91 protein-coding genes and 2 pseudogenes are annotated in these 96,284 nt (G+C 72.3%); 53 read left to right on the top strand and 40 right to left on the bottom strand.

Going from position 1 to position 96,284, the window contains the following annotated elements; all coding sequences use genetic code 11:
• A partial coding sequence (locus Ade02nite_RS02605; RefSeq protein WP_203759846.1) for a hypothetical protein occupies positions 1–277 on the bottom strand: 277 nt, incomplete at its 3' end.
• Positions 278–708: 431 nt separating this feature from the next.
• Here Ade02nite_RS02605 and Ade02nite_RS02600 point away from each other — a divergent pair.
• Positions 709–903, top strand: coding sequence for a hypothetical protein (locus tag Ade02nite_RS02600; RefSeq protein ID WP_203759845.1), 195 nt, complete (start codon positions 709–711; stop codon positions 901–903).
• Here the strand turns inward: Ade02nite_RS02600 and Ade02nite_RS02595 are convergent.
• Together Ade02nite_RS02595 and Ade02nite_RS02590 are read right to left on the bottom strand one after the other, a co-directional pair.
• A complete protein-coding gene (locus Ade02nite_RS02595; RefSeq protein WP_203759844.1) occupies positions 900–2,345 on the bottom strand; it encodes a deoxyguanosinetriphosphate triphosphohydrolase family protein in 1,446 nt (481 codons plus the stop codon). The two genes, Ade02nite_RS02600 and Ade02nite_RS02595, sit on opposite strands and share 4 nt — an antisense overlap.
• A gap of 10 nt (positions 2,346–2,355) precedes the next feature.
• On the bottom strand, positions 2,356–2,934 hold the full coding sequence (locus Ade02nite_RS02590) for an LURP-one-related family protein (protein WP_203759843.1): 579 nt from the start codon (positions 2,932–2,934) through the stop codon (positions 2,356–2,358).
• A gap of 90 nt (positions 2,935–3,024) precedes the next feature.
• Between Ade02nite_RS02590 and Ade02nite_RS02585 the strand changes: the two genes are divergently transcribed.
• The 3 genes from Ade02nite_RS02585 to Ade02nite_RS02575 are packed head-to-tail and all read left to right on the top strand — an operon-like array spanning position 3,025 to position 5,335.
• Positions 3,025–4,128, top strand: a complete 1,104-nt coding sequence (locus tag Ade02nite_RS02585) for an MBL fold metallo-hydrolase (RefSeq protein WP_203759842.1) — start codon at positions 3,025–3,027, stop codon at positions 4,126–4,128.
• Positions 4,110–4,697: a YdcF family protein gene (locus tag Ade02nite_RS02580; RefSeq protein ID WP_203759841.1), complete on the top strand. Its 588-nt coding sequence runs from the start codon at positions 4,110–4,112 to the stop codon at positions 4,695–4,697. The genes Ade02nite_RS02585 and Ade02nite_RS02580 overlap by 19 nt, the downstream gene beginning before the upstream one ends.
• An 8-nt stretch (positions 4,698–4,705) precedes the next feature.
• Complete coding sequence (locus tag Ade02nite_RS02575) at positions 4,706–5,335, top strand: glycosyltransferase family 2 protein (RefSeq protein ID WP_203759840.1); 630 nt, start codon at positions 4,706–4,708, stop codon at positions 5,333–5,335.
• On the opposite strand, the gene Ade02nite_RS02570 is transcribed toward Ade02nite_RS02575, so the two are convergent.
• The 4 genes and pseudogenes from Ade02nite_RS02570 to ligD all read right to left on the bottom strand — a co-directional run bounded on the left by Ade02nite_RS02570 (position 5,332) and on the right by ligD (position 8,405).
• A complete protein-coding gene (locus tag Ade02nite_RS02570; protein WP_203759839.1) occupies positions 5,332–5,469 on the bottom strand; it encodes a hypothetical protein in 138 nt (45 codons plus the stop codon). The genes Ade02nite_RS02575 and Ade02nite_RS02570 overlap by 4 nt on opposite strands.
• A gap of 88 nt (positions 5,470–5,557) precedes the next feature.
• A complete protein-coding gene (locus tag Ade02nite_RS02565) occupies positions 5,558–6,862 on the bottom strand; it encodes an MFS transporter (RefSeq protein ID WP_203759838.1) in 1,305 nt (434 codons plus the stop codon).
• 304 nt (positions 6,863–7,166) lie between these two features.
• Positions 7,167–7,347 (bottom strand): annotated as a pseudogene (locus Ade02nite_RS49000) (helix-turn-helix domain-containing protein); the annotation flags it as partial.
• Positions 7,348–7,370: 23 nt separating this feature from the next.
• On the bottom strand, positions 7,371–8,405 hold the full coding sequence (gene ligD, locus Ade02nite_RS02555; RefSeq protein ID WP_203759837.1) for a non-homologous end-joining DNA ligase: 1,035 nt from the start codon (positions 8,403–8,405) through the stop codon (positions 7,371–7,373).
• Positions 8,406–8,548: 143 nt separating this feature from the next.
• Between ligD and Ade02nite_RS02550 the strand changes: the two genes are divergently transcribed.
• Positions 8,549–9,823, top strand: coding sequence for a vanadium-dependent haloperoxidase (locus Ade02nite_RS02550; RefSeq protein ID WP_203759836.1), 1,275 nt, complete (start codon positions 8,549–8,551; stop codon positions 9,821–9,823).
• A 53-nt stretch (positions 9,824–9,876) separates the two neighbouring features.
• On the opposite strand, the gene Ade02nite_RS02545 is transcribed toward Ade02nite_RS02550, so the two are convergent.
• Complete coding sequence (locus Ade02nite_RS02545; RefSeq protein WP_203759835.1) at positions 9,877–10,383, bottom strand: LPXTG cell wall anchor domain-containing protein; 507 nt, start codon at positions 10,381–10,383, stop codon at positions 9,877–9,879.
• A 96-nt stretch (positions 10,384–10,479) separates the two neighbouring features.
• On the bottom strand, positions 10,480–10,962 hold the full coding sequence (locus tag Ade02nite_RS02540) for a PH domain-containing protein (protein ID WP_203759834.1): 483 nt from the start codon (positions 10,960–10,962) through the stop codon (positions 10,480–10,482).
• 62 nt (positions 10,963–11,024) lie between these two features.
• On the opposite strand from Ade02nite_RS02540, the gene msrB reads away from it, so the two are divergent.
• Positions 11,025–11,435: a peptide-methionine (R)-S-oxide reductase MsrB gene (msrB, locus tag Ade02nite_RS02535; protein ID WP_203759833.1), complete on the top strand. Its 411-nt coding sequence runs from the start codon at positions 11,025–11,027 to the stop codon at positions 11,433–11,435.
• A gap of 27 nt (positions 11,436–11,462) precedes the next feature.
• Here msrB and Ade02nite_RS02530 read toward each other — a convergent pair whose 3' ends face one another.
• From Ade02nite_RS02530 to abmR, 3 genes are read right to left on the bottom strand one after another with little or no spacing between them, the layout of a single operon-like run.
• Complete coding sequence (locus Ade02nite_RS02530) at positions 11,463–11,831, bottom strand: DUF3037 domain-containing protein (protein WP_203759832.1); 369 nt, start codon at positions 11,829–11,831, stop codon at positions 11,463–11,465.
• The gene (locus Ade02nite_RS02525) at positions 11,828–12,550 is read right to left on the bottom strand and encodes a HipA family kinase (RefSeq protein WP_203759831.1); all 723 of its coding nucleotides are present in this window, start codon (positions 12,548–12,550) and stop codon (positions 11,828–11,830) included. The genes Ade02nite_RS02530 and Ade02nite_RS02525 overlap by 4 nt, the downstream gene beginning before the upstream one ends.
• Positions 12,551–12,560: 10 nt before the next feature.
• The gene (gene abmR, locus Ade02nite_RS02520; protein ID WP_203759830.1) at positions 12,561–13,106 is read right to left on the bottom strand and encodes an ATP-binding transcription factor AbmR; all 546 of its coding nucleotides are present in this window, start codon (positions 13,104–13,106) and stop codon (positions 12,561–12,563) included.
• A 95-nt stretch (positions 13,107–13,201) separates the two neighbouring features.
• On the opposite strand from abmR, the gene Ade02nite_RS02515 reads away from it, so the two are divergent.
• Together Ade02nite_RS02515 and Ade02nite_RS02510 are read left to right on the top strand one after the other, a co-directional pair.
• Positions 13,202–14,269: an ATP-dependent DNA ligase gene (locus Ade02nite_RS02515; protein WP_203759829.1), complete on the top strand. Its 1,068-nt coding sequence runs from the start codon at positions 13,202–13,204 to the stop codon at positions 14,267–14,269.
• A 74-nt stretch (positions 14,270–14,343) separates the two neighbouring features.
• Complete coding sequence (locus Ade02nite_RS02510) at positions 14,344–15,915, top strand: alpha/beta hydrolase (RefSeq protein ID WP_203759828.1); 1,572 nt, start codon at positions 14,344–14,346, stop codon at positions 15,913–15,915.
• On the opposite strand, the gene Ade02nite_RS02505 is transcribed toward Ade02nite_RS02510, so the two are convergent.
• A complete protein-coding gene (locus tag Ade02nite_RS02505) occupies positions 15,866–16,324 on the bottom strand; it encodes a potassium channel family protein (RefSeq protein WP_203759827.1) in 459 nt (152 codons plus the stop codon). The genes Ade02nite_RS02510 and Ade02nite_RS02505 overlap by 50 nt on opposite strands.
• Between Ade02nite_RS02505 and Ade02nite_RS02500 the strand changes: the two genes are divergently transcribed.
• On the top strand, positions 16,323–16,826 hold the full coding sequence (locus Ade02nite_RS02500) for a GNAT family N-acetyltransferase (protein ID WP_379035232.1): 504 nt from the start codon (positions 16,323–16,325) through the stop codon (positions 16,824–16,826). The two genes, Ade02nite_RS02505 and Ade02nite_RS02500, sit on opposite strands and share 2 nt — an antisense overlap.
• On the opposite strand, the gene Ade02nite_RS02495 is transcribed toward Ade02nite_RS02500, so the two are convergent.
• Complete coding sequence (locus Ade02nite_RS02495; protein WP_203759826.1) at positions 16,823–17,206, bottom strand: VOC family protein; 384 nt, start codon at positions 17,204–17,206, stop codon at positions 16,823–16,825. The genes Ade02nite_RS02500 and Ade02nite_RS02495 overlap by 4 nt on opposite strands.
• A gap of 138 nt (positions 17,207–17,344) precedes the next feature.
• Between Ade02nite_RS02495 and Ade02nite_RS02490 the strand changes: the two genes are divergently transcribed.
• Positions 17,345–17,716: a hypothetical protein gene (locus Ade02nite_RS02490; protein WP_203759825.1), complete on the top strand. Its 372-nt coding sequence runs from the start codon at positions 17,345–17,347 to the stop codon at positions 17,714–17,716.
• Between the two features lie 50 nt (positions 17,717–17,766).
• Here the strand turns inward: Ade02nite_RS02490 and Ade02nite_RS02485 are convergent, their stop codons facing one another.
• The 3 genes from Ade02nite_RS02485 to Ade02nite_RS02475 are packed head-to-tail and all read right to left on the bottom strand — an operon-like array spanning position 17,767 to position 21,312.
• Positions 17,767–18,288 carry a DUF1697 domain-containing protein gene (locus tag Ade02nite_RS02485; RefSeq protein WP_203759824.1) on the bottom strand — a complete coding sequence of 174 codons (522 nt, stop codon included), beginning with the start codon at positions 18,286–18,288 and terminating at the stop codon, positions 17,767–17,769.
• Positions 18,285–20,480 carry a glycoside hydrolase family 65 protein gene (locus Ade02nite_RS02480; protein WP_203759823.1) on the bottom strand — a complete coding sequence of 732 codons (2,196 nt, stop codon included), beginning with the start codon at positions 20,478–20,480 and terminating at the stop codon, positions 18,285–18,287. The genes Ade02nite_RS02485 and Ade02nite_RS02480 overlap by 4 nt, the downstream gene beginning before the upstream one ends.
• Positions 20,473–21,312: a PfkB family carbohydrate kinase gene (locus tag Ade02nite_RS02475; protein WP_239168469.1), complete on the bottom strand. Its 840-nt coding sequence runs from the start codon at positions 21,310–21,312 to the stop codon at positions 20,473–20,475. The genes Ade02nite_RS02480 and Ade02nite_RS02475 overlap by 8 nt, the downstream gene beginning before the upstream one ends.
• Positions 21,313–21,463: 151 nt before the next feature.
• Here Ade02nite_RS02475 and Ade02nite_RS02470 point away from each other — a divergent pair, with 151 nt between their 5' ends.
• Together Ade02nite_RS02470 and Ade02nite_RS02465 are read left to right on the top strand one after the other, a co-directional pair.
• Positions 21,464–22,042 (top strand): GAF domain-containing protein, encoded by a 579-nt coding sequence (locus tag Ade02nite_RS02470; RefSeq protein ID WP_203759821.1) that lies wholly within the window; start codon positions 21,464–21,466, stop codon positions 22,040–22,042.
• A 34-nt stretch (positions 22,043–22,076) separates the two neighbouring features.
• Positions 22,077–22,979, top strand: a complete 903-nt coding sequence (locus Ade02nite_RS02465; RefSeq protein WP_203759820.1) for a diacylglycerol/lipid kinase family protein — start codon at positions 22,077–22,079, stop codon at positions 22,977–22,979.
• Here the strand turns inward: Ade02nite_RS02465 and Ade02nite_RS02460 are convergent.
• Positions 22,976–23,572, bottom strand: coding sequence for a cytochrome P450 family protein (locus Ade02nite_RS02460; RefSeq protein ID WP_203759819.1), 597 nt, complete (start codon positions 23,570–23,572; stop codon positions 22,976–22,978). The genes Ade02nite_RS02465 and Ade02nite_RS02460 overlap by 4 nt on opposite strands.
• A 222-nt stretch (positions 23,573–23,794) precedes the next feature.
• Here Ade02nite_RS02460 and Ade02nite_RS02455 point away from each other — a divergent pair, with 222 nt between their 5' ends.
• The 4 genes from Ade02nite_RS02455 to Ade02nite_RS02440 all read left to right on the top strand — a co-directional run bounded on the left by Ade02nite_RS02455 (position 23,795) and on the right by Ade02nite_RS02440 (position 28,045).
• Positions 23,795–24,403: a response regulator gene (locus Ade02nite_RS02455; RefSeq protein WP_203759818.1), complete on the top strand. Its 609-nt coding sequence runs from the start codon at positions 23,795–23,797 to the stop codon at positions 24,401–24,403.
• Between the two features lie 105 nt (positions 24,404–24,508).
• Positions 24,509–26,299, top strand: a complete 1,791-nt coding sequence (locus tag Ade02nite_RS02450; RefSeq protein ID WP_203759817.1) for a hypothetical protein — start codon at positions 24,509–24,511, stop codon at positions 26,297–26,299.
• A gap of 165 nt (positions 26,300–26,464) precedes the next feature.
• On the top strand, positions 26,465–27,133 hold the full coding sequence (locus Ade02nite_RS02445) for a hypothetical protein (protein ID WP_203759816.1): 669 nt from the start codon (positions 26,465–26,467) through the stop codon (positions 27,131–27,133).
• Between the two features lie 105 nt (positions 27,134–27,238).
• On the top strand, positions 27,239–28,045 hold the full coding sequence (locus tag Ade02nite_RS02440) for an LLM class flavin-dependent oxidoreductase (RefSeq protein WP_203759815.1): 807 nt from the start codon (positions 27,239–27,241) through the stop codon (positions 28,043–28,045).
• A gap of 12 nt (positions 28,046–28,057) precedes the next feature.
• Here Ade02nite_RS02440 and Ade02nite_RS02435 read toward each other — a convergent pair whose 3' ends face one another.
• Positions 28,058–29,041, bottom strand: coding sequence for a methyltransferase (locus tag Ade02nite_RS02435; protein ID WP_203759814.1), 984 nt, complete (start codon positions 29,039–29,041; stop codon positions 28,058–28,060).
• A gap of 68 nt (positions 29,042–29,109) precedes the next feature.
• Here Ade02nite_RS02435 and Ade02nite_RS02430 point away from each other — a divergent pair, with 68 nt between their 5' ends.
• Positions 29,110–30,486: an FAD-dependent oxidoreductase gene (locus Ade02nite_RS02430; protein ID WP_203759813.1), complete on the top strand. Its 1,377-nt coding sequence runs from the start codon at positions 29,110–29,112 to the stop codon at positions 30,484–30,486.
• A gap of 250 nt (positions 30,487–30,736) precedes the next feature.
• Here the strand turns inward: Ade02nite_RS02430 and Ade02nite_RS02425 are convergent.
• A pseudogene (locus tag Ade02nite_RS02425) lies at positions 30,737–31,435 on the bottom strand (AAA family ATPase); the annotation flags it as partial.
• A gap of 39 nt (positions 31,436–31,474) precedes the next feature.
• On the opposite strand from Ade02nite_RS02425, the gene Ade02nite_RS02420 reads away from it, so the two are divergent.
• Positions 31,475–32,296, top strand: coding sequence for a sugar nucleotide-binding protein (locus tag Ade02nite_RS02420; protein ID WP_203759811.1), 822 nt, complete (start codon positions 31,475–31,477; stop codon positions 32,294–32,296).
• Here the strand turns inward: Ade02nite_RS02420 and Ade02nite_RS02415 are convergent.
• From Ade02nite_RS02415 to Ade02nite_RS02395, 5 genes are all read right to left on the bottom strand, one after another.
• On the bottom strand, positions 32,287–32,580 hold the full coding sequence (locus Ade02nite_RS02415; protein WP_203759810.1) for a hypothetical protein: 294 nt from the start codon (positions 32,578–32,580) through the stop codon (positions 32,287–32,289). The two genes, Ade02nite_RS02420 and Ade02nite_RS02415, sit on opposite strands and share 10 nt — an antisense overlap.
• Before the next feature lie 18 nt (positions 32,581–32,598).
• The gene (locus Ade02nite_RS02410; RefSeq protein ID WP_203759809.1) at positions 32,599–33,570 is read right to left on the bottom strand and encodes a hypothetical protein; all 972 of its coding nucleotides are present in this window, start codon (positions 33,568–33,570) and stop codon (positions 32,599–32,601) included.
• Positions 33,567–36,083, bottom strand: coding sequence for an AAA family ATPase (locus Ade02nite_RS02405; protein ID WP_203759808.1), 2,517 nt, complete (start codon positions 36,081–36,083; stop codon positions 33,567–33,569). Before Ade02nite_RS02405 ends, Ade02nite_RS02410 begins: the two co-directional genes overlap by 4 nt.
• A 70-nt stretch (positions 36,084–36,153) precedes the next feature.
• A complete protein-coding gene (locus Ade02nite_RS02400) occupies positions 36,154–37,305 on the bottom strand; it encodes an exonuclease SbcCD subunit D (RefSeq protein ID WP_203759807.1) in 1,152 nt (383 codons plus the stop codon).
• A gap of 9 nt (positions 37,306–37,314) precedes the next feature.
• Positions 37,315–39,105 carry an ATP-binding protein gene (locus Ade02nite_RS02395; protein ID WP_239168468.1) on the bottom strand — a complete coding sequence of 597 codons (1,791 nt, stop codon included), beginning with the start codon at positions 39,103–39,105 and terminating at the stop codon, positions 37,315–37,317.
• Between the two features lie 222 nt (positions 39,106–39,327).
• Here Ade02nite_RS02395 and Ade02nite_RS02390 point away from each other — a divergent pair, with 222 nt between their 5' ends.
• From Ade02nite_RS02390 to Ade02nite_RS02370, 5 genes are all read left to right on the top strand, one after another.
• Entirely contained in the window at positions 39,328–39,921 is a 594-nt protein-coding gene (locus Ade02nite_RS02390; RefSeq protein ID WP_239168467.1) for an RNA polymerase sigma factor, read from the top strand.
• On the top strand, positions 39,918–40,850 hold the full coding sequence (locus Ade02nite_RS02385) for a CU044_5270 family protein (RefSeq protein WP_203759805.1): 933 nt from the start codon (positions 39,918–39,920) through the stop codon (positions 40,848–40,850). The genes Ade02nite_RS02390 and Ade02nite_RS02385 overlap by 4 nt, the downstream gene beginning before the upstream one ends.
• Positions 40,851–40,871: 21 nt before the next feature.
• On the top strand, positions 40,872–41,588 hold the full coding sequence (locus Ade02nite_RS02380) for an SDR family NAD(P)-dependent oxidoreductase (protein ID WP_203759804.1): 717 nt from the start codon (positions 40,872–40,874) through the stop codon (positions 41,586–41,588).
• A gap of 309 nt (positions 41,589–41,897) precedes the next feature.
• Complete coding sequence (locus Ade02nite_RS02375; RefSeq protein WP_203759803.1) at positions 41,898–42,614, top strand: ACT domain-containing protein; 717 nt, start codon at positions 41,898–41,900, stop codon at positions 42,612–42,614.
• 121 nt (positions 42,615–42,735) lie between these two features.
• Entirely contained in the window at positions 42,736–43,782 is a 1,047-nt protein-coding gene (locus Ade02nite_RS02370; RefSeq protein WP_203759802.1) for a GNAT family N-acetyltransferase, read from the top strand.
• Here Ade02nite_RS02370 and bsaP read toward each other — a convergent pair.
• Together bsaP and bioB are read right to left on the bottom strand one after the other, a co-directional pair.
• Entirely contained in the window at positions 43,779–43,955 is a 177-nt protein-coding gene (gene bsaP / locus Ade02nite_RS02365) for a biotin synthase auxiliary protein BsaP (RefSeq protein WP_203759801.1), read from the bottom strand. The two genes, Ade02nite_RS02370 and bsaP, sit on opposite strands and share 4 nt — an antisense overlap.
• Before the next feature lie 8 nt (positions 43,956–43,963).
• Complete coding sequence (gene bioB, locus Ade02nite_RS02360; protein WP_203759800.1) at positions 43,964–44,959, bottom strand: biotin synthase BioB; 996 nt, start codon at positions 44,957–44,959, stop codon at positions 43,964–43,966.
• 84 nt (positions 44,960–45,043) lie between these two features.
• Between bioB and Ade02nite_RS02355 the strand changes: the two genes are divergently transcribed.
• The 3 genes from Ade02nite_RS02355 (at position 45,044) to Ade02nite_RS02345 (ending at position 48,954) form a co-directional block, all read left to right on the top strand.
• Positions 45,044–46,177, top strand: coding sequence for an 8-amino-7-oxononanoate synthase (locus tag Ade02nite_RS02355; protein ID WP_203759799.1), 1,134 nt, complete (start codon positions 45,044–45,046; stop codon positions 46,175–46,177).
• Between the two features lie 1,502 nt (positions 46,178–47,679).
• On the top strand, positions 47,680–48,396 hold the full coding sequence (gene bioD, locus Ade02nite_RS02350; RefSeq protein WP_239168471.1) for a dethiobiotin synthase: 717 nt from the start codon (positions 47,680–47,682) through the stop codon (positions 48,394–48,396).
• A 27-nt stretch (positions 48,397–48,423) separates the two neighbouring features.
• A complete protein-coding gene (locus tag Ade02nite_RS02345) occupies positions 48,424–48,954 on the top strand; it encodes a GrpB family protein (protein ID WP_203759798.1) in 531 nt (176 codons plus the stop codon).
• A 13-nt stretch (positions 48,955–48,967) separates the two neighbouring features.
• On the opposite strand, the gene Ade02nite_RS02340 is transcribed toward Ade02nite_RS02345, so the two are convergent.
• Complete coding sequence (locus Ade02nite_RS02340) at positions 48,968–49,654, bottom strand: TetR/AcrR family transcriptional regulator (protein ID WP_203759797.1); 687 nt, start codon at positions 49,652–49,654, stop codon at positions 48,968–48,970.
• A 52-nt stretch (positions 49,655–49,706) separates the two neighbouring features.
• Here Ade02nite_RS02340 and Ade02nite_RS02335 point away from each other — a divergent pair, with 52 nt between their 5' ends.
• The 8 genes from Ade02nite_RS02335 (at position 49,707) to Ade02nite_RS02300 (ending at position 57,929) form a co-directional block, all read left to right on the top strand.
• A complete protein-coding gene (locus tag Ade02nite_RS02335; RefSeq protein WP_203759796.1) occupies positions 49,707–50,537 on the top strand; it encodes a class I SAM-dependent methyltransferase in 831 nt (276 codons plus the stop codon).
• 455 nt (positions 50,538–50,992) lie between these two features.
• A complete protein-coding gene (locus tag Ade02nite_RS02330) occupies positions 50,993–51,676 on the top strand; it encodes a sigma-70 family RNA polymerase sigma factor (RefSeq protein ID WP_203759795.1) in 684 nt (227 codons plus the stop codon).
• Complete coding sequence (locus Ade02nite_RS02325; protein ID WP_203759794.1) at positions 51,673–52,446, top strand: anti-sigma factor family protein; 774 nt, start codon at positions 51,673–51,675, stop codon at positions 52,444–52,446. Before Ade02nite_RS02330 ends, Ade02nite_RS02325 begins: the two co-directional genes overlap by 4 nt.
• Positions 52,447–52,673: 227 nt before the next feature.
• A complete protein-coding gene (locus Ade02nite_RS02320) occupies positions 52,674–53,387 on the top strand; it encodes a COG4315 family predicted lipoprotein (RefSeq protein WP_203759852.1) in 714 nt (237 codons plus the stop codon).
• Positions 53,388–53,512: 125 nt separating this feature from the next.
• Entirely contained in the window at positions 53,513–54,301 is a 789-nt protein-coding gene (locus tag Ade02nite_RS02315; protein ID WP_203759793.1) for a DUF4142 domain-containing protein, read from the top strand.
• A gap of 41 nt (positions 54,302–54,342) precedes the next feature.
• The gene (locus Ade02nite_RS02310; protein ID WP_203759792.1) at positions 54,343–55,515 is read left to right on the top strand and encodes a Pecanex-like protein 1; all 1,173 of its coding nucleotides are present in this window, start codon (positions 54,343–54,345) and stop codon (positions 55,513–55,515) included.
• A gap of 241 nt (positions 55,516–55,756) precedes the next feature.
• Positions 55,757–56,662 carry a DNA-3-methyladenine glycosylase family protein gene (locus Ade02nite_RS02305; protein WP_379035208.1) on the top strand — a complete coding sequence of 302 codons (906 nt, stop codon included), beginning with the start codon at positions 55,757–55,759 and terminating at the stop codon, positions 56,660–56,662.
• A gap of 19 nt (positions 56,663–56,681) precedes the next feature.
• Positions 56,682–57,929, top strand: a complete 1,248-nt coding sequence (locus tag Ade02nite_RS02300) for a hemolysin family protein (protein WP_203759791.1) — start codon at positions 56,682–56,684, stop codon at positions 57,927–57,929.
• On the opposite strand, the gene Ade02nite_RS02295 is transcribed toward Ade02nite_RS02300, so the two are convergent.
• Positions 57,892–58,707 (bottom strand): RNA methyltransferase, encoded by an 816-nt coding sequence (locus Ade02nite_RS02295; protein ID WP_239168465.1) that lies wholly within the window; start codon positions 58,705–58,707, stop codon positions 57,892–57,894. The genes Ade02nite_RS02300 and Ade02nite_RS02295 overlap by 38 nt on opposite strands.
• Positions 58,708–58,786: 79 nt before the next feature.
• Here Ade02nite_RS02295 and Ade02nite_RS02290 point away from each other — a divergent pair, with 79 nt between their 5' ends.
• Entirely contained in the window at positions 58,787–59,542 is a 756-nt protein-coding gene (locus Ade02nite_RS02290; protein ID WP_203759789.1) for an ROK family protein, read from the top strand.
• Between the two features lies 1 nt (position 59,543).
• Positions 59,544–60,260 carry an HAD family hydrolase gene (locus Ade02nite_RS02285; protein WP_203759788.1) on the top strand — a complete coding sequence of 239 codons (717 nt, stop codon included), beginning with the start codon at positions 59,544–59,546 and terminating at the stop codon, positions 60,258–60,260.
• Here the strand turns inward: Ade02nite_RS02285 and Ade02nite_RS02280 are convergent.
• Positions 60,244–60,885 (bottom strand): class I SAM-dependent methyltransferase, encoded by a 642-nt coding sequence (locus tag Ade02nite_RS02280; protein WP_203759787.1) that lies wholly within the window; start codon positions 60,883–60,885, stop codon positions 60,244–60,246. The two genes, Ade02nite_RS02285 and Ade02nite_RS02280, sit on opposite strands and share 17 nt — an antisense overlap.
• Before the next feature lie 92 nt (positions 60,886–60,977).
• Here Ade02nite_RS02280 and Ade02nite_RS02275 point away from each other — a divergent pair, with 92 nt between their 5' ends.
• On the top strand, positions 60,978–63,980 hold the full coding sequence (locus Ade02nite_RS02275; protein ID WP_203759786.1) for a putative bifunctional diguanylate cyclase/phosphodiesterase: 3,003 nt from the start codon (positions 60,978–60,980) through the stop codon (positions 63,978–63,980).
• 27 nt (positions 63,981–64,007) lie between these two features.
• Positions 64,008–65,225 (top strand): glycosyltransferase family 87 protein, encoded by a 1,218-nt coding sequence (locus Ade02nite_RS02270; RefSeq protein ID WP_203759785.1) that lies wholly within the window; start codon positions 64,008–64,010, stop codon positions 65,223–65,225.
• A 23-nt stretch (positions 65,226–65,248) separates the two neighbouring features.
• On the opposite strand, the gene Ade02nite_RS02265 is transcribed toward Ade02nite_RS02270, so the two are convergent.
• Positions 65,249–66,661 (bottom strand): glycosyltransferase family 39 protein, encoded by a 1,413-nt coding sequence (locus tag Ade02nite_RS02265; protein WP_203759784.1) that lies wholly within the window; start codon positions 66,659–66,661, stop codon positions 65,249–65,251.
• A gap of 202 nt (positions 66,662–66,863) precedes the next feature.
• Entirely contained in the window at positions 66,864–67,940 is a 1,077-nt protein-coding gene (locus Ade02nite_RS02260) for an NAD-dependent epimerase/dehydratase family protein (protein ID WP_203759783.1), read from the bottom strand.
• A gap of 62 nt (positions 67,941–68,002) precedes the next feature.
• Between Ade02nite_RS02260 and Ade02nite_RS02255 the strand changes: the two genes are divergently transcribed.
• Genes Ade02nite_RS02255 through Ade02nite_RS02245 form a run of 4 tightly spaced genes read left to right on the top strand, consistent with a single transcriptional unit; the run spans position 68,003 to position 71,485 of the window.
• Complete coding sequence (locus tag Ade02nite_RS02255) at positions 68,003–68,476, top strand: 2Fe-2S iron-sulfur cluster-binding protein (RefSeq protein WP_203759782.1); 474 nt, start codon at positions 68,003–68,005, stop codon at positions 68,474–68,476.
• Complete coding sequence (locus Ade02nite_RS02250) at positions 68,473–69,420, top strand: FAD binding domain-containing protein (protein ID WP_203759781.1); 948 nt, start codon at positions 68,473–68,475, stop codon at positions 69,418–69,420. Before Ade02nite_RS02255 ends, Ade02nite_RS02250 begins: the two co-directional genes overlap by 4 nt.
• Positions 69,417–69,854, top strand: a complete 438-nt coding sequence (locus Ade02nite_RS48995) for a hypothetical protein (protein ID WP_239168464.1) — start codon at positions 69,417–69,419, stop codon at positions 69,852–69,854. Before Ade02nite_RS02250 ends, Ade02nite_RS48995 begins: the two co-directional genes overlap by 4 nt.
• Complete coding sequence (locus tag Ade02nite_RS02245; protein WP_239168463.1) at positions 69,851–71,485, top strand: xanthine dehydrogenase family protein molybdopterin-binding subunit; 1,635 nt, start codon at positions 69,851–69,853, stop codon at positions 71,483–71,485. Before Ade02nite_RS48995 ends, Ade02nite_RS02245 begins: the two co-directional genes overlap by 4 nt.
• A 79-nt stretch (positions 71,486–71,564) precedes the next feature.
• On the opposite strand, the gene Ade02nite_RS02240 is transcribed toward Ade02nite_RS02245, so the two are convergent.
• Positions 71,565–72,674, bottom strand: a complete 1,110-nt coding sequence (locus tag Ade02nite_RS02240; protein WP_203759780.1) for a glycoside hydrolase family 12 protein — start codon at positions 72,672–72,674, stop codon at positions 71,565–71,567.
• Positions 72,675–72,923: 249 nt separating this feature from the next.
• Here Ade02nite_RS02240 and Ade02nite_RS02235 point away from each other — a divergent pair, with 249 nt between their 5' ends.
• Together Ade02nite_RS02235 and Ade02nite_RS02230 are read left to right on the top strand one after the other, a co-directional pair.
• Positions 72,924–73,268: a histone-like nucleoid-structuring protein Lsr2 gene (locus Ade02nite_RS02235; protein ID WP_203759779.1), complete on the top strand. Its 345-nt coding sequence runs from the start codon at positions 72,924–72,926 to the stop codon at positions 73,266–73,268.
• A 60-nt stretch (positions 73,269–73,328) separates the two neighbouring features.
• A complete protein-coding gene (locus Ade02nite_RS02230) occupies positions 73,329–74,066 on the top strand; it encodes an SDR family NAD(P)-dependent oxidoreductase (protein ID WP_203759778.1) in 738 nt (245 codons plus the stop codon).
• Positions 74,067–75,037: 971 nt separating this feature from the next.
• Here the strand turns inward: Ade02nite_RS02230 and Ade02nite_RS02225 are convergent.
• Both Ade02nite_RS02225 and Ade02nite_RS02220 read right to left on the bottom strand, forming a co-directional pair.
• Positions 75,038–76,669 (bottom strand): GMC oxidoreductase, encoded by a 1,632-nt coding sequence (locus Ade02nite_RS02225; protein WP_203759777.1) that lies wholly within the window; start codon positions 76,667–76,669, stop codon positions 75,038–75,040.
• A 38-nt stretch (positions 76,670–76,707) separates the two neighbouring features.
• Positions 76,708–77,718 carry a zinc-dependent alcohol dehydrogenase gene (locus Ade02nite_RS02220; protein WP_239168462.1) on the bottom strand — a complete coding sequence of 337 codons (1,011 nt, stop codon included), beginning with the start codon at positions 77,716–77,718 and terminating at the stop codon, positions 76,708–76,710.
• 146 nt (positions 77,719–77,864) lie between these two features.
• Here Ade02nite_RS02220 and Ade02nite_RS02215 point away from each other — a divergent pair, with 146 nt between their 5' ends.
• The 4 genes from Ade02nite_RS02215 to Ade02nite_RS02200 all read left to right on the top strand — a co-directional run bounded on the left by Ade02nite_RS02215 (position 77,865) and on the right by Ade02nite_RS02200 (position 81,436).
• Positions 77,865–78,152 (top strand): hypothetical protein, encoded by a 288-nt coding sequence (locus tag Ade02nite_RS02215; RefSeq protein WP_203759776.1) that lies wholly within the window; start codon positions 77,865–77,867, stop codon positions 78,150–78,152.
• Between the two features lie 81 nt (positions 78,153–78,233).
• Positions 78,234–79,805 carry an AMP-binding protein gene (locus Ade02nite_RS02210; RefSeq protein ID WP_203759775.1) on the top strand — a complete coding sequence of 524 codons (1,572 nt, stop codon included), beginning with the start codon at positions 78,234–78,236 and terminating at the stop codon, positions 79,803–79,805.
• Positions 79,806–79,889: 84 nt separating this feature from the next.
• Positions 79,890–80,720, top strand: coding sequence for an oxidoreductase (locus Ade02nite_RS02205; RefSeq protein WP_203759774.1), 831 nt, complete (start codon positions 79,890–79,892; stop codon positions 80,718–80,720).
• 2 nt (positions 80,721–80,722) lie between these two features.
• Positions 80,723–81,436 (top strand): TetR family transcriptional regulator, encoded by a 714-nt coding sequence (locus Ade02nite_RS02200; RefSeq protein WP_239168470.1) that lies wholly within the window; start codon positions 80,723–80,725, stop codon positions 81,434–81,436.
• Here the strand turns inward: Ade02nite_RS02200 and Ade02nite_RS02195 are convergent.
• From Ade02nite_RS02195 to Ade02nite_RS02180, 4 genes are all read right to left on the bottom strand, one after another.
• Positions 81,424–83,007 carry an ArnT family glycosyltransferase gene (locus Ade02nite_RS02195; protein ID WP_203759773.1) on the bottom strand — a complete coding sequence of 528 codons (1,584 nt, stop codon included), beginning with the start codon at positions 83,005–83,007 and terminating at the stop codon, positions 81,424–81,426. The two genes, Ade02nite_RS02200 and Ade02nite_RS02195, sit on opposite strands and share 13 nt — an antisense overlap.
• Before the next feature lie 23 nt (positions 83,008–83,030).
• A complete protein-coding gene (locus Ade02nite_RS02190; protein WP_203759772.1) occupies positions 83,031–84,458 on the bottom strand; it encodes an RNA-guided endonuclease InsQ/TnpB family protein in 1,428 nt (475 codons plus the stop codon).
• 267 nt (positions 84,459–84,725) lie between these two features.
• A complete protein-coding gene (locus Ade02nite_RS02185; RefSeq protein ID WP_203759771.1) occupies positions 84,726–86,390 on the bottom strand; it encodes an AMP-binding protein in 1,665 nt (554 codons plus the stop codon).
• A gap of 70 nt (positions 86,391–86,460) precedes the next feature.
• Positions 86,461–87,126 carry a dioxygenase family protein gene (locus Ade02nite_RS02180; RefSeq protein WP_203759770.1) on the bottom strand — a complete coding sequence of 222 codons (666 nt, stop codon included), beginning with the start codon at positions 87,124–87,126 and terminating at the stop codon, positions 86,461–86,463.
• Between the two features lie 71 nt (positions 87,127–87,197).
• Between Ade02nite_RS02180 and Ade02nite_RS02175 the strand changes: the two genes are divergently transcribed.
• From Ade02nite_RS02175 to Ade02nite_RS02155, 5 genes are all read left to right on the top strand, one after another.
• Positions 87,198–89,432, top strand: coding sequence for a TRAP transporter permease (locus tag Ade02nite_RS02175; RefSeq protein WP_239168461.1), 2,235 nt, complete (start codon positions 87,198–87,200; stop codon positions 89,430–89,432).
• 25 nt (positions 89,433–89,457) lie between these two features.
• Positions 89,458–90,447: a TAXI family TRAP transporter solute-binding subunit gene (locus Ade02nite_RS02170; protein ID WP_239168460.1), complete on the top strand. Its 990-nt coding sequence runs from the start codon at positions 89,458–89,460 to the stop codon at positions 90,445–90,447.
• Positions 90,448–90,515: 68 nt separating this feature from the next.
• Positions 90,516–91,334: a DUF6745 domain-containing protein gene (locus tag Ade02nite_RS02165; protein WP_239168459.1), complete on the top strand. Its 819-nt coding sequence runs from the start codon at positions 90,516–90,518 to the stop codon at positions 91,332–91,334.
• A 50-nt stretch (positions 91,335–91,384) separates the two neighbouring features.
• Positions 91,385–92,905 carry a dolichyl-phosphate-mannose--protein mannosyltransferase gene (locus tag Ade02nite_RS02160; protein WP_203759768.1) on the top strand — a complete coding sequence of 507 codons (1,521 nt, stop codon included), beginning with the start codon at positions 91,385–91,387 and terminating at the stop codon, positions 92,903–92,905.
• A gap of 44 nt (positions 92,906–92,949) precedes the next feature.
• Positions 92,950–94,893 carry a methyl-accepting chemotaxis protein gene (locus Ade02nite_RS02155; RefSeq protein WP_275409864.1) on the top strand — a complete coding sequence of 648 codons (1,944 nt, stop codon included), beginning with the start codon at positions 92,950–92,952 and terminating at the stop codon, positions 94,891–94,893.
• A 144-nt stretch (positions 94,894–95,037) separates the two neighbouring features.
• Here the strand turns inward: Ade02nite_RS02155 and Ade02nite_RS02150 are convergent, their stop codons facing one another.
• Positions 95,038–96,021 (bottom strand): NADP-dependent oxidoreductase, encoded by a 984-nt coding sequence (locus Ade02nite_RS02150; protein ID WP_203759767.1) that lies wholly within the window; start codon positions 96,019–96,021, stop codon positions 95,038–95,040.
• Between the last annotated feature and the right edge of the window lie 263 nt (positions 96,022–96,284).

Raw genomic sequence — 96,284 nt, 5'->3', positions numbered from 1 at the left:
TGGCCTTCTTCTGCGCCAGGGCGCTCTCGGCCTTCTGTGCCGGGGCGCTCTCGGCCTTCTGTGCCGGGGCGCTCTCGGCCTTCTGTGCCGGGGCGCTGTCGGCCGCGGGCAGGGGCATCGCGCGGGCGATCGTCAGCCGCTCGGTCTCGCCCTGCTGGCGGATGCGCTCGCGCCTCGTTTCGCCGATCTGCTTCGCGATCTCCCGCACGGCGAGCCACGCCCCGCCGCCGGCGAACAACGCGGTGGCGAGCTGGGCGATGAGCTCGGTGGCGGTCACGCTCCGGATGGTCGCACAGGGCCAGCAGCGCGGGTCCACGACGAATAGTGGCGAGGGTCTGCCACGCTTCGACGAGATAGTGCCTACCGGCTGAGCATTTGCCCAGCTCACGCCCTTGCCTGGCGCCGTGCCCGTCGCTTCGGTCGTCGAGAGGCAAGGGGGCGTGGTTCGTCGATGCGGCTCACCGGCAGGTCATGCCACCTGCGCGCAGGCCGTCGTTCCCGGTCTTCGGTGCGTCGGCCTGTTCCTCCTCGCCGTTGGTCGGTGCCATGGAGGCAACATCACCGGGAAAGATGGCCGGGCCGCGGGGGAGAGGGTGAGCGCCCGGGCCGCTGTAGTGGAGTGCAGAGCGGGCGCGTGCGGCGGTACCGCCGGGTCACCCGGTTGGGCATCGAGGGGCGATCGTGGGCCGGCGGTCTTAGGCTCGGCCTATGGACTATCAAGTATCGGTCAAATGCGAACAAATCGCCGAATGGTACGTGCGGGTCAAGGGGCTCGCGGACGCTCATCACGGGCATGCGACGGGTGACCATCTCAAGGCCATCGCGGACGAGATGTACGCGATGGTGCCCGAGGAGTGGTGGGTCAGCCAGCCGCAGCCGCTGGACAACCGGGTGCGCAACTAGAGGACGAAGGCATCCGTCCAGAGCTGGCGGGAGCGGCCGCCCAGGGCCTCCATCAGGCCGACCGCCTGCTGGTCGGTGAGGCCGGCGACGAAGTCGATGACCGCGCGGCCGCGGGCGCGGCGCAGGCGGCCGGGGGTGTCGCCGGGGAGCTCGGCGTCGGCGAGCTCGACCAGGTCCTGCAGGCGGCGGGGGATGCGCTGCTCCTCGTCGGGGTCCTCCAGCCAGGCGGTCAGCGCCTCGACCAGCGACGCCAGCAGGCGGCCCTGGCCGCGCTGGTGCAGGGCCAGGTCGGGGCGGGCCAGGACGAACCTGTTCTGCACGAACTTGAGGATCTGCACCTCGTGCCACTGGGCCGTGGCGAGCTGCACGTGGCCGGAGCGGACCGCCGGGTCGGCGATCGTCTCGCACGACTCGACCAGGCGCCGGGTCCAGGTGGCCGAGAACGCCGCGACCCGGGCCTCCGCCTCGAGCGAGCCGTCGAACGGGCGGGCCAGCAGGCCGTCGACCAGCTCGGCGCGGACCAGCTCGACGGCGGCCGCGAACGCCTCGTCGTCGGCCATCCAGGCGTCCTTGCGGTGCAGCTGGCGGCGCAGCGACTCGATCGCTCCGCCGGACCGGGTGAGGTCGGTGTCGGGGCCCCAGCGCTGCCAGGCCATCAGCTCGGTGGCGACCGCGCCCTGCTGGAGGACGCCGACGCGGTGCACGTCCTCGAGGTCGTGGATCGCGTACGCGATGTCGTCGGCGGTGTCCATCACCGAGGCCTCGACCGTCTGCTGCCAGTCGGCGACCCGGCCCGCGAACGGGGCGCGGGCGGCGAGCATGTCGTTCGCCTCGGTCGAATAGGCGCCGAATTTCAGGGAGCCGCCGGACGGGTCGTCGGCGGGCGGCGCCGCTCCGCGGGGCGGCGGGTCCATCAGGCGCGCCCGGCCCCGGCGCGTCCACGGGTATTTGAGGATGGCCGCCCGTACGGCATTGGTGAGATTGAGCCCGATGGTCGCCTGCCCGCGGATCTCGGTGCTGGTGACTATGCGGTACGACTGGGCGTTGCCCTCGAAGCCGTCGTCGAGCCCCAGGCGGTGGCGGGCCAGCCGGTCGAGCACCCGTTCGCCCAGATGCCCGAAGGGCGGGTGACCCAGGTCGTGGGCCAGCGCCGCCGCCTCGACCACGTCGGGGTCGCAGCCGCCGAGCTTGTCGGCGAGCGAGGCGTCGACCCGGTCGGCGATCGCCCGGGCCACCTGGGCGACCTTGAGGCTGTGCGTCATGCGGTTGTGCACCAGCAGGCCGGCGCCGCCAGGGCTGATCACCTGGGTGACGCCGGCCAGCCGGGCGAAGAACGGCGAGCTGACGATCCGGTCGCGGTCCACCCGGAACGGGCTCGACGCGAGGTCACCGGGGGCGACGAGACTGTCGCCGAAGAGGCGCTGGGCCCGGGGATCGTCCATCCCGGCAAGATTACCGGGCCTGCAGCGCGTCCAGTGCGACGGACATCGCGGCCACCAGGCGGCGGTCCACCCGGGGGTCGTGGATGGTCACCACGTACTTGTCCCGCAGGCCCCACTTCTTGACGACCGAGAAGACCGGGCGGTCCGCGATGACGAACTCGAAGTGGTACGGGAGCCAGGACAGGCTGTCGACGAAGCGGCGCAGCACGGCGACCCACGCGTTCGTCTCGCGGCCGATCATCTCGCCGAAGCCGGGCTGCTCCAGGTGCCACGTGGAGCGGATCAGCGACTCCTTGAAGTTCTTGCGGAACAGGCCGATCGGCGCGCCGCCCGCGTCCACCACGTCGTAGGTGGCGCCCAGGTCGATGACCTGGCGGGCCTTGAAGCCGAGCACCGGGACGGTCTTGGTGTCGTCGGTGTAGAGGGTGACCTGCTCCTTGAACGCCATGCGCTTCTGCTGGGCGAAGGCGAGCATGCCGGCCTCGCGGCCGTCGGGGGAGACGGCGTGGATCTCGTATTGGTTGACCATCAGCCGGACGCGCTGACGGACGATAAGCTGCTGCTGGGTCTGAAGGGTGTCGACAGTCACGGCCGGAAAGTGTCTCATACACCGCGGATGCTGTGGGCAACCTGAGCACCTCGGTGGCGGACGCCGTGATCCGGCGGTCAGACTGGGGCAATGGCGAAACGAGGACGTACGGGTTCATTGATCGCGCTGGCTCTCGGCGCGGCGGCGGTCTGGGTGGCGAAGGACATTCCCCGCCAGATGGGCGCCAAGGCCAAGGGCGAGCGACTGGCCCGCATGCAGGCCTCCCCGCAGTACGCCGACGGCAAGTTCCGCAACACCCTGCCGGCGACCATGCTGGCCTTCTCCTCGATGCCCCGGCTGCTCGCCGCGACCCTGCGGGACCGCGACGGCCGCCGCCCCCACCAGCCCATCCCGCTGGTCACCCCGGCGCCGGGCGCCACCGCCGACGGCCTGCACGTCACGTGGTACGGCCACTCCTCGGCGCTGGTCGAGATCGAGGGCAAGCGGGTGCTGCTCGACCCGGTGTGGAGCGAGCGCTGCTCCCCGTCCCGTCTCTCCGGGCCCAAGCGGCTGCACGAGCCGCCGGTGGCCCTGCGCGACCTGCCGCCGCTCGACGCGGTGCTCATCTCGCACGACCACTACGACCACCTCGACATGGAGACGATCCACAACCTGGTCGACCTCCAGGCGGCGCCGTTCCTGGTGCCGCTGGGCGTCGGCGCCCACCTGGAGCGCTGGGGCGTGCCGGCCACCCGCATCGTCGAGATGGACTGGAACGACACGCACAAGGTCGCCGGGCTCGAGTTCGTCGCCACGGCAGCCCGGCACTTCTCGGGCCGGGGCCTCGGCCGCGACGAGACGCTCTGGACCAGCTGGGTGATCAAGGGCCCGGAGCGCAAGGTCTTCTACTCGGGCGACACCGGCTACTTCCCGGGCTTCGCCGAGATCGGCGAGGAGCACGGCCCGTTCGACGTCACGCTGATCCAGGTCGGCGCGTACGGCGACGCGTGGCCGGACATCCACATGGTGCCCGAGGACGGCGTCGCCACCCACGTCGACGTCCGCGGCGGCCTGATGATCCCGGTGCACTGGGCGACGTTCAACCTGGCTCTGCACGAGTGGCCGGAGCCCGCCGACCGCACGTGGGCCGAGGCGAAGGCCCGCGACGTGCGCCTGGCCGTGCCGCGCCCGGGCGAGCGCGTCGACGTCGACAACCCGCCGGCGGTGGACGGCTGGTGGCAGCAGATCGCGTAGCGGTCGCGCTGCTGGTCCTCGGCAACGGGGTGACCCCGGCGGGGCTCACCCCGGGCAGCCTGGCCCGGGTGCGGGCGGCGATCGACTACGTCGCGGCCGGCGCCCGCCCCCGGCGCGTGATCTTCAGCGGTGGCTGGGCACAGGCCCGGGAGGGTGCGCCGGAGCCGCCGCCGGACTGCCGTGAGGCCGCGCTCATGGTGGCGGCCGCCCGCGACGCCGGCCTCGACCGGGTGGCCGAGCTGAGCGCCGAGTGCCGCTCGCGCAGCACGCTGGAGAACCTGCTGCACGTCGCGGCGGACGGGCTGCTCGACGGGCTCGGCCTCGGACCGGCGCGGCCGCTCGGGGTGGTCACTCACGCCTGGCACCTGCCGCGGGTGCGGTTCCTGGCCGGCAAGGTCCTCGGGCTGCGCGGCCGGTCGCTGCTCGGCATCCCGGCCGCCGGCTCGTCGCCCCTCTACGAGTACGGGGTGCGCGCCGCGTCACGGATCGGCTTCCTCGGCGTACGGGACCCGGAAGCCCTGCTGCGGCGGGAACGACAGATGGTGGCGTTGCTGCGGCGTGGGGTATAGCACCCGGCATGGTGCTGCTCCTGCCGGTCTATCAGCCTTCGTCGCATCTGCCCCTGCTGGTGTCGCGGGTCGACTGCCCCGTCGTGGTGGTCGACGACGGCAGCACGCCGCCGGTCGGCGGGCTGCCCTGCACGGTGCTGCGGCACGCGCAGAACCTCGGCAAGGGCGCCGCCCTGCGCACCGGCCTGCGGCACATCGCCGGGACGTATCCGGGTGAGGACGTCGTGTGCGCGGACGCGGACGGGCAGCACGACGTCGCGGACATCATGGCGGTGGCCGATCGGGTCCGCGAGACCGGCCACACGGTGCTGGGCGTGCGGCGGGTGCGGCACATGCCGTGGCGCAGCCAGGTCGGCAACGCGCTGACCCGGCTGCTGTTCCGGGCCACCACGGGCCGGTCGGTGCGCGACACCCAGACCGGCCTGCGCGGCTACCCGGCCGAGCTGATCCCGTGGCTGCTCACCATCCCCGGCGACCGTTTCGAGTACGAGATGAACGCGCTGATGGCCGCGGCGCGCGAGGGCCACCCGTACACGCAGGTGGAGATCGCCACGACGTACCTGGACGGCAACGCCTCCTCCCACTTCGGCGCGGTCGGCGACGCGCTGCGGGTCTACCGCTCGCTGCTGCGCTTCTAGCTGGTGGCGGCGGTGTAGGCGGCGAGGAACAGGGTGCCGAGGACGAGGAAGAGACCGATCATCAGCCGGGCGGTGCGTGCGCCTTCATGACGGACGGGTCGAGTGGCGCGCCTGGACTTCTGGCGGAACGACATGGCGTACCCCCTGGAGTTGCCGGACGTGAAAGGCCAGTGTGCGGGCACCGGATGCGGATGAACCAGGGGATATGCGGGTGAAAACCGCCTAGCCGGGCATCAAGCTTGTGTCGGGTATTTGTCTCTTCATGGTGAAGGGGACGAGCGTGACGGCCAGGTAGACGGCGCCCGCGAGGATCAGGGTGGCGCGTAATCCCACCTGATCGGCGGCCAGGCCGCCCAGCAGGCCGCCGAGCGGCACCCCGGCGAAGCCGATCGCGGTGGCCACGCCGAGGACGCGCCCGCGCAGGGATGCGGGGACGCGCTCGTAGCCCACGGCCATCAGGATCGGGTTGACCGCCGCGACGGCGAGGCCGGCGCCGAAGGCCACCGTGAGCACCGGCCACAGGTCGCCGGTGGCGGCGAGGGCGAACATCCGCGGCGATCCGGCGATCAGGAAGCAGACCGCGAAGGTGGGCACGCGGGGCAGCCGGGTCGCCACGGCCGCGTAGAGGAAGGACCCGAGCACGGCGCCGAGGCCGAAGACCCCGCCCAGCAGGCCGAGGGCGGCCGGTCCGGCGCCGGTCCCGGCGATCCAGAGCGGGACGAAGACCGTGCTGTACGCCTGATCGACCAGGTTGGTGAAGAACAGGACGCCCACGATGGTCGCGAAGAGCGTGTCCCGGCGCAGGAACGCGAACCCGGCGCCGAGGTCGGCCAGGTAGCTGCCCTGTTCGCGCGCGGCACCTTCGGGCCGCGTGCCGCTCGCCTCGGTTCGTGTGCCGGTGGCGATGACTGCCGCTGGGATGGCCTCGGTTCGTGTGCCGGTGGCGATGACTGCCGCTGGGATGGCCTCGGTTCGTGTGCCGGTGGCGACGACCGCCGCGCAGATGGCGAAGGACAGCGCGTCGATCGCGAGGACGGCGATCGGGCCCAGGGCCGCGACCAGGACGCCGCCGAGTGGCAGCCCGGCCAGGATGGCCGCCCGGCCGATGCCGTCGAAGAGGGCGGTCGCCCGCGCCATCGGCGTGTCCCCGGCGACCTGCGGGAGCAGGGCCCGCTTGGCCGTGTTCGTGGCGCCGCCGAAGGCTCCCGCCACCGCGACGACCGCCACCAGCGAGCCGAACGACAGCAGGCCGCCCGCGTGCAGCAGCGGGACGAGCCCGACGACGACCGCGCCGGCCGCGTCCGCGCCGATCGCCACCCGGCGGGCGCCGAGCCGGTCGACCAGCGGGCCGCCGAGCATCCCCGCCAGCACGAACGGCAGCGCCTGCGCGAGCGCGACCAGCCCCACGCGGGTCGCCGACCCGGTCGTGGTCAGCACCAGCCACGGCACCGCGACGCTGGAGATGTGGCTGCCGGCCAGCGACACCGACTCGGCGGCCAGCAGGCTCGCCAGCGGCCGGCGTATCACTGCTCGTCCCCGGCCAGCGGGAGCAGCTGCCACTGGACGGCGACCCGCCCCGAAGCGCCGGGCGTCTCGACGGCGAACTCCTGGACCAGCGCCTTGAGCCGGGCGCTGAGCTCGGCGGCCCGCTCGGGGTCGAGCCGCAGGATGTCGGTGCTGAGCAAGAGCGTGTCCTGCCACTCCCGCGGCACGGCCGGCAGGTTGGCGATGGCCGCCTCGGTGCGCTGGAAGTTGGCGTGGGCCACCGCCCGCAGGTAGCCCTCGGCCACCTCCCAGCTCTCGCGGCTCTGGTCCGGGCTCAGCACCGTGCGCGCGTGGGCGGCTCGCCACCAGCGCTCCCGGCCGCCGCCGGCGCGGTCCGCGTCCTCGACCACGAAGCCGTAGGCCGCGAGCTGCCGAAGGTGATAGCTGGTCGCGCCGCTGGACTGGCCGAGCTGCTCCGCCAGCCGGGTGGCCGTGGAGGGGCCGCGCTCCCGCGTGGCGGCATTGATGGCCGTGGCGGCGGGTGCCTTCGTTACTTGTTCTCCCAGTTGGCGTGGTTCATCTTGCTGGGCTGCACGCGAGGGGGCTCGCCGGGCATCTTCGGGTGGTCGGGTGGGTAGGGGAGGTCGCCCAGGCCGTCCTTCTCGTCGCGGGCCGACCACTCCAGCAGCGGGGTGATGTCGTGGGCCACGTCGTCGATGGCGGCGTGCGGGTCGCCGAGCTCGGCGAGGCGCTTGGGCACGGTGCGCAGGTCGAAGTCGTCGGGCTCGACGTCGGGCAGCTCGTCCCAGGTGACGGGGGTGGAGGCGGTGGCGCGGGCGTTGGCGCGCAGGGAGTAGGCGCAGGCGATCGTGCGGTCGCGGGCCATCTGGTTGTAGTCGATGAAGACGCGCTCGCCGCGCTCCTCCTTCCACCAGGCCGTCGTGATGGCGTCGGGGCGGCGGCGCTCCACCTCGCGGGCCAGCGCGATCGCGGCGCGGCGCACCTGCACGAAGTCCCAGCGGGGGGCTATGCGGACGTACACGTGGACGCCGCGGCCGCCGGAGGTCTTGGGGAAGCCGGCCCAGCCGAGGTCGTCGAGCACCTCGCGGATCACCCCGGCGGCGGTGACCACGTCGCCGAAGTCGGTGCCGGGCTGGGGGTCGAGGTCGATGCGCAGCTCGTCGGGCTGATCGGGGGCGGCGGCTCGCACCGGCCACGGGTGGAACACGACGGTGCCCATCTGAGCCGCCCAGGCCACGTGGGCGAGGTCGGCGGGGCACAGCTCTTCCGCCGTACGCATGCTGGGGAACTTGATCGTCGCCGTCGTGATCCAGTCGGGCACACCGCGTGCCGGGATGCGCTTCTGGAAGAACATCTCGCCCTCGATGCCGTCGGGGAAGCGCTGCAAGGTCGTGGGGCGCTGCCCGAGCGCGCGCATGATGCCGTCGCCGACCGCGACGTAGTACTCGAAGACGTCGCGCTTGGTGTATCCCCTGTGCGGGAACATCACCCTGTCGGGGCTGCTCAGCCGCACCGTGTGGCCGGCGATCTCGTGCTCTTCCGCTGCGGCTTTCGGCATACCCACGACCCTAAGCCCCCGGGGAGGCCGACTGCCATTTTCCCCTCGGAACCTGACGTCCTTCCGCCACAGGCTTGAGGTGATATTGGTTCGTCTCGATGCTGGTGTCCATTGTGCACCGCACTCGATCCAGCCGACGGGGGAATCCGATGGCCCATCGTGTTCGCTTCAAGAGACTTCTCGGTACGGCGGTCGCGGCCGTGCTCGGCCTGACCGTCCTGACGCCCGGCGCCGCGCCCGCGCAGCCGGCGGTGGCCCGGCCGAACGCCGTGCTCGCCTGGAACATCCACGCCCAGACCGCCATCTACGAGGTCGCCCGGCAGTCGCCGACCGCCGGGGTCCGCAGCTTCGCCATGGTGCAGGGCGCCGTCTACGACGCGGTCAACGCGATCGCCGGCACCCCGTACGAGCCGTATCTGGCCGCTCCGCCCGCCCACCGCGGTGACTCCACGCCCGCGGCCGTGGCCGCGGCGGCGTACCAGGTGCTTCTCTCGCTCTTCCCGGCCCAGGCCGAAGCGCTGCGGGCGCAGTACGACGAGGCGCTCGCGGCGATCGCCGACGGCCCGGCGAAGGCGAACGGGATCGCCGTCGGCGAGGCGGCGGCCGCGGCGATGATCGCGGCGCGGCAGAACGACGTCGCCGACCCGGCCGCCACCTGGCCGGTCGGCACCGAGCCCGGCCAGTACCGCCTGACCCCGCCGAACTTCGTCCAGGCCGGCGGCTGGTACCCGTACCTGAAGCCGTTCGTCGTCGACGATCCCGCCGACCACCGCGTGGCCGGGCCGCCGGCCCTGACGAGTGCGGCCTACGCGCGGCAGCTGAACGAGGTCAAGTCCCTCGGCTCGGCGGCCAGCACCACCCGGACGCCGGACCAGACCGAGTCGGCGACCTGGTGGGACGACTACCGCCAGGTGGAGTGGTACATCAAGCGCGGCCTCGCCGCCGACCACCGGCTGAGCCAGCTCGAGACGGCGCGCATGCTGGCGATGGTCGACATCGCCACCGCCGACACGATGATCTCCTGCTACCAGCAGAAGCGGCAGTGGAGCTTCTGGCGGCCGGTGACCGCCATCCCGCTGGCGGACACCGACGGCAACCCGGCGACCGCCGCCGACCCGGCCTGGACGCCGCTGCGCGTGACCGCGCCGTCGCCGGAGTGGCCCTCGGGGCACGCCTGCTACACCTCGGCGATCATGACGGCGCTGGGGAAGTACTTCGGCCGCGACCGCCTGTCGTTCTCCGCGTACAGCGCGGCGTCCGGCACCACGCGGCACTTCGACAGCCTGTCGGCGGCGCGGGCGGAGCTGATCCAGGCGCGGGTCTGGGCCGGCGTGCACTACCGGGGCGCGGCCGTGCAGGGTGACCGGCTCGGCGCCGCGGTCACCCGCGAGGTGCTCGCGGAGGCGTTCCAGCCGCGCCGCTGAGACGCCGAAGGCCGCCCGGTGGACGCCGGGCGGCCTTCGAGTGCTGCGGAGGGTCAGGCGCCGCGGCGGCGCCGGGTGTACCAGACCGAGGCCACGCCGCCGGCGACGAGCAGGCCCCCGATGGCGACCAGGGTGCTCATCGGGGCGCCGGTCACCGGCAGGGCACCGCCGGCGCTGACGCCGCCACCCGGGGCGGTGGTCGCCGGAGCGGCGCCGCTCGGGGCCTCGGCCGGCACGGTGTCGGTGTTGGCGGTCGGCGTGGTGGTGGCCGGGGTGCTCGGGGCGGGCGAGCTGGGCGCCGCGGTGGTCGGGCTCGGGGTGCCGTAGCCGGGCTGGCCGCGGGTCGGGCCCTCGTTGTCGGTGGTGGTGGCCGGAGCCTCGGTGCCGTAGCCGGCGGCGCCGCCCGGGCGGGCCGGGTCGGTCGTGGTGGCGGCCGTCATCGGGCGCGCGGCCTGGTCGGCGGTGGCCGCGGCCGGCGAGCCGGCGAGAGTCAGCGCGGCGGCGACGGTGAGGCCGGCGGTGGGCAGTCCGACGGCGACGATCCGGCGAAGTGAGCTCATGAGGAGTTAATCCGTTCTGTGGCGATGGTTCACGGTCCGAGAGGGGAGCTTAGCGGCAAATGCCCGATTTACCCCTTAACCGCCCCCGGCGGGTCATCATCCCGGAAGACCACCGAAACGGTGACTCCGCCACAGATGGGACAAAGCGAACATTTTGCCCTCGAATTTGGGGTCCGCGGCGAAGAGCTCACCGCTGTACGGGGCCCGGAGCCGCACGCTGTCCCCGGAGTGCAGATAGACCGACACCACCATGCGCGCCCCGCGCCGCTCGGCCCGCACGTCGGCCACCTCGTCCCACGGGGCTACGCCGTCCGCGAAAACGGAGACCGTCCGGATGCCGCCCGCGCTGATCTGCGTACCCGTGCGCGCCCGGGCCGCGAGCCCCACCAGCGCACCGGCGACGGCCGGCCCGACCGCCACGACGGCCCACCCCGCGCCCGGCGGCGACATGGCATCGGCCCAGGTGGCGATCGCGACGGCGAGCAGGACGCCGACGTTCGCGATCGATCCGAGAAAGAGCCCTCGCCCGAGGGCCTGCTGCCAGGTGGGCCGGAACATGGCCGCCGATGCATCGTCCATGCTGGTTCAACGGGGGTGCCGAGAGGCCGGGCCGCACCTCCGGTGCGTCGTACCGTTGAAGCATGGCAACGAACGAGACCACCCTGCCCACCACCGAGGAAGAGTGGCGGGTCCGCCTCTCGCCAGACGAGTTCCGGGTGCTTCGCCAGGCGGGCACCGAGGCGCCCTGGTCCGGCGAGTACGTCGACACCAAGACCGAGGGCGTCTACAACTGCCGCGCCTGTGGCGCCGCGCTCTACCCCAGCACCGACAAGTTCGACTCGCACTGCGGCTGGCCCTCGTTCGACGACGCCATCCCCGGCGCCATCAAGGAGATCGAGGACTACAGCCACGGCATGGTCCGCACGGAGATCCGCTGCGCCCGCTGCGACTCCCACCTGGGCCACGTCTTTCGCGGCGAGCACATGACCGCGAAGAACACCCGGCACTGCGTCAACAGCTTGTCGATCAAGCTCGACCCGGCCAAGGACTGACGCCGCGGGCCAGTGGGTCTCGGCGCGTCAGCGCACCAGGAGGGTGACCAGGCGCTCGAGTTCCTCGGCCGGGTCGGTGGCGAGGCCCATGTGCACGGGGCCGGCGCGCAGGATCGTGCTGCGCGGGGCGACCAGCCAGCGGAAGCGCTCGCCCTGGCTCATGCCCGCGGCGGCGCCGGCGCCCGTGCAGGTGGCCTCCCACGAGGTGAGGGCCTCGCGGATCGCCTTGACGTCGGCGGCCGGGTCGAGGGCGCGCAGGCGCTCGTCGTGCAGGTGGGTGCGGGCCTCGAGGAAGTCGCGGCGCTGGCAGTAGAGCACCACGCCCACGTTGATCAGCTCGCCGCGCTCGACGCGCGGGACGGCCTGGATGACGGCGTACTCGTAGGGGATCCTCATGGCAGCCACGCCTCCGGCTGGGCGGCGCGGGCGGACAGGTGCGATATGTACGCGTCCTTGTCGCCGTCGTCGAGCCACTCGTCGGGCACCAGCGCGACCGCCTCGGCGATCAGCTCGGGCGTGAGCCGGGCGGCGAGCGCCGGGCCCTCGGTGGCCAGCGCCGTCGCGTACGGCTTGAGGACGTGGTCGTCCCACTTGTACGGCCGGTGCACCACCGCGGAGGCGCGCTGCCAATTGTGATGGAAGTAGAGCGTCGCGCCGTGGTCGATCATCCACAGGGCGCCGTGCCAGACCAGCAGGTTGGGGTTGCGCCAGCTGCGGTCGACGTTCTCGACGAAGGCGTCGAAGGTGAGCACCCGCGAGGCGAGCCCGGCCTCGACGTGGTGGGCCACCGGGTCGTAGCCGAGGGCGCCCGGCAGGAAGTCCATGCCCAGGTTGGCGCCGGCGCTGGCCTTGATCAGCTCCTGGACCTCCTCGTCGGGCTCGGCCCGCGCCACGACCGGGTCGAGCTCGACGACCGCGAGGTCGGGCACGGGCAGCCCGAGCCGCCGCGCCAGCTCGCCCGAGATGACCTCGGCGACGAGCGCCTTGGGGCCCTGGCCGGCGCCGCGGAACTTGACCACGTACGTGCCGAGGTCGTCGGCCTCCACGACGCCGGGCAGGGATCCGCCCTCACGCAGCGGTGTGACGTAGCGGATGGCGGTGACCTCACGAAGCACGTGGATCACTCTATAAAGGGCCCTGCTTCCGCAGATCGTCGACCTTGCTCATGGCGGTGCGCAGGTCGGACAGCCACTCCTCGGTGTGCTGGCCGACGAGCTTCACGCACCAGGCCAGCGCCTCGGAGCGGGAGCGCGCCACGCCGGCGTCGACCAGCGTGTCGAGGATCTGCCGCTCGGGCTGGCGCAGCCGGGTCATCACCGGCGCGGCCAGGTGGGTGAACAGCTCGTTGGTGTCGCCGCAGCGCACGCCCCAGGCGACCTTGCGCTGGTAGCGGTGCTCGACCTGGCGGGCGACCCGGATCCGGTCGGCGCGGGTGTCCTCGCGGAACTGGTTGATGCGGCCGGCCTGTGCGGCCGCCCGGTCGGCGTCGGTGGCGCCGTCGCCCAGGTCGGGCGCGGCCACCCGGCCCCAGATGATGATCTCGTCGCGGTCGGTGACGACCTCGGGCCGTTCGGTGAACCAGCCGTCCGGCACGGCGCCGGCCACCCAGGCCGCGGCGTCGTCGGCGTTCGGTGGCTCGACCCGTCCCGGTGGTCCCTGTCGGAGTCGCATGGTGAACCTCCCCGGTTGCTGAGATTACAAAATTACACGCTTACATCGGAGTTGCCAGCCCCCCGCGGAAGGCGATGAGGCGGCAGACTGGGGCGATGGAGCTGCCGATCAACCCGCCGGTCAAGCCGATGCTCGCCAAGCCCGTCGCCGACATCCCGGCGGGCCAGGTCTACGAGCCCAAGTGGGACGGATTCCGGTCGATCATCTTTCGCGACGGCGCCGAGGTGGAGATCGGCAGCCGCAACGAGAAGCCGATGACCCGCTACTTCCCCGAGGTGGTCGAGGCCGTCCTCGCCAACTTCCCCGAGCGCGCGGTGATCGACGGCGAGGTGATCGTGGCCGACACCGAGCGCAACACCCTCGACTTCGAGGCCCTCCAGCAGCGCATCCACCCCGCCGCGAGCCGAGTCAAGCTGCTCAGCGAGCAGACCCCGGCCAGCTTCGTCGCCTTCGACCTGCTGGCCGTCGGCGACGAGGACCTGACCGAGCTGCCGTTCGCCGAGCGCCGCGACCGGCTGGTCGACGTGCTCAAGAGCGCCAAGGCCCCGGTGTACGTCACGCCGGCCACCGACGACCTCGAGACCGCGCGGCGCTGGTTCGCCGAGTTCGAGGGCGCCGGGCTCGACGGGCTGATCGCCAAGCCGCGCGACCTCGTCTACCAGCCCGACAAGCGGGTCATGTTCAAGGTCAAGCACAAGCGGACCGCTGACTGCGTGGTCGCCGGCTACCGCGTCCACAAGTCCGGCGAGGACCGGATCGGCTCGCTGCTGCTCGGCCTCTACGACGAGCGCGGCGTGCTGGCGTCGGTCGGCGTGATCGGCTCCTTCCCGATGTCCGTGCGGGAGGAGCTCTTCCAGGAGCTCCAGCCGCTGGTGACCTCGTTCGAGGGCCACCCGTGGGACTGGGCCGCGCACATGCAGGGCGAGCGCACCCCGCGCAAGAACGAGGTGAGCCGCTGGAACAACGGCAAGGACCTCTCGTTCACCCCGCTGCGCCCGGAGCGCGTGGTCGAGGTCCGCTACGACTACATGGAGGGCGTCCGCTTCCGCCACACCGCCCAGTTCGAACGGTGGCGACCGGACCGCGACCCCCGCTCGTGCACCTACGAGCAGCTCGAACGCCCCGTCCAGTTCAACCTGGCCGAGGTCCTGACCAGCCGCTGACCGTGGATTGTCAGACGCACCGGTTAGCCTCGGTGTGGACAGCCCGTCCCGTTCAGCTCCATGGAAGGTCCATCGTGCCGCGCCGCTCCTTAGTCGCCGTCCTGGCCGCGCTCGTGGTCACCGTCTCGGGCTGCACCGTGCCCTCGTTCGCGCCGGACGGGTCGGGCGAGGCCACGCCGGCCCCGCAGGGCACGTCCTCGGCCTCCGCGGCGCCCAACGCGAGCGGCGCCGACTGGCAGCCGTGCCCCGAGATCCCCGACCAGCTCGTGGGCCGGGGCGCCGCCGGCATGACGTACGACTGCGCCAAGGTCTCCGTGCCGCGCGACTGGTCCGATCCGGGCAACGGCGACACGTACGCGATCGCGATGATCCGCATCCGCTCGGCCACCCAGCAGGGCCGGGTCGGGTCGCTGCTGATCAACCCCGGCGGCCCGGGCGGCTCCGGCATCGACACCGCCGTCTACCTGTCGTTCGGCCAGCAGTTCGGCGGGCTGCCGACCGAGATCACCAACAAGTTCGACATCATCGGCTTCGACCCGCGCGGCGTCGGCCGCTCCGACCCGGTCAAGTGCATCAGCGCCCAGGACCAGGACGCGAGCTTCGCCGCCGTGCCCGACCCGGTCAGCCAGGCCGACTTCACCAGCGTCGTCGCGCTCAACGAAAAGATCGCCAACGGCTGCGCCCAGAAGTACAGCCCGGCCCAGCTCGCGACGTTCTCCACGGTGCAGGCCGCCAAGGACATGGACGCGATCCGCACCGCGGTCGGCGACGACAAGCTGACCTACCTCGGCTACTCGTACGGCACGCTGCTCGGCGCCACGTACGCCCAGCTCTTCCCGGCCAAGATCCGGGCGCTGGTGCTCGACGGCGCCGTCGACCCCAAGCAGAGCTTCATCGAGGGCTCCGAGAGCCAGGCCAAGGGCTTCGAACGGGCGTTCACCAACTTCACCAACTGGTGCAAGGCCAACACCGCCGACTGCCCGATCGCGCCCGACGCGCGCAAGGCGGTCACCGACGCGCTGAAGGCGGCCGACACCAAGCCGGTCAAGGGCGCCGACGGCCGCAACGCCACCTCGGGCTGGATCTTCGTGGCCGTGGTGTCGTCGCTCTACACCGAGACCGGGTGGACGGCGCTGGCCAAGGCGATCGCCGACCTCAAGGCGGGCGACGCGGAGGGCGTCTTCGAGCTGGCCGACCAATACGCGGAACGCAAGCCCGACGGCACGTACAGCAACCTGTTCGACGCCAACCTCGCCGTCAACTGCTCCGACACCAAGGACGCGCCGACCGTCGAGGAGGTGCGCCGGCTCCAAGGCGAGTGGCGCAAGAAATACCCGCTGTTCGGCGGCTCGCTCGCGGTCGGCATGCTGCCGTGCGCGGTGTGGAAGGGCGACCGCGACCCCTATCCGGCCGGTGCGGCCGCCGGTGCCCCGCCGATCGTCGTGGTGGGCACGACCGGCGACCCCGCCACGCCGTACGAGAACACCGCCGACCTGGCGTCGATGCTCGGCACCGGCCACGTGCTGACCTGGGAGGGCGAGGGCCACACGGCCTACCCGAGCACCCAGTGCATCGTCCAGGCCGTCGACGGCTATCTCATTGATCTGAAGGTGCCGCGGGAGGGCTTGCGCTGCCCGGCGAAGTGACGCCCTCGCGCTCCGCGATGGCTTCGAGCAGGGCCCGCACCTGACGCAGGTTCTGCTTGATCTCCTCCTGCTCCTCGTGCCGGAAGACGTCCCGGTCCACGATGAGCTTGCTGGCGAAGTGCGCGGTGATCAGCGGGATCACGACCAGCACCATGAGCGAGATCAGCAGGGCGGCGATCACCCGCCCCTGCCACGTCGACGGCGAGATGTCGCCGTACCCGACGGTCGAGGCGGTGACGACCGCCCACCAGATCGCGTCGCCGATCGACTTCTCGTCCTCGAAGACGTAGAAGAGCACACCGCAGACGATGATCAGCAGGGCGTACGAGAGAATGAGCGTGCCGGGTGAGTTGGCCAGCCACACGACCCCGCGATACACCCGCGTCAGCGGCTTGAGCAGCACCTTCATGGCGACATCGTGCCTGAGCAACTACCGGATGGGAATCATGCAGTTTCGGATCGCCGCCCGCGCCGACGTCCCCGCGATCCTCTCGATGCTCGCCGACGACGAGATCAGCCGGTCCCGCGGCTTCGGCGCCGCCGTCAGCGAGGAGGCCGACGCCGCGATCTGGGCGGCCTTCGACCAGATCGACGCCGACCCCGCCAACGAGCTCATCGTCGGCGACGACGAGGGCGAGATCGTCGCGACGTGCCAGATCACCGTCACCCCCGGCCTGAGCCGCGGCGGCATGAAACGCCTGACCATCGAGGCGGTCCGGGTCCGTGCCGACCGTCGGGGCAGCGGCCTGGGCAGGGCCATGATGGCGTACGCGGTGCAGCGCGCCCGCGAGCACGGCGCCGGCCTGGTCCAGCTGACCACCGACAAGCGCCGCACCGACGCGAAGAGGTTCTACGAGTCGCTCGGCTTCACGGCCTCGCACGAGGGCATGAAGCTGACCCTCGGCGGCTAGTCCCAGGTCTGGGCGAGCCGGTCGAAGGTCTCCTGGTCGCTGTGCCGGGGAATCACGCAGAGCAGGTGCCCGCCGGGCGCCCGCAACGTCACACACTCGAGCCACCGGCTCACCTCGACCGCGCCGAGCCCGACCAGCCGGGCGGTCTCCGCCTCGACGTCATCGGTCTCGATGTCCACGTGATAGCGCGGCGCGTCGTCCACCGCCTGCACCGCCAGCGTGTGATCGGGCAGCACCCCGCGCAACGACAGGAACTGCTCCTCGCCGGGCACCGGCCGAGCCGGAACGCCGAGCGCCTGGGCCCAGAACCCGGCGGCCCGATCGGCCTCCCCGCGCGGCGCGTCGATCAGCAGGGTCGAGAGTCGACTGCGATGTCCCATGGCCGCGTAGTCTCCCGTTCCGGCGGAGGTTAATCCACAGGTTCCCCACCGCCGGTGTGACGAGAGCCGCTCGCCGGCTTCCGCGCGGGGCTCATGCCGGAGTGCGGCGGGGGTGCGGGCGGTGGCTACGGTGGCCGCGTGGAGAACGTCCGGCCGTCGCGGTTGCCCGGCGCCCTTCTGATCGCGGGCACGTGCCTCGTCGGCATCTGCGGGCTGCCGGCCGCGGTCGTCTTTGTGCTGCTGGGGCTTCTCGGCGGCTTGCGGTTCAACTATCCGCTCCTGATGGGGACGACGGCACTGCTTGCCTATCCGGCCGCGGTGTGGCTTTGGCTGCGGGCCCGCCGGCCGGGGAGCACCGGCCGGGCTTGGCTGCTCGCCGCGCTCGGCCTGCTGCTCGTCGCCGGGACCTCGGCCCTGCCGGTGTGGATTCTCGGGTCGGCGACGGCCGACGAATGGCGGGAGACCCAGCCCGGCGGGCGCGGCTACGTGGCTCCCACCGGCACCCGGTGAGCGACGGCCGCACGGTCAGGAGCGCCTCGTGGCGCGCACGAACGCAAGCGTCAGAGGAGGGCGGCGATCTCGGCCAGCTTGGTGATCGTGGCCCAGTTGCGCTCGGTGCCGTGCAGGCCCAGGCGGCGGGAGACCATGGCCGCGTTCAGGGGGTTGCCGTGGACGCGGTCTCGGTAGTCGATGTAGACCTCTCGGTCCTGGACCCGGATGTCGTCGTGTTCTTCGAGGGCCTTCGCCCGCGCGGCCGGCGGGTGGTCCGCCAGGAAGACCACCCGCAGGAAGGTGGGGCGGGACGTGGCCGCCGCCGGGAACGGGTTCGCCTCGATGATCTCGGCCAGGCGGGCCTGGCTGCGGACCATGACCGGCTCGTTGAGCTCGAAGCGGGTGCGGAGGACCTGGTGGATCAGCGGGCCCACGTCCAGGTCGGAGCGGACCATCACGTTGCCGCTCTGGAGGTGGGTCTTGGCGCCGGGGAGGCCGGCCGCCTCCAACTCGGCCCGGAGGGTGGCCATGGGGACCTTGTTGCGGGCGCCCAGGTTGACCGCGCGCAGCAGGGCCACCCAGACCGTCATGCGCTGATCGTACGGGGCGGGCGCGGGGTGGGCGGGGCGGGCAGGTCCTCGACCGGCTCCAGCGGATACGTCACGCGTTCGCCGGCTGCCAGCCGTACGTGGTCGCCGTGGTGGTGGAAGTCGACGGGGGCGTGCTTGGCCTCGTACGTCACCGCATCGGGCTTGATCGTCACCGCCAGGCGGCCGTCGCGCCAGCGGAGGTGGAAGGCCAGGCGGGTCAGGCGGGGTGGCAGGCGCGGGACGAAGGAGAGGCGGCCGTCGTGGTCGCGCAGGCCGCCGAAGCCCATGACCAGGGCGGTCCACGCGCCGGCGCAGGCGGCTATGTGCAGGCCGTCGCCGCCGGACTCGCCGCTGCCGCGCAGGTCGAGCAGCGCGGCCTCGGCCAGGTATTCGTGGGCGCGGGTGAGGTGGCCCAGCTCGGCGGCGAGCACGGCCTGCACGGGGGCGGACAGGGACGAGTCGCGGACGGTGCGGGCCTCGTAGTAGGCGAAGTTGCGCCTCTTCTGCTCGGTGGTGAACGCGTCGGGGCGCTTGACCATCGCCAGCACCAGGTCGGCCTGCTTGATGACCTGCTTGCGGTACAGGTTGAGGTAGTGGTGGTGGAGCATCAGCGGGTAGTCCTCGTCGGAGAAGTCCCACGCGGGCAGGCGGGTGAAGCCGGCCGACTGGTCGTGGACCTGGCGCTGCTCGTCGTACGGGACGTGCAGGCGCACGGGAGAGCCCGCGGCCCGCAGGTTCTGCTCGGCCATCAGGTTCGTGTAGATGTTGTCGTCCATCAGGGCCGTGTACTCGTCGGGTCCGGTGACCCCGGCGATGTGGCCGAGGCCCTGCTCGTCGAGGTAGACGACGGACTGCCACAGGCGGGCCGTCTCGTCGAGGAGCTCGCGGCCGGCCGTACGCATGAAGTCCTCGTCGCAGGTGGCCTGGTAGTAGCGCAGCACCGCGTCGGCGATGTCCGCGTTGACGTGCAGCGCCGCCGTGCCCGCCGGCCAGTATCCGGAGCATTCCGGGCCGCTGATCGTGCGCCACGGGAACGACGCGCCGTCGAGCCGCAGCTCGCGGGCCCGGGACCGGGCGGCGCCGAGCGTGCTGTGCCGCCAGCGCAGCGCCATTCCGGCGCAGTCGGGATGGGTGTAGGTGAGCACGGGCAGCACGTAGGTCTCGGTGTCCCAGAGCGTGTGCCCGTCGTACCCGTTGCCGGTCAGCCCCTTGGCGGGGATCGGGTGCGGCCCGGCCTGCGCGGCCGCCTGGAGCACGTGGAACAGCCCGAACCGGACGGCCTGCTGGATGTCCGGGTCGCCGTCGACCTCGACGTCCGCGCCGTCCCAGAAGTCGTCCAGGTAGGCGCGCTGCTCGTCCAGGAGCACGTCGAACCCGTCACGGGCGGCCGCGTCGCGGTCCTTGAGGGCCTGCTCGCGCGGATCGGTCTCGTTCCAGCGGTACGCGGCGAACTTGTCGAACGTGATCGAGCCGTGGCCGGTCGCCGTCCACCGGATGTGCAGCGGCGACGACGAGACGGTGCCCTCGGCGCCGGTGTGGGTGACCGCCGCCGCGACCTCGAGCCGGCTGGTCTTCGTGCGATGCAGCAGCACGTCGCGGTCGTACGAGATCGTCTCGAAGGGGTCCTCGATGATCGCGCTGGCCCGCGGGTCGTCGCGCCCGCCGGGCAGCTCCTCGTTGACGACCAGGTCCGACTCGACGGTGAGGGGCGCGTCCGCGTACGCCTCGTAGCGGGTCGCGGTCACCGAGGGGCGCTGGAACGAGACCAGCCGTACGCTGCGGATCCGCACCTCGGCGCCGCCGGGTGACGTCCACTCGACCTCGCGGGTGAGCGTGCCGGCGCGCAGGTCGAGCACCCGCTCGTGCCGGGTCAGCGTGCCGGTGCGCGGGTCGAAGGGCTCGTCGCCGACGCGCAGCGTGATCGGCTTGGCGTTCGGGGCGTTCACCACCGTCTGCGTACGCTCGGGGAACGCGTATCCCGCCTCCGGGTAGGTGATCTCGCGTTCCTCGTAGAGCGAGTTGAGAAACGTGCCCGGCATGCCGCAGGGGTGCGGCTCGTCGAGGTTGCCGCGCAGCCCGATGTGCCCGTTCGCCAGCGCGAAGATCGACTCGGCCTGGCGCAGGTCTTCCTCGCTGCGGGGCAGGGCGGTCTCGCGGACGGCCCACGGCTCGGCGGCTCCGACCTCAGACATGACGCAGGTCCGGCCGTCCGCTGACGTGCATGACGGTCACGCCGGACGCGAGCGTCGCCCGCTTGCCGGCCTCCTCGTACGACCCGCCGGCCAGCAGGGTCGCGGTCAGCGCCGCCGTGAACGAGTCGCCGCCGCCCGTGGTGTCCACCGGCTCGCCGTCCGTCAGCGGGATCTTGACTTGGCCGTCCTCCCAGATCAGCAGGTTGCCGTCGTCCTGGGCGAGCGCTATCAATCGCGGGCCGGCCTTCAGAAGGTCCGCGTCCAGCCCGGCGGCCTCCTTCTCGTCGGCGCGCACGACGTCCGCGTACCGCAGGATGGCCTTGTCGGTGATCTCCCCGTCCAGCACCACGAGCCTGCCGGCCTCGTGCCCGATCCGCGCGGCGGCGAGCGCGGCGGGGGCAGGCTGCTGCAGCTGTACGAGGACCGCGTCGGACGCGGCGATCACGTCTCGCGCGGCCAGCACGTCCGCCTCGCCGAGCAGCACCTCCGGCGGCAGATGCTCGACGTAGCGGTAGTGCGAGCCCGGCTCCAGGATCTCCACGATCAGCCCGGTCAGCGCGCCCGGCCGCCGGACCACCCGGCGCACGTCGACGCCGTCCCGCCGCGCCTGCTCCAGCAGCACGTCGCCGATTACGTCCTCGCCGGCCACCGCCACCAGCGACGGCCGCACCCCGAGCTGGGCCAGCGCGACGGCCTGGTTGGCGCCCTTGCCGCCCAGCTGCTCCCGGCGGCTGGTCGCCGCGCCCGACGAGCCGACCTCGGGAAGTTCGTCAACGGTCAATACGACATCGCGGGCGAGCTGCCCGACCACGGCGGCGGTTGGTTGCGTCACGGATGACCAATACCCCGAAGACCGACAGAATGTGCGACATCCCAGCCTCTTCACAGGATGCGTGCCCGATTCGCCTATCGAGAGCATTGCGGGACACCGATGCCCTTTCTAGGCTCGCAGGCACCGTAGCGACCTACGAGGGGAAACGCCCATGACCAGCAGCAGTCCCGTGTCGTCGAACGCCTACGAATACCTGGACACCATCAACCCGGAGGAGCGGGCGCGGCTCGAGGCCGTCCGCCGCTACCGGCTGGTCGACCAGCCGGTCGAGGACGCGTACGACCGGATCGCCTTCGTGGCCGGCGCCATCTTCGACACCCCGATCGCCACCGTGTCGCTGGTCGAGCAGGACCGGGTCTGGCTCGCCGCCTGTCAGGGCCTTTCCGGTGTACGCCAGGTCGGGCGCGAGCCGGGACTGTGCGCGTCGGTGATCGCCCAGGACGACGTGTACGTGATCAACAACGCCGCCGTGGACCCGCGCACCCTCGAACACCCGCTGGTCCGCGGCGAGCTCGGCCTGCGCTTCTACGCCGCCGCGCCGATCCGCACCCACGACGGCTACCGCCTCGGCACCGTCAACGTGATCGACAACAAGCCCCGTGAGGCCACCCCGCGCCAGCTCAAGGCCCTCGAGCACCTCGCCTCGATGGTCTCGGACGAGCTCGAGCTGCGCCTCATGGTCATCCGCAGCGCGGCGGCGGAGCAGCGCATGCGCGAGACGGTCAGCTGATTACGTTTTCGCCGATCCGGGTAGTGCGCTGCGCATGAGCACCCCCCGCACGATCGCCGTAGTCGCTCATCAGAAGAAGACGCTCGGCGGCGGCCTGGACGAGCTCCGCCGCCGCCTCACCGACTCGGGCGCCGACAAGCTGCTCTGGCACGAGGTGCCGAAGAGCAAGAAGGCGCCCCAGCAGGTGCGCAAGGTCGTCGAGGCCAAGCCGGACCTGCTCGTGGTGTGGGGCGGCGACGGCATCGTGCAGCGCTCGATCGACGTGCTGGCCCGCGCGAAGGGCGGCTCGAAGATCCCGCTGGCGATCATCCCGGCGGGCACGGGCAACCTGCTCGCCGGCAACCTGGGCATCCCCACCGACCTCGAGCAGGCGGTGGACATCGCCCTGCGCGGCGACCGCCACCGCATCGACCTGGGCAAGCTCAACGGCGAGTACTTCGGCGTGATGGCCGGCGTCGGCTTCGACGGCGCGATGATCAACGAGGCCGACCGCAACATGAAGGACCGCCTCGGCAAGCTGGCGTACGTGTGGGCCGGCGTCCGCCACGTCAACGGCGAGGCCGCCAAGGCCCAGATCAAGATCGACGGCACCACCTGGTTCGAGGACGAGGCCAGCTGCGTCCTGATCGGCAACGTCAGCAAGATCACCGGCGGCATCAGGGCCTTCGACGACGCGAAGCCCGACGACGGCTGGCTCGACGTCGGCGTCGCCACCGCCCAGGGCGCCCTCCAGTGGGCGCGCGCCCTCGGCACGATGGCGGTGGGCCGCAGCGACAGTTCGCCTTTCGTCCGCACGACGCGCGCCCGCGAGATCGAGGTCAAACTCAAGTCCAAGCTGGAGTACGAGCTCGACGGCGGCGCCCGCTCGAAGACGAAGGCGTTCACGGCAAAGGTGGCCCCCGGCGCGGTCAAGGTCTGCGTCCCCCGGCGCCCCTAGCCTTGGGCCAGCGCGAGCGCGTGCGCCTTCCCCGGGCACGCACGCGGCCCCGCGCCGAACGCCAGGCCACCGGCCAGCGGCACCACCACGATCTCGCCGCCGTCGATCCGTTGCCGCTTCGTGAACGGAACGGGCGGATCGTCGCGCAGCACCTCCTCGACCGGCCGGTGCCGCGTCCTCTCGATCAGCGCGACGGTCGCCGCGCACGCCTGCACGAGCAGCCCGATCCGCGCCGCGGTCCGCTCGTCGCGCTCCCCGCCGAAGATCGCGACCAGCCGCTCGACGGCCGGGTCGGCCCTGCCGTCGTCCCCGGCGCCCGGTTGATAGGCCTGAGCCACGTCCTCGACGAGCCCGGCCACCGCCGGATCGGTCACCCCCATCGCCCGGGCCAGGACGGACACCGGATGACCACCCGTGCCCCTCAGCGACTCCGGCGGGACCCCGTCGAGAATCGCCTCCTGAAGCCCTCGCCGGCGCGCGTGGTCGGCGCCCTCGCTGAACCGCCCGACCGTCGCCCGCAGCCAGGCCACTCCGCTGTCACCGGCCGGCACGGGCGGCACCACGAACGCCGGGTCACACAGAATCTCTCGCATCGCCGCAGGCTAGGCGCGGATCACTTCGTTACCGGCCGAAGCTTCGGGCTCAGCCCGCCACGAACGAGCAGCGTCAGCCCGAAACCACTGGCGTGCACGCGCAGCGTCGCCACCGATGCCGGATTCCGCGTTGTCGCATCGACGTCAGTAAGTGTGCCGAGCCGATGGCGTAGGTAGCATCCCTGGGCGATCGAAGCAGTCGACAACGTCCGGGGGATCGACGTGGACACGACGCTGGCCGTTTTCATCATCGCAGTGCTGGTGATCGCTTTGGCCGCGGTGTTGCTGTTGCGCTCGCAGAATCGCGACGGGCATGCCACGGCGTCGCTCTCCTTCACCGAACTCTTCAGTGCCTCGATCACGCTTGGCCCACAGAACACCGAGTCGGCCAGGCAGGCCGTGCGGCAGGCGGCACTCGAACAGGGCAAGGAGGAGCCGCCCCCGGATGCGGACGTGGCGCCCACGCGCACGACGTTGGCACGCGTTCTCTGGGTGGACGACAACCCGGACAACAATCTTTACGAGACCGTCGCGTTGGAACGATGCGGGCGCCTCGTCACCAAGGCGACCTCAACCAGCGCCGCTCTCCACTACCTGGAAGAACTGGATTTCGCCGCGATCGTCACCGACCTCGGCCGCGCCGGCGACCCCGACGCTGGGGTGACACTCCTGCGCAAGATCCGGGCGGATCTGCCGGCCCTGCCGATCATCGTCTACACCATGAACGCTGGGAACCGCCGGGCGGAATTGCTGGGCCTTGGCGCGGACGCCGTGGTCGATCAGCCATACGAACTGATCCGCGAGGTGAACGGCCGGCTCGCCGAGGGGTGAGCACCTCGCCCGGCTGGTCCTCCCCAGGACCGCGAACTCCTGGTAGAACAGCAGCATGGTCGCACTGTCCGATGTGAACAAATTGCGGCGAGCCGGCGCGGGACCATGGTGAGCACGCCCGCCGAGGTCGACCGGCTGCTGAGCGCCGCCGATGAGATGACCGCGCGGGCCGGTCTCGGGCCGGAGACGCGGGTGGCTGTCGAGCGGGCCGTTGCGGCCGCGCGTGAGCTCGGTGATCCGGGGCGGCTGCTGCATGCGCTCGGCCGGGCGACGCTCAATCTCGCGCTCGAACGGATCGGCGACGGTGGCGACGTCGCCGAGGTGCGGGAGCGGTCCGAGGAGGTGATCGCGCTCGCCGCCGGTCTGCTGGCCGATCCGGGCCGGCATGCCGACGCCGTGTTCCGCACCGCGCAGGCGGGTCAGATCCTGGCGGCCACCGGGCTCGCCGAGCGGGGGCGCGAGGTAGTCGAGCGGATGTGGCGGGCGGTCGCGCCGCTGCCCGCCGACAGCCTCGACGCTCGCCGTGCTCGTACCGCTGCGTTGACCGCTGTGGTGACCATGCGCCTCGAGGGGGATGCCGCCGAGTTGGGGCCGCTCGCCGCCGAGATGGTCGACCTGCAACGCGGGCTCGCGCGGGACACGGGCGAGGCGACCGCCGTGGTCGATCTGGCGGACGCCCTCGGGATCTTCGCGCGGGTGGCCGAGGCGCTGCGGCGGCCGGATCTGATGCGGGTGGCGCTGACCGAGCAGTATTCGCTGGCGCAGATGTTTCAGGGCGCGCGGGCCCAACAGCTGCTCGAAGGGATCACGGCGTCGCTGGCCGCACTGCACCGGGCCCAGCCGGACATCCCGGTGGTGGTGCCCGGCTCGGGCGCCTGGCGGATGCGCGGCTCCTACCTGGACCTGCTGGCCGAGGCCGGGCCGTCCGGCGGCGGTTTCGCGGCACGGCTGGCAGCGGAGTCGCGGGTCACCGGCCCGGCCGCCGGCGGCCCTCCACCCGGCGGCCCTCCACCCGGCGACCCGGGTCGCTCCTCTGCCGGCCCGGCTTCCGGTGGCCGTCCGGTTGTCGGTCCGGGAACGGTCGCCGACTGCGCTGCCCGGCTGGAGCGGGGCGTCGCCCTGGCCAACGCGGACCAGGTGGTCGAGGCCGACCGCGTCCTCGCCGAGCTGGCCGACGAGCTGAGCCTGCACGACGCGGCCACCTCGGGCGCGACCCGGCGTGATGTGCGGCGTCTCTGGGCGGCGGCCCTCTACGAGCGGGCGATGCTCCTGCACCGCCTCGGCCACTCCGACGACGCCTGGGACCTCGCCTGGCTGTCCGTCGCCGTCGCCGTCCGGCGGCACGAGGAGCTGGTGGCCGGCGCGGTGCCCGCCGCCCTCGAACGCGAGGCGCTGGCCGACGCGGCCACCCACATGGTCGACGCCGCCGCGATCGCGGACGCGACCGGACGCCCCGACGACCACATCATGCTGCTGTCCGAGGCGGTGAACCGCTGCACGGACGCGACTCACCCCCGTCTGCGCCGCATTCTCGGCACCGCCCTGCACAACCTGGCAGCCGCGCGACGCGATCATCCGGAGACCGCCACACCCCTGGCCGAACGAGCCCGCGCCCTCCGCGGCGACCTGGCCGCCCCCGACGACGCGCGCTCGATCCGCGAATACGCGAACACGCTGCTGCTCACCGCGGTCCTCGCCATCGACCGCCAGGACTGGCCGGCCGCTGTGGACCGTCTCGCCACCCTCGGCCCGCTGCTGGCAGCTCCCCAGGCGCATCCGGACGCGATGGCCGAATACGCGGGACAGCTCGCCACCGAGGTCTCCGCCCGAGCGCCCGAGCTCGTGCGGCGCGCCCGCGCCGAGGGCTCCTGGCCCTACCCGGCCGCGCAGGCGTAGCGCCGCCACCGCGCACCGCGGCGCTACGCGGTGTTTCGACGATGGCACATATCCGTGAGTTGCCGGTGCGGCGCAGCCGCCATGCTGACTCTTGCCCGCGCATCACGACCTTGGGGATGCCGGAAAGCGCACGCACCGAAAGCATTCACGGGGAAGGCACCTTCGATGCATCGTCTCGCCCAGATCTCCTGCGCCGCCACGCTGGTGGCCCTCGTCGCCGCCTGCGGCAACGGCACAACCGGTCACGAGGACGCCGCCGCACCGGCTCGTCCCTCGTCGTCCGCATCCGCGCCCGGCGGCTCGGCGGGCGGTGCTCCTACCGCCACGCCGGCGTCGCAGGCGCCGCCGACGTCCCAGCCGGTCAAGGAAACCGCCGCCGATGCGGCCGATCTGATCATCCACCCTGACCACATCGGACCGCTGAAGATCGGCATGAGCCTCGGCGCGGCCAAGGCGACCGGCCTGATCGTCGTCAACGCCGACCAGGACGGCGCCGGCCCCGGCGCCTGCGTCAGCGCGCACTGGAAGGGCCAGCCGGACGACGCCTGGATGGTCTTCAACGGCAAGTACGGGCTGCGCGCGCTCGACTCGTTCGGCAACCAGAAGACGCCGGAGGGCATCAAGCGCGACAGCACCCTGGCCGCGGTGCGAAAGGCCTATCCTCAGCTGACCTGGCGCATCGACGGAGACGACATCCCCGACGCCCAGCGCGTCAGCGGCGACGCCCTGGCCGACGTCGTGAAGGGCGACGGGGCGCACTACCGGATCAACATCCAGAAGGGCAAGGTCGCCGACGTACAGCTGGAAAGCGACCGCACCGGCTGCTACGAGTGACTTCCGGGCGCCGCCGGACCGATGAGTTTCGCGCGGATCCGTGGTCGGTATCGCTGGGCGTACCCGAGGGTGGGTGGTCCTGCCGACGCGGAGAGGAAGCCAGCCATGACCAGACCGTTTCGATTCGGGGTTGTCGCACCGGTCAGAACTGACCTGCCGACGTGGCTGGCGCGGGTGCGCCGCATCGCCGACAGCGGCTACTCGACACTGCTGATGCCGGACTTCCCGCTGATGCAACCGGCGCCCGGGCCCACGCTGGCCGTGGCGGCGGCCCTCACCAACCTGCGCGTGGGCACCTGGGTGTACGCCTCGCCGCTGCGCCCGGCCTGGCTGACGGCGTGGGAGGCGCACTCGCTGACGCAGCTCACCGGCGGCCGTTTCGAGATGGGCGTCGGCACCGGCCGGCCGGGCATCGACGACGAGCTGCGCGACAAGGGCATGCCTGCGGTCCCGCCGGGCGAGCGGCTGGACCGGATCCGGGACACCGTGCGGGCCTTGCGGGAGTTCGACGGCGCCGGCCGTCACACGCCGGTGGCGATGGCCGTACGCGGTCCGAAGGCTCGGGCGCTGGCGGCGGAGGTCGCCGACACGGTCACCTTTGTGCAGAGGGCGGATGAGCCCCGGGCCGAAGTCGCCCGGCTGGCACGCGACTTCCGCGCGGTCCGGGACGTCGAGCTCGCGCTTGCCGTGTCGGTCGTCGGCGACCGGGTCGCGCCGCACATGGCGCCACCCGACGTCGACCCCGCCGCGGTTCGGGCGGCGGACTCGCTCGCCACGCTTCCGGAGGATCCGGCCGCCGCGGCCGAGGAGATCCAGCGGCGCCGGGAGGAGATCGGCTTCTCCTATTTCGTCTTCGGTGCCGACTCCGCCGACACCTTCGCGCCGGTGGTGGCCAAACTCGCCGGTCAGTAGGCCGGCGCCTGGTCAGGCCGGCACCGCCTCGATCACGCCGGAGGGCGGGGGCAGCTCGGTCAGGCGGCTGAAGCGCCAGCCGGCCTCGGCCAGCCAGGCGGTCACCTCGTCCACCCGGTAGAGGTCGCCGCCGCTGATCACGAGGAACTCGCCGGCGCCGTAGCGGGCCGACGGGTGCGGCGCCTGCCCGGTGCGCCACCAGTCGACGAGCAGCAGGGTGGCGTCGGGAGCCGCGGCCGCGCGCAGGCGGCGGAAGAGCTCGGTGATCCGGTCGGGTGGCAGCAGGTGCACCAGGTTCGCCACCAGGATCACGTCGTGCCCCGGCGGCAGGGGTGCGTCGAAGAGGTCGGCGCCCACCGCGGTCAGCCGGGGGATGGCCTGGCCGGCCACCACCGAGGCCACCTCGGGCAGGTCGATCAGGGTCGCGGTGAGATTGTCGTACGCCGCCAGGATCGGCCGGGCGAAGGTGCCGTAGCCGCCGCCCACGTCCAGCAGCCGCCGGTGCCGGCCGAAGTCGTACGCGCGGGCCAGGTCGGTGGCGGTCTCGGTGGTGACCAGCGCGACCGCCGACTCGTACGCCTCGGTCTGTGCCTTGTCGAGCTCGGGGCGCACGCCCTGCCGGGTGCGGAACGCGCGGGTCGCGTCGGTCCAGGCGGGATAGCTGACCGTCTCCCAGTAGCGGGCGAGCGGCCGCAGGTCGACCGGCCCGCGCCCGGTGAGGAACGCCTCGGCGTCGGGCGCGTTGCGGAAGCCGTCGCCGTCGGGCACCAGCAGCCCGGCGTCGGCCAGCAGGTCGGCCATGGCCCGGGCGCTGCGTTCCGGGATGCCGCAGCGGTCCGCCAGCTCGGCCGGGGTGGCGGGCTCCGCTCCGGCCTCGGCGAAGAGGCCGACCTCGAGAGCCGCGAACAACGTCTTGGAGATCATGAAACCGCAGAGCACGTCGATGACGCGCGCCGGACCGGGCGGCCCGTCCGGCGACTCGAACACTCGAGACATGGCACCTCCTCGCGCAGACGTCCACAGTGTCCCCCATTGATCGATGAAATCGAATACCGTCGGCTGTCATGGGCCTGACACGCAAGCAGATGCTGGGAGTAATGGGTGCCGCGGCAGCCGCCCCGCTGGTGAGCGGCGCCGGCGGGCCACGGGTGATCCGGCGGGACGTCTGCGTCCTCGGCGGCGGCTCCGCCGGCACGTATGCCGCGGTCCGCCTCCGCGAGCTCGGCCGCAGCGTGGCCGTGGTGGAGGCGCGCGACCGGCTGGGCGGCCACACGGAGACCTACCACGATCCGGCCACCGGCGGCACGATCGACATCGGCGTCGTCGTCCTCGAGGACGAGCCGGTGGTCCGCGACCACTTCGGCCGCTTCGGCGTCGAGCTGGTGCGGCTCACCGGCGGCGGAGAGGGCGGCACCACGGCGTACGTGGACTTCCGCACCGGCCGCCCGGTGGGGTACACGCCGCCGGCGCCGGTCGCGTTGCCCGCCTACTACGAGCAAATCAGCCGGTACGGTCCGATCGACACCGTGATCGACCTGCCCGACCCGGTGCCGGCCGAGCTCGTCGCGCCGTTCGCCGACTTCGTCGCCGCGCACGACCTCGGCTCGATCGTCCGGCTGGTCTTCGACTACGGGCAGGGCATCGGCGACCTGCTGAGGCTGCCCGCGTTCTACGCCATCAACCTGTTCGGCCAGGGTGTCGCCGGCAAGATCCTCGGAGGCGGCTTCGTCACCACCGCGGCCCACGACAACAGCCTGCTCTACGAGCGCGCCACCGAGCACCTCGGCGGCGACGCGCTGCTGGGCAGCCGCGCGGTCCGGGTCGAGCGGTCCCGTTCCGGCGTACGGGTGCTGGTCGCCGGCCCGGACGGCGCGCGGGTGATCGAGGCCGGGAAGTTGCTGGTGACGATCCCGCCGCTGGTCCGCAACCTCGGCGCTCTCGACCTGGACGGCACCGAGCGGTCGGTGCTCGGCCGGTTCGAGCCCGGCGCCTACTACACGGGGGTCGTCCGCCTCTCCGGGCTGCCGGCCGGCGTCGGGCTGGCGAACGCGGCCGCCGAGACGCCGTACCACCTGCCGCCGCTGCCGGGGCTCTACATGGTCGGTCCCAGCGCGGTGCCGGGGCTGTACAACGTGAAGTACGGCAGCCCGTCGCCGCTGCCGGACGCGGTGGTGCGCCGCGAGATCCGGGCCGGCATCGAACGGGTCGCCGCCGCCGGCACCTACCCGGTGCGGTTCGAGGGCTTCGCGACCTACGCCGGGCACACCCCGTTCGAGCTGCACGTGCGGCCGCGTGACCTCGCCGGGGGCTTCTACCGGAGACTGGGGGCGTTGCAGGGCCACAACCGGACGTACTGGTCGGGGGCGGCGTGGCACTCGCACAACTCGGCGCGGATCTGGATCGGGCTGGAGAAGCTGCTGCCGTCGATCGCGGCGGGATAGCTCAGCCGAGCACGGGGAGAAGAAGGGCACGGCGGGTGACCGGACGGCGACTCGGGCGTGAGCAGGTGTTCCGCCGGCTCATGGCGGCGTGGGAGCTGCCCGAGCCCACCGGCGTTCTGCGGAGCCGGGATGGCGTCGAGGCCGTCTACCTCGATCATGGCCTTCGGCGCCATCTGGTGTTCGGGAGGCAGGCGGCCGGTAGCTCCGCGCTCGGTCAGGCGTCGTCCAGGACCACCGCGGTCAGGGTCTCGCCCGCCCGGACCGCTGCTCGTAGCCGTCGGTGACCGCGCACGGCGAAGAAGTGTGGTGGCCGGTAGCGCACGACGATGTCGCCGTTGTCGTCCGTCTCCGGGGTTCGGTGGACGCGGCCCGGATCGAGGTAGCAGGCCGGTGTGGCCCGGGGCGGCTCGTCGAGGAGCGCGACGACGCGGGCGGCGATCTCGTGCGGGGGTGCGCTGGTGGTGTCGCAGATCAGGTCGTAGTTGTGCAGCCGGGTCTTGTCGACGCCGTACCGGGACAGGAAGCGGTGCCGTTCGCTCTCGCTGCGGCCGGCCAGGTGGCGGGCGGCCTCGTCGACGTCGCGGTAGCTCTCGACGGCGTCGCCGGGGCGGCCGAGCGCCCGGCCGGCCGCCACGAGCGGGTCGGTGACCAGGTGGACCTTCAGGGCGTCGGTGAAGAAGTGCCAGGCGAGGCGGCTGTCGACCACCAGGTGCTCGCCGGAGGCCGCGATGTCGTATTGCAGCTGGTCGATGTAGTGGTCGACCTTCTCGTCCAGCTCGGCGTGCAGGTTGAACTGGAGGGCGGTCATGCCGTGCTCCGCGGCCATCCGGCGGTAGAGGTCACCGATGCTGACCCGGCGCAGGCCGAGGCTTTCCGCCACCATCACCGAGACGGTCGTCTTGCCACTGCCGAGATCGCCGTTGAAGACCACCGTCCGAGGCCGCGTCATCGACCAACCATAATGGGCCGGCGGTAGAGTGCCAGCTCGATGATCAATCGAGTACTTGTCACCGGGGCCACCGGCCACCTGGGTTCGCACACGGCCCGTCGGGCCGCCGCCGCGGGATGGTCGGTCGTGGGCACCTTCCTCACCGCGCCGGCGCCGGAGGCCGGGGAGCGGCTCGACATCCGGGACCCGGCCGCGGTGCGTGACCTGATGCGGCGGGTGCGGCCCGACGCGGTGATCCATACCGCCGCCGGGCGCAGTGACTGGGCTGTCATGGCCGACGGCGCCGCGCACGTCGCGGTCGCGGCCGCGGAGGTGGGTGCCCGGCTGGTGCACGTCTCCAGCGACGCGATCTTCGGGCGGGACGGCGAGTACGACGAGACCGCCGAACCCGACCCGGTCTACCGCTACGGTGCCGCGAAGGCCGCTGCCGAGACGGCGGTCCGGGCCGTCGATCCCGGCGCTGTCGTGGTTCGTACGTCGGTCATCCTCGGCCATGGTGCGGGGCAGCACGAACGGCTGACCCGTGACCTGATCGCCGGGCGTACCGCCGGAGCACTGTTCACCGACATGATCCGCAAGCCGCTGCACGTCGACGATCTGGCCGACGCGCTGCTCGAGCTCGCCGCCGGGAGGTGTGCCGGGGTGTTGAACGTCGCGGGGCCCGAGGCGATCAGCCGCTACGACCTCGGTGTTCTCATCGCGCGGCGCGACGGCCTGGACGCGTCCCGGATACCGGCGGCCACGATCGTCGAGATGGGACTGTCGCTCCCCGGCGACGTGCGGCTTCGTACGGACAAAGCGGTCTCGGTGTTGAGCACCCGCCTGCGGGGCGTCAGCGAGTTCCTGGCCGCTCAGGCGTAGAGCACCGAGACGTACCCGCAGGGGGCTGTGATCGTCAGGCCGGTGAGGGCCAGGGTGCCCGGCCGGCGACGGCGGGGGCGGCCCGCGGAGAACAGCACGATGCCGTAGAGGACCGCGGTGACGACGGTCCACAGGGCGGCGACCGGGACCCGGTCGGCGCCGCACCCGGCGGGGGCCGGGTAGACCATCGCGCAGATGTCGTGCCGGGGGACGGCCAGCCACCAGAAGACCAGCCAGCCTCCCACGGCCAGCAGGGAGCCGTAGGAGACCGGGAGCAGTCGCATGGACTGGACGATAGCGGGTCAGCGGGTCAGGGCGGTGGCCTTGATCAGGGCGCGGTGCAGGAAGCGGGCGTCGCCCAGCATGGTGCGCAGGCGGCGTTCGAGGCCGGCGATCGGTACCAGGTTTTGCGGGGCGCGCGGGTCCTTGTAGGAGGCGGAGGCGAAGCGGGGGAGCGTCGCGCCGGACAGGTCGGCCAGCTCGATCGCCTCCTCGGGGGCGAGGTCGGGCGAGCACTCGACGCGGACGATGCCGGACCAGGGGGCGCCGGAGCCGCCGGGCAGGCGAAGGTACCAGGACCAGCCGCCCCAGACGGTGCCCAGGTGGAACACGGGGGTGCGCTGGCCGGGGCGCAGCGACGTCACGACCGGGGTCAGCGCGCCGGGAAGGTACTGCTTCTGCTGGGTCTTGACGTAGCCGATGGTCCGGGGGAGTTGCCGCCGGTTGCGCAGCGGGCCGTCGACCACGAGCAGGTCGGCGCCGTCGGAGCCGATCGCCCGGGCCTCGGAGGAGATGTCGATCTCGAGGGCGGTCAGCGAGGGCTGGACGGCGGACGGCAGCTTGGAGGCCTCGCCGGCGCCCTCGATGCGGTGGACCGTGTAGCGCACCGTGCCCGCCTGCACGTCGGTGGCCGTCGGGCTCGCCGTGAACAGGCCCCGGCCGACGCGGGCCTGCACCAGCTCGGCCTGCCCGCGGATCAGGTCGCAGCGGACCACGCCGGCCGCGTAGGAGGCGGCCAGGCCCGCGTACGACGTGCCGTCCTCCTCGGCGGTCCACAGGCCGGCGTCGTTGCGGCGGACGCCGTCGACCAGGAAGACCACGTCGGGGGCGCGGACCGACGGGGAGACGTCTATCGGTGCCCACTCGGCCGCGGGGATCTCGACGTCGGTGTCCACCTGGGCGCTGCTGGGCGACGCGGGGCCCTCGCCGCCGTCGGCGCCCTCGTACGAGGCTCCGTAGGACGGGTCCCACGCGTCCACGAACATCCTGGTCAAAGGCCAACCCTCTCCACATGGGCGGTACGCGCGTCCTTGCGCACCTCGAACCGGACCGGCACCCGCTCGGCCAGCGCGTTGACGTGGGTGACCACGCCGACCATGCGATCGCCGCGGGCGGCCAGATTTTCCAGCGTCGCGGCGACCACGTCCAGGGTGGCCGCGTCCAGGGTGCCGAAGCCCTCGTCCAGCACGATCGACTCGAGGCTGGCGGCCGTCGTCGACATGCCGGCGAGCTGCTCGGAGAGCGCGAGCGCCAGGGCCAGCGAGGCCTGGAACGTCTCGCCGCCGGAGAGCGTGCGCACCGCGCGCCGCAGGCCCGCGTCGTGGTGGTCGATGACGAAGAACTCGCCCCTGTCGTGGATCAGGTCGTACTGGCCGCCGGTGAGCTCGCGCAGGATCCGCGAAGCGCCGCCGACGAGCAGGTCGAGCGCCTCCTCCAGCAGCCAGCGCTCGAAGTTGTTGGCCCGCAGGTGGCCGGCGAGCGCCTTGGCGACCCGGCTCTCGCGCTGGAGGGTCATGCGTTGCTCGGTCAGCTCCTGGGCCTGGGTGCGCCGGTCGTCCAGGCGCTTCCAGGCCGCCTCGGCGCGCTCGGCGGCCACGGCCGCGGCCCGGATGAGGTCGGCCTCGGAGGCGGAAGGGGAGAAGGAGGCCGCGGAGGACCGCGACGAGGGCGCGACTCCGGCCGCTGCGAACAAATCGGAGATGTCGGAGATGGTGGCCAGGGTGTCGCGGTGCGCGGCGGCCACCGCCTCGTCGGCCTCGGCGCGGGCGGACCGCCGCGCCACCACCAACTCGCCCGCCCAGGCGACCAGCGTCGCCCAGGCGCCGGCGAGGTCGTCGCGGTCGGCCGGCGGGGGTGAGAAGCGGGCGACCCCGTCGCGCACGGCGTCGAACTCGCGCCACGCGGTGCGCTGCTGCTCCTCGGCGGCGACGACGGCGGCCTGCGCCTTGCGGTGGGCGGCGCGCGCGGTGCGCACCCGGGCGGCTGCCTCGTCGAGCTGCTTCTGGAGCCGCGCGAGCTCGTCGAGCCGGCGCTGGAGGGCCTCGACGCCGGGCGACTCGGCCACCGCGGCGCGCGCCTCGGCCAGGCGTGACAGGTGGTGCTCGTACTGGGCGCGCTTGCGCTCGAGGTTGCTCTCCAGCTTGCGCGCGACCGCGTCCCGCTGCTTCCAGGCCTGCTCGGCGGCCTCGGCGGCGGCCCGCGCGGCCTTGCCCGCGGCCTCCGCGGCACGCACCGCCGACCCCTCGGGGACGGCCGGCACGGTGGTCACCGTCTGCTCGCAGACCGGGCAGTGATCGCCCACCGCGAGATGCGCTCGCAGGGCCGCCGCCCGGTCCGTGCGCTGGGCCTCCGTGTAGTCGAGGCGAGCCTGCTCGAGCAGCTGGGCCGCGCCGAGATGCTCACTGTGCGCCAGCTCCAGCGCCGCCAGGGCGTCCTTGTGCTCGACGTCGGCCACCGACACCTCGCCCGCGAACCACTCCTCCTGCCCGATCAGCCGCTGGAGCTCGGCATGCCGGTCGAGCATGAGGCTCAGCGAGCCCGCGTCGCCGGCCGCGGCCAGCTCACCCCGGATCTTCTCCTCTTTTTCCTCGGCCGCGCGGACCTCGTCGGCGGCCTCGGCGGCGGCGGCCCGGGCGGCCGCCATCACACCCGCGGTCTCCATGCTGCCCGCGGGCGAGCGCACGGAGCCCAGTCGGCGCAGCTCGGCGTCGATCTCGTCACGCTTCGCGGCGGCGGCCGCCTCGGCCGCCCGCCTGTCCCGCAACCCGGGGACGGCCTGCTCCACAGCGGTCGTGAGCTCGCGCATGCGCACGAGATGGGCCTGCGCCGCCTCGACCGCCTCGTCGGTGGCGTCGGCCAGGCCGGCCAGATTTTGGTCGACGACGGCGAGCTTGCCCTCGGCGGTCTGTGCCCGGCCGGTCGCCTTGGTCTGCACCTCCTCGTAGACGTGCAGGCCCAGCAGGTTGACCAGGATCTGCTGGCGGGTGGCCGGCTTGGCGTGCAGGAAGTCGGCGAACTGGCCCTGCGGCAGCACCACGCAGCTGGTGAACTGCTCGAACGGCAGGCCGACCGCGTGCAGCACGGCCTCGTCCATCTCGGCCGGCGTGCCCGCCAGCACGTCGCCGAGGTCGTCGAGGTCCATGCCGGTGTCGAGCTTGGTCACGTCGAAGCCGGGCGGCATCAGCTGGAGGCCGGCCCCGGCGGTCTTGACGTTGCCGCGGCCGTCGCGGCGGACCACCCGGGTGGCGACGTAGCGGTCGCCGGCGGACTCGAAGACCAGCCGGACACGGGCCTCGGTGGCCGAGGGGGCGAGGGCGTTGCCGATGCCGCGCGCGCCGCCCCAGCGCGGGACGGTGCCGTAGAGCGCGAACGTGATCGCGTCGAGCACCGTCGACTTGCCCGAGCCGGTCGGCCCGACCAGCGCGAAGTAGTCGGCGTCGGTGAAGTCCACGGTGGTCTCGTCCCGGAACACCGTGAACCCTGCCATGTCGAGCCGAAGGGGCCTCATGATTCGACTCCGCTTCGCTCTGTCGAACCTGAGACCAGGCCACTGAGCTGCCTGCGCTCGCTACGCTCGCTCATTTGTTAGTGCTCACCTCGTCGTACAGCTCGTCGAACAGCTCGCGGACGCCGTCCTCGGCGTTGTCTTTGCTGTCCAGGTAGTCGCCGAAGAGCTCGCGCGGCGACCGGCCGGCCCGCTGCGCCATCCGTTCTCCCGTCCGGTCCGGCATCATCTCGGGGTCGATCCGCACCTCGAGCGCGTTGGGCAGCAGCTCCTGCACGTCCTCGCGCAGGCCGACCCGCGGCTTCTCGCGCACCAGGACACGGAGCCAGGCGTCCGGAAGGTTCACCGTCGCGAGCTGTTCGAGGGTGCCGCGCACGGTGCGCAGCGCGATCGCCGAGGTGATCGGCACGTCGCGCACCCGCGCCGCCCGGTCGGTGCCGACCTCGACGATCGCGACCGACGGGACGTTCTCCTCCTCGCCGAAGTCGACGGCGAGCGGGCTGCCGCTGTAGCGGGTCGGGCACGGTGCGATGACCTGCTGGGAGCGGTGCAGGTGGCCGAGCGCGACGTAGTGGGTGCTCTGCGGGAAGACGGTGGCCGGCACGGCGTAGCCCATCACCGTGTGCGCCTCGCGCTCGCCGCCGCCGGTGGTCGCCCCGAAGATCGTCAGGTGGGCGGTGAGCAGGTTGATCACGCCGGGGGTGGCGAACTTCTCGCTCAGCTTCGCGATCAGGCGGCCCAGGTGGTCGGCGTACGTCTGCGACGCCTCCGCGGCGGTGAGCTCGTACATCTCGGCGGCGCGGATCGCGTACCGCTGGGAGAGGAACGGCAGGGCGACCAGCTGCCAGCGCTCGCCCTCCTCGGTCTGCCCGGTGATCAGCAGGTCGTCCGGGTTGTCGCGCACGGAGCCGCGCAGCTCGATGCCGGCGGCGTCGGCCCACGGGCGCAGCGCGTCGAGCGCGGCACCGTTGTCGTGGTTGCCGCCGATCGCGACCACCCGCGCGCCCGTCTTGCGCAGGGCCGAGAGCGCCCGGGTCACCACCCGGGTCGCGTCGGCCGTCGGCGCCGCGGTGTCATACAGATCACCCGCGATGATCACCAGATCGGGCCGCTCGGCCTTGGCGATCTCGACGACCTGGGCCAGCACGCGGATGTGCTCCTCGTGCCTGTTACGGCCCTTGAGGACCTTGCCGACGTGCCAGTCGGAGGTGTGCAGGATGCGCATCGCAGAACCCTAGAACGGGATGTCGTCGTCCGGCGAACCGCCGCGTCCGCCCACTACGGCGAACGGGTCGGCGCCCTGGACGATCGACTTCATGGTGGACGACGGGGGCGGGCCCGACTCCGACTTGCGGGTGGCCCAGGCGGGGAAGGGAAACTCCACGCAGAGCGGCACCGGGATGTCGGGCTGGTTGACGAACATCGTGCCCGGCCGGGCGAGCAGGGCGCGCTGGCGCATCGCGGGCGGCAGGAAACCGTACTCGGGGCGGGCCGCCTCGGCCGGGTCGAGCCGGCCGACGACGCGGATCGCCGAGTTGGTCACGATGCGCCGCTCGACCTCGCTCGCGGTCTGCTGAGCGCCGATCAGGATGACGCCGAGCGAGCGCCCGCGCTCGGCGATGTCGAGCAGCACCTCCTTGATCGGCGAGGTGCCCTCGCGCGGCGCGTACTTGTTGAGCTCGTCGAGGACCACGAAGAGCAGCGGGCGGCCGGTGCCGGCCTTCTCCTTCTCCTCGAACTCGGTCTTGAGCGTCACGCCGACCACGAACCGCTGCGCGCGGTCCGGCAGGTTGTGCAGGTCGACGACGGTGACCTGGGCCGACTCGGCGGTCTTGATCTGGTGCGGGCGGCGCTGGGCCAGGTCGCCGCGGATCAGCCGGGACAGGTCGCGCTTGCTGCCGATCAGGCGCCGGGCGAACGCGTTGACGGTGCCCATGTTGACCGCGCTGCCCGCCCAGGTGGAGCGGGTGTCGTCGTCGGTGAGCTGCTCGACGATGTGGTCGACCAGGTCGCCGTAGGACCCGATGCGGCGGCCGTCGATGCTGATGCCGCCCTCGGCGGGCACGGCGTGCCGGTGCAGGTGGGCGGTGACCGAGTGGACCACCATCGTGTACTGCTGGCGCTCGTCGTCGGCGTCGGCGAACACGTAGGGCAGCAGGCGGGCCGAGCAGAACTCCTCGAGCGTCCAGTAGAACGCGTCGACCCCGGTGAGGCGGCTGCTGACGTCGGGGGCGCCGGAGGAGTCGCCGGCGCGCGGCGGAGCGTACACCCGCACGTCGGGGAAAGGGTTCGCCGGCAGCTCGAGGAGCTTGTAGGCGGCCCCGGTGGTGTCGTCGAGCTTGGTGTTGGGGTGGTCGAGGAAGAGCAGGTCCTCGCCCTTGACGTTGAAGATCAGCGCGCGGGCGTTGGCGCCGTCGGCGCCCAGCTGGCCCGAGCGGAAGACCGAGTAGAGCAGGAACGTCGCGAAACTGGTCTTGGTGGCGACGCCGGAGATGCCGGAGATGGAGACGTGGGCGCCGCGGGTGCCGTCGAGGAAGTCGGCGTTGAGGAAGACCGGGACGCCGTCGCGGCCGGTGCCCATCGGGATGCGCCGTTCCATGCGGTCGAAGTGCAGGGCGGCGTCGCGGGCCTCGCCGGAGGCGCGGTGCACCACGGCGCCGGGCGCGGGCGGAACGTACAGCTCCGGGTCGACCCTGGTGGTGGTGATCTCGGCCGCCTCCTGCACCATCGCCGGGAGCGTGCCGTCGGCGATCGCGAAGACGTCGGAGTCGAACTGGGCGCCCTCGTGCCGGGCACGCACCTGGGTGACCACGCCGGCGATCGTGACCGGTTCGCGGTCCGGCAGATCGCGGGTGGTGACCACGACGTCGTCGAGCTGCAGGTAGCTGCCCGGGGTCACGGCCGTCCAGAACTGCAGCGGGGTGGCATCAGCGGTACCCAGAACCCGCCCGACGGGGTCCACGTCCGATTTGTCATTTTGTTTTCCGCCGCGGGGAAGGGCAGCTTCGTCAGACACGCCGATCATCGTGCACCAGGGGTACGACAGAAGGCGCACGCGGCGTCGGTTGGCACGCGTTGTCCACAACTTCTGGTGCTCATACACAGAGTTATCCACAAGATCTTGCTCACGCGGGGGAGGCGCGCCCGATCGAGTGAACCGATTGCCGCCGATCGGCCAAAGGCGGGGTGACGCAAGCACCCGACGCAGAGAGGCACGCATGAGACATCTCGAGCCCCCGGAGCCGACGTGAGCGCCGAACCGGTGACCGAGCTGAGCGACGGTGACCTGATCCGGCTCTCCGCCCGGCAGCCCGAGGCCTTCGGCGCGATCTTCGACCGGCACGCCGGGGCGATCCACCGCTACCTGTCCCGCCGGGTCGGCCACACCCTCGCCGACGACCTCATGGGTGAGACCTTCCTGATCGCGTTCCGCGGCCGGGAGACGTACGACCTGAGCCGGCCCGACGCGCTGCCCTGGCTCTACGGCATCGCGGCGAACCTGCTCCGCGGCCACCAGCGGGCGGAGGTCCGGCAGTACCGGGCGCTGGCCCGCACCGGCATCGACCCGGCGCTCGCCGCCGCCGACGACCGGGTGCTGGCCCGGGTCGCCGCGGCCGGCCACGTCCGGGCCCTGGCCGCCGTGCTCGCCGAGCTGCCGCTGGGCGAGCGCGAGGTGCTGACCCTGATCAGCCAGGCCCAGCTGAGCTACCCCGAGGTGGCCCGCGCGCTGGACATCCCGGTCGGCACCGTCCGGTCGCGGCTGCACAGCGCCCGCAAGCGGGTGCGGGCCGCCCTGCACGACTTCCCCCAGCTCGACCTCACAGACGGGATCGACGGATGAACGACCTCGACCTGATGCGCGACTTCCGTGCGGACGTCGCACCGCCCTCGCCGGCCACGCTGGCCGACTCCCGCGCGGCGATGTTCCGGGCCGCGCCGGCCACCCCCGCGCGGTCGCGCTCGAAGCGCTGGATCTGGGGGCTGGCCCCGGCCGGCGCGCTGGCCGCCGCCGTCGCTGTCGGCGCGGCGGTCGCGCGGCCGGACGCCCCGCCGGCGCCGGGCACGGCCACGACGGCCACCCGCTCGGAGGCCGCGCAGGTGTTCCTCCTCGCGGCGGCCGAGGCGCGCCAGGAACCGGCGCTGACCGTGCGGCCCGGCCAGTTCGTGCACGTGACCTCGCTGGTCGCCTGGGCCGGCGGCGCGCCGAAGGACGGCTCCACCGCATACCTCGCACCGGTGGAGAAGCGGCGCGAGGTGTGGCTCTCCGCGGACGGCAGCCGGACCGGCCTGCTGCGGGAGAAGCCGGTCGAGCCGGGCGCCGTCGATCCGCACCTCAACGACAACCTGCCGCTCGACGCGGGGACTCCCGGATACCTGGGCGACCTGCCGGCCGACAAGGCCGCGATGCGCGACTACCTCTACGCCGGCAACGACACGAAGAACCCGGCCGACCGGGCCGCGTTCACCAAGGTCGGCGACACGCTGCGCGAGCACTACCTGCGGCCGGACGCGGCCGCGGCGCTCTACGAGGCGGCGGCGACCATCCCGGGCACGACCGTGGTGCGCGGCGCCGACCTCGCGGGGCGCAAGGGCATCGCGGTCTCCCGCACCGACCAGGGGACCCGGCACGACATCATCTTCGACGCGCGCACGTACCGCTTCCTGGGTGAACGCGACGTGGTCGTGGGTGACGTGCCGCCGTACCCGAAGAACACGGTGATCGGCTGGACCGCCCAGCTGAAGGTGGAGATCGTCGACCGGCTGCCCTGACCCGGCCGGTACGGTTGCCCGATGACTCTCAGCGGGCGCGTGCACGTCGTGGCGGGCGGCACGGGCCGCGCCGGGACGGTGGTGGTGCAGGCGCTGATCGAGCGGGGTGCGATCGTCGCCGTGCCGTCGCGCAACCCGGCGCGGCTCGCGCGCCTGCGGGACAAGGTCGCGTCGGATCGCCTGCACGGGTTCGCCGGCGACATCTCGGACCTGGCGGACGCCGAGCGGCTGCGCGACGCGATCGCGGCCGAGCTGGGGCCGATCGACGCGGTGGTGGCCTCGCTCGGCGAGTGGTGGGAGGGCGCGGCGCTGGCCGAGCTCGACCCGGCCGTCTGGCAGCGGATCCTCGCGGACAACCTGACCAGCCACTTCATGGTGGCGCGGGCGTTCCTGCCGGCGGTGGCCGACCGGCCCGGCGCGGTCTATCTGACGCTCGGCGGCATCGCCTCGGTGCTGGCCGTCGCCGGCTCCGGGCCGATCTCGGTCACCGGGGCGGCACAGGCCATGATGATGCGGGTGCTCGAGGCCGAGCTGGCCGGCCGGGCGGTCCGGCTGCACGAGGTCGACGTCTACACGCCGATCGTCACCGACGACTGGGACGGCGGCGAGATCGAGCCGGGCTGGCTCACCGGGCGCGACGTGGGCGCCTACGTGGCCGATGCGCTGGAGCCCGGTTTCGCCGGGCCGCTGTTCCTGACGATCCCGGGGGACACGGCCTTTCGGCGCAACGAGGCCTAGGGGCCCGGCGAGCCGGTCGCGGGCGGCGTCGGCTCGGGCGGGCGGTGCTGGCAGTCGCACCAGGAACCGCCGCGGCACTTGTCGTGCTGCTTCTCGCGGCAGGCTCGGCAGATCACGCCCCGACGATACCGGTTACCGACCGTTCTTCCCCGTCGCCCACATGGTCCGTCGCGCGTGACCCGCGTCTGTCTAGGCTGAGGGGGATTGACGATCGGGACACGGCAGCGCAACCGGTGCGAAATGCCAAGTTGGCAGCCTGTATGCCGAGGACGGCAACCAGTCGTGCCGTCCGACGACGGGAGGAGTTGCATGTTGCTGCGGGTTCGAGTCACCCTGCCGGACCGTCCCGGTGCCCTCGGCCAGGTGGCGCGCACGCTCGGCGTCGCCGGCGCGGACATCGTCCAGGTCGTCGTGCTGGAGCGACTCGGCGGCCGGGCCGTCGACGACTTCACCGTCGTCTGGCCGGGCGCCTCCCGCGTGGAGCGCCTCCTCGCCGGTCTCGCCGCCATCCCGGGCGTGCAGGTCGACGGCGTCTGGAAGGCGATCGGCGCGCCCGTCAACGGAGGGCACGACGCCGAGCTGCTCGCCCAGGTCGCCGCCAACCCGGCCGACGGCCTCGCCACGCTGGTCGACGCGGTGCCCGGGCTGCTCGCCGCGGACTGGGCCGCCGCCGCGGTCGTCCCGGCCGACTGGGCCTCGCGCACCGGCGCTCCCCGGCCGCTGCCGAGCGAGCCCGCCGTGGCGTACGCGAGCTGGCGTGCCCCCTCCCCGCTCCAGCTGCCCGAGGTCACACCGCTGCGCGCCCGCCCACTGACCGGTCCCGACAAGACGCGGTACGCGGTGGCGCCGTTCGGCCGCGCCGGCCTGGTGCTCGTGGTGGCCCGCTCGGACGACGACGAGCTGCCCGCGGCCGCCTTCCACGTCACCGAGGTCGACCGGGTGGCCCAGTTGGTCCGCGCGGCCGCCGTGATCCTCGGTGACCGCCTCGACACGGCCGGCGTGCCCGCCGTGGCAAACCCCTTGTGACAGGACTCGCATCGAAATCCCAGCTTGAGCAATGTCCGGTTAACACCCGCGGGGCAGTATTGGCGTTGGTACAGCTGATGTGACTCGCCGCCTCTGCCGGGGCGAGAAGGGAGTGCCGGACATGGCGCTGTGGCGGATCCGGGCAACGGTCGACGACCGGCCGGGCTACCTCTCCGTACTGACCGCGAGCCTCGCCCTGCGGTCGGTCAACATTCTGGCCGTCCAGGTGCACACCACCGAGGCGGGCGCGGTCGACGACTTCCTCGTCGACGCGCCCGACTCGATGACCGAGACCGAGTTGCTCACCGCGATCGCCAAGGGCCGCGGCCGCAACGCCTTCGTGGCCCGCGCCGAGGCGCAGGGCCTCGCCGACCAGCCCACCCGGGCCCTCGCGCTGGCGGGCCGCCTGGTGCACGAGCCCGACACGCTGGGCGAGGCGCTGGTCGCGCTGCTCGACGCCACCGAGGTGCGCTGGCGTCCCGAGCCGCTGGCCGGCCGCCCCGGCCACGACGACGAGCGCATGCGGCTGGCCGACCCGGCCGGCGGCTCCTTCGAGGTGCTGCGCGGCGCCCCGGCGTTCACCCCGGCCGAATACGCGCGGGCCCAGGCGCTGGTCGAGCTCTCCGGCGCGCTGCTGCGCCGGCAGCGCGAGCAGTCCACGCTGCTGCTGGCCGACGGCGCCGAGCTGACCGTGCGCCAGGCCACCGCCGACGACCTCGAGGGCGTGCGCCGGCTCCACCAGCGCAGCTCCGCGGCCACCCTCCAGCGCCGCTACCTCGGCGGCGGCCGCCCGGCCGACGCGCGGCTGCGCCGCCTGCTCGAGCCGTCCGGCGCCGGCCGCACCCTGCTGGCCGTCGCCGGCGACCGCGTGGTGGCGATGGCCAACCTGCTCACCGAGGGCGACCTCGGCGAGATCGCGATCCTGGTCGAGGACGGCTGGCAGCGCCGCGGCATCGGCACGGCCCTGCTGCGCCGCCTGCTCGCCCACGCCGAGCGCAGCGGCATCGCCGCGGTCGAGGCCCACGCCGCCGCCGACAACGTCGCCATGCTGCGCACCCTGCGCCGCCTCGGCGCCGGCCCGGCCGAGCGCGACGGCACCATGGTCAGCGTCACCCTGCCGGTCCCGGCCGAGCGCCCGGTGGGCGAAGAGACCCCCGCGGTCTCCTAGGAGCTGCGCGTGCCGTGCTCGACGCAGGTGGCCGTCCACCCGGCCGGCACCACCTGCACCTTCATGCGGCGGCGGCACAGCGCGCAGTAGCGCGGCGGTTCCAGGGCGCGGGCACGCTCGCAGGCGAGGTGGTCACCCTCGGCGGCGGGCTCGCCGCACCGATCGCAGAACATGCCGGCCCCTACAGCGTCGCGGAGAGGGCCTTGACCGGCATCTTGAGGTCCTCGAGCAGGGCCAGGTCCTCGGTGGCGGGGCGGCCGAGGGTGGTCAGGTAGTTGCCGACGATCACCGCGTTGATGCCGCCGAGCAGGCCGTCCCGCGTGCCCAGGTCGCCGAGCGTGATCTCGCGGCCGCCCGCGTACCGCAGGATGGTGCGGGGCATCGCCAGCCGGAAGGCGGCGATGGCGCGCAACGCGTCCCGGCCCTCGACCACCGGCTGATCGCCGAGCGGGGTGCCCGGGCGCGGGTTGAGGAAGTTCATCGGCACCTCGTGCGGGTCTAGCTCGGCGAGCTGCGCCGCGAACTCCGCGCGCTGCTCGATCGACTCGCCGAGGCCGAGGATGCCGCCGCAGCAGACCTCCATGCCGGAGTCGCGCACCATCCGCAGGGTGCTCCAGCGCTCCTCCCACGTATGGGTGGTGACCACGCGCGGGAAGAAGGAACGGCAGGTCTCGAGGTTGTGGTTGTAGCGGTGGACGCCCATCTCGACCAGCTCGCCGACCTGCTCCTGGGTGAGCATGCCGAGGCTGGCCGCGACCTGGATGTCCACGGCCTCGCGGATCGCCTTGACGCCCTCGCGCATCTGGGCCATCAGCCGCTCGTCGGGCCCGCGCACGGCGGCCACGATGCAGAACTCGGTGGCGCCGGTCGCGGCGGTCTGCCGGGCGGCCTCCACGAGCGACGGAATGTCGAGCCACACCGACCGCACCGGCGAGGCGAACAGCCCCGACTGCGAGCAGAAGTGACAGTCCTCGGGGCAGCCGCCGGTCTTGAGCGAGACGATGCCCTCGACCTCGACCTCGGGACCACACCACCTCATGCGTACGTCGTGAGCGAGCTGAAGGAGGTCGGGCAGGGCCTCGTCGGGCAGGCGCAACACCTCGAGGATCTGACCCTCGTCGAGGCCGGTGCCGTCGGACAGGACCTGGACACGGGCATTCTCGAGGATCGCTGCCATGCCCGTACCCTACAGACCTTCGCGCCCGGTAGGACTGTCGGTGGTGGGTGATAGTTTCCCCTTCTCGTGATCGCTGGAGGTGTCTTGTCGGGCTGGCTGGAGGAGCTTGATCGCCTGGCCGAGGGCAGGGCCAAGGCGGGTCTCACCCGTCGGCTGCGGCCTCGCCCGGCCGCCGGCTCCGCCGTCGATCTGGCCGGCAACGACTACCTCGGGCTCTCCGCCCACCCCCGGGTGATCGAGGCTTCCGCTCGGGCCCTTTCGTCGTACGGTCTGGGAGCGACCGGCTCCCGGCTGGTGCGCGGATCGACCGAGGCCCACGCCGAGCTCGAGGCGGCGCTGGCCGAGTGGCTCGGCGCGCCCGCGGCGCTGGTGTTCTCCTCGGGCTACCTGGCAAACCTCGCCGCCGTGCGAGGTCTCGCCGCCCTCTGCGACGTCATCGTCTCGGACGCCTACAACCACGCGTCCCTGATCGACGGCTGCAAGATGGCCGGCACCAAGACGGTCGTCGCCCCGCACAACTCGCCCGCGTCGGTCGCGTCGATCCTCGACACCCACGGCGGCCGCGCGGTGGTGGTGACCGAGTCGGTCTTCTCCGTCGACGGTGACCTGGCCCCGCTGGCCGAGCTGCACGAGGTGACCGCGGCGCGCGGCGCCCTGTTGCTGGTGGACGACGCGCACGCCCTCGGCCTGCTCGGCTCCGAGGGTGCGGGCGGCGTGGCGGCGGCGGGACTGGCCGGCCGCTCCGACGTGGTCGTCACCGCGACCCTCTCGAAGTCGCTCGGCGGCGCCGGCGGGGTGATCGCCGGCCCGGCGCAGTTCGTCCGCCACCTGGTCGACACCGGCCGCACGTTCATCTACGACACGGCGCTGCCGCCGGGCGTCGCGGCCGGAGTGCACGAGGCCCTGCGCATAGCCCGGGCCGCCGACGACCGCCGCGCGCTGCTGGCCGCCCGGGCCTCCCAGGCGGTGGCGCGCCTGGGCGCCGCCGGGTTCGAGGTGGCCACCCCCGCCGCCGGCGTCCTGTCCGTCCTGGCCCCCGGCCCCGACGCCGCCCTGGCATGGGCCGCCGACTGCCGCGACCGGGGCGTCGCCGTAGGCTGCTTCCGCCCGCCGTCCACCCCCGACGGCTCGTCCCGCCTGCGCCTGACCCTCAACGCCGGCGTGACCGACCTCGACTTCGCCCGCGCTTTGGACGTGATCGTGGAGTGCTCCCCGTGAACAGCAAGTCCCGCCCTGCCCGCTCATCCCCGCTCTCGCCGTCCTCGGTGGACGTCACCGAGGTGGTGACCCGCCTCCCGGCCGCAAATGTGGTGCTGACGGGGTGGAAGGGTTTCACGTTCCGGTCGTTGCCGGGCGGCTCGGAGCCTGCGGTTTCGCCGGCCCTTCCCGCCGTCCTGGCGGAGCCTGCGCCCGGCACGCTGCCACGCAGCGCGGGTGCGTCTCGCTCCGAGTCGGCCGACGTTTCCACATCGGTCACCGGTTCGGGTGAGGTGGCCGATGTCGGCGCTCCCGCCGGCTCTTCCGCATCGGTCGACGCCTCGGCGCCCGTTGGTGCCGCCGCCTCGGCCGATGCCTCGGCGTCCGAGGGTGCCTCGGGGCCGGCTGATGCTGTCACTTCCGCCGGTGCGTTCGCGTCGGGTGGTGCTGTCACCTTCGCCAGTGCCTTGGCGTCGGGTGGTGCTGCGGCCTCGCCCGGTGCGTCGGCGTTGGGGGGTGCTTCCGGGTCCGGTGGTGCTGTCACTTCGGCGGGTGTCTCGGCTTCGGTTGGGGCTGCCGCCTCGGCGGGTGTCTCGGCTTCGGCTGGGGCTGCCGCCTCGGCGGGTGTCTCGGCTTCGGCTGGGGCTGCCGCCTCGACGGGGGTCTCGGCTTCGGCTGGTGTCGACGCTTCGGTCGTCGTCGGACGTTCTGTCGGGGCCGAAGCGGCAACGGCTCGGGGGGAGAACGAACGTTCTGTCCACCGAGGGCCGGCGCCGACGCCGGCTGTGGCTGCTGCGATGCCGGTGAGTGCCGCAGTGCCGCGCGCGGGTGACTCGAGCGACCGGGACGCATCCGGCGTGGTGGAACCAAGTGCGGACGCTGCCCCGGCCGAACGTGAGCCGGCTACCGATCCGGATGCGGGCGCCGCGTCGGTCATGGATGCCGTGACGGGGTCGGCGGGGCCGGCTTCCGGGCTCGGCGACCAGGCACCGCTCCCGGGGGAGAGCACCACCGGGCGGGACGATCGTGTGGCGGGGCCGCCTTTTGGGCGCGGCGAACACGCGGCGCCGGAGGAGCAGGTGGCTCGGCGGGACGGGCGCGGGGTGCCCGACGGGCGTGTGGTGTCTGCGGAGCAGGTGGCTCGGCGGGACGGGCGCGCGGCGTCCGGGAGCGAGGCGGCTTCGCCGGGCGGGCGGCCGACTCTGCCGGCGGAGAGTCTGGCCGAGCACGAGAAGCGGGGCGGTCCGTCGGCCGAGCAGGTGGGGGCGGACGGACCGACGGTGCCCGTTGAGCCCGCGCCGGTGGCGCCCGCGCCCGGGACTGCGCCTGTTTCGCCCGCTCCCGGCGTACCGGGGGAGCCTGGGTCTGAGGGTTTGCCCGTGTCGCCGGCGCCGCTGGGGGCGGAGGAGCTGCCCAGTGGGGAAGCGCTCGGGGCGGAGATCTCGGCGGAGCTCGCTGCTCAGACGGCGCCGACCGCGCAGGCCGCGCCGCGGAGGGCCGCGTCGGGGGAGTGGCGTGGGGTCGTGCTCGTCACGGGCACGGACACCGATGTCGGCAAGACGATCGTCACGGCCGCGGTGGCTGCCGCCGCGCAGGCTTCGGGGCTGCGGGTCGCCGTCATCAAGCCCGGGCAGACGGGCATCGCCACGGGTGCGCCCACGGACATCGAGGTCATCAGCCGGCTGGCGGGACCGGACACGGCTCGGACGCTGGCCGAATATCCGGAACCCATGGCGCCCCTCGCGGCGGCGACGATCGCCTCGATGCCGCCGTTGGAGCTCTACGAGGTCGTGGACGCCATCCGCGCCGAGGCCGACAAGCACGACCTGGTGCTTGTCGAGGGTGCGGGCGGACTGTTGGTGCCGATGGGCGTGCGGCCGTCGGGTGAACCTTGGACCGTCGCCGACCTCGCCACCGCCCTCGGCGTGAGCACGATCGTCGTGGCGCGGGCCGGGCTGGGCACGCTCAACCACACGGCGCTCACACTGGAGGCCCTCAACCGGCGCGGCATCCCGGCCGGCGTCGTCATCGGCGCCTGGCCGGCCAACCCCGACCTGGTGCACTGGGCGAACCTCAGCGACATGGTCCCGCATCTGCTCGGCGCCCTGCCCGCCGGCGCGGGGCGCATGGACCCGGGTGTCTTCCGGCGGTCGGCTCCCGGCTGGCTGACCCCGTCCCTGTACGGCGTGCTCGACAACTGGCGGGTGTGGGCCGAGGAGACGGGCGACGGGCACCACTAGACGGGCGCGGCTCGTTAGGGTCGCGTCATGGCGATCGAGATACGTGACTACGACCCGGCGTGGGCCGAGGCGGCGGCCCGGGTCATCGGCGAGGTGACCGCCGCCCTGCCCGGGCTCGTCGCCGTGGCGGAGCACATCGGCAGCACGTCCGTACCCGGCCTGGCCGCCAAGCCGGTGATCGACGTGATGGTGGCGACCCAGGAACTGGGCGCGGTCGAGGAACGCGAGGAGACGCTCGCCGGACTCGGCTATCGGCGCGTCGACGTGGGCATGCCGGGGAGGCTGTTCTACCGGCGCACGCGGGCCGGCGAACTGGTCGTCCACCTGCACGTGGTCACCGTGGACAGCTGGGACACCCGCAACGAGCGCATCCTCCGCGACCACCTGCTGCGTCACGAGGGACATCGGGAGGAGTACGTACGGCTCAAGCGCTCGCTGGCCGCGGCGGGGCACGAGGCGGACGCGTACACCCGGGGGAAGACGGAGCTCATCCAGCGCATGGTCGACGCGGCTCGGGCGGAGCGCGGGCTCCCGCGAGTAGATGTGTGGGAGGGCTAGGGCGCTGCCGCCGTCACGGTGAGCCGGGTCCGGTTGGCGCGTCGGCGCGGTTGGTGCTGTCCCCGGGCTCGGGGGAGGGCGGGCCGTGTGGGGGGCGGGCTGCGGCCTCGTCGTCGCGGAGGGCCGCGGACAGCACCGAGGTGATCAGCCTGTCCACGTCGGCGGGGTCGGGTGGGGTGCCCTCGTGGCCCGCGAAGACCAGGTGGGCGGTGCCGATCATGGTGAGGGCCAGGGTGTCCACGTCGGCATCCTGGGCGACGCGGGCCGTGCTCTGCTCGGCTTTCAGGTAGGAGGCCAGCATCGCGCCCGCCTCACTGAGCAGGGGGATGCCGGTGGGGCGGGTGCGGCGCAGCCGGGCGCGCAGGCCGTCGCGGGCGATGATCAGGGGGACGATGCCGGGGGCCACCGAGCTGAAGACCCGGGTGAGGGCCTCGCTGACGTTCCTGACCACCGAGCCGGTGCCGGCCGTGGCGCGCAGGTCGTCGGCCTGGACGGCCAGGCGGGCTATGCGGTCCTCGACCAGGTCGGCCAGGAAGTCGTCGAAGTCGGTGAAGTGGCGGTGCAGCACGCCCTTGGCCACGCCCGCCTCGGTGGTGACGGCGCGGCTGGTGAGGGCGTTGGCGCCGTCGCGCAGCAGGACGCGTTCGGCGGCGTCGAAGAGCTGTTGGCGTACGTCGCGCAGGGCCACACCGGTCGGCATCCCTTCATTTTGCCGGGTGGCCGAGTGGGCGCTTGCCCACTAGAGTGGGCGCATGCCCACTCAGCCTGAGCTTCACCAGCAGCGGCAGATCGCCGAGTCGTTCGGGATCGACCCGGGGAGGTACGACCGGACCCGTCCGCGCTACCCGGAGGCGCTGCTCGACCGGGTCGTGGCGGAGAGCCCGGGGCCCGCCGTGCTCGACGTCGGGATCGGCACGGGGATCGTGGCTCGAGGGCTTCGCGAGCGCGGGTGCCGGGTGCTCGGCGTCGAGCCCGATCCGCGGATGGCGGAGTTCTGCCGGCGGGACGGGTTCGAGGTCGAGGTGTCGACCGTCGAGCGGTGGGAGCCGGCCGGGCGGCTCTTCGACGCGGTGGTGGCGGGGCAGACCTGGCACTGGGTCGATCCGGTGGCGGGCGCGGCCAAGGCCGGGCAGGCGCTGCGTGACGGTGGACGGCTGGCGCTGTTCTGGAACGCGGGACAGCCCTCGCCGGAGGCGGCCGAGGCGTTCGCGCGGGTGTACGAGCGGCTGCTGCCGGAGAGTCCGATGACCAAGGCGTATCGGTCGTCGGCGTCGGCGGCGCAGATCTATTCGTCCATGCTCGACCGCGCGGCCGACGGCATGCGGGCCGCCGGGGTCTTCGGCGAACAGGAGCGTTGGCGGTACGACTGGGAGCACGTCTACAGCCGCGACGAGTGGCTCGACCAGGTGCCGACCCAGGGTGCGCACACGACGCTGCCCGCCGGCAAGCTCGCCGAGCTGGTGGCCGCGACGGGCGAGGCGATCGACGCGCTGGGCGGCAGCTTCGTGACGAGCTTCGCGACCGTGGCGGTGACCGCGGTCCGCGCCGCCCGCGTCTTAAGAGGCGCGCGGCGCCGGGTGTGAGCGACGCGGCGTACGGAAAAAGCGGTTGGTCGCCAAAAGGGACAGAAGCCGCCAACCCGGATCGACCAGGCAGGGATCGCTCGAACGGGCCGGATGTCGGTCAGACATCGCCTGAACGGCCCAGTTGCGGGCGCGGCGGGTGTCTGGGAGCGCTCCCAGAATATGGGACGGGAACGCTGCGGAGGCGGGAAACTACTTAGCGGTAATGCCGCACGCGCAGTGCGTCGGTGCTGCTCAGAACGACGTTTCATGGGACCGGTGTGGCTGAGTATTATTCGGCTGCCCTGGCAGTCATATCGGCGCAGATCGATGAATTTTGATCGTCTGCCCGTGCGCCCCCGTGACTCGGAGGACCGTTTGAGACCGCTCCCGAAAAATTTCCCGGCCGCGTTGATCCCGAGGGCGGTCCCCGGCCGTATCTCAGGCGACGGGGAAAGCTCCGGGCGGAGGTATCGATGCATGCGGTGGCCGAGGATCGGCTGGCGCCGGGCGGGGTTGGCCTGATGACACAACAGCGTTCCGGTGGACGGTGGCAGTCACTCGACGGGAGCCGTGGTGTGGGCGATGGTGGTTCGGTGATCCCCCGGCAGGCGCCGCGGCACGAGGCTGCGCCCTCGAGCGGCCCCGGTCACGAGGACACTCTGGTCCGGATGCTCTACGAGGAGCACGCCGGCCCGCTGCTGATGTTCGTGCTGCGCCTGACCGGTGGTGACCGGCAGCGCGCCGAGGACATCGTGCAGGAGACCCTGCTGCGGGCCTGGCGCAACGCGCACCGGCTCGGCGCGCAGGGCCAGCAGTCGCTGCGCCCGTGGCTGGTGACCGTCGCCCGGCGGATCGCGATCGACGACCACCGCAGCGCCAGCGCCCGGCCGGCCGAGACGTACGACCGCGAGCTGGAGAGCTTCCCCAGCACGGCCGACGACACCGACCGCGTGCTCCAGTCGATGACCGTCTCCGACGCGCTGCGCGAGCTCAGCCAGTCGCACCGCGAGATCCTCATCGAGACGTACTTCCGGGGCCGCACGGTGCCCGAAGCGGCGGAGAAGCTCGGCCTTCCGCTGGGCACCGCCAAGTCACGTGTGTACTACGCTCTGCGTGCGCTGCGTACTGCGTTGCAGCAGCGGGGGGTGACGGAATGACACAGGAAGACCACTTCGACGTGGCGTCGTACGCGCTGGGCGTGCTCGACGCCCGCGACGCCGAGCGCTTCGAGGACCACCTCATCGAGTGCCCGCGCTGCGCGTACGAGCTGGAGTCGTTCGTCGAGGTCGCCGACCTGCTCGCCGACGTCGACGGGCCGTCGGTGATCGCCGCCGAGGAGACCCGGCGCGACGGCTACATGCTGCAAAAGGTGATCGGCGAGGTCGCGCACGAGCGCCACCGCGCCAACAGCCGGCGGCTCTACTCGCTGGCCGCGGCCGTCGTCATCTTCGCGATGCTGTCGATCGGCGCGTTCTTCGTGGGCGGCCAGGTCATCGGCGACCAGGGCAGCACCCCGTCGAACACGACCGCCCAGAGTGGTGGCAGCACCCAGACCGACCCGCTGCCCAACGCCGGCGACGGCCCGGGCATCGGTGGCCCCGACCTCACCGGCGAGCGGTTCGACGGCTCCGACCCGCGCACCGGTGTGCAGGCCTCGGTCGCCTTCGAGCAGAAGGACTTCGGCACCCAGATCCAGTTCGCCATCTCCAACATCACCGGGCCGAAGACCTGCCGCCTGGTCGCCGTGCACACCGACGGCACCACCGAGCCGCTCGTCTCGTGGACGGTCGGCACCAAGGGCTGGGGCACCGCGGCCAACTCGCAGCCGCTGCTGCTGCAGGCGGTCACCGCGACGCCGCGGGCCGACATCGCGCACGTGCAGGTGCAGGAGGTCCCCTCCGGCGACACCCTGGTGCGCGTTCCGTAATCGACTAATCACGGAAATGGGCCCGGCCGTTCTGGCCGGGCCCTTTTTCTGTCCGTGGGTGAGTTGCTGGTACGTAGGCGGCGGCCGAACGGTTCAAACAAAATTCTGGGAAATTGATCGGCGCTTTTTTCAACCCTCCACGATCCCCGGCGCGTACTACTGCCCGGAAACGCCAGACGCAGCAAAACCCATGGAGGGTCCACGTGGTACCGGAGAAGCGAAAGTTGATGGTTGTCGGCGCCGCCATCGCCGCGGCGTTCGCACTGCCCGGCTGCGCCCCGGCTGGATACGGCGACAACGCCGCCGCGGACTACGGCAACGCCGCCGAGCCCGCCGCCGCGGAGGCCGCGGCCACCCCGGGCGCCACCGCCGACCCGAACGCCACGAGCGACCCCAACGCCGAGGCCGACCCGGACGCCACCGCGCCGCCCGGGTCCGAGAACGCGGCGCCGGAGCTGAGCGAGGAGGACGAGACCAACACGCTCACCGGCACCAAGGTCGCCCGGATGGGCAAGGTCGTCGAGAACGAGAACCAGCAGGTGCTGTACCGCTTCGACAGCGACACGAACAGCCCGGCGAAGTCCAACTGCGACGGTGACTGCGCCAAGGTGTGGCCGCCCGCGCTGACCACCGACGGCAAGCCGACCCTCAAGGGCGTCGACTCCAAGCTGGTCGGGACGATCACGCGCGCCGACGGCTCGAAGCAGCTGACGCTCAAGGGCTGGCCGCTCTACACCTACATCGGCGACACCAAGCCGCACGCGTGGAAGGGCCAGAACGTCGCCGGCAAGTGGTTCGTGATCCAGCCGGACGGCGCCAAGAACCTCACCTGCCTGCCCGCGGTCTCCAAGGCGGTCGCCCCGCCGGCGGACGACGCGGAATCGAGCGACGCGGGCGGCGCGAGCGATGCGGGCAGCGCCGGCGGCGACTACAGCTACTGAGGGTTGTTCACGACCGACCTCGAGCCTCGCTGGGCCGCAGCATGATCACGTGGTCTCCACCGTCGTGAATAACTCTCACCGACTTAATCGTCTCCTAAGAATTCGCTAATCGGAGGTTGAAGAAAATGCTTACCACTCGGAATTCGCGGCGACCGTCGCGGTTGCTGGTGGGCATTTCGGCGGCGATTCTGGCCTTCCTGATCGCCCCCGTCACCCCGGCCCGCGCCGCCGGTGGTGACGGCGTCCCGGTGCCGGGGCCGTCCGGCCTGCCCGACAAGGGCTACGGCGCGGTCTCGGCGGCGGACAAGGACTTCGTCATCAAGGTCCGTCTCGCCGGCCTCTGGGAGATCCCGGCCGGCAACATGGCCCAGCAGAAGTCGAACGATCCGCGCATCGTCGCGATCGGCAAGGCCATCGCGGCGCAGCACGTGACGCTCGACGCCCTCGACCGCGCGGCGGCCAAGAAGCTCGGCATCGACCTGCCCAACCAGCCGAACAGCGACCAGCAGTTCTGGTTGACGGAGATGCGTGAGGCCAACGCCACGCAGTTCGACCAGATCTTCATCGACCGGCTCCGCGCCGCGCACGGCAAGATCTTCCCGGCGATCGCGACGATCCGCTCCTCGACGCGCAACGACACCGTGCGCAAGCTCGCCCAGGCGACCAATCAGTTCGTCATGACCCACATGACGCTCCTGGAGAGCAGCGGGATCGTCGACTACGGCTCGCTGCCCACAGCTCCCGCCCCCGCGAACGCCGGCAAGGGGCCGGTTCCGGTGGACGGGCAGATGCTCCAAGCCGCCAGCACCAACAGCGGCGTACCAGGCGTCAACACCACCGTGATCCTCCTTGTCCTCGCCGTCGCCCTCGTGGCCGGCGTCATCACGACCATGCGCATCTTCCGGGCGCGGTAGCCCCAGCCGCCGTCCGAGTCGCGTAAGAGAAAGGTTCACCCATGCGAAGGTCCAAGTACCGGCGCGCCTCCAGGAGCAACAACTGGTTCAGCGGCAAGCGCCGGATCATCGCGGTGGCTGCCACGCTGGTCGCCTTCGGCGGCATCGTGACCGTCACTCAGGTCTCCAACGCGAGCACCGACCGGAACCAGCGCAAGGCGCTCAGCGCCTGTGACCGCATCCAGGCGCCACCGCGGTCGGAGCTCTCCACCAAGACGCGCAAGGGCACCTACACCACCAACAACGGCACGGTGACCCAGCACGCGGACGACGGTGCGGGCGAGACGGTGTCGGTCTCGACACTGCGTCAGCGGTGCCGCGACTGGGTGATGAACAACGTCGGCAACAACGAGGACGACGAGGCCACCACCCCGCCCACCTCGCCGGCGACCAACGAGCCCGCCGCCGGCGACCCCAGCGCGCCCGCGGAGGACCCGAGCGCGCCCGCCGGCGACCCGACCGAGAGCGCCCCCGCGGAGGAGGGCAACAACGGCGGCGAGAACGGCGGCGACCAGGGCCAGGGCGACAACGGCGGCGACCAGGGCCAGGGCGACAACGGCGGCGACCAGGGTGAGCAGCCCGCTCCGGACCCGACCGACACCACGCCGCCGCCCGGCGCCGGCCTCGGCATCCTGACCAACAGCTGCGACACCAGCCAGCTGACCCCGCACGACGGCTTCCAGAACGGCAACCGCTGCGTCTCCACCGAGTTCGGTGAGGTCGGCGAGGCCGCGAACAACCCGACCCTGCTGATCACGCAGGCGCCGCGCCAGGTCGCGCCGAACACCCCGTTCACGCTGACCGTCAGCACCCGCAACCTGATCCGTGACCGCTTCCTCGCGGCCGGCCAGGGTGGCTACTACGTGGAGAGCTCGGTCCTGCAGAACGGCCTGGTCCGCGGTCACTTCCACACCGCCTGCCGGATGCTGGAGAGCACCAACGCGGCGCCGGCGCCGGACCCGGTCCCCGCGTTCTTCGTGGCGACCGAGGACAGCCGGGGCGGCGCGACGCCGGACTCCGTGCAGATCCAGGTGCCCGGCCTGCCCAACAACGGCATCGCGCAGTGCGCCTCGTGGGCCGGTGACGGCTCGCACCGCATCCCGATGATGCAGCGGGCGAACCAGATCCCCGCGTACGACGCCGTGCGGATCACGGTCCGCAGCGGCCGGCGCTAACGAGCGAGGAGCGGCGCCGCGACGCCGGCGTTGAACCCGGCCGGGACCAGGTCACCGACATGGCCCACGTCCCGGCCGGGACCCCCCGTCACCGCCGGCTTGCCGTCCTTCCCCCTGATGGACGGTGCACGGCGACGTTCGCTCCATCGGCGATCCGGACCACTCGGGGGTCCGGTCGCCCTCCGATGGCCCTGACCGGGAGCGCGGTCAGGGCCATCGGCCCGTTCCGGGCAGTACAGTGTTGCCGGTGAGCTCCGAGGTGACCCGCCGGCTGACGCCTCCGCCGCGCTATCACTTCGGCGCCTCGGTCGGCCCGCTGCTGGTCCCCAAGCACGATCCGTGCGGCCGCTTCACCGGCACCGACTTCTGGATGGCCGCCCGCACCCCCGACGGGCCCGCGACGCTGCACCTGACGCGCGACCTCACCGCCACCGGCTACGGCCCCGGCGCGGAGTGGATCATCGATCGCGCCGACGCCGTCGCCGGCCTGCGTGACGACCTCGACGGCTTCGCCGAGCTCGCGGCGGCCCACCCGCTCGTCGCCCGCCTGGCCAAGACCTTCTCGGGGGTACGGATGCCGGCCACCGGCCTGGTGTTCCCGCGGGTGCTCCGCGCGATCCTGGAGCAGAAGGTCACCGGCAAGGAGGCCCACCGGTCGTACCGGGCGATCTGCCGGGCCCTCGGTGAGCCCGCGCCGGGCCCGGCCGATCTCGTGCTGCCACCCGATCCCGCGGCGATCGCCGCGATGTCGTACTGGGAGTTCCATCCCTTCGGCGTCGAGCAGCGCCGCACCCAGGCCCTGCTGCGCGCCGCGCTGGTGGCCGGCCGGCTGGAGCGCTGCGCCGACTCCGCCGAGGCGACCCGGCGGCTGGTCGCGCTGCCCGGCATCGGCCCGTGGACCGCCGCCGAGGTCGTCCGGGTGGCCTACGGCGACGCGGACGCGGTGAGCGTCGGTGACTTCCACATCCCCAACACGGTCGCCTGGGCGCTCGCCGGCGAGGCGCGCGGCACCGACGCGCGCATGCTGGAGCTGCTGGAGCCGTTCCGCGGCCATCGCGGCCGGGTCTGTGACCTGCTGGCGCACGGCGGGATAGGCGCGCCGAAGTTCGGTCCCCGAATGCCGATCCGGTCCTTCGCGCGCTTCTGACTCCTCTAAAATTGGGCAAATGGGCGAAATCGTCCTGGTGCTCGTGCTCGTCCTGGTCAACGCGGTCTTCTCCGGCAGCGAGATGGCCCTGGTCTCGCTGCGCGACAGCCAGCTGCAGCGGCTCGAGCGGCGCTCGCGCGGCGGGAAGGTGCTCGCCCGGCTCGCGCGCGACCCCAACCGGTTCCTCGCCACCATCCAGATCGGCATCACGCTCGCCGGCTTCCTCGCCTCGGCGACCGCGGCCGTGTCGCTCTCCGAGCCGCTCGTCGAGCCGCTCGGCTTCCTCGGCGGCGCCGCCGAGCCGGCCGCGATCTTCGTCGTGACGGTCCTGCTGACCTTCGTCACCCTGGTCGTCGGCGAGCTGGCGCCGAAGCGGATCGCCATGCAGCGCGCCGAGGGCTGGGCGCTGCTGGTGGCGACGCCGCTCGACGTCCTGTCGATGATCTCGCGGCCGGCGGTGTGGCTGCTGGGCGTGTCGACAGATCTTCTCGTACGCCTCGCCGGCAGCGATCCGTCCGCCCAGCGCGAGGAGGTCACGACCGAGGAGATCCGCGACATGGTCGCCTCGCGGCAGGACTTCTCGGCCGAGCAGCAGACGATCATCAGCGGCGCCTTCGAGATCGCCGACCGGGTGCTCCGGGAGATCCTGGTGCCCCGGCGCGACGTGCTGACCCTGCCGAGCGGCGCGTCCGCGCACGACGCGCTGCGGATGCTCATCGACGGCGGGCACTCGCGGGCGCCGGTGGTCGGCCCGGCCGGGCTGGACGACGTGATCGGCACGGTGCACCTGCGCGACCTGGTCGACGTCGGCGGCACCGTCGACGACCACTGCCGGCCCGGCGTCTTCCTCCCCGAGACGTTGCGGGTCTCCGACGCGCTCATGCAGCTGCGCGGCGAGCGGCGGCTGCTCGCCTTCGTGGTGGACGAGCGCGGCGCGATCGACGGCATCGTCACGATGGAGGACCTGGTCGAGGAGATCGTGGGGGAGATCTACGACGAGACCGACCGGGACGTGGCGCCCGTGGTCCGCGAGCCGGACGGCGCGCTGCTGATGCCCGGCTCGTTCCCGGTGCACGACCTGCCCGGGCTCGGGCTGCACGCCGCGGGCGACTACACGACGGTGGCCGGCATGGTGCTGGAGGCGCTCGGGCACATCCCGACCTGCCCGGGCGAGGTGGTGACGCTGCCCGGCCTCACCGCCGAGGTGACCGAGGTGACCGGGCGGGCGATCACCCGCGTGCGGATCCGTGCGACCGCTGCCGGTTGATCTCGTAGAGGACGACCGTGGCGGCGGTGGCGGCGTTCAGCGAGCTCGCCGCGCCGGTGATCGGGATGCGGACCAGCACGTCGGCGGCCTCGCGCCAGGCGGTGCTGAGCCCGGTCGTCTCGTTGCCGACGAGCACGACGGTGGGTCCGGTGAGGTCGTGGTCGGCGACGTCGACAGCGCCGTGCTCGTCGGTGCCGACGACCTGCACGGGCAGGCCGCCGGCGCGCAGCCGCGCGACCCACTCCAGCACCTCGGCGTGTCCCTCGGCGCGGATCACCGGCAGGGCGAAGAGCGAGCCGGTGCTGGCCCGGACCGACTTCGGGTCGTACGGGTCGGCGGCGTGCCCGGTGACCACGACGGCCGCCGCGCCGAACGCGTCCGCCGAGCGGATCAGGGTGCCGACGTTGCCCGGCGTCGAGGGCCTGTCGAACACGACGACGAGCAGGTGCGGATCGTCGGCGAGGGGCAGTTCCGGGACGTCGGGGACGGCCACGACGGCGATCAGCTCGGCGGACTCCTTGTCGGCCAGCTCGGTGAACAGCTCGGGGGCCATGGCGACCGGGCGGGCGCCGGAGCGGTCGAGGATCGAGCGAGCCCACGCCGACAGCGAGTGGTCGTCCGGGTAGATCACCGAGCGGACGTCCCAGCCGTGGTCGACCGCGAGCGAGATGGGGCGCACCCCGTGCACGAGGAACTCCCCGGCGCGGTGCCGCTTCGCCCGGTTGGTGAGCAGGGCCTGCCACTGCTGGAAGGAGGCATTCCGGGTAGTTACGCGCACGGCCGTCGACCCTACCCAACCCCACACACGCGGGTCACAATCGCTAGGCGAGGAGGTGTCCGCCATGCAAACTGACGGCGTGGCTTTCACCCTGACGATCGACTGCGGAGGCGGCGGCATCAAGGGGTCCGTCCTCGACGAGGCGGGCACGATGCGGGCGCAGCCGTTGCGTGTCCCGACGCCGTACCCGCTGCCTCCCGACCTTTTCGTGAAGACGCTGGTGCAGCTCGGCGAGCGGCTGCCCAGCGCCGACCGGGTCACCGTGGGCATGCCGGGCATGCTGCGGCACGGCGTGGTGGTGGCGACGCCGCACTACGTGACGCGCAGCGGTCCCCGTACCAAGGTCGATCCCGATCTGGTGGAGGCCTGGAGCGGCTTCGACGCGCGCACGGCGCTGGCCGAGGCGTTCGGCATGCCCACGCTGGTGCTCAACGACGCCGAGGTGCACGGCGCCGGCGTGGTCGCGGGCACCGGCTGCGAGCTGGTGCTGACCCTCGGCACGGGGCTGGGCTGCGCCCTTTTCGACGGTGGCGCGCTCGCCCCGCACCTGGAGATGTCGCAGGCGCCGGTGCGGTGGGGCATGTCCTACGACACCTACATCGGCGAGCACGAGCGCCGCCGGCTGGGCGACGCGCTCTGGTCGCGGCGGGTGCGCAACGTCGTCGAGGGGCTGCGGCCGGTCTTCCTCTGGGACCGGGTCTATCTGGGCGGCGGCAACTCCCGCCTCATCACCCCCACCCAGCTGGCGCGCATGGGCGACGACGTCGTGGTGGTGCCCAACACGGCCGGCATCGTCGGGGGAGTGCGAGCCTGGACGTTGGGTACCGTTCGTTGACATGCGGCCCGCTGCGCTACTGCTCGACTTCGGGGGCGTCCTGGCGGACGCGCCACCGCAGCGCAGCGCTCCGCCCGGGCTCGTCCTGCGCATCTTCAACCTGACGAAGGGCGCCCTGCCACCCGGGGAGATCCAGCGGTCGCTCACCGAGGGCGCCGCCGCGTGGGCGGCCTGGCGCGACGAGGACTGGCCCGACGAGCTGAGCCAGGCCGAGGTCTTCGAGCGGTTCATCCTGCCGGGGTGGCCGCCGGCGGCCCAGGTGCCGGTGCGCGGGGCGGTGCGCAAGCTCGCCTACGAGTGGGCCTGGCGGGACACCTGGGCGCTGCGGCCGGGCATCCCCGAGATGCTGGAGGCCGCGGCGGCGGCCGGGATCCCGCTGGCGGTGGTCAGCAACACGCTGTCGGGCGCCGCGCACCGCGACTTCCTGGACAAGGCGGGCATCGGCGGCTACTTCGCGGCGCAGATCTACAGCGACGAGGCCGGCGTGCGCAAACCCAACCCGCAGATGATCTGGTACGCGACCGACGCGCTCGGCGTGCCGCCCGAGGAGGCGTGGTACGTGGGCGACACCCCGCGCCGCGACATCCAGTGCTGCCGCCGCGCCGGCGTCGGCCGGGCCATTCTCATGCCGTCGCCGCGCACCAGCGCGGAACCGGGCGGTCCCAGCCCGGACGACGTGGTCGAGGACGGCTACGGCCTGCTCAAGCTCCTGCGGTGAGCAGCTGCCACACGGTCGTGTGCCGCACCGGCACGCTCTCCAGCGAGACCGGCACGGGCACGTCGTAGGACGCCCTCCTGACGAGGCCCTCGGACGGCAGGTACGCCCGGCCGGGGTCGCCGATCAGCACGAGGCTGCCGCGGCCCGCCGCCCGGCGCAGGAACGGCAGCACCCGGGCGGCCATCTCGCGGCTGTAGAAGACGTCGCCGGCCAGGACCACGCCGTACGGGTCGTCGGTGTCCAGCAGGTCGGCCTCGACGGTCCGCACCTCGACCCCGTTGGCCGCCGCGTTCGCCTCGGCCGCGGCCAGCGAGTACGGGTCGACGTCGTTGGCGGTCACCGGACGGGCGCCCGCCTTCGCCGCCGCCACGGCCACCAGCCCGGAGCCGGTGGCCAGGTCGAGCACGCTGCGCCCCGCCACCAGGCCGGGGTCGTCGAGCACGTGCCGGGCCAGCGCCTGCCCGCCGGCCCAGGCGAACGCCCAGAACGGCGGTGGCTGCTCGCCGCCCGACTCCTCCGTCTTCTCCCAGAGGGCGATCGGCTCCTCCGCCTGGTAGAGTGTGATCTCGGGGACGAACGGGACCGGTGCCGGGGCGGTGTTGCCGCGGATGAACTCGAGGAGCACACCACGATTGTGCCGGTTTCGCTCAGGTGGCCCCGTGCCGGGCCGATCAGGCAGCCCGCAGAACCGTCGGTGCGAGTGGAGGCTGGGACAGGATGCCGGCACGCTGGGCCGCCGCCTTCGGTGGCTGGATGGCGCTGATCGCCGTCCTGTTCGTGCTGGTGCCCGCCGAGGCGCAGAGCGTCCTGCGCCTGGTCGCCGGGCTCTCCGCGGTCGCGGCGATCGCGCACGGCGTACGGCTGCGGCAGCCCGCCGACCGCATGCCCTGGCGCCTGCTCGGGCTAGCCGTCGCGCTCTCCGCCGCCGGCACGGCCGTCTGCACCGCGCCCGAGCTCGTTCCCGGCCTGCGCGCCGCGGGCGCCGTGCTCGCGCTCGTCGGCTATCCGGTCCTTGCCGGCGTGCTGCTCGTGCTGATCCGCCGCCGCACGGGCGGGCTGCGCGACCGGGCGGCGCTGCTCGACTCGCTCACGCTCACCTCCGGCGTCGCCCTGCTCGCCTGGAGCTTCGTCCTCGGTCCCGACCTGCACGCCGACCACGGCTGGACGGCGGTCGTCCTCTCCGTGGCCGACCTGCTGCTGCTCGGCCTGCTGACCCGGCTGCTCGCCGCGGGCCGTCCCGTCACCGCCGGGCGGATCCTCGGGGCGGGGCTCTTCGTCATGCTGGTCGCCGACGTCGGCTACCAGCTGGCCTTCGACATGAGCGCGGCCGGCCTGGGCCGTTTCGCCCTCTACGCCGGCGCCGGCCTCGCCGCCCTGCACCCGTCGATGATCGAGCTGAGCCGGCCGGTCGCGGCCGCCGAGACCGAGCTGACCCGCCCGCGGCTGGCATTGCTCGGGCTGGCGTCGATGACCGCGCCGGCCGTGCTGCTGGTCCGGATGTTCCGCGACGGCGAGGTGCCCGACCTGACCGTTGTCGCGGTCCTCAGCGCCGTCACGTTCCTGCTCGTGCTGCTCCGCCTGGCGGGCATCATGGCGAGCCACCGGCTGGCGCTGGCCCGGGAGCGGGCGCTGCGCCGGGCCTCCGCGGCCCTGGTGTCGGCGAACACGGCCGACGAGGTCAACGCCGCCGTGCGGACCGCGGTGGCCGAGCTGCTGCCCGCGGACACGCCGCACGGCGTGGTGCTGGCGATGGCGGTCACCGAGGAGGGTGCGCTGCGGGCCGAGGCGGCCGGCGACCGGGCCGGCGGCACGTCGGCCCGGATGGTGGCGACCGGCGACCTCGACTGGGCGGTAGCGGTGCGGCTCTCCCCGCACGGCATGGCGCTGCGCTGCCCGATGGTGCTGCGCGACCGGCCGGCCGGTGACTCGCTGGTCGGCGTGCTGCACGTCGGCGCGCCCACCCCGCGGCTGCCCGGCCTGCTGCGCGCGGTCGAGGTGCTGGCCGGGCAGGCCGCGCTCGCCCTGGAGCGGATCGAGCTCAGCCGGGAGGTGATCCGCCGCAACAGCGAGACCTACTTCCGCACCCTGGTGCAGAACACCTCCGACGTCATCCTCATCGTCGACGAGCACGACCGCATCCTGTACGCGAGCCCGTCCGCGGCGACGGTCCTCGGCCGCGACCCGAGCGGCGCCCCGCTGCCCAGCGTCATCCACCCCGGCGACCGGGGCCGGCTCGCCGAGGTGCTCGCCGCGGTCCGGGCCGGCGACGCGATGCAGGAGGGGCTCGACTTCCGGGCGGTGGGCAACCGCCGTACCCCCGTCCTGCTCGAGATGCAGGGGCAGGACCTGCGCGCCGACCCGACCGTCGCCGCGCTGGTGGTGACCCTGCGCGACGTGACCGAGCGCCGCCGGCTCGAACAGGAGCTGATCCACCAGGCGTTCCACGACTCGATGACCGGCCTCGCCAACCGGGTGCTCTTCCACGACCGGCTCGGGCACGCGCTGCACCGCGGCGCCCGCGACGGCTCGGTCGTCGGCGTGCTCTTCATCGACCTGGACGACTTCAAAAAGGTCAACGACACCCTGGGCCACGCGGCCGGCGACCAGCTGCTGATCACGGTCGCCCACCGGATCGCCGGTGCGCTGCGCGCCGACGACACGGCCGCGCGGCTCGGCGGCGACGAGTTCGCCGCGCTGGTGGAGAACGTCCAGGACCCGGGGGCGGTGGAGGAGACCGCCCAGCGGATCCTCGCGGCCCTCGCCGAGCCGGTGCCGCTCGACGACGGCACGAGCATCATGGCGGTGGCGAGCATCGGCATCACCACCACGCCCGAGGCGGGGACCGCCGACGAGCTGCTGCGCCAGGCCGACCTGGCCCTCTACGTGGCGAAGGGGGCCGGCAAGAACCAGTGGCGCCGCTACCGGGCCGACCTGCACGGCGCGATGGTGGAGCGCCTCGAGCTGCGCTCGGCCCTCGACCACGCGGCGCGGGAGGGACTGTTCCTGCTGGCGTACCAGCCGATCGTCGATCTCGGCACGGACGAGCCGGTCGGCTACGAGGCCCTGGTGCGCTGGCACCACCCGAGCCGCGGCGTGGTCCAGCCGGCCGAGTTCATCGAGGTGGCGGAGGAGAGCGGCCTGATCGTGCCGATGGGCCGCTGGGTGCTGGAGCAGGCGCTGCACACGGTCGGGCAGTGGCGGCGCATCCTGCCACGGTCGCGCCAGCCGTACGTGAGTGTGAACGTCTCCGTGCGCCAGTTCCGCGAGGCCGGCTTCGTCGACGAGATCAAGCGGGCGCTGGCCCGGGCCGGCGTGCCGCCGCACGCGCTCATGCTGGAGCTGGACGAGACCGCGCTGGCGCCGGAGCACGAGGCCGTCTGGGAGCACCTGGCCGACCTGCGCGAGCACGGCGTACGGATCGCGATCGACTACTTCGGGCCCGGCCTCGACGGCCGCCCCCTCGACGTCGTGAAGATCGACAAGTCGGCGATCGACGACATCGCCCAGAGCCAGGACCAGCTGGCCCGGGTGCAGCAGATGGTGGCGCTGTCGCGGCAGTACGGCCTGACGGTGATCGCCGAGGGCATCGAGAGCACGACCCACCGCGACCTGCTCGCCTGGCTGGGCTGCCCACTGGGCCAGGGCTACCTGTTCTCCAGCCCGGTCGACGGCACCGAGGCGCTGAGCCAGATGACCAAGCGGCTCCCGTTGATCGCCTAGTGCGGCCGCCACATATGATCCCGCGTCATGCAACCCGCTAACGGCACCGTGCCGGCCGCCCTCGCCAAGATCGCCCCCTGGCCGGCGGTGGTCGTCGCGTACGCGATCTTCGCGCAACAGGTGTGGCGCATCGCCGTGACGTTCTGGGCGCTCGACAACAACCTGATCGTCGACGCGGTGCGCAACCTCCAGACCGGCCACTCGCCGTACGAGTCGAAGCGGTTCCTCTACCCGCCGTCGAGCATCCCGTTCGCGCTGGTGCAGACGCCGTTCACGGACCACACCCTGATGCGGACCATCCCGTACGTGCTCGCGGTGGGCGTCCTCGTGGCCTGGTGGGCGGCGCTCAAGACGTTCGGCTTCTCCATGCGCTCCTGGCTCGGGATCGCCGGCGTGGCGATCGTGGCCGTCTTCGAGCCGGTCAACCTGGTGCTGGTCAACGCCAACTGGACGGCCATCGTGGCGGCCCTCATGTCGGTGGCCCTGCTGCTGATGAGCCGCAACAGGTGGCTGCTCGCCGGCGTCGCCGTGGGCGTCTCCATCGCGATCAAGCCGATGCTCGTCCCGCTCGGCCTGGTCTTCCTGCTGGCCCGCCGCTGGGGCGGCTTCGCGGCCGCCGCCGGCATCCCCGTCGTGCTCAGCGGGATCGTGATGGCGTTGCTGCCCGACCCCGGCCTGTTCTTCACCAAGACGGTGCCGTTCCTGCTCAACGGCCAGGACGACTTCTCCAAGCCGTACGACTCCTCGCTGATCGCCGTCCTGCCCCGCATCGGCATCGACGGCCCGGTGGTCACCGTCCTGCGCGCCGTGGTCCTGATCGTGGCCATCACGGTGGCCGTGCTCCGCTGGCGCCAGGGCGGCGAGGAGCGCCTGCGCATCGTGGAGACGTCGTCGGCCCTGCTGCTCGGCACGTTCCTGGTGCTCAGCCCGGCGTTCATGTACTACCCGCTGCTGGTCATCCCGATGCTGGTGGCGAGCATCGCCGTGCCGGGGTCGATCGCCCGTTCGCTCTGGTTCTGGCTGGCGTCGCTGCTGCTGATAGCCACCGTCGTCCGGATCTACGGCCTCGACTTCCCGACCCGCAAGCCCGCCCTCCGCGAGTCGTTCAAGGGCACCGCCTGGATCACCATTGCCGGCCTCATGCTCGTGATCAAGGTCGTCGCCGGCCTGCGCAAACCGCCGCCGTCTCCGGCACCGCGCGGCCTGGACGACGATCGCCGCCCGGAGCCCGCCGTCGCCGCCTGAACGACAATGTGCGCATATGGTGACTAACCGGTCTTGCGTTCCAGGAGGATGACGACCAGCAGATCGCTCTGCCAGCGGCCGGCGGTTTTGTAGGCCCTGTTGATGCGTGTCCTCTTCGCCGGGTTCATGTCCTGCAGGGGGTCGGTGGGGTTGTCCATGCGGATGACCCAGATGCGCGGCGGGTTGCCGAGGCAGGCGGCGCCGGGGCATTCGGTGGCCAGGAACTTGCCGTCGTGGCGTTGCGGGGTCTGGGCCAGCACGTCGGGTGGGCGTGGGGTGGGCAGGTAGAGCTGGTAGATGTCGCGGGCGGCCCACGGGATGCTGCGGTGGGTGTCGGGGAAGACGGCGACGTCGCCGGGCTGGTAGCGGGGGGTGATGACGGCGGCGATGTTCTTGGAGTCCTGGCCGTGGCCGTCGGGCCGGCGCAGGGTGAGGTCGGTGGGCCAGGCGAGCAGGGCGGCCAGGGCCACGGCGAGCCAGGCGCGGGCGGTGCCGAAGCGGATCGCGGCGGTGGCGGCGAGCACGGCGATCGCCGGCAGGCAGAACAGGACGTAGCGGGCGACCCAGATGGGGATGAGGGTGCCGGCGCCGAGCAGGAGCGCGATGGGGGCCAGGGCGGTGGCGGCGATGGCGACCATGGGCGGCTCGGGGCGTACCGCGATCAGGGCGAGCACGAGCAGCAGGCCGCCGACGGCGGCGGAGCCGAACACGGTGGCGGGGAAGTTTTGCAGGGTGGTCAGGTCGACCAGGCGGATCCAGGAGACCTGGGCGGTCTGGCCGGACGCCCACCAGGCCAGGGCGAGCGCGGGAAGCGCGCCCACGACGGCCGCGGCCAGCCAGCGCAGGGTGGTGGGCCAGCCGTCGGTCTTCTTCGTGGCGTGCAGCCAGGCCACCGCCACGAAGTGCGCGGCGAGCAGGAACAGCCCGCTGAGCGGATGGAAGAGGCCGGCCAGCGCGGTGGTGGCCGCGTAGGCGGTCAGGCGTGGCACCGAGGGCTGCTCGAGGAGGCGGATCAGGCCGAGGACGGCGAGCGCGGCGAAGAGCGTCACCAGCGCGTACGGCCGTGCCTCCTGCGCGTAGCGGGACGTGGCCGGCATGACGGCGAACAGCAGCGCCGCCACGCAGCCGGCGGCCGGGCCGGCGACGCGCTTGCCGATGGCGTGGACCACCACGGTGGTCAGGACGAAAGCGATCACTCCGGGCAGGCGCAGCGCGGCGGTCGAGGTGCCGGCGATCGCGGCGTACGCCTTCATCGCGGCGTAGTAGGGCGCCAGCACCGCGTCGACCGTGCCGGACAGCTGCCACAGCTGTGACCAGGAGATGCGCACCGCGCCCCAGGTGGCGAGCTCGTCGGCCCACAGCGCGGGGGTGGTCAGGCGCCAGACGCCCAGCGCGAACGCGGTCACCAGCGGCAACGCCCACGCGACGATCGACAACGCCGGCGACGGGGCCCGGCGGGATCCGACGGCGGAGGGCGCCTCGCCGGTGACCGGCGTGCGCTGGCGGGGGATCTGTGAGCCCGCTTGGTGCGTGGGGGTGGCGCTGGCGGTGATCGGTGACGCTCCATGGCAGAAGGACCAGGGTTTGCATCATAGAGCGACGGCGATCGAGGCCCCTACCCGCCGAGGGGCTTTGGGACTAATAGGGGTTACCGGTGCCAGGGAGGCGCCCGCGCAGCAGGCCGCCGAGCCGGCCGGGCAGCGCGGGGTCGGCCGAGAGCGGCGGGCCGTCGCCGTGCGCCCGGTCGGCCATGCCGGCCACCAGCTCCTTGAGCGCGTCGACGGCGTCGCGGGTGGGGCGCCAGCCGAGCTCGGTCGCCGCGCGGTCGCACGACATCAGGGGCGCCTTCAGCGCCAGCCGCACCCAGCCCGCGTCGATCGGCTGGAGGCGCAGCCACCACGAGGCCGCGGCGGCGCCGGCCAGGGCGATGCCGGGGACGGGCAGGCGTACGCCGTGGAAGGCGCGCGCGGCGACCCGCGGATCGAGCACCGGGCCGGCCGCGATGTTGAAGGCGCCGTGCACGTCCGACAGGATCGCGCGGGCGTACGCGTCGGCCACGTCGTCGGCGTGCACCGCCTGCATCCGGAGGCCGGGGTGCGACGGCACCACGGGGATCCACTGCGGCCGCAGCAGCCGTGCCGGGAGCAGCGGGCCCACGAAGTAACGGCCGATCTCGGTGCCGACGGCCCGCTGGAAGATCAGCCCGGGGCGCAGCCGGACCACGCGCAGCGTCGGGTGCTCCGACTCGACGGCGTCGAGCATGCGCTCCACGAGCGCCTTGTGCCGGCTGTACGAGGACTCGAGCACCCCCGCGCGCGCCCAGTTCTCCCGGACGAAAGCGTCCTTGGGCCCCGGCGAGTAGACGCCCACCGAAGACGCGTGCACCAGCGCGCGCGCCCCCGACCGCAGCACCGCCCGGGCCACCGCGCGGCTGCCCAGCACGTTCGTCCGGTAGAGCAGGCGCTGGTCGTGGCTTGGCTGGATCTGCCAGGCCAGATGGACCACGGCGTCCGCTCCGGCGAAGACCTCGGTGAGGCGCTCGGTCGCGTCCTCCTGCCCGATGTCCACCGAGTGCCAGCTCGCCCCCGCGTACGCGCCGACGGGGTCGGGCAGGCGCCGGGCCACCCCGGCGACCTCGACATCGGACTCCGCGGCCAAACGGCGCAGGAGGGCTGTTCCGGCGTTGCCGGTGGCTCCGACGATGACGACTCGCATGGTCCTCGCGGTACCCGGGGCGTCGCGGTTGAACCACTTCGCCCGGGGTAGGAAGCGGGCACATGAACCTCGTCGTGAACGGCGTCGAGCACGACCTCGACGTGGACCCGCGGACCACCCTGCTGGACGCGCTGCGCGAGCATCTGGGCCTCACCGGCGCGAAGAAGGGCTGCGACCACGGCCAGTGCGGCGCCTGCACGGTGCTGCTGGACGGTCGCCGGGTGAACAGCTGCCTGATCCTGGCGATCGCCCAGCAGGACACCCCGATCACCACGATCGAGGGGGTCGACCATCCGGTGCAGCGCGAGTTCGCCGCCCACGACGGCTTCCAGTGCGGCTACTGCACGCCGGGGCAGATCTGCTCGGCGGTCGGCATGCTCGACGAGGTCTCGCGGGGCTGGCCCAGCGCGGTCAGCCGGGACGGCGCGGACCCGCTCAGCGACGCCGAGATCCGCGAGCGGATGAGCGGCAACCTGTGCCGCTGCGGGGCGTACGCGAACATGGTGCCCGCCATCCGGGAGGCGGCGGCGCAGTGAAGACCTTCACCTACCGTACGGCCACCGATGTCTCGGGCGGGCTGGAGCCGGGCGCGGCGTTCCTGGCCGGCGGCACCAACCTGGTCGACCTGATGAAGCTCGGCGTGGCCACCCCGGACGCGCTGGTCGACGTGACCCGGCTCGGCCTCGACGAGGTCACCGAGCTGCCGGAGGGCGGCCTGCGGATCGGCGCCGGCGTGCGCAACAGCGACCTGGCCGCCCACCCGCTGGTGCGCCGCGACTACCCGGTGCTCAGCCAGGCGCTGCTGGCCGGCGCCTCGGGCCAGCTGCGCAACATGGCCACCACCGGCGGCAACCTGCTCCAGCGCACCCGGTGCCGCTATTTCATGGACGCGGCCAAGCCGTGCAACAAGCACGCGCCCGGCTCCGGCTGCCCGGCCCGCGAGGGCGACCACCGCAACCTCGCGATCCTGGGCGCCTCGGAGCACTGCGTGGCGACCCACCCGTCGGACATGGCGGTCGCCCTGGTGGCGCTCGACGCGGTGGTCAACACCTCGGAGCGGAGCATCCCGCTGCGCGAGCTGCATCGGCTGCCCGGCGACGACCCGGCGCGGGACACGGTGCTGCGCCACGGCGAGCTGATCACGTCGGTCGACGTACCGCCGCTGGGCCTGCCGTCGGCGTACCGCAAGGTGCGCGACCGGGCCTCGTACGCCTTCGCCGTGGCCTCGGTCGCGGCAGCCGCGCGAGTCGCGGACGGGAGGGTGATCGACGTACGCCTCGCGTTCGGCGCGGTCGCGCACAAGCCGTGGCGTGCCCTGATCGCCGAGGAGGCGCTGCGCGGGAAGCCCGCGACGAAGGAGTCGTTTCTCGCCGCGGCCGACGCGGAGCTGGCGGCGGCCGAGCCGCTGCGGGACAACGCCTTCAAGCTCCCCCTGATCCGCAACGTGGTTGCCGCCGTGCTGGAAGGGCTGACGTCATGACCACCACCACGCAGCGCGCCGTCGGGCAGCCGCTGGAGCGCCTCGAAGCGCCGGAGAAGGTCACCGGGGCCGCGAAGTACGCCGCCGAGTATCCGGCCGGTGACGATCTCGCGTACGCCTGGGTGGTGCAGTCGCCCGTGCCGAAGGGCCGGCTCGACGACGTACGGGTGGATCCGCTCGTGGAGGCCGACGACGTGATCGCCGTGCTGTGGCACGGCAACGCGCCCCGGATCGAGGAGGCGTCCGACCCGGAGCTGGCCGTGCTCCAGTCCGGCCGGATCAGCTATCGCGGGCAGGCCGTCGCGCTGGTCGTCGCCCGTACCTTCGAAGCCGCCCGCCGCGCCGCGCACGAGGTGGTCCTCGAGATCGACGCCGAGCCGCACGACGCGGTCCTGCGCGCGGATCATCCCGGGCTCTACACGCCGAGAAGGTGAACCCGGCCTTCCCGGCGGAGACCTCGTCGGGCGACGTGGCCGCGGCCCTGGCGGAGGCGCCGGTGTCGGTCGACGTCACCTATACGACCCCGGCGCTGCACAACAACCCGATGGAGCCGCACGCGACCATCGCGCTCTGGTCCGGCGACGGCGACCTCGTGCTGTACGACTCCAACCAGCACCCGGCCGGCGTCGCGGCCACTGTCGGCGAGCTCTTCGGCCTCCCGCCCGAGCGGGTGCACGTCGTCACCGAGCACGTCGGCGGCGGCTTCGGCTCCAAGGGCACGGCCCGGCCGAACGCGGTGCTCGCCGCGATGGCCGCCAAGGTGACCGGCCGCCCGGTGAAGCTGGCGCTGCCCCGGCAGGCGCTGTTCAGCATGGTCGGCCACCGCACGCCGACGATCCAGCGGGTCCGGCTCGGCGCCACGGCCGAGGGCGTGCTCACGGCGACCGACCACGAGGCGCTGTCGCAGAGCTCGCGGCTGTTCGAGTTCGCCGAGCAGACCGCGGTGTCGACCCGGCACATGTACGCGGCGCCGAACCGGCGTACCACCCATCGCCTCGCCCGTCTCGACATGCCGACGCCCCGGTGGATGCGCGCGCCCGGCGAGGCGCCCGGCATGGTGGCGTTGGAGTGCGCGATGGACGAGCTGGCGCACGCCTGCGGCATCGACCCGATCGAGCTGCGCGTGCGCAACGAGCCGTCCGCCGACCCCGACTCGGGCAAGCCGTTCACGTCGCGCCACTACGTCGAATGCCTGCGCCGGGGTGCCGAACGCTTCGGCTGGCGGGGCCGCGACCCCCGGCCCCGGCAGCGCCGCGAGGGCGACTGGTGGATCGGCACGGGCGTGGCCGGCGCGACCTACCCGACCATGGCGCAGCCCTCGACGGCGCGGGTGCGCGACCACGGCTCCCACTTCGAGGTCGCGATCGCGGCGGCGGACATCGGCACCGGCGCCCGCACGATCCTCACCCAGATCGCCGCCGACGAGCTCGGCGTGCCGGTCTCCCGGGTGCGCATCCGCATCGGCGACAGCACGCTGCCGCGCGCGTCGGTGGCCGGCGGCTCCTCCGGCAGCGCCTCGTGGGGATGGGCGGTCACCGGAGCCTGCCGGGAGATGCGCGAGAACGGCGGGACCGAGGCCGTCTTCGACAGCTCCGAGATCGTCTCCGCTCAGGAGAAGGAGGGCAAACACGCCTTCGGCGCCCACTTCGCGGAGGTACGCGTCGACGCCGTCACCGGCGAGGTGCGGGTGTCGCGGCTGTTCGGCATGTACGCGTGCGGCCGCATCCTGAACCCGCGGACGGCCCGCAGCCAGTTCCTCGGCGGCATGGTGATGGGGATGGGCATGGCCCTGCACGAGGAGGGGGTGCTGGACCCGGCGATGGGCGAATGGATCAACCACGACCTGGCGGAATACCACATCCCGGCGCACGCCGACGTCGAGTCGATCGAGGCGGAGTGGCTCGACGAGGAGGATCCCTCGGTCAACCCGATGGGCAGCAAGGGGATCGGCGAGATCGGCATCGTGGGGTCGCCGGCGGCGATCCTGAACGCGGTCTGGCATGCCACGGGGGTGCGGGTGCGGGATCTGCCGGCGCGGTTGGACAAGATCCTGCCCGGCCTATGATCGTTTTTGGACTCTTTGGAATTGGACGAACCGCCCCGGCACCGGAGAATCGGCGACGAGGCGGCTCGGGTCTAGGGTTTCAGGAGATGGCGCAGGCGGTGCCGTTCAGGGCGAAGGCGGACGGTGCCGCCGTGTTGCCGGTATGCGTGGCCTGGAAGCCGAAACTGGTGCTCGCGCCGGGCGCCAGCGTGCCGTTGTAGGCGACGTTGCGGGCGGTCACGGCGCCCGAGGAACCGGTGAGCGCGGCGTTCCACGAGCCGGTGATGGCCTGGCCGGAAGGCAGGGTGAAACCGAGCGTCCAGCCGTTCACGGCGGCATTGCCGGTATTCGCCACCGTGACATTCGCGGTGAGGCCGTTGCTCCACGTGTTCGTGGCATAGGTGACCCGGCAGGAAGAGGTCTGCGGCGGCGTCGGAGAAGTGGGGATGCCTCCACCGTTCACCTGGGCGGCGAAATCGGTCACGGCGAGGCCCGCGCCGCCGATCCACGGCTCGAATCCGGCCTGAATGCTCGTCAAATACCAGGAGCTGGTGATCGCGCCGCGATTCTGTACGTCACGGATGAAGTCGAGGACGCTGAACGACCAGGACTCGATGGGCGACGGCGCGACGTAGGAAATGACGGCATTCGAGCCGTTGCTGCCCCGCCAGACCTGCCAGGTGCGGCCGCCGATGGTGGCGTTGCCCACCGCCGAGCCGATCGGCTGGATGGATCCCTGGCGGTTGAACCAAATCATGATCTCCTGCTGGTTGACGCCGTCGGTCTTCGGCGCCGGGTCGAGCCAGATGTCGAACGAGGCGTTGTAGGTGGCGCCCTGCACGTAGCGATAGCTGACGCGGCTCGTCGCGCTGGAGATGTCGCTCACCCGCATCGGCAGGTTGGTGCCGGGCGAGCAATTCGTGTAGTGGCAGCCGTAATAGACGGCCGGGTACGAGACGGGGGCGCCGCTCGTGTTGCCGGTGCCCTGCTGGCTGGTGATGGTGAAGCCGGTGCTGGTCACGTCGATGCACTGCTGGGCCGAAGTGCCCCAGCGGTTGTTCATCACGACGTAGCGGCCGCCGATCGTGGTGCTGCCGTACTGCTCACAGATCTGGACGTCGGCCGAGGCGGGCCCGGCCGTGACGAACGCCGTCACGCCGGCCGCGGCGAGCAGTCCGGCGGCCAGGCAGGCGCGGAGGATGCGTCTCATATCAACGGTCTCCGGGGGAGGGGACGGGGGATGGGAGCGCTCCCAGCGTACGTTACAGGACATTCACAGACATGAAAAGAGGGGCCTCGCCGCCGGTCACCGCGCGGGGCGGAAATGCGACATGCGAAGGGGCAAATTTGCCTGGAGAACGGTCGGGGGACAGAATGAAACCGTATCGACATTCACGGCGTCGCCGAACGTGCGCATAGTCGTGACTCAAATGACATCGCTGTAGGAGCGGGGCACACCATGGCCAAGCAGGTAATAACCCTTCTGACCGACGACCTCGACGGCGGGGAAGCAGACCGCACGGTCGAGTTCGGACTCGACGGTGTGAACTACACGATCGACCTCTCCGAGAAGAACGCCGGCAAGCTTCGTAAGGCGCTCGACCCGTTCCTGAACGCGGCCACCCGGGTCGGCCGCAGCGCCGTCGCGTCGCCGGTCCGCCGCGGCGCACAGGCGAGCACCGGCCGCGCCAGCCGCGACCAGAACCAGGCGATTCGCGAGTGGGCGAACAAGAACGGCTACGAGGTTTCCGAGCGTGGCCGCATCCCGAGCCACATCGTCGAGGCGTACCACAGCAAGCGCTGAACAAAACGGCGCCGCCGGGCCACCGGCGGCGCCGTTGTTCGCTTTCCGGGGAGGCCAGTCATGCCGGTTGTCATCGTCACGGGCGCATCGAGCGGCATAGGCCGGGCCACCGCCCAGCGTCTCGCCCGCAACGGCACGACGGTCGTCCTGGCGGCCCGCCGAGCCGACAAACTCGCGGCGCTGGCCGAGGAAACCGGCGGCGTAGCGATCCCCACCGACGTCCGAGACCCGGCAGCCATCACGGCACTGGTCGAACGGGCCCGCGCCATCACCGGCCGCATCGACGGCCTCGTCAACAACGCGGGCATAGGCGGCGCCGCGTCGGTCCTGTCCGACGACGACATCGTGGTCGGCATGGTAGAGGTGAATCTGGTGGCCCCGATCCGCCTCATGCGAGCGGTGGTCCCCATCATGAAGGAGCAGCGCGCCGGCGCCATCGTCAACATCGGCTCGGTGGCCGGCGAGGTCGGCATCAGCGGCGCCTACTCGGCGACGAAGTTCGCCCTCCGCGGCATGACCGACTCGGTACGCCGCGAACTGGCCGGCACGGGCATCGGCATCACGCTGGTGGAACCCGGCTACATCGCGGGCGCGGCGAACAAGAACCGAGCCAACCTGCCCGGCCCGGAAATCGTGGCGGCGGCCATCGAAAGCGCCCTGAAACGCCCCCGCCGCCGCGTGATCGTCCCCGCCAAGTACCGAGCGGCGGTGGCGGCGGCGAACGTGTTCCCGTTCCTGGCGGACCGGATGTATGCGGGTAAGGCGGCTGGGAAGAAGGAGCTTAAGGGGCGGCTTTGAGGTTGGCGGGGGTGCTCGCTGATCGGGCCGTGGGGGCTCGTGGAGCGCCCGGCCGCGGGGCCCTCGCCCGCCCGCCGAGCCTGCCCGCCCGCGGAGCCTGCCCGCCCGCGGAGCCTGCCCGCCCGCGGAGCCTGCCCGCCCGCGGAGCCCGCCCACCCACGGAGCCCGCCCACCCAGGGGGAGCCGCCCGATGCCATTTTCCCGCGAATGGGAAAGATCGTGCAGTAGGCCTGTGGAAAGCCGGGATTGTGGATAACTCATGGGCGACCAGCGGACGGTCTATCGTGTTGGCAGCGGTCGGGAGCCGCTCCTATCAATACGACGCGCCGGCTTTGTCTCACGCCGCTGAGAAGAGTGGGGACGGCCGGTTGCTCTTCGGTGCTCGGCAACGCCGGGGGAATGCGTCTGGATTATGGCCGTGTGATGTCGGGCGCGGCCGGGCGTGACATCACGCGCGCTGAAGGTGCGTCGCCGCGGGGGATGCGGGGCGCAGCGTCCGTCGCGTGACGGTGCAAGCGTCGGGTGTGCCCTGGGGCGTGACGTCGCACGGTTCAAGGGCGACGGCCACGCGGTGAAGGGTGCGGCAATCCGGGCCAGGGGGTGCGGCGTGCGGTCCAGAAGGCGGGCGGCGGCCAGGGGTTGCGGCGTGCGGTCCAGAGGCGGGCGGCGGCCAGAGGTTGCGGCGTGCGGTCCAGAAGGCGGGCGCCATCCACGGTTGCGGCGTGCGGTCGAAGCGGGAGGTGCGGTCCCAAAAGCGGGCGCCGCTCAGGGATGCGGTCCAAAGGCAGGCGCCGCTCAGGGATGCGGTCCAAAGGCAGGCGCGCTGAGGGGCGCGATCCGAGGCCGGGCGCCGGCCAAGGGACGCGGCGCGCCGGTACAGGCGCCAAGCACGCCACCCAACCGGTGGACCGCGTCGGCCGAAGGGGCGCGAGCTGACGGCACAGCGTGAAGTCCCGGCACCGGGCGCGGTATCAGAGGCGCAGGGCCGCCGGCGCGTGCGCCGGGACCGCCGGGGACTGGGGCGGGATCGGCGCCAGGCGCAGATAACCCTCGCCCTGGGGCGGGCGCTTGTCCGGCTCGTTCTTGTTGGGCCACAAGGCTGTCGCCCGCTCCGCCATTGCCGTGATGGTGAGGGACGGGTTCACGCCGAGGTTGGCGGGCACCGCCGAGCCGTCGATGATGTGCAGGCCCGGGTAGCCGAAGACTCGGTGGTATGCGTCCACGACGCCGGAGGACGGGGTCTCGCCTATGGTGGCGCCGCCGAGGATGTGGGCCGTCATGGGGATGTTGAAGATGTCGCCCACCGTGCCTCCGGGGAAGCCGCCGATGCGGGTGGCTATGCGGCGCACCGCCTCGTGGCCGATGGGGATCCAGGTCGGGTTGGGGGCTCCGTGGCCGGGGCCCGTGGTCAGGCGGCCCCGGCGGGTGCGGCGGACCGTCAGGGAGTTGTCGGCGGTCTGCATGACCAGGGCGATGATGGTTCGTTCGCTCCAGCGGCGCACCGACAGGGAGCGCATCAGGACGTACGGGTGGCGCAGCGCCTCGCCGAGGAAGCGCACCGGGCGGGGCAGCCGGCCGCCGCCGTCGACCAGCAGCGTGGAGAGCAGGCCCATCGCGTTGCTGCCGGGGCCGTAGCGCACCGGCTCGATGTGGGTGGTCGCGTCGGGGTGGAACGACGACGTGATCGCCACGCCCGTCGAGAACGGCTCCGCCGGCACCGATCCCGCCTGCGCGCCGAGCAGCGCCTCCGAGTTCGTGCGGGTCAGCGCGCCCAGCTGGGGCGACAGTTTCGGCAGCACGCCCTTGTCGCGCATGGCGTGCAGCAGCGACTGGGTGCCCAGCGCGCCGGCCGCGAGGATCACTTCGCGGGCCGTGAAGACGCCCCGGGTGGTGACCACCGCCCAGCCGGAGGCGATGGGGCGCAGCGCGGTCACCGTCGTCAGCGGGTGCACCGCCACCCCGGCGCGTTCCGCCAGGTACAGGTAGTTGACGTCGAGCCGGTTCTTCGCGCCCACCTTGCAGCCGATCATGCAGTTGCCGCATTGGGTGCAGCCCGTCCGGTCGGGGCCGGCGCCGCCGAAGAAGGGGTCCGGCACCCGCTTTCCGGCTTCGCCGAAGAAGACGCCCACGGGGGTGCGCCGGAACGTGTGGCCGACGCCCATCTCCTCCGCCACGTCGCGGATCACCACGTCGGACGGTGTCATCGCCGGCTGTTCGGTGACCCCGAGCATCCGGGACGCCTGGTCGTAGTAGGGCGCCAGCTCGGCCGCCCAGTCGGTGATGCCCGACCAGCGCGGGTCGTCGAAGAACGTGGCGGGCGGACGGTACAGCGTGTTCGCGTACACCAGGGAGCCGCCGCCGACCCCGGCCGCCGACAGCACCACGATGTCCTTGAGCAGGGTGATCCGCTGGATGCCGCGCAGCCCCAGCTTCGGCGCCCAGAGGAAGTTGCGCAGGTCCCACGAGCTCGACGGGAGCGTCTGCGGGGTGAAGCGCCGGCCCGCCTCGAGCACGCCGACCTTGTAGCCCTTCTCGGCGAGGCGGAGCGCGCTCACGCTGCCGCCGAAGCCGCTGCCCACGATCACGACGTCGTAATCAGCCACGCCTCACTTTTGCATTACCCGCCGGTAACCACCAGACCTCAGACCAGTAAAACCTTCAGATGGCTGCCGGAAGCGGCATCGTCGAACGCCGATGCCGCGTCGGCCAGCGGGTGGGTCGCGGTCACCAGCCGGGACACGTCGACCTGGCCGGTGACCAGCAGCCGGATCGCCTCGGCGAAGTCGGCGGGCAGGTAGGTGGCGCTGCCCTGAATGCGCAGCTGACTGTCCTGCACGAGTGGCAGCGGGATCGACACGCCGGCGGCCGGCACGCCGACCACGACGACCGTGCCGCCCTTGGCGGCCATGGCGAGCGCCTGCGAGGTCGTGCTCTGCGAGGCGACGCAGTCGAAGACGACGTCCGCGCTCTCGCCCAGGGCGGCGCGCACCTGATCGGCCGCGTCGGCCGCCGTCGCGTCGACGGCCGCCGCGGCGCCGAACGACAGGGCTCGCGCGCGGTTCGCCGCCGAGCGCGCGGTCATGACGACGCGCTTCGCCCCGTACACCTGGGCGACCAGGAGAGTGAGCAGGCCGATCGGGCCGGCGCCGAGGATGGCCACGGTCTTGCCGGCGACGCCGCCGGCGAGCCCGATCGCGTGCACCGGCGTGCCCAGCGGCTCGATGAAGGCGGCCGTGGTCCAGTCGAGCTCGTCGGGGATCACGTGCAGCCGGCGCTGGTCGATCGTGAAGTAGTCGGCCATGCCGCCCTGGTCGTGCGCGCAGCCGAAGAACCGCAGCCGCTCGCAGATGTTCTGCCGGCCGGCGAGGCACTGCTTGCACTCCCAGCAGGGCAGGAACGGCTCGACCGTGACGCGCTGACCGGCCTCGAAGCCGGTGACGCCGGGCCCGAGCGACGTGATCGTGCCGGAGACCTCGTGCCCCGGCGCGTACGGCAGGGTGATGAAGGGGTGCCGTCCGTGCAGTGCGTGCGTGTCCGAGCCGCAGATGCCGGCCACCGCCGTCCGCACCAGCACCTCGCCGGCTCCGGGCGTGGGCACCTCGGCAGAGACCACCGTGACTCCGTCGCCGGAGACGATCACACGCTGCATCATGTGGTGACCTTAAGCGTTGTACCCCGGGAGAGGGCAGCTCTGGTCTGACCTTTAGAACCGCGCGGCGGTGACACTTCCGCGAACCACCCCTTTCTGGACATATATCGCCGAGCGGGCATCGCGCCCGCTGTCGAGAAAGGACACTCATGCGGATTCGCTCTGCTTTTGCCTTTGCCGCCGCCGGTGCCGTCGCGGTGCTGGGCCTCGCCGCCCCGGCCCAGGCCACCGTCAACATCGGCAACGTCGACGTCACGGTGACCGAGATCGCCTCGGGTAACGAGTACTACCTGCTCCAGAACGTGTCGGTGCTCCAGGCGGCCCAGGTCTGCCAGGTCAACGTGGACGTCGTGACGGCCACCCTGCTCGGCGGCAACTACGCCAAGTGCTCCAGCAAGACCAACAACCACCAGAAGGCGTGGATCAAGAAGCACTGAGCCCGAAGCACCCGCCGGCCCGGATCGCTCCGGGCCGGCGGGCCCCTGGCGCCGGGCGCGGCGGCGGTTCATGCTGCGGCCATGCTGTCGTATGCCTCGGGAACCTCGGATCTGCCCCTGCTCGGCGAGACGATCGGTGAGAACCTCGAACGGACGGTGTCCCGCTTCGGCGAGCGGGAGGCGCTGGTGGACGTGGCGGCGGGCCGCCGCTGGACGTACGCGGAGCTGAACGACGACGTGGACCGGCTGGCCCGCGGCCTCCGCACACGCGGGATCGGCAAGGGTGACCGGGTCGGGATCTGGGCGCCCAACTGCGGCGAGTGGGTGATCACGCAGTACGCGACCGCGAAGATCGGCGCGATCCTGGTCAACGTCAACCCCGCGTACCGTACGCACGAACTGCGCTATGTCGTCGACCAGTCCGGCATGCGCCTGCTGATCAGCGCGACCGCGTTCAAGACGAGCGACTACCGGGCGATGATCGAGGAGATCGGCTTCACCGACGTCGTCTACCTTCCGCAGATCTCCGAGATGTTCGAGGACGGCGAGCCGATCACGGCCGACCTGTCGTTCGACGACCCGATCAACATCCAGTACACGTCGGGCACCACGGGCTTCCCCAAGGGCGCGACCCTCTCGCACCACAACATCCTCAACAACGGCTACTTCGTCGGCGAGCTGATCAACTACACCGAGCACGATCGCGTCTGCCTGCCCGTCCCGCTCTACCACTGCTTCGGCATGGTGATGGGCAACCTCGCCGCCACCTCGCACGGGGCCTGCGTCGTGCTGCCCGCGCCTGGCTTCGACCCCGCCGCCACGTTGCGGTCCGTCGCCCAGGAGCGGATCACGTCCCTGTACGGCGTGCCGACCATGTTCATCGCCGAGCTGGGCCTGGCCGACTTCGGCTCGTACGACCTGAGCTCGCTGCGTACCGGCATCATGGCCGGCTCGCCGTGCCCGGTGGAGGTGATGAAGCGCGTCGTCGCCGAGATGAACATGGCCGAGGTGGCCATCTGCTACGGCATGACCGAGACGTCGCCGGTCTCCACCATGACCCGCCCCGACGACACCTTGGCCCGGCGCACCGAGACCGTCGGCCGCGTCATGCCGCACCTGGAATCCAAGGTCGTCGACCCCGCGACCGGCCTGGCGGTGCCGCGCGGCGAGCCGGGGGAGCTGTGCACTCGCGGCTACTCGGTGATGCTCGGCTATTGGGACAAGGCGGAGGCGACGGCCGAGGCTGTCGACGCGGCTCGCTGGATGCACACCGGCGACCTGGCGACGATGGACGCCGACGGCTACCTGAACATCGTCGGGCGCATCAAGGACCTGGTCATCCGCGGCGGCGAGAACGTCTACCCGCGCGAGGTCGAGGAGTTCCTCCACACCCATCCGGACATCGCGGACGTGCAGGTGATCGGTGTGCCCGACGCCAAGTACGGCGAGGAGCTGATGGCCTGGGTGGTGATGCGGCCCGAGGCGGTGCCGCTGACCGCCGACGATGTCCGGGCCTTCTGCGCCGGCAAGCTCAGCCACTACAAGATCCCGCGCTATGTGCACGTGGTGGACGGCTTCCCGATGACCGTCACCGGCAAGGTCCGCAAGGTCGAGATGCGCGAGAAGGCGGTGGGCATCCTCGGGCTCTCGTGACGCGCGGCACGTCGGGCATATAAGAGGCCAGTGGCCCGTTATGGTGGACGTACAAGATTCCACTGGCCTCTTAAGGAGCCGGCAATGAGCAAGGTTTGGCTGATCACTGGTTCGTCCCGCGGCCTGGGCCGTCAGCTGGCGACGTCGGTGCTGGAGCACGGCGACCGGGTCGTCGCGACCGCGCGGCGCCCGGAGCAGATCAAGGACCTCGCCGAGACGTACGGGGACCGCGTGCGCGTCATCGCCCTGGACGTGACCGACGCCGACGCGGCCCGGGCGGCCGTCGCCACGGCGGTCGACGCGTTCGGCCGGCTCGACGTGCTCGTCAACAACGCCGGGTACGCGGACGTCGCCTCGATCGAGGACATGCCCGAGGACGTCTTCCGCCGGCAGATCGAGGCGAACTTCTTCGGCGTCGTCAACGTCACCCGCGCCGCGCTGCCGGTGATGCGCGCGCAGGGCGGCGGCCACATCATCCAGATCTCCTCGGTCGGCGGCCGGGTCGCCAGCATCGGCCTCGGCGGCTACCAGTCCGCCAAGTGGGCCGTGGGCGGCTTCTCCGAGGTGCTCGCCAAGGAGGTCGAGTCCTTCGGCATCCGGGTCACCGTGGCCGAGCCGGGCGGCATGCGCACCGACTGGGCCGGCGACTCGATGGGCACGTGGGCGATCAGCGACCCCTACAAGCCGGTCATCGAGCCCGCCGTACGCCGCTTCGGCGAGCACAACGGCAACCAGCCCGGCGACCCGGCCCGGATCTCCCAGGTCCTGATCGACGTCGCGAACCACCCCGAGCCGCCGCTGCACCTGCTGCTCGGTGCCGACGCCGTGGCCGTCGCCCAGGCCAAGGCCGAGAGCCTCGCCGCCACGGACGCCCAGTGGCGGGCGGTGAGCGAGTCCGTAAGCTACACGGAGTGACCATGCGGGTGGACGACCAGCAGTTCCAGCGGGCTCGCAGCCCCGAGCAGCGCGAGGCCCGGCGGCGGGCCATCCTCGAAGTGGCCGAGCAGCTGCTCACCGAGATGCCGGTGAGCGACATCAGCCTCCGCGAGCTGGCCCGCCGGGTCGGGCTGTCCAAGACGAACGTCGTGCGCTATTTCGAGACCCGCGAGGCGGTCTTCTTCGCCCTGCTCAACCGCACGATCGGCGACTGGCTCACGGCGCTGCCGCGGGAGCTGCCGGCCGCCGGCCCACCGGCCGAGATCATGCGGGCGCTGGCGTCGTCGCTGGCGAGCCGCCCCCGCATGTGCGACCTGTGGAGCTCGCTCGGCACCGAGCTGGAGCGCAACATCCCCGCCGAGGCCGTCCGCGACTTCAAGCTCGCGCACGGCGACCATCAGGCGTCGCTGGCCGCCCTGCTGCGCGAGCGGATCCCGGAGCTCACCGAGCAGTCCTCGCGGGAGCTCGTGGCGATGACCATCCTGCTGCTGGCCGGGCTGTGGCCGTTCGCCAACCCGTCGCCCTCGGTGGTCGAGGCCACCGAGGACCCGCGCCTCGCCGGCTCCCGCGTCGACTTCGCCGAACGCCTGGGCCGGTCGCTGACCGTCACAGTCGCCGGCCTGCTCACCCTCGACCCGGCAGGACGGCCTCAGCGACGAGAGCTCGACCCGGCGGGACGGCCTCAGCGGCGATAGATGGTCATCGAGTGGCCGACCTGGCCGATCGGGGTGCTCGAGTCGATCAGTCGTCTCAGGTTGTCCCGGGCCAGGGCCACGCGGGAGTCCGAGACGACGACGATGCCGTGCACCTGGTCGAGCGGGACGGCCAGCGGGTTGGCGGCCTTGATGCCGTAGTACGACGGCACGCCGCTGCCCTTGTAGACGAGCCAGACCCGCTCGCCGGGATGGTCGCGCTTCAGGGTCTCGGCGAGCCGGGGCAGGTCCTGGCCCCAGTCGACGTTGGAGTCGTGCAGGTTGGTGTGCGTGTTCGCCGTACCGCCGAACGCCTCGTTGGAATAGGGCAGGTAATAGGGGAACGTCCGCAGGGAGCTGACCGCGACGAAGGCGACCAGCGTGGCGGTGGGGATCCACGCCCACCGCCACCGGATCAGCACGACCGTGCCCGCGACCACCGCCAGGAACATCGGCATGGCGATCACGTAGCGGGTGCCGTAGTCGCGCGCGCCGGTCATCGCCACCAGCATCAGCACGCCGGCCGGCAGCAGCGTGTAGAGGCCGGCGACCCACTTCTTGACCAGCATCGTCACCGTGCCGGCGAGCCAGAGCGCGAGCATACCCAGCGGCGTCTTGATCAGCAGCGCGACGGGCAGGTAGTACCAGCGCGATCCCCGGTACGCCTCGCCGAGCAGGAACCCGTTGAACGTCTGCGACTCGAACGTGAACTGCATCAGCACCCCGTCGCGGTACGCCCGGGGGAACGGCAGCAGGTCGACGGCGAGCCCGCGCAGCCCGCCCGGAGGCGCCAGCCCGGCCGGCGTCGTCCACCGCAGCCGCGGATCGACGGCCAGATAGACCGCCCACACCGCCGCCACCGCGATCAGCCCGACTCCCACGGCCGCGGCGAGCCGCAGGCCGACGTCCCGCCAGGTCCACTTCGCCCGACAAAAGGCAAAGACCAGCAGCAGAGCCAGCGGTACGGCGGGAAGCGTGCTCGCCCGCGTCGCGAGAGCCGCACCCAGCGCCACCCCGGCGAGCGGAAGGGAGAGCCGTGGCCTGTCCCGCCCCCGCCACAGCAGCCAGAACGTGGTCAGCACCAGCCCGGCCGCCGGCACGTCCAGCGTGGCGAGCGACCCGTGCGCGATCACGTCGGGCGAGAAGGCGTAGAGGGCCAGCGCCACCAGACCGGCCCACGGCCCGGCCAGGTCCCGCGCGAAGAAGAGCACCACGAGCCCGAACAGCAGCGTGAGCACGATGATCGGCAGCCGGGCCGCCAGCATCAGCCGATAGGGGTTGTTGCCCGACTCGTAGAGCAGATGCCGCCCCAGCAGCGACTGGTTCCCCCGGTACGCCGGGTCGAGCTTGGCGTCCTCGAAGGCCAGCCCCACCGCCATGACCAGCTTGGCCAGCGGCGGATGCTCCGGGTTGTAGCGCAGGCTGTGCTGCTGCGCGTAGACGACCGCCGTGCCCACGTACACCGGCTCGTCGATGGTCGGCGACTGCCGCACCGCCGTGGTCACCATGGCGAACGCCATCTGCCCCAGCAACAGCGCCACCACCACGGGATAGAGCAGGCGCCGTCGCAGCATCGCGCCAATCTACTGTGCGGATTCTACGAACGCGGGCCGGGTGGTCCCAGCCCTCGTTGTCGATCCTCGCCCCTCGATGTGGGCGAGCGACTCCCCACCACAGGTGGTGGGGCGGGCCTCCGCCGGCCAACGGACCCTCCGCCTGCCGGTGGTCGGCGGCGGGGGTCACGCCGTGCCGGATCGGCACCGGGCAGGTGCCGTCCGGCTCGACGATGCGTGACCACCTGCTCTGTTATCGGGGTGCAGGTGGTGGGCGCGCCGCCCGGGGTACGGGTGGCGAGGGTGAACGCCGCGGCAAGATCGCGATGCCCGGCGAACTGACAGTGGCGGCAGGACATCATTCTGCCGCGTGGTTTGGTGATCCTCTTGCGGCAGGCGGGGCACGTCGAGGAGGTGCCACGTTCGTCGACCAGATGCACGCGGATGCCGGCCAAGACGGCCTTGTCCCGCAGGATGCGGAGGGTGCGCCCAATCTGCCACTGGCGTAGCCGCAGGTTGTGCCGCCGCCCGGCCGGCTTGTCAAGGACACCGCGCGGGTCCCCCACCGTCAGCGTGCCGACCCGATGCTCGATCGCCCAATCGACCACGATTTTCGCCGCCTCGTGCAGCGCCTGCCGGACTCGGCGGCGGTGCCGCCCCTCGATCAGCCGGGCTCGGCGGCGAGTCTTGCGCCACCGCCGCGATCCCCGCTGACCTCTCTTCGGGGCACGGGCGGCAGTGGCGCGGCGGCGGGCTTTCGTGTCGGCCAGATGCATCCGGTGCTCGGCACGGATGGCCCGCCCGGACACCAGCACACTGGTCCCGTCGCTGCCAGCCACCGCGAACGGGTGGATGATGCCCAGATCGACTCCGGCCATCCTCTGCGGGTCGGGCCGCTGGTCGGTCGGGTGGACGGTCACGGGTAGTTCCGCGGTGGCATCGATCCATAGCCGGCCGTCGGTAAACAGCAAGGTCACCGACCGCACCGTTTCGGCCGGATACGGCACCGGCCGATCCAGGCGTACCAGCAACGGCGGGCAGCCCCGCGCGGTCGGCAGCCGTAACGATCGGCCGGCGAGGGTGAAAGTGCCGTGATACCAGCGCACCGGCATCAACGCCCGCCGCCGCCGCGGGAACCGCACGTCGGCGTGGCCGGCTTTGCGGCGGGCCGCTGCCGAGAACCAGGCGTCCGAATAGCGGCGCAGCACCGACCGGGCTCCCGTGCTGTCCAACTCGCTGAACGTGCCCGGACCTGCCTCGGCCAGCAACTGGCACAATTCTTGATAGCTGGCCGCCGGGGCATCCCGGCGGCGCCACCGCCAGGCGTTGACCTCCAGCGCACAAGCCCACACGTCACCGGCCGCACGCAGCAGGCCGAAACAGCGCTGCCGCTGCGCGCGGGTCGGCCGTAGCCCGATCCGCGCGGTGCGGTGCACGACCGGGCCGGCGCCGGTACCGCGACGTCTAGGCATGAGACATATGTACCAGCGACTATCCCGGTGCGCAATTGGCGAACGCGCGCAGACACCGCATCATGTGAAGCGACCCGTTGACCAGTCCGCGGCGGTGAGGATGGATGTGCTGGTATGTCTTGCTCCGTGATCGTGGGTGAGCCCTTCCACTAACCAGCCAATCGACCGCTCATCTGACCCAACTCCACTGGATCGCCGCCCAGCGTGGATGACCGACGAGCTCACCTCACGGAGGAATGAGACGTGGAGCCGGCCCCTTCATATTGACTAGCCGGTGAACTCGCCCGGGGGGATGGTGCCGGGTGTGGCGCGCTTGTCCAGCTCGGCGGCGCGCAGCTCGACTCGGCGGATCTTGCCGGAGATGGTCTTGGGGAGGTCGGTGAACTCCAGGCGGCGGATGCGGGCGTACGGGGGCATGTGCTCCTTGGCGTGGGCGAAGATGGCGCCGGCCGTGGTGGCGTCGGGCGCCCAGCCCTCGGCGAGCACGACGTAGGCCTTGGGGACAGCCAGCCGGACCGGGTCCGGGGAGGGGACGACCGCCGCCTCGACCACGGCCTCGTGCTCGAGGAGGATGCTCTCCAGCTCGAACGGCGAGATGCGGTAGTCGGAGGCCTTGAAGACGTCGTCGGTGCGGCCCACGTACGTGATGTAGCCGTCCTCGTCGCGGGAGGCCACGTCGCCGGTGTGGTAGTAGCCGCCGGCCATGCGCTCGGCGGTCAGCGCCTCGTCGCCGTGGTAGCCGACCATCAGGCCCACCGGGCGCGGGTCGAGGGCCACGCAGATCTCGCCCTCGGTGGCGGGGGCGCCGGTGGTCGGGTCGATCAGCTCGATGCGGAAGCCGGGCACCGGGCGGCCCATGGAGCCGGGCTTGACCGGCTGGCCGGGCGTGTTGGCGATCTGCACGCTCGTCTCGGTCTGGCCGAACCCGTCGCGGATCGTCACGCCCCACGCCTTGCGGACCTGGTCGATGACCTCCGGGTTGAGCGGCTCGCCGGCGCCGACCACGAGGCGCGGCGGGGTGCTCAGCTGGGAGAGGTCGCTCTGGATGAGCATGCGCCACACGGTCGGCGGGGCGCAGAAGCTGGTCACACCGCAGCGCTGCATCTCGGCCATCAGCCGGCCGGCGTCGAAGCGCGTGTAGTTGTAGATGAAGACGCACGCCTGCGCGTTCCACGGGGCGAAGACGTTGCTCCACGCGTGCTTGGCCCAGCCCGGCGACGAGATGTTGAGGTGCACGTCGCCCGGCCGCAGCCCGATCCAGTACATGGTCGAGAGGTGGCCGACGGGGTACGACGCGTGGGTGTGCTCGACCAGCTTGGGGCTCGCGGTGGTGCCCGAGGTGAAGTAGAGCAGCAGCGTGTCGTCGGCGCGGGTCACACCGTCGGGCGTGAAGGAGGCGTCGCCCGCGAAGGCGTCGTGGAAGTCGAGCCAGCCCTCGACCGGCGGGCCGACCGCGATCCGGGTGATGCCGGGTCCGGCCGCGGCGAACTTCGCGGTGGCCGCCGAGCTGGTGATCACGTGCCGGGCGCCGCCGCGGGCCACCCGTCCGGCGGCGTCGGCCGGGCCCAGCAGGGGAGTGGCGGGGATTAGCACGGCGCCGAGCTTCATCACGGCGAGGATGGTGTCCCACAGCTCGACCTGGTTGCCGAGCATGAGCACGACGCGGTCGCCACGGCGTACGCCCTGGGCGCGCAACCACGACGCCACCCGGTCCGACCGGCGGGACATCTCGGCGAACGAGAACCTCTGCTCGGAGCCGTCCTCCTCGACGATCCACAGCGCGGGCGCGTCGTTGTCGCGGGCGATCACGTCGAACCAGTCGAGCGCCCAGTTGAACTCGCCGAGCTCGGGCCACGCGAAGCCGGCCACCGCGGCGTCGTAGTCGTCCGAGTGGGCCAGCAGGAAATCCCGTGTCTGACGAAACGTCGCCATCTGTAGCCTCCGCGCTCGCGTGCCTGCCCGCTGAGTTTTCCCCGCTTCGGGCCGCGTTGCCAGATGCTGCTCAGATGTTGATCGTGCGGGTCGCCGTGAAGCCGCGTTCAAGATCACCCGTGACGGAGGCCATGGCGAGCGCGTGCGGGTCGCTGCCGGCCGGGTCGGCGCCGTGCAGGCGGTCGCGGCTGGCCTCGTACCCCTTGGTGGTGTAGACCTGCGCGCAGGCGTCGCCCGGCAGCGCGATCTGGCCGCGCAGCAGCGGGCCCGCCACGCCGAGGCCTGGGTGCACCTCGAAGTGCAGGTGGGGCCAGTGCTGCCGGTACGCGCCGGGGAAGATGCTGGTGAAGGTCGCCCAGCCGGTCTCGTCGGCGGCCTGGACGCCGCGCAGGTAGTTCTGCCCGGCGACGCCCGGCGAATAGAGCGAGTAGGCGCCGTCCCGGTCGCCGTGCCACAGGTAGACGGCGTGCCCGGTGAGCGGCCGCCCGGAGTTGGCGCTGATCAGCCGCAGCCGGATCGTCAGCGGGACGCCCCGGGCGATGCCGTGGGCCGTGCCGAAGCTCCAGCGGATGTCGCCGCGCACGATGCCGCTGCGGGTGAGCGGGTCGGGGCCGGTGCCGGTCAGCGCGGCCACGGTCACGCCGTTGACCAGGCCCATCATCCGGCGCCGGCGCAGCGTCGGGAAGTCGATCGCGAGGCCGCCGTCGTGCTGCCGGGTCTCCACCTGAACCGTCATGGGTCCATCGCACCGGGGAACGGTTGCGGGACGGGTTCCCCGGCGGGTGCGAGTCGGTTACTGTCCGTTTCATGGGCGGAGATCGATCTTTACGTCCGGAGGTCGTCTACGACGACGAGGAGTTGCCCGCCCGCCGGTTGACCGGGCGCATCGGTCTCGCCGTCTCCGTCGTCGCGTTCGCGGTCGCGGTGCTCGTCCTCTGGCAGGTCTTCCGGCCGCTCGCGCGCGGCAGCCAGTACTACCTGATCATCTTCCTGGCGGGCACGCTGCCGCTGGTGTTCCTGGCGTACAAGTCGGGGTTCTCCCGCGGCCGTGCCGCGTCGGCGCGGCCGACGGTGCTCGACTGGATCCTGGCCGTCGTCGCGCTGATCGTCTGCCTCTATCCGCTGAACCCGTTCGACGGCGGCTACGACGCCTTCCTCAACCGGCAGGGCCTGCTCGACCCGGTCGACGTCGTGTTCGGCGCGATCATGCTGGTCCTGGTCGTCGAGGCGTGCCGCCGCACCACCGGATGGGCGCTGCCCGTCGTCTGTCTCGCCTTCCTGGCGTACGCCTACTACGGCGGGCTCCTGCCGCAGAGCTGGCCGATCGCCCACGCCGGGCTCGACTTCGCCCAGATCGTCGACGCCCTCTACAACTCGGGCAGCGGGTTCTACGGCACCCCGCTCGACGTCGCCGCGACGTACATCGTGCTCTTCACCATCTACGGCGCGGTCCTCGACCTCAGCGGCGCCAGCCGGTTCTTCGTCGACCTCTCCGTCGCGGCCTTCCGCCGTTCCCGCAGCGCCGCCGGCCGCACGGCCGTCGCCGCCGGCTTCCTGCTCGGCACGGTCTCCGGATCCGGTACGGCCACAGCCGTCAGCGTCGGCGCGGTCACCTGGCCGATGCTGCGGCGGGCCGGCTACCCCGCGGAGCAGGCGGGCGGCATGCTCGCCGCGGCCGGCGTCGGCGCGATCCTGTCGCCGCCCACCCTCGGCGCGGCCGCGTTCATCGTCGCCGAGTACCTCGACGTCTCCTACCTGACCGTCCTCGGCTGGGCGATGATCCCGACGGTCCTCTACTACCTGGGCATCCTGCTGGCCGTCGAGATCGACGTGCGCCGGTTCCGGGTCCGGTCCCTGCGGACGCCGCCGGTGAGCTCGCTGCGGCTGCTGGGCCGCTTCGGATACCACTTCTCGTCGCTGGTGCTCATCGTCGTGCTGCTGGCGCTGGGGGAGAGCGCCACCCGCGCGGTCGTCTACGCGACCCTGGTGGCGTTCCTGCTGTCGTTCCTCGACCGGCGTTCGTGGCTCACCCCGCGGCGGGTCTTCGAGGCGCTGAGCGCGGGCGTGCGCGGCGTCCTCCCGGTGGTGGCGGTCTGCGCGGCCGCGGGCATCATCACCGCGACGACCACGAAGACCGGCCTCGGCGCCCAGCTCGCCTCCCTGCTGGTGCGCGGCGCGCAGGCCGTCTTCTCCGACCCGACCGCCGTGCTGGCCATGACGGTCGTGCTGGCCGCGGTGGCCCTGGCCCTGCTCGGCCTGGCCGTCCCGGTCACCGCCAGCTTCATCATCGGCTGGGTCATCATCGGCCCGGCGCTGCTCGCCCTCGGCGTCCCGGCCCCCGCCGCCGCGATGTTCGTCTTCTACTACTCGGTGCTCTCCGAGGTGACACCCCCGACCGCCCTGGCCGCGGTGGGCGCGAGCGCCATCACCGGCGGCCGCACGATCGCCACGATGTGGCAGGCGCTGAAGTACGCGCTTCCCGCCTTCCTCGCCCCGATCGCCTTCGTGCTCACCCCCGCCGGCTCCTACCTGCTCGCGCGCGGCTCCTTCACCGAGGTCGCCTGGGCCACGGCGGTCGCGATGCTCGCCGTGGCCGCCCTGGCCGTGGCGAGCGGCGGCTGGGTCCTCGGCATCGGCCCGGCCGGTACGGGCCCGCGCGTGCTCGCCGCCCTCGCCGGCCTCCTCCTGCTCTACCTCGAGCCGCCCACCATCGCCGCCGGCGCCGCCCTCCTCGCCGCCGCCGTCCTGTGGTCCGCCCTCGACCGGCGCCGCTCCACACCGCCTCCCGAGCCCACACCCGCGCCGCCCGCGCCGGTCCTGTCAGAGCCCACACCCGCGCCGCCCGCGCCGGTCCTGTCAGAGCCCACGCCTGCGTCGGTCGCGCCGGCCTCCGAGCCCGCGCCCGCTTCCGAGCCGGCCACCGCGCCCGCTTCCACGCCGATTCCTTCCTCGCCCTCCTCCTCCGCGACCACCCCCGGTGCTGCGCCGGCACCCATCCCTTCCACGCCACCTTCCTCCTCCACTCCAGACGAACGGGGCTGATATGAAGCGAAATTTCGGATTTCTGATGGCCGCAGTGGTCGCCGCGTCGGTCGCCGGCTCGGTGTCTGCCTGCGGCGGCCGGCAGGACACGGCCTCCACCGACGCCGGCGGCGACGTCACCTGCGCCGTCGACAAGGAGACCCGCGTCGGCATCGCGACCGGCAACGCGACCGGCGTCTACTTCGCGCTCGGCAACGCGTACGCCGAACAGATCAACGCCACCGGCGGCAAGCTCAAGGCCACCGCCTCCGAGACCGGCGCCTCCGTGCAGAACATCCAGCAGGTCGTCGCCGGGCAGTACGCCGTCGCCTTCTCGCTGGCCGACACCGCCGCCGACGCCGTCAACGGCACCGGCTCCTTCGACAGCAAGCAGCCCGTCGCTGCCCTGGCCCGCATCCACACCAACTACACGCAGGTGATCGCCCGCAAGTCCGCCGGCATCAAGGACGTCGCCGGCATGAAGGGCAAGCGCGTCTCCACCGGCTCGCCCAAGTCCGGCACCGAGGTCATCGCCAACCGCATGCTCACCGCCGCCGGCCTCGATCCCGCCAAGGACGTCAGCGCCCAGAAGCTCGACCTCACCAAGACCGTGGACGGCATGAAGGACGGCTCGATCGACGCGCTCTTCTGGTCGGGCGGCCTGCCCACGCCCGGCATCACCGACCTGCTCACCACCTCCGGCGACCAGGTCGAGTTCCTCGACGTCACGCCGCTGCTGCCCGAGCTTCAAAAGATCAATCCGGTGTACGAGGCCGGCACGATCCCGGCCGCCACCTACAAGCTCCCCGCCGACGCGCCCACCGTGGTCGTTCCCAACGTCCTGCTGGTCCGCGACGACCTCGACCCGAACGTGGCGTGCGTGCTCACCAAGACGATCTTCGACCGCAAGCCGCAGCTGGAGCAGGCGAACGCGGCCGCCAAGGAGATCAGCCTCGATCAGGCCCGCAAGACCGATCCCGTGCCGCTCCAGCGCGGCGCCGTCAAGGGCCTCGACGATCTGGGCGCTCCCCGGTAATTCGGTTGGCGTTCCGCCCGGGGGAGGATCATCATGGCGGACATGATGATCTTCTCCCGGAAGGGCGCGTGCGCCCTCGCGCTGTGATCGCGCTCGCGCGGCGGGACGCCGCGCTCCGTAATGACCTCTGGCAGCAGGCGGTCGACATCCGCCGAGAATGGCTGGGCGTCGGGCTCTGCACCGAGCCCGCCGACCGCCGGGCCACCGAAGAGGCGATCGCCTCGATCCTGCACCGCCGCCCCGAGTTCGTCTGGGTCGACTCGCCGCGTGCGGCTCTCCCGTACCTGCATGGCCTGCCCTCGCACGAGGATCTGCGCGCCTGGGTGGCGTCGCGGCGCCCGCCGGGCCGTCCGCCGATCGCGAGCGACATCGCAGCGGGCCTCTCGTTCCTGCGTTCCACTGTGGAGGAGTCGTACGCCGAGCCGCCCTCGGACCGTCCCCTGCCGAAGCGGAAGAAGGGCGAGCCCTGGCCCGTGCTGCCGCCCGAGCGCGGGCTCGAGCTGGGCCTGCCGTTCAAACAGATCCTGACCCAGGGCGTACGCGAGGCGCTGTTCCGGACGTTCTCGGGGCTCTACCTGCCGGTGCGCTCGGCGCTCGGGCGGCCGCCGGTCGGCTGGTACGGGCAGCAGGACGCCTGGTGGATCGCGTACGCCGACGTGCTCCGCCGGCTCGGGCCGGCCCCCGCCCGCGCGGACCGCGAGCTGGCGGCGTGGGAGACGCTCGCCCGGTCGTCCGGCTGGTGGTGGCCCGGTGACGGCCGCTGTGTGATCGTGGAGCGGCCCGCGGCCGTACACACCTCGCCCGTGCCTGGATCTTGGCACGAGGAACGCCGGCTGGACCGCGTCGAGTATCGCGACGGGTGGTCCGTGACCTCGGCCGTCTCATAGTTTGATTAGCCGGGCATCGATTTGTCGGTGCCCGGCCCTACGATCGCGGGGTGACGACGACGCTGGCCCCGGAACCCACGGTTCTTCGCGCTGTGCCCGACATCGTGCGGCGCCGGTTGAGCCATCTCGACAACTGGCTCTCCCCGCACTCCTGGATCGTGACCGGCGTCGTCGTGGCGATCGCGGCGATCCTGCGGCTCTACGGCCTGGGCAGCGCCAAGGGCTATGTCTTCGACGAGGTCTACTACCCGACCGACGCCTGGGACATGCTCCAGCACGGCGTCGAATGGGACGAAAAGACCAACGGCCCGGCGTACGTGGTGCATCCGCCGCTCGGCAAGTGGCTCATCGGCCTCGGCGAGCTGGTCTTCGGCAACACCGAGCTGGGCTGGCGCGTGCCCACGGCGATCGCCGGCACGCTGATGGTGCTGGTGCTCATCCGCGTGGCATACAGGCTGTTCCATTCGGCCGTGCTCGCCGGCGCGGCCGGCCTGCTGCTGGCGCTCGACGGGTTCCAGCTGGTCCTCTCGCGCATCTCGCTGCTCGACATCTTCCTGGGCCTGTTCATCCTCATGTCGTTCGCCGCCGTCGTGATCGACCGCGATCATTACCGGCGCGGCTGGCTGCGGTCGCTCGAGACCGGCGCCACCCCGCCGCGGGTGCCGGGGTGGCTGCTCGTCGCCGGCGTGTGCCTGGGGCTGGCCTGCGGGGTGAAGTGGAGTGCCCTGTTCTTCGCCCCGTTCTTCGCCGCGCTGGCGCTCGTCTGGCGGGTGCAGGCGCGCCGCTCGGCCGGGGTGAGCGCGCCGCTGCGCTCGGGCATCGCCGGCGACCTCGGCTGGCTCGTCGGCGCCCTGGCCGTGGCGCTCGTGATCTACCTGGCCACCTGGACGGGCTGGTTCGTCACCGACACCGGCTACTTCCGCCACTACCGCGAGGCCAACGCGCTGAGCGAGCCGCCGGTCATCGGCGCGCTGATGAACCTGTGGCACTACCACTCCGAGGCGTACAAGTTCCACAGTGGCCTGACGTCGAAGCACCCCTATCAGTCGTGGCCCTGGCAGTGGCTGCTGATCGGGCGGCCGGTCAACTTCTACTGGCCCAGCGCGAGCGGCTGCGGCGCACCGAGCTGCGTGCGCCAGATCCTGCTGCTCGGCACCCCGGTGCTGTGGTGGTCGTTCCTGCCCGCGCTGGCCGCCCTGGTGTGGTTCGGCATCGCCCGCCGCGACTGGCGCGCCTGGGCCATCGGCACGGGCGCGGCCGCCGGCCTCCTCCCCTGGTTCTACTACGCGATCATGGACGGGCGCACGATGTTCTCGTTCTACGCGCTGCCGGCGGTGCCGTTCCTCGTGCTGGCCGTGGTCTACGCGCTCGGCGCCATCATGACGCCGCCGGAGGGCACGGCCACCGGCCCGGCGCGTAAAGACAGACAGTTGGTCGGCGCGGTCGTCGCGGCGACATACGTGGTGCTGGTCGCGCTCTGCTTCGCGTACTTCTATCCGATCTTCGTGGGCCAGTCGATCCCGTACGAGAGCTGGTCGCAGCGAATGTGGCTGGGCGGCCGCTGGATCTGAGCAATGTCCCGAAAACCGCCTCCCCGGCGTGGGAGCCTCCAAGAGTGTCGCTCACGATCAAGCTGAGAATCATCGTGTCGATGGTCCTGATGCTGGCGATCTCGATGCTCGTGGTGGTCTGGTACATCACGAACCGCAACGCCGGCGACGCACGGGACACGGGATTCGCGTACGCGGAAGAGGTGGCCCAGCGCAACGCCGCCGAGGTGCAGCAGGCCGTGCTGGGCGGGCTCGGCACGGCACGCGACCTGGGGCAGACACTGCCGGCGACGACGAGCCGCACCATCGCCAACGCGCAGCTGCGGTCGGTGCTGGCCGGCCACGAGGACTACCTCGGCGTCTGGACGGCCTGGGAGCCGAACGCCTTCGACGGGCGCGACAGCCGCTACCGCAACGCCGGGGCGGGCGACGACGCCACCGGCCGGTTCATCCCGTACTGGTACCGCGACGGCAGCACGATCGCCCTCGCGCCGCTGGTCGACTACGACAAGAGCGGCGCCGGCGACTACTACCAGATCCCCAAGACCACCGGCGCCGAAAAGATCATCGAGCCGTACGTGTACGAGGTCGGCGGCGTCGACACCCTGATCACCTCGGTCTCCGTGCCGATCAAGCGCGACGGCTCGGTCGTCGGCGTCTCCGGCATCGACATGTCGCTGGCCACCCTGCAAGACCTGGTCGGTCAGATCAAGCCCTTCGGCACGGGCGGTGCCATGCTCGTCAGCACGGCCGGCGCGCTGGTCGCGGGCGGCGACGCCGGCGCGGCCGGTCAGGCGGCGCCCGACGACATCGCGGCGCTGGCCGCGAAGGCCGTGCAGGCCGGCGACACCACCCAGCAGGTCACCGACAGCGGCGAGGAGACGCTGTGGACCGCCGCCCCCGTGCGGCTGGGCGAGAGCGACACCTGGACGCTGGTGGTCTCGGTGCCCACCGGCACGATCCTCGCCGCGGCGAACACCACCCGCCAGATCAGCATCCTGCTGGCGCTGATCGCCGTGCTGGTCGCGGGCGGCGCGGCGCTCTACCTGGCCCGGACGATCGTGCGGCCCATCGAGAAGCTGCGCGACCGCATGGCCGAGATCGCCGACGGCGACGGCGACCTGACCCAGCGGGTGACGGTGACCCGCGACGACGAGGCCGGCCAGCTCGCGGGTGCCTTCAACCGCTTCGTCGAAAAGGTCGCGGTGACGATCCGCGGCATCGCCGAGTCGACGGGCAAGCTGACCTCCGCGGCCCAGGAGCTCAACCAGGTCAGCGCCCAGCTCCAGTCCGGCGCGGCGGACGCCTCCGACCGGGCGGTCTCGGCCCGCTCGGCCAGCGAACAGGTCAACTCGGGCGTCCAGTCGATCGCGGCCGGCGCCGAGCAGATGACCGCCTCGATCGGCGAGATCTCCACGAACGCCACCCGCGCCGCCGAGGTCGCCGGCCAGGCGATGTCGGTCGCGGAACGCACGAACAGCCAGGTCGCCGAGCTCGGCGCGGCCAGCGCGGAGGTCACCGAGGTGGTCCGCCTGATCACGTCGATCGCCGAGCAGACCAACCTGCTGGCCCTCAACGCCACGATCGAGGCGGCCCGCGCCGGCGAGATGGGCAAGGGCTTCGCGGTGGTCGCCGGCGAGGTGAAGGAGCTGGCGCAGCAGACCGCCCAGGCCACCGAGCAGATCACCGCCCGGATCAGCGCGATCCAGACCTCCAGCTCCTCAGCCGCCGCCGCGATCGGCGAGATCGCCGCGGTGATCAACCAGATCGGCGAGTACACGACGACGATCGCCTCCGCCGTCGAGGAGCAGACCGCCACCACCGCCGAGATGAGCCGCACGGTCAGCGACGCCGCGGCCAACAGCGGCGACGTGGCCCACACCATCACCGGCGTCGCCGACGTCGCCTCCTCGACGGCCGGCATCGCCGGCACCACCCAGCAGGCCGCCGCCAACCTGTCCCAACTCGCCGACGACCTGACAGCCTTGGTGGGGGCGTTCCGCTACTGACCCTTCCGGTCGTCGGTGCGGCGTTCTGTCGCGGAGCCTTCCCGTCGTTGGTGCGGCGTTCTGTCGCGGAGCCTTCCCGTCTCTGGCGTGGGCGCCCGCTTCTGAGCCCTTTCCCTCTCCGGCGCAGGCGCCCCGCTTCCGCGGTCAGACGACCAGCACCACTTTTCCGCGGCCGTGGCCGGAGCCGACATCGCGGTGCGCGTCGGCGGCGCGGGCCAGCGGATAGGCGGCGCGCACGTGAACGCGAAGCAGCCCATCGGCGTACATCCCCGCCAACTCCGCAAGCCGCTCCCGCGACCGCAACGGCGGCGTCACCCGCACCCCCAGCCCGGCCGCACGCCCGTGATCGACCAGCGTGAGCACGTTCCGGGTGAACGCCAGCGACACGTCCAGCGCCTCACCCCCGGCTCCGTCGAGCGCCGCGTCGACCCGATCCGCCGTCTTCCTGATGCGCTCCTCCAGCCCGTCGCCGTACGCGATCGGGACGGCCCCGAGCGACCGCAGATAGTCGTGGTTCTCCGGCCGCGCGGTCCCGATGACCCTGGCACCCCACGCGACAGCCAGCTGCACGGCCACGGTCCCCACCGCGCCGGCCGCCCCGTGAATCAGGAGCGTGTCCCCTTCGCCGACGCCGAGCTCGGTCAGAGCGATGTGCGCGGTCTGCGCCCCCGCACTGAACCCACCCGCCACCTCCCACGACATGGCGGCAGGCTTGGCAGCCACTTGATCGGCCGGCACAACGATGTATTCGGCGTAGGCCCGCAACATCCCGAACCCGATCACCTCCTGCCCGAGGTAGGGCCCATCGTGCGTTCCCGGGCCGTCGTGCCCCTTCAGTCCGCCTCGTGTTGCCGGACCACCGTCCGCCTCCGATCCGCCGTGCGCTTCCGGTCCGTGGTGAGCCTCCAGCTCGGCCTTTCGCCCCGCCTGCCTTGTCTCCGGACTGCTGCCGCCACCAACCTCGTCGATGACCCCGGCGAACTCGTTCCCCGGGATGCGCGGAAAGCCGGGCGGCGCCCCGGGCGGGTTCCAGCCCTCACGCACCGCACAGTCGTAAGGCTGCACTCCCGCCGCCCGAACCCTCACCCGCACCTCCCCAGGCCCGGCGTGGGGCGTAGGCACGTCCATCTCCCGAAGCACTTCCGGTGGTCCAGGCTCAGTGAATGCGGCAGCTCGCACAACGACTCCTCCCGTGGCCGGCCCTCACTGTCCACCTTGAACCACACTTGAGGTCAACCACCGTCGCCGGCCGCCCGCACGCAAACCAAGTAGGCGGCGCCGTATGCCGGAGTTGTCGCGATAGTGCGCTTGCATCGCGCGCTATCGCCGCCTGGCTTTCTACGCTCTCGCCGCCCCCACCTCCCTCGCTCTCACCGCCTGACCTCCCTCGC

This window comes from Paractinoplanes deccanensis (assembly GCF_016862115.1).
Taxonomy (GTDB): Bacteria; Actinomycetota; Actinomycetes; order Mycobacteriales; family Micromonosporaceae; genus Actinoplanes; species Actinoplanes deccanensis.
The sequence above is the reverse complement of the archived record's forward strand: the minus strand, read 5'-3'. Positions and strand labels throughout refer to the sequence as shown.

Coding starts and splice junctions, on each gene's coding strand:
- abmR (WP_203759830.1), bottom strand. CDS start 13,106: ATGCGACTCCGACAGGGACCACCGGGACGGGTCGAGCCACCGAACGCC.
- Ade02nite_RS02485 (WP_203759824.1), bottom strand. CDS start 18,288: ATGACGGTCTGGGTGGCCCTGCTGCGCGCGGTCAACCTGGGCGCCCGC.
- Ade02nite_RS02260 (WP_203759783.1), bottom strand. CDS start 67,940: ATGCGAGTCGTCATCGTCGGAGCCACCGGCAACGCCGGAACAGCCCTC.
- msrB (WP_203759833.1), top strand. CDS start 11,025: ATGGCAACGAACGAGACCACCCTGCCCACCACCGAGGAAGAGTGGCGG.
- Ade02nite_RS02395 (WP_239168468.1), bottom strand. CDS start 39,105: ATGATCGGCGTGTCTGACGAAGCTGCCCTTCCCCGCGGCGGAAAACAA.
- Ade02nite_RS02545 (WP_203759835.1), bottom strand. CDS start 10,383: ATGAGCTCACTTCGCCGGATCGTCGCCGTCGGACTGCCCACCGCCGGC.
- Ade02nite_RS02480 (WP_203759823.1), bottom strand. CDS start 20,480: ATGTCTGAGGTCGGAGCCGCCGAGCCGTGGGCCGTCCGCGAGACCGCC.
- Ade02nite_RS02585 (WP_203759842.1), top strand. CDS start 3,025: ATGGCGAAACGAGGACGTACGGGTTCATTGATCGCGCTGGCTCTCGGC.
- Ade02nite_RS02505 (WP_203759827.1), bottom strand. CDS start 16,324: ATGAAGGTGCTGCTCAAGCCGCTGACGCGGGTGTATCGCGGGGTCGTG.
- Ade02nite_RS02315 (WP_203759793.1), top strand. CDS start 53,513: ATGCTTACCACTCGGAATTCGCGGCGACCGTCGCGGTTGCTGGTGGGC.
- Ade02nite_RS02340 (WP_203759797.1), bottom strand. CDS start 49,654: ATGCCGACCGGTGTGGCCCTGCGCGACGTACGCCAACAGCTCTTCGAC.
- Ade02nite_RS02275 (WP_203759786.1), top strand. CDS start 60,978: ATGCCGGCACGCTGGGCCGCCGCCTTCGGTGGCTGGATGGCGCTGATC.
- Ade02nite_RS02460 (WP_203759819.1), bottom strand. CDS start 23,572: ATGCGAGAGATTCTGTGTGACCCGGCGTTCGTGGTGCCGCCCGTGCCG.
- Ade02nite_RS02465 (WP_203759820.1), top strand. CDS start 22,077: ATGAGCACCCCCCGCACGATCGCCGTAGTCGCTCATCAGAAGAAGACG.
- Ade02nite_RS02210 (WP_203759775.1), top strand. CDS start 78,234: ATGCTGTCGTATGCCTCGGGAACCTCGGATCTGCCCCTGCTCGGCGAG.
- Ade02nite_RS02440 (WP_203759815.1), top strand. CDS start 27,239: ATGACCAGACCGTTTCGATTCGGGGTTGTCGCACCGGTCAGAACTGAC.
- bioB (WP_203759800.1), bottom strand. CDS start 44,959: ATGGCAGCGATCCTCGAGAATGCCCGTGTCCAGGTCCTGTCCGACGGC.
- Ade02nite_RS02335 (WP_203759796.1), top strand. CDS start 49,707: ATGCCCACTCAGCCTGAGCTTCACCAGCAGCGGCAGATCGCCGAGTCG.
- Ade02nite_RS02300 (WP_203759791.1), top strand. CDS start 56,682: ATGGGCGAAATCGTCCTGGTGCTCGTGCTCGTCCTGGTCAACGCGGTC.
- Ade02nite_RS02380 (WP_203759804.1), top strand. CDS start 40,872: ATGACTCTCAGCGGGCGCGTGCACGTCGTGGCGGGCGGCACGGGCCGC.
- Ade02nite_RS02420 (WP_203759811.1), top strand. CDS start 31,475: ATGATCAATCGAGTACTTGTCACCGGGGCCACCGGCCACCTGGGTTCG.
- Ade02nite_RS02375 (WP_203759803.1), top strand. CDS start 41,898: ATGTTGCTGCGGGTTCGAGTCACCCTGCCGGACCGTCCCGGTGCCCTC.
- Ade02nite_RS02370 (WP_203759802.1), top strand. CDS start 42,736: ATGGCGCTGTGGCGGATCCGGGCAACGGTCGACGACCGGCCGGGCTAC.
- Ade02nite_RS02495 (WP_203759826.1), bottom strand. CDS start 17,206: ATGGGACATCGCAGTCGACTCTCGACCCTGCTGATCGACGCGCCGCGC.
- Ade02nite_RS02570 (WP_203759839.1), bottom strand. CDS start 5,469: ATGTCGTTCCGCCAGAAGTCCAGGCGCGCCACTCGACCCGTCCGTCAT.
- Ade02nite_RS02190 (WP_203759772.1), bottom strand. CDS start 84,458: ATGCCTAGACGTCGCGGTACCGGCGCCGGCCCGGTCGTGCACCGCACC.
- Ade02nite_RS02405 (WP_203759808.1), bottom strand. CDS start 36,083: ATGAGGCCCCTTCGGCTCGACATGGCAGGGTTCACGGTGTTCCGGGAC.
- Ade02nite_RS02435 (WP_203759814.1), bottom strand. CDS start 29,041: ATGTCTCGAGTGTTCGAGTCGCCGGACGGGCCGCCCGGTCCGGCGCGC.
- Ade02nite_RS02195 (WP_203759773.1), bottom strand. CDS start 83,007: ATGCTGCGACGGCGCCTGCTCTATCCCGTGGTGGTGGCGCTGTTGCTG.
- Ade02nite_RS02415 (WP_203759810.1), bottom strand. CDS start 32,580: ATGCGACTGCTCCCGGTCTCCTACGGCTCCCTGCTGGCCGTGGGAGGC.
- Ade02nite_RS02310 (WP_203759792.1), top strand. CDS start 54,343: ATGCGAAGGTCCAAGTACCGGCGCGCCTCCAGGAGCAACAACTGGTTC.
- Ade02nite_RS02270 (WP_203759785.1), top strand. CDS start 64,008: ATGCAACCCGCTAACGGCACCGTGCCGGCCGCCCTCGCCAAGATCGCC.
- Ade02nite_RS02450 (WP_203759817.1), top strand. CDS start 24,509: ATGGTGAGCACGCCCGCCGAGGTCGACCGGCTGCTGAGCGCCGCCGAT.
- Ade02nite_RS02550 (WP_203759836.1), top strand. CDS start 8,549: ATGGCCCATCGTGTTCGCTTCAAGAGACTTCTCGGTACGGCGGTCGCG.
- Ade02nite_RS02345 (WP_203759798.1), top strand. CDS start 48,424: ATGGCGATCGAGATACGTGACTACGACCCGGCGTGGGCCGAGGCGGCG.
- Ade02nite_RS02230 (WP_203759778.1), top strand. CDS start 73,329: ATGCCGGTTGTCATCGTCACGGGCGCATCGAGCGGCATAGGCCGGGCC.
- Ade02nite_RS02285 (WP_203759788.1), top strand. CDS start 59,544: ATGCGGCCCGCTGCGCTACTGCTCGACTTCGGGGGCGTCCTGGCGGAC.
- Ade02nite_RS02175 (WP_239168461.1), top strand. CDS start 87,198: ATGGGCGGAGATCGATCTTTACGTCCGGAGGTCGTCTACGACGACGAG.
- Ade02nite_RS02240 (WP_203759780.1), bottom strand. CDS start 72,674: ATGAGACGCATCCTCCGCGCCTGCCTGGCCGCCGGACTGCTCGCCGCG.
- Ade02nite_RS02385 (WP_203759805.1), top strand. CDS start 39,918: ATGAACGACCTCGACCTGATGCGCGACTTCCGTGCGGACGTCGCACCG.
- Ade02nite_RS02255 (WP_203759782.1), top strand. CDS start 68,003: ATGAACCTCGTCGTGAACGGCGTCGAGCACGACCTCGACGTGGACCCG.
- Ade02nite_RS02600 (WP_203759845.1), top strand. CDS start 709: ATGGACTATCAAGTATCGGTCAAATGCGAACAAATCGCCGAATGGTAC.
- Ade02nite_RS02575 (WP_203759840.1), top strand. CDS start 4,706: ATGGTGCTGCTCCTGCCGGTCTATCAGCCTTCGTCGCATCTGCCCCTG.
- Ade02nite_RS02170 (WP_239168460.1), top strand. CDS start 89,458: ATGGCCGCAGTGGTCGCCGCGTCGGTCGCCGGCTCGGTGTCTGCCTGC.
- Ade02nite_RS02515 (WP_203759829.1), top strand. CDS start 13,202: ATGGAGCTGCCGATCAACCCGCCGGTCAAGCCGATGCTCGCCAAGCCC.
- Ade02nite_RS02595 (WP_203759844.1), bottom strand. CDS start 2,345: ATGGACGATCCCCGGGCCCAGCGCCTCTTCGGCGACAGTCTCGTCGCC.
- Ade02nite_RS02530 (WP_203759832.1), bottom strand. CDS start 11,831: ATGAGGATCCCCTACGAGTACGCCGTCATCCAGGCCGTCCCGCGCGTC.
- Ade02nite_RS02445 (WP_203759816.1), top strand. CDS start 26,465: ATGCATCGTCTCGCCCAGATCTCCTGCGCCGCCACGCTGGTGGCCCTC.
- Ade02nite_RS02470 (WP_203759821.1), top strand. CDS start 21,464: ATGACCAGCAGCAGTCCCGTGTCGTCGAACGCCTACGAATACCTGGAC.
- Ade02nite_RS02325 (WP_203759794.1), top strand. CDS start 51,673: ATGACACAGGAAGACCACTTCGACGTGGCGTCGTACGCGCTGGGCGTG.
- Ade02nite_RS02500 (WP_379035232.1), top strand. CDS start 16,323: ATGGCGACATCGTGCCTGAGCAACTACCGGATGGGAATCATGCAGTTT.
- Ade02nite_RS02180 (WP_203759770.1), bottom strand. CDS start 87,126: ATGACGGTTCAGGTGGAGACCCGGCAGCACGACGGCGGCCTCGCGATC.
- Ade02nite_RS02150 (WP_203759767.1), bottom strand. CDS start 96,021: ATGGACGTGCCTACGCCCCACGCCGGGCCTGGGGAGGTGCGGGTGAGG.
- Ade02nite_RS02320 (WP_203759852.1), top strand. CDS start 52,674: ATGGTTGTCGGCGCCGCCATCGCCGCGGCGTTCGCACTGCCCGGCTGC.
- bsaP (WP_203759801.1), bottom strand. CDS start 43,955: ATGTTCTGCGATCGGTGCGGCGAGCCCGCCGCCGAGGGTGACCACCTC.
- Ade02nite_RS02205 (WP_203759774.1), top strand. CDS start 79,890: ATGAGCAAGGTTTGGCTGATCACTGGTTCGTCCCGCGGCCTGGGCCGT.
- Ade02nite_RS02400 (WP_203759807.1), bottom strand. CDS start 37,305: ATGCGCATCCTGCACACCTCCGACTGGCACGTCGGCAAGGTCCTCAAG.
- Ade02nite_RS02235 (WP_203759779.1), top strand. CDS start 72,924: ATGGCCAAGCAGGTAATAACCCTTCTGACCGACGACCTCGACGGCGGG.
- Ade02nite_RS02430 (WP_203759813.1), top strand. CDS start 29,110: ATGGGCCTGACACGCAAGCAGATGCTGGGAGTAATGGGTGCCGCGGCA.
- Ade02nite_RS48995 (WP_239168464.1), top strand. CDS start 69,417: ATGACCACCACCACGCAGCGCGCCGTCGGGCAGCCGCTGGAGCGCCTC.
- Ade02nite_RS02330 (WP_203759795.1), top strand. CDS start 50,993: ATGCATGCGGTGGCCGAGGATCGGCTGGCGCCGGGCGGGGTTGGCCTG.
- Ade02nite_RS02185 (WP_203759771.1), bottom strand. CDS start 86,390: ATGGCGACGTTTCGTCAGACACGGGATTTCCTGCTGGCCCACTCGGAC.
- Ade02nite_RS02540 (WP_203759834.1), bottom strand. CDS start 10,962: ATGGACGATGCATCGGCGGCCATGTTCCGGCCCACCTGGCAGCAGGCC.
- Ade02nite_RS02220 (WP_239168462.1), bottom strand. CDS start 77,718: ATGATGCAGCGTGTGATCGTCTCCGGCGACGGAGTCACGGTGGTCTCT.
- Ade02nite_RS02200 (WP_239168470.1), top strand. CDS start 80,723: ATGCGGGTGGACGACCAGCAGTTCCAGCGGGCTCGCAGCCCCGAGCAG.
- Ade02nite_RS02215 (WP_203759776.1), top strand. CDS start 77,865: ATGCGGATTCGCTCTGCTTTTGCCTTTGCCGCCGCCGGTGCCGTCGCG.